Below are 114,390 nucleotides of genomic sequence, written 5' to 3'. Positions count from 1 at the left end.
TTGGCTTCCAATGGAACTTCACCAGGGTTGTTCTGCCCTCAACGTTGACGAACCGGAACGTGTGGACGCCGAAGCCTTCCATGGTCCGGTAGGAACGCGGGATGCCCCGGTCGGACATGTTCCACATGGTGTGCGCCTGGGCCTCGGTATGCAGCGAGACGAAATCCCAGAACGTGTCGTGGGCACTCTGAGCCTGCGGGATCTCGCGGTCCGGGTGCGGCTTCGCGGCGTGGATGATGTCGGGGAACTTGATGCCGTCCTGGATAAAGAAGACAGGGATGTTGTTGCCGACCAAATCGTAGGTGCCTTCGTCGGTGTAGAACTTGGTCGAAAATCCGCGGGTGTCACGAACGGTGTCAGCAGAGCCGCGGGAGCCCAGGACGGTGGAAAAACGAACGAAGACTGGCGTCTCAACGTCTTTGGCCAGGAAGCCTGCGCGGGTGATGTTGGCTGCGGTGCCGTAGGAACGGAAGACGCCGTGGGCTCCGGCACCGCGGGCGTGGACCACGCGCTCGGGGATGCGTTCGTGGTCAAAGTGCGTAATCTTTTCCCGAAGGTGGTGGTCCTGCAACAGGATGGGCCCGCGCGAACCGGCTTTCAGGGAGTGATCAGTATCGCGAAGCCGCAGCCCCTGGGCGGTGGTCAGGTACTGGCCGGACTGGGCACGGGCCGTGGCCGGCGCCCCTGTCGGACTTCCGGTGGGCGAAACCGCTTCAGGTCCTCGCTGGTCAGGTTTAGGTGGCAGGGGCTCGCGCGGAGTTGTTGGTTCTTCCAGACTGGCAGGCTCGCTGGCGGGGACGCCGGGAATATTGATGGTGCTTTCTTCTGGCATGAATTTCTTCTCCTCAGGATGGGAAACCTAGCAGTCCTCTGCCGTAACCGGGATACTAAGCATGCTTTGTACCCTAGGCAAAGTTGTCCCAGGTCACAAATCCTCCCGATATCTCGTTCCGGTCTCGAATGCCGGTTCGTCTGTCAGGTAGGGATCAATTAGTTAAGTGGGTCGCGAGTCCTGTGAGGAGGATGCTCAGTCCCTGATCGAGCTCTGCAGCTCCGTCGTAGTCGGCGAGGACCGGACCCAGTGCCCGGAGGTGGGGGAAGTCTTTCGCCGGCAGGCGGTGCAGGCCAAGGCGTAGGATGGCTTCGCTTTCTTCCGGATCCACGATATATTCCTGCAGTTCGTTCAGGATGTGCCCATAGAGGAACCCGTAGTACGCCCGATAGACGTGCAGGGCCACAGCCGGCGCGAAGCCGGCCTCGATCAGCAGCGCCAGGATCTGCTCCAGAGGCCGCAACGTCCCCAGCGGGCGCAACCCCAAAGGCGTGGAAAGGGGCCTGGTGACCAGCAGTGGCACCACGTTAGGGTGCCGCAGGGCCAGGAGCCGCAGGTCGTGGGCGATCCTGCGCAGCTGCGCCTGCCAATCCGGGTCTTCGGGAAAGATTGCGAGTTCATCGAAGACCAGTTCGGAGACCCCGTCCAGCAGGGCTGCCCGGTTGGCCGCGTAGCGGTAAAGGCTCATCGGATCACACCGGAGTTCCTGCCCCAGGCGGCGCATGGACAGGGCCTCAAGGCCCTCCTTGTCAACCAATGCCAGTGCGGTGGAGAGCACAAGCTCCCTGCTCAGTCGCGCGGTGCGGGTTCCTGTTTGGCTGTTCGATTCTTTGGGGGAAACCATAAACGGGTCCGTCCTTTTGCTTGCCTGAGGCCCGGCCCCGGGAGATAAGTGAGCTTGCTTAAATGTCAGTCTACAGGTAAAGTCTACATCGTAGAGAAGTTGTTGACATGGTTTTAGCAAAGAGATCAGGGTTTGCACGGCTGCCAGGGCCGCTCACATCACAGTCTCAGGAGAAACATTGACTACGCACACCCGGAACGAGAACTCCACCGTTGTCCGTAACGCCAACGACATCAAGATCTCGACACGTACCTTGGAGTTCGCCGTCTACGTCGCGGCAGTTATAGCCACGATCATCACGGCAACAGTTGTTGGGGACGATGCCAGCGAAAACGGCGTCGACGTCTTCAACGCCAATGACGCGATGCAGTACATCACCTTCCTAACGGTCGGTCTGATGGTGGCCCGCGGCCTGGCCAAGGCCGGCAACCGCAGCCACAGCAGCCACGCCTAACCCGCGCGCTTCCGGCCCGAGAGCCTGGAACTGACGGCTCGTGGCGCGGCATCACAACGATGTTGCGCCAGGGCTGTCTCGTCTCACCAGTTTGCTTAGCCTGCCTAGGTTCAGGGTCCGCTATACTTTCGGCAGTACCGCCCGATGTGCCCGTGCAGGGCATCGGGTTTTGAGGCCGCTGTAGCAGAACGGCGGATACTTTTGCACTGTGTTTTGAAACGAGCCATCATGGCGCAATCGCAATTTAACCGGTTTCTTCACGAAGCTACCTACCGTGTTCCGCAGTCCGATTCGACTCTTGACGGTGATTCCTTCTACGGCCTGTACACCAGCTGGTGCCACCTCTCCGGAGAGACCCCGCAAACAGAGCACGCTTTTTGGGCTGCGATGAATCAGAATTCCGTGCCCGGGCAGAGCCTGGCCATGACCGGCCCAGCGGCAGTGGATTACATACTGAACAGCTACCGGGCCGTGGTCTAAGCAACACAATAACCACAACGACGAGCAGATACGTCCCCGGGCGGTGTACCAGCCGTCGCGGCCGGCATCCCTGGAACAAAAAAACCAGGCGCCAGCCGACTCCCCAGGGCGGCCCGCCTGAGCCTTGAACCTACAGGGCTCACCCTGGACAGCCTCAGCTCAAATTAATCACGGAGCGCATCATGACAACTGCACGGACCTTTGATTCCATCGTCATCATTTTCAATCCGAACAGCACCGGCGATGCCCCCAAGCTCGCCGAGAATCTCCGAACATTGCTGGAAGAACTTCTGCCCTACACGGCAGACATCAGGCTTCAGCCCACTGCACGTGCCGGCCACGCCGTCCAACTTGCCCGGGACGCCGCCCGCGCTGGCGGGAACGTGCTGGTTGTCTCTGTCAGCGGTGACGGGGGCTATAACGAGGTCGTCAATGGTGTAATGCAGGCCGACAACCCCCAAGCGGTCTGCGCCGTCATGGGTGCCGGGAACGCCAATGACCACCGCCGCACCACCGGTACCCGGCCTCTGGAACACGCGATTGTTGCGGGTGCGGTGCGGCACATCGATTTGTTGCGCATCACCTCAGGTCAAGGAGCGGGTGCGCCAGCAGAGTACGCGCACTCCTATATTGGTTTCGGTCTGACTCCGGTCATGGCGATCGACCTGGAAAAGGGCAGCAAAGGCGCCTTTAAGGAAATGTTCTCCGTGATGCGTACCTTTTCGAAATTTAAGCCGTTTGAAATCCGCCAGGCAAACGGCAAACGCCGGAAGTTTGACAGTCTCGTCTTCGCCAACATCGCCGAGATGGCAAAGTACGCCACGCTCAGCGAAGCCGACAACCACCCCTCCGACGGAAAATTCGAAGTCGTGATCTTCCCCCACAGGTCAAAGGTGCGGATGCTGCTGACCGCGGTGCGCGCTGCCACCCGGGGACTGGGAAATCAGCCCAGCGTCAGCAACTACACTTTTACAACTCTCAAACCCATCCCGTACCAGATTGACGGGGAAGTGAAATCTATAGAGGCGGACACTCGCGTCACCATCGAATCCGCCGCGGCCGCCCTGGCCACCTTAGGCTAGTCGCCCCCACAAACCCTTCATCAGGACTAGGACAACCGGTGCACACCGCGAACGACGAAAAACAAGACAATGAACTACTGCTACACCGTCTGCTCATGCCCCGGAGGGCCCCTCGGCTGACGCCCAGAATTGTCACCACCGCGTCCCTGACCTCACACGTGCACACCCTGACCGGACCAGCCGGGTCAGGCCCGGTGTTTGTGTTGCTGCACGGCATAGGCATGTCCCATCGCTACTACCGGCGGCTTCAGGTTCTTCTGTCCCGGCACGGGATCACCCATGCCGTCGACCTGCCAGGCTTCGGTGGAACACCCACACCGGGCAGGCAGCTCTCTGTCGCCGACTACGCCCAGCACACAGCAGCAACCCTTGAAAAAATGGGCGCCTCCCGCGTAGTGCTGATCGGGCACTCAATGGGCACCCAGTTCGCCACCGAACTCGCGGTTCAACGCCCCGACCTGGTCTCCCACCTCGTACTTTTGGGTCCGGTCGTGGACCCCGCCCGCCGAACAGTCCTCCAGCAGAGCCTGTCCCTGGGTCTTGACTCACTGCTGGAAAGCCCGGCCGGCAACGCCACCGTCTTCACCGACTACGCCCGCTCCGGCCCGCGCTGGTACCTTACCGAACTTCCCGTCATGATGACCTACAATCTCACTGCCCGACTGTCCCTGGCCAACCAGCCCACCCTCGTCGTCCGCGGCTCACGGGACCCCATAGCGCCCCAACTCTGGTGCCAGAAGCTGGCAGCCACCGCGCCCAACGGACGCTTCCTGGAAATACCCGGCAAACCCCACATCGTCCAACACGGCGGCGCCGCCGCCACCGCCGCGGCCATCCTTGCCCTCCCCGGGCTGCAGTGACATAACTGGCGAGCTCAAAGACAATCTCAAACGGTTAAAGTCCGAAACGGCATCCAAAATCGGACTCCCAAGGAACCTGTCGACGTTCAGCGGCCGGAGAAGCGTTGAAATTACCTCGAGAATATTTCTTGGAAGTCTCGAAGCGGGAGGCCAGGCCAGTTGCGGCTAGGACCGTGCGTCAATCTCCTTTTGAACAATTGCGGCGAGTGTACGAAGTACCTGCTGATCGGATGGGGGGAAAGCCCGGGGTTTCTGGTCGATGACGCATAGGGTTCCGATATTCCAACCCCGGGGCCCGTGTAACGGGTAGCCCGCGTAGAAACGGATGAACGGCTCCCCGGTGACGAGTGGGTTGTTGGCGAAGCGATCATCAGTTGAGGTGTCTTCGATAACCAGCATTGCATTGCGTTCCACGGTTACAGTGCAGAGCGCCACCGCCCGGGGGGCTTCGAGAAGAGGCCCAACGACGGACTTGAAGTATTGGGCGTCTTCGGCAATAAGGGACAACGACGCAGCGCCCACATCAAAGTACTTCCTGGCGGCGATAACAACCCGGTCAAAGACCTCCTCGGCGCCGCTATGGAGGAGAGCGGTCTCGTGAAGGGAGTCCAGACGCTCAGCCTCTGCCCGTTCTGGGGACAGCAGGAACTTGCCCGCGGCTCCCAGCGCTGCGAGCGCCTTCTCACTACGCGTCTTCCGCCCACTGATACTGTGTTTAGATGTCGGGCCCGGGCCTGGAGCCGCTGAAAGGGCCCGACGCTGTTCCGCTCCCGGCCTCCCGTACCTCTTCGGACCATAACCGCGGTCGAGCTCGGCCTGGGCCCGGGCACCATTATGAAGATATGCATCCAGTTCAAAAGCGGACAAGTGGAATCCGCCAGGAGGCGGCGGCCAAAGTTTCCGGGGGTCCAGGCCGACGGCGGCGGCGAGCTCCAGCAACCGCTCCACCTCTTGATTCACGCGCTTTTCACTCATGCGGGCTACCTCCAACTGAGTCGCGTCTCGTGAGAACAAATCTCCCCCAACTGCGCCGTAGCACTTTGATAAGTTTACTTACTAGTCGACCCTGAGGCTACACCGCTATGACTTTGCGGCCGCAACCCCGTGCCCAGGGCCGCCCAAAGCCGTGAACGTTTCATACCGTGGGCTGAGTCCGGCAGCTCAGGTTCAACCGCCGGGCTGAGGCGGTGACCCGGGGTGGCGGACACACTGGATATATGAACGTCATTCTGCACGCCCAGCAACTCGCCAAGCACTACCCGGGAAGCGTCGCGTTGGACGGCGTGGATTTCGCTGCCGGTGCAGGCGAGTCCATCGCAATTATCGGGCCCTCGGGTTCGGGCAAGTCCACTCTGCTCCACTGCCTGGCCGGGATCCTGCGTCCCGACGCCGGTTCCGTCACCTTTGCAGGCAGCGCCGGTCCGGTCCGGCTCGACAAGCTCGGGGACGGTGCCCTGTCCAGGATCCGCCGGGAGGAGTTCGGCTTCGTGTTTCAGCAGGGCATGCTCCTGCCCGAGCTGACCGCCGTCGAAAATGTTGCCCTGGCCCTGATGCTCAACGGCACGAACCGGCGCACCGCAGAGGGACAGGCTGCCCAGTGGCTCGGTGCGCTCGGGCTGGCAGGCCTGGAGCAGCGCCGGCTTGGCGAGCTTTCCGGCGGCCAGGTCCAGCGCGTCGCCATTGCCCGGGCACAGGTTACCGGGGCCCGGGTGCTTTTCGCAGATGAGCCTACCGGAGCGCTGGACTCTGCCACCTCGGCGGAGGTGCTGGATATCCTGCTTGGCTCTGCGGCGGCCAACGGCAGGACGTTGCTGGTCGTCACGCATGATCCCCAGGTGGCTGCCCGTTGCGGCCGGGTGGTCGAACTCCGTGACGGCCGGATCATCGCGGACAGTGCCCTGGAGACGGCTTCGAACGCTGGTGGCCAGGATGCGTAGCCTGATGCTGGCCATTAGGCTGGCTCCCTTTCTTGGCCGGGGTGGTACCGCTGACCTTCGCACGGCGGGGCTGCCCGTCGTGGCGTTCGGCATGGTCACCGCACTGCTCCTGACGGTGACCGGCGGCTCGCAGGTTTTTTGGTCGTGGACCGACGACTTCGCCCAGACTTACCAGGCCCTGGCAGTGATCGCGATGGTCCTGTTAGTGATCCCGCTCCTCACCCTGGGCGCGTCGGCCGCCCGGCTTGCGGCCCGCCGTCGTGATGACCGGTTGGCATCATTGCGGCTGCTGGGTGCAAGCGGCGGCACGGTGGTGTGGCTGACCGTGCTCGAATCCACGGCCCTGGCGGGTATCGGTGCCGCCACCGGATCCTTCCTGTACGCCGCCGTCAGCCCGTTCCTTGGCCTGATCGAGTTCCGGGGCAGGGCAATCGGCAGTCATGTGTGGCTGGGACTGCCGGAGATTCTTGCCTGCGTTGTGGCCGTCTGCCTGCTCGCAGCGGTCAGCGCGGCGTTGGGCTTGCGCAAAGTTGTCCTGTCGCCGCTGGGCGTGCGCACTCGGCAGCAGGCCGACGGCGCCCATTGGGTCCGCGGGCTTCTGGCTGCCGCCGTCGTCGGTGCAGGTGTTGTCCTGATGGGGATGCTCAGCGCCTTCGGAACGTTCGTGGTGATCATTGCCGTGATGGCCGGGTGCTTTGGATTGGCGCTTCTCGGCCTGAACCTGATGGGGCCCTGGATAGTGCGGCTGCGGGCCAGGGGCCAACTCAAACGCGCCACCCGGCCCGATCAGCTCCTCGCTGCCCGGTCGGTGCTGGAGAGTCCTAAGGAGACCTGGCGCCAGGTGGGCGGGGTGGCCATGACCAGTTTCGTGGGCGTCTTTGTGGGCATGGGCCTGGCGGTGGCGGAGGTCATGGAAGGCAGCAGCGCCGACGCCGAGACCCTGATGCTGGTCCGCGACATCAACACCGGCGTTATGATCACGCTGCTGGGTTCGTTCCTGATGGTTGCTTGCTCCGTGGGGGTTAACCAGGCATCGGCGGTGCTGGACCGGGCACCCATGCTGGTGGCCCTTGACCGGCTGGGCGTTCCCCGCCAGTTGATGGTCGCGGCACGGGTCAAGGCTGTCATGTCGCCGCTGTTCCTGGTGGCCGGCATCTCGGCGGCAAGCGCAGCCGCCTTAGTCCTGCCGCTGACGGGAGCCGCGCTGTTCCTGCGGCCATTGGCGGTCCTGACCCTGGCCGGCGTCTTCGTCGCAGGGTTCCTCCTGGTGCGCCTGTCAGTTACCGCGGGAACCTCCCAGATCGACCAGATCCTTGCCAACCCTGAGCGTTATGCGAGCATGGACTCCTGAGAAGCTGTTCGCCGGAAGGACCCCTGCCAGGCGACCTTGGGGTATGGTCAAGCAGCCGGACTTCGAGCAGCTTGGGGGATTCAACGCGTGGAACCATCGATGATCAGCAACCCGCAGCGCCGTACCCTCTTGGTGGCGGCTGCCGTCATGCTGGTGCCAGGGTGCAGGCCCGGTGGCAGTGCCGGCCCGGCACCCTCGACGACGGAGCCGACGACGCGCCCCGTACCTGATGCATCGACTACGGCGCCCGTGCCTCCAGTTTCCGCCACCGTTGAGCCTACGGTGGTGCCTCCGGCACCCGCGACGGCAGTCCCGTCCCAGGAGGAGATCATCACTCGGTTCTCCGGCCGCTCCCCGGCCTATTGGGGCCTGGAGGGGCCCGGAGTCCTGCAGGTGCTGGTTGATCCCGCGGCAGGGATTGCCCTGACGGTGGACTACTGCGGCGGCCACGGCGGAAGCGGAGTCGATCATGCTGCCCTGGAGTTACTGCAGAGGCTGGAGGTTCCGGCAACTCTGTTCCTGAATGCGCGGTGGATCCATGCCAATGCCGCCCTGGCGCGTGAGATGGCAGCGGTGCCGTTCTTTGAATTGGCCAACCACGGTTCCCGGCATTTGCCGCTCAGCGCGACCGGGAAATCCGCCTATGGGATTCCCGGGACGCAAAACATCGCGCAGGTCTATGAAGAAATCATGACCAATGACACGCTTTTGACGGAAATCACCGGTATGCGACCACGCTTCTTTCGGCCAGGGACCGCTTTCCTCGACGAGGTTGCCACCGAGGTTGCGCACGCTCTTGGCACCGTTCCGGCCGGGTTCAGCATTAATGCCGACGGCGGGGCTACATACTCGGCCGAAATGGTCACCGCCGAAACAGTCAAGGCCCGGCCGGGGGACATTATCATCTCGCACGGAAACCATCCAGGTTCAGGAACAGCCGCCGGTTTCGCCAAAGCCATCCCGGCATTGTTGGAGAAGGGTTTTGTCTTCACCACCCTGGGTGCTGCCGTACCCTGACCGGTTGGCCCGAACCGCGTTCACTCAACGGCCTGGAATACACCCTGTTGCCGTGCCACGGCACTTATAGGTTGCGCCGGGCTTCAACTCAACCCCCGAGAAGAGCTGCGGAAGGGTCACCAGGTAGTAGCCCCTGTCCTTGAGTTGAGTGATCAGTTCATCCTGGCCGTCCACCGTGGCAGCGTGTATGTCGTGCTGCAGAATGACTGATCCGGGCTTCACCAGGTTCATGATCCGCGGGATGAACACCTCTTTGTTCCGGGACTGCCAGTCCAATGAGTCAACATCCCAGAAGACCTGTGGCAGCCCAACAGTTCCGGAAACAGTGGCATTGGTTGCGCCGTACGGCGGACGCAGGAAGGCAGGAACCACGCCGGCAGCTCTTTCGATGGCTGCCTGGGTGCTGCTGACCTCTGTGGTGATTTCGGCTCGTGAGATCTTCGTCAGGTAGGGGTGGCTCATCGTGTGGTTCGCAATGTGGTGTCCGGCTTCGGCCACGGACCTGGCGATCCCGGGATTAGCGTTGACGTACGCACCCTGCTGGAAAAATGTGGCAAGCACCTGGTGTTTGGCCAAAATTTCCAAGAGCCTGGCTGTCTGCGCGTTGGGTCCGTCGTCGTAGGTCAAGGCGGCGCAGGCAACGATGTCGCAGTTGACGTGCCCGGCAGTGCCCGGCGCGTTGAACGTTGCCCCGGCCCTGACAGCCCGACGGATAGCGTCTCCTGCGGGCGAGACGACTTTGCTGGTGGCTGCCGCAGTGAGGGTCACTGTTTTCGGTCCACGCGGCGGCAGGCCCGTATTGGCGTCCTGATCGAAGGTGATACTGATTTCGCCTGCAGGCGTGAAGGTAATAGCGGAGAGCAATTCGGCATCGGTAATGGCTGCGTCAGCAGGTTCGGGGACTGCTACCGTGGTGCCAATCTGCGCAGTGGCCGGTGGCGTCGTGGACGCCGGTTCCCGGTTCCCGGATGAACTGGCATCAGGCACCTCACGGAGCATGGTCCTCAGAGTGCTGATTGCGTCGGGCTTGACCAGTTCCGCGCTGCTTAGAACAGCGCCTGTATCGACGTCGGAATAAGTGATTTCCTCGGTGCGCAGGGAGTCGACGCCGCCGCTCCTGGTTGTTTGCACAAGCCTTGCGCCGACCAAACTGCCGGTGGCAAGAACCAGTTCATGGGTAATCAACAGTCCGTCGCTGAGAGGTTCGGAAACTGCTGTTGGTTGTGCGGTGGGCTCGTGCCGTCCACCTGCATGGGCATCCAGTAAGGCCAAAAGCCGGGCGTCCAGTGCTGAATTGAACGCTTCTGCACCGCTGATGTACTGCCATGATACGACGGCGGGAGACGTACCTGCGCCACGGGTGCTCATGCCTACAACAGCAGGAGCCCCTAACCCGATTTTCGCCGGGGCTGCTCCGGGAACCGCGCTGACAGGCTTCGGAGGGGGCAAGGGTACTGGTTCTGCGACACACGCGGACAGCGCAAGGCCGGCAAGGACGGCCAGGGGAACCGCAAGCGGCACGCGTAAAGGAACGGGCGCCGTCAACTTTCCGCCAGCAGAAGGCCGGTGGCGACAATTGCGCGTAACGTCTTGGTGCCAACCATAACGAGGGTCACTCCCAGCTGAGGATTTCAGTTGGTCCAAGAATGCCAGAGAGCCACGACGAATTGCGGCAACGCCACTGTTGGACCGCATGATGGACTGGCACCGAATGCACCGGACTGCTGCGCTTGAAGACGGTTTGCGGAGCAACGACGCCAATGATTGCGCAAATGCGGCATATTATGGGCTCATGCCAACTATCCGCATCTCCGAGGCCGCCCGCTTCCTGGGTGTCAGCGACGACACCGTACGTCGATGGACGGAGAACGGCATGCTCGCGCCGCTTCGGGACAGTTCCGGCAGGAGGGCAGTGGACGGGCTTGAACTCGCCCTGCACGCGAAAAAATTGGCGCAGCTCCCGGACGACCCCGCCAAGGGCGGCAGCTCAGCACGGAACAGGTTCGTCGGCCTGGTCACGGACATCAAGGAAGACCGTGTGATGTCCCAGGTGGAGCTCCAATGCGGGCCGTTCCGCGTGGTCTCCCTCATGAGCACGGAAGCCGTCCACGAACTGGGGCTGGAACCGGGCGCGGTGGCCACCGCCGTCGTCAAAGCCACTACGGTGATCATCGAATCAGCTGGCCGGGGAACAGCGTGAAGCGGGGTGCAGGGCTCACAGCGGCGGCAGCGGTGCTGCTCCTTGCCACGTTCACGGGCTGCGGTGCAAAAGATACGGGAGTGCCGGCGTCGGGAACTGACGACGCCGGCAGCAATACCCCCAGCGGTTCCCTCACCGTTTTCGCGGCTGCTTCCCTCCGCGGCACCTTCACGGAGATCGCTGAGCGGTTCGAGGCGGAGAACCCCGGGATCGAGGTGGTATTCAGTTTTGCGGGCTCGTCAGACCTGCTGTCCCAGATCAGCCAGGGCGCCCCGGCGGACGTTTTCGCCGCGGCGGACACCGGCACCATGGGCCGGTTGCAGGAAGCGGGGCTGACGGATGGCCAGCCAACCGCCTTCGCCACGAACACCCTGGCCATTGCTGTGCCGCCCGGAAACCCGGCGAACATCGGAGGCTTCGGCGACCTCGCCAGGCCGGGCCTGAAACTGGTGGTGTGTGCGGGCCAGGTCCCGTGCGGTGCCGCTGCACAGAAACTGGAAGCGGAAACCGGCACCTCGCTGGCCCCGGTCAGCGAGGAGAATTCGGTCACTGACGTGCTGGGCAAGGTGCTCTCCGGCGAGGCGGATGCCGGCCTGGTGTATTCCACGGATGTCCGGGCGGCGGGGGAGCGTGTGGAAGCCATCGATTTCCCGGAGAGCGCCGGTGCAGTGAACGGTTACCCCATTGCGGCAGTGAAGGATACTGCAAACCGAAGGGCCGCGGAGGCATTCATCGCCATGGTCACCAATCCCGAAGGCCGGCAGATCCTGGACGCCGCCGGCTTCGGACCGGCAGGCCCATGAACGTCATGAAAAAAGGCGGCACCGGCTACACCGGCGTTCCACGCTGGGTGCAGAGTATCGCGTTCGTGGCGGCTGCGTTGATCATCCTGCCGCTGGCCGCCATTATTGCCCGGGTGGACTGGCCCCGGTTCCTTCCGCTGGTCACCTCGCCGTCGTCCCTGGACGCACTGGCCCTGAGCCTGCGAACCTCTGCCGTCAGTACGGTGCTGTGCCTGGTCCTTGGTGTTCCGCTGGCCCTGGTGCTGGCGCGCTCGCAGTTCCGGGGCCAACGGCTCCTCCGCGCACTGGTGCTGCTGCCACTGGTGCTCCCGCCAGTAGTCGGCGGGCTGGCACTGCTCTACACGTTCGGCCGGCAGGGCCTGCTGGGCAGCACGCTCACGGTCCTCGGCATACAGATCGCGTTCTCCACCACCGCCGTCGTCATTGCGCAGACTTTCGTGGCGCTGCCGTTCCTGGTAGTCAGCCTCGAGGGGGCGCTCCGCACCGCAGGCTCCCGCTATGAGGCCGTTGCTGCCACCCTGGGTGCACGGCCCTGGACGGTGCTCCGCCGTGTGACGTTGCCGCTGGTCCTGCCAGGACTTGCCTCCGGTGCGGTACTCAGCTTCGCCCGCAGCCTTGGCGAATTCGGTGCCACCCTCACCTTCGCGGGCAGCCTGCAGGGGGTGACCCGGACCCTGCCGCTGGAGATCTACCTCCAGCGCGAGACAGACCCGGATGCCGCCGTCGCACTCTCCCTGGTCCTGCTGGTGGTGGCCGTCGCGGTGGTGGCGCTCGCCTACCGGGGCCCGCAACGGGAGCGTGGGGCAACGTGACCTTCAGTGTGGATGCAGCCGTCCGGGCACGGGACTTTGAGGTCCAACTGACCGTCGCGCCGGGCGAAACGGTGGCGGTGATGGGTCCCAACGGTGCGGGCAAATCCACCCTGCTGGGCGTCATCGCGGGCTTGCTGAAACCTGATTCCGGGTCCGCCGAATCTGCCGGGCGGAAGCTCTTTAAGCTCGACGGCGGCACCAATCACTGGGAGCCGCCGCACCGTCGCGGGACGGTGCTGCTGGCCCAGGAACCGCTGCTCTTCCCGCACCTCAGCGTCCTGGAGAACGCAGCGTTCGCTCCGCGCAGCGCCGGAGTCCCGGCGGCGAAGGCCCGGGAGACTGCCATGAAATGGCTTGAGGCCGTGGACGTGGCAGAGCTGGCCCACCGGAAACCCGGCGAGCTCTCCGGCGGGCAGGCGCAGCGCGTAGCCGTTGCCCGGGCACTGGCGGGCGAGCCGGACCTGCTGCTGCTGGACGAACCCTTGGCCGCCCTGGACATCACGTCGGCACCATTGCTGCGCCGGTTGCTGAAAAAGGTCCTGGCCGGCCGGCGGGCGATTATTGTCACGCATGACGTCCTCGATGCCCTGATGCTGTCGGACCGTGTGGTGATCCTCGAAGCAGGCAGGATCGTTGAGGAGGGCCCCGTCCGGGAGGTGCTGGGCCAACCCAGGAGCCGTTTTGCTGCGGGATTATCCGGCGTGAACTTCGTGACCGGCACCCTGACTGCCTCCGGAGTGCGCGCCGGCGATGGGCTCGAGTTCTTCGGTCACCAGGAGCTGGGTTCGCCCAGCGTGACGGGAACCGGCGGTGTTGCTGTCTTTCCGCCGTCGGCCGTTTCCATCTTCCCCGAACCCGCCCACGGCAGCCCGCGCAACAGCTTCCCCGTGACGGTCGCGCACCTGGAACCCCACGGTGACCAGATCCGCGTGCGGGCAGCGGGTGATCATCAGCTTGCGGCGGACGTTACGCCACAGGCCGCCGCGGAACTGGGGCTGGCGCCGGGAATGACCGTGTACTTCGTGGTCAAGGCTGGAGCGGTGTCTGTCTACCCGGCATAGGTGTGCAACCCCATAAGCTAAGCGGCTATCGGTCGCTGATGAGCTGGCCTTCGGCGGGCCTCTGCGACACCAGTTGGAGGTTGGAATCGAAGACCGACAGTAGATCGGACTGGGTAACAACAATTCGACCGTCGGAGCTTCGTCGAAGATCGCGTACCGGTGCATCGGATTCCAGTTGCGCACTGGCTACCACCTGAGGGCCATTACTGACAGCCACCATGCTGACAGTGCGCTTCGACCCTAACGTATCGTCGGTGACCACGTGATCGGAATCGACGGCGGCCACGAGGCGCGGAGTCTCCACGCCTTGCGCCTTCACTGTTTTTCCCTGGTCGTCTGTGAGATAGAGCCCAGGGCGGTGGCCAGGCACTGTCGATCCAACTACAAGTACGGTGTCAGTCCCTGCCATGCAGAGGTCAAAAGGCTCACCTGCAATGGGAGTTTCGCTTATCGTGATGGATGATTCCGGTGCCGCTATTCGCCCAAGGAGTATCCCGGCGCCCTTGTTCGCGGCGAATATGAGCCCATTATTTCCCTGTCCCAGGACCTGCGGGAGGAAAGGCAGGGGCAAACGCTCGGTCTTTGCCGGCCCATACAGGGGCATCAATTCGGCCACTGATTCACCGGATGTACCAGGGAGGACGGAAAAAAGGGTCTCTCCGAGAATGCCACGTACTCCCGAATCAACTGCGTAGTCAAGAGTTTTGACGCTCTCCTGCCCGGGGTCGATGATGGCAGCTTTTGTGATGTTATCGCCGTTTGACCATACAAGCACGACCCGGCCACTGCCATCGACCGCAGGAATGGTCGTAACGGTGGCTTCCGCCTTCATCCCTACCGCGCGGTCAAGTTCAAGCGCGCGGACCCAAGTTCCTTCGTCGGGGTTCAGAGCAAGCAGATATGGTTTTCCATTAGTGCTTTCGACAGCGAAAGCCGCTGAGCCTCGCCAGGCGAAGAGTGCCGGGGCGGGTGAGCAGGCAGCCAGTCCCGTGACTGCAGCTACCCCGGCAAAGGCGAAAAACTGCCGCCGTGTTGTCACTAGATGCTCCTGAGTATTTCGATAACCGGGTGACGGACCGCCCGGCCCATGACGAGCCAGACAACCAGGGAAAAAAAGACGAGAACTAATAGGTTGCCGAGGGCAAGAAGTCCGAACGGTGTTGAGCCGGAAGCAAGGTCGGCCCCAGCGGTCAAGCTGCGAAGTTGGTCTTCTACAAACGGGCTTACAAGAAGCCCCAAAGCCGTGCCCAAGAGTTGTGCGCCACAGCAGACCACGGCAGTTTCTGTCATCAGCACGGCACGCAAGCGCGTGCTGCTCCAACCAAAAGCCTTTAGGACTCCTATGTCCCGGCGCCGCGCTTGGCCGATACTTTGTGCGAGTGCGGCTACTGCAACTGCACCGACGACAAGGAGCGCACCAAGCATGACCGAAGATACAACCCGAATCAGATTGATCACACCCGGCACAGCTCCGAGCTGTTGTGATTGACTGATGGCATGAATGCCCTGTGCCTGTAGTTTTTCCAGTACGGGGGACACATCGGCTGCAGTCCGCGCCACCAGGCTGATCCGTTCGTAGCCCTGACCGGCCAGGTACTGCTCCTTCGGCACACCTGCCCTGGCAGCCGCTAGCTCTATGACTGTTTCTATGGGGGCATATGCGGCGTTGAGGGCGTCCACCTGGTACCCGGGATCACTCAACGCGACAACGCGCATCTTAAGTTTGGCGGTGACGCCGGAGTTTTCGGTTCTGGCTTCTGTATAGATAAGGTCGGCTTCGTTGTTGAGAAGACCGGTGAGGTCGTTGCCGTCAGCGGTGGCCGGAAGAACCACGGTCCCGGGTTCCAGTTCCGTTGCAGGAGCGGTTCCCGCCAACAAAGGAACTCCGCCCTGCGGGTTCCATGGCAGGAGTGTGAGAGCGGATAACTGGGGTTCCAAACCTACCGGGACTGCGATAACGGGTTGTGCTGACTCTATTTCTGGAAGCGCGCTGATGTCGCGGAACGTGTTTTCCGTTAGAAGTCCCGCATCGTTGTAAGCGATGATCGTGCGCAGGGTCGAGGAATCATCGAGGCCTGCAGTCGCCTCGGCCTGGGCCATCGCTCCTAGGACAGTGCCAACAGTAACCGAGGCGCCACCGATGACGAGTAGGAAAACCAGCCCGAGGTAACGCCGCGGAGCTCTCCGGATTCCGGCGAAAATGAGCGTAAAGAGTGTCATGATTCCTTGTAATTCAATCGGTGTTTGAGCCGGTGGCCGGATGCGCCGGGGAGACGTTGGCAGAGGCAATGCTGCCGTGATCCAGGACGATTATGCGGTCGGCGTACTCGGCCGTGGCGAGATCATGGGTAGCCACTAGAATCCCTACCCCTGTTTGAGCAACCGCGCGCATCTGCTCGCGGACGTTCTGTGCGGCTGCCGCATCCAGGCTCGCCGTGGGCTCGTCAGCCAGGATCAGCCGAGGTGCTCTCACCAAGGCGCGGCAGAGCGCAACCCTCTGTGCTTGTCCGCCGGAAAGCGCCCCAGGAAGCTTTTCGGAGTGTTCTGTCAGTCCCATACGAGCGAGGAGCTTCAGGCCCGTGCGGGAACGCACTGAGGTTCGATCGGCTAGAAGGGGAAGGAGCACGTTTTCCAATGCGGTGAGATGGGGTGTCAGCGTCGGTTCTTGGAACAGGAATCCAACGTGGGCCGCTCTGAGCTTGGTCCGTTCCGCCTCGCTGAACCTTTCTGTTGACTTCCCACCCATAATTACGCTTCCAGAGGTGGGATTTTGGAGGAGTCCGGCTACTGCCAGCAGCGTAGACTTGCCCGCCCCTGAAGGACCGACAAGTGCAACCATTTCTCCTGAACGGACGGTGAGTTCGATGTTCTCCAGGACTGTTTGGGTTCCTGAACGCGTTTTGAACGACTTTCTCACCGAATGAAGCTCCACGATTGGTTCGCCGGGTGTTCCGTACATGTTTCTCCTCAAGAGCAATGATGCAGGTGCTGCTGAAAGGAGTAGGTAAATCTAGAATTCGCTCACTTTTCAGTTTGCGATCGCAGAGCCCCCACTCTCCCCTGCGTTCATCCAAACACACGATTAGCGACGTGCAATCAAATTTTCGGTTTAATTGACATCAACCGCGAGCAGTATGACAGTCTTTTTGCCGCGTTCCGCCTGGTTTCTGACGGCGGGACTGCGATTTTTAAGGTGGCCCTTGTAAAGGGGTTGACAACTCGCGGCAAGTTGGTCAATATCAGGCAGAACCTATCTCGTGGCATCAGGCGCACAGTTTCCCTGGTGACCGCCCGCCACCGAACCTCATCAAACCGGACTACGGGCAATTGTCTTTAGGCATTTAGGAAGCGAGCCGGCAAACATAGGGTCGAAGTAGGCCTCGGGCTTCGACTCGGGATTGCGGGAGCCGGTGAAAATGCTGCGTTTCTGCTGCTGCTGATGTGAGGGGGAATGCTGCGGGCGAAGTCAGGCTCCCGCGGGAACCTGATCCAGCGTGCGGCCGGTGAACGCAACGAGGCGCTCCAGGCTTCCGGCGGTATCGTCCACTACGGTCTCCTCTGCGAAGCTGCCATTCCTGCGAACCTCCGGGCTGATGGTTTCGCGGGCCAGCTTCAGAACATAACCGGACAGCTCCGGTGCCACCTCAAGGGTACGGCCGGTGGCGACGCTGAAGTCCCAGGCGTGGACCAGGAACTCGAGGTTCAGGATGTTCGCAGCCAGGGTTGCGGGCAGCTCGGCGAACCCGATGTCCACGGTGCCGTCGAGGCCGCGGGCGGCGAATGCCTCGAGGGTGCGCTGGGCCAGTTCTGCGATCCGTACCTCGGGCGTTGTTGAAGAAGGCTGCACGCCTGTCACGCCTAATGCCTTGGCGATCCCGCTGACCTTACCCTCCAGATGATCAACCAACTGCGCCACGTTGAAGTCCTCGCAGGGTGTCTGCAGATCCATGTCCGCCTGAGTCAGGCCGGCAAGGACGCGCTGGGCGATGGCAAGTGTAGCGTCGGCGCTGATGAGCCTGTCCAGCTCGCCCAGGGTCCACGGATCCAAGCCGGCGTCGCCGGTGGTAGCGAGCGTGACCAGACGGCCCAGGTAGTGGGTCCAGCCTTCGGCGTGACCGGCTTCGTCTTCCGGCTCGAGTCCGTCGTGGCGCAATGTGACTGCCGTGCCGCCCTCGGTTTCCTCCAGGGTGATGGCGATGGTGGAACCTCCCGGAACTACAGGAACTCCGGGCTCGGTCCAGTCCCAGGTGAAGACGATGCGCTTACCGGCCTCCACTTCGGTGAAGGTGCCGATCGCGGACTTGCCCGGGACGACGGTCCAGCGGAATTCACCGCCAACGCGCAGGTCCACGCGGGCAGCAACGGTCTGCCAGCGGCGGAGGCGTTCGGGCTGGGTGATGAGGTCAAAGGCGGCATCCGGGCTGACGGGGATGATGACAGTTTTGGAAAAGGACATCAGAGTTCTCCTGGTTGCGGGGTGTGCGGATCTTGGGGCTTCGATTGATTACTGCTGTTCAGTGCCGCGGCATCGGCCACGAGCAGGTCCAGTTCATTGGTCCAGAACGAATCAAATGCCTGCCGAAGCCGGGCCATCCCGGCTTCCTCGAGGCGGTAGAACCTGTTGCGCCCGGATTTTCGTGCCGAAACCAGGCCAACTTCCGCCAGGAGCAGCAAGTGTTGCGAAATCGCGGACCTGCTGACCGGGAAGGCATCAGCCAGTTCGGTGACGGTGGATTCGCCACGGGCCAGCAACTGGAGTAGACGACGCCGGTTGGGCTCGGCGGCGACTTCCAGTAGATCGAGCATGGTTAATACGTTAGCCAGCACTAACGCATTAAGCAAGAGTCACGCAAAAGAACATCCCCCGGCAGCCGGGCGCGCCAGCGCTTTGGCAGGTAACGCTGGACAGAGAGTTCGCCCTGGGCAAACATGGCAGGGGGAGGCGTTCGGAAAAAGTTGAGCGTAGTACACTCAAGTTAAAGATTTTGTGTCCCGAAAGGAGCTCTCATTGGACGTCAAATTCACCACCAAGAGCCAGGAGGCTCTTTCGGCGGCAGCCATGAACGCATCGACCGCCGGCAACCCGCAGGTGGAGCCCGCCCATCTGCTGAAGGCGCTGATGGACCAGCGCGAAGGCGTGGCAGTGGCCCTGCTCCGCGCCGCCGGTGCTGATCCTGACGCCGTCAGTGTCCAGGCCAGCAACGCGATCAAAGCCCTGCCCGCGAGCTCGGGAAGTTCCGTCCAGCAGGCGCAACTGTCCCGCCCGTCGCTGCAGGCGATTCAAACAGCGCAAACGGAAGCCGACCGCCTCGGTGATTCCTTCGTCTCCACCGAGCACCTGCTGCTGGGCCTTGCAACCGGAAGTGACGGCGTCGGGCGGTTAATGTGCGACGCCGGAGCCTCCCATGAAGCACTCCTCGCCGCGCTGCCAGGTGTCCGTGGTGACCGCAAGGTCAACTCCCCGGATCCTGAGAACACCTTCCAGGCGCTCGAAAAGTTCGGCACCGACCTCACCGCAACGGCGCGCTCCGGCAAGCTGGATCCGGTGATCGGCCGCGACTCGGAAATCCGCCGCGTGATCCAGGTGCTGAGCCGGCGCACCAAGAACAACCCCGTGATCATTGGCGAGCCAGGGGTGGGCAAGACGGCGGTGGTCGAAGGCCTGGCCCAGCGCATGATTGCCGGTGATGTGCCGGAGAGCCTGCGCGGCAAGACCCTGATCGCCCTGGACCTTGCGTCCATGGTGGCCGGCGCCAAATATCGCGGCGAGTTCGAGGAGCGGCTGAAGGCTGTCCTGGAGGAGATCAAGAACTCCGACGGGCAGATTGTCACCTTCATCGATGAGATCCACACGGTAGTGGGGGCAGGTGCCACCGGCGATTCCTCCATGGACGCGGGCAACATGCTCAAGCCCATGCTGGCCCGCGGCGAACTGCGGTTGATCGGTGCCACCACTCTGGATGAGTACCGCGAGAACATCGAGAAGGACCCTGCTCTGGAGCGCCGCTTCCAGCAGGTCTACGTGGGCGAACCCAGCGTGGATGACACCATCGGCATCCTCCGTGGACTCAAGGAACGCTACGAGGCGCACCACAAAGTGGCCATCGCTGACTCCGCCCTGGTTGCAGCTGCCACGCTGTCCAACCGGTACATCTCCGGCCGCCAGCTGCCTGACAAGGCGATCGATCTCGTCGATGAAGCGGCGTCCCGGCTGCGGATGGAGATTGATTCCGCTCCGGAAGAGATCGACCAGCTCCGCCGCGCCGTCGACCGCCTCACCATGGAAGAACTGGCGCTTGACGGCGAAAAAGACGCCGCTTCCGTGGAACGGCTGGCAGCCCTTCGTGCTGACATGGCGGACAAGAAGGAACAGCTGAACGCCCTCAACGCCCGCTGGGAAGCCGAGAAGGCCGGCCTGAACCGGGTGGGTGACCTGAAAGCCAAGCTGGACGAGCTGCGCTCCACGGCTGACAAGGCACAGCGTGAAGGTGACCTGGAAACGGCATCCCGTGTGCTTTACGGGGAAATCCCCGCTTTGGAACGTGAGCTGGACGCAGCCGCACGGGCCGAAGCCGAGGTGACTGACAAATCCGGACAGATGGTGGCAGAGCAGGTCACTGCGGACGACATCGCCGAGGTCATTTCCGCATGGACAGGTGTCCCCGCAGGCCGCATGCTGCAGGGCGAAAGCCAGAAGTTGCTGCATATGGAGCAGGAGCTGGGCAAGCGGCTGATCGGCCAGTCCAAGGCAGTACAGGCAGTCGCCGATGCCGTCCGCCGCGCCCGTGCCGGAATCAGCGATCCCAACCGGCCCACTGGGTCCTTCCTGTTCCTTGGGCCGACCGGTGTCGGCAAGACCGAACTGGCCAAGGCGCTCGCGGACTTCCTGTTCGACGACGAACGCGCCATGGTGCGGATCGACATGTCCGAGTATTCGGCGAAGCACGCCGTGGCCCGCCTGGTCGGTGCGCCTCCCGGATATGTGGGCTATGAGGAGGGCGGCCAGCTAACCGAGGCAGTCCGCCGTCGTCCCTACTCCGTGGTGCTGCTGGATGAGGTGGAGAAGGCCCACCCCGAGGTATTCGACATCCTGTTGCAGGTGCTGGACGATGGCCGGCTCACCGATGGCCAGGGCCGTACCGTGGACTTCCGGAACGCCATCCTGGTCCTCACGTCCAACCTGGGCAGCCAGTTCCTGGTGGACCAGAGCCTGGATCCGGCCCGCAAGCGGGACGCAGTCATGGCCACCGTGAACGCCTCTTTCAAGCCGGAGTTCCTGAACCGGCTGGACGAGGTGGTGCTGTTCGACGCCCTCACCGTTGATGAGCTTGCCCGCATTGTGGAGATCCAGGTGGCCGAACTGGGCCGCCGCCTGCACGAACGCCGACTTACTCTCGAAGTGACCGAAGGCGCCCGTGCCTGGCTGGCCATGTCCGGCTTTGACCCGGCTTATGGTGCCCGTCCGCTGCGCCGGCTGGTACAGCGCGAAATCGGCGACCGGTTGGCCAAGGCGATCCTCGCCGGTGACATATCGGACGGCGATACCGTTTTGGTAGATACCGCTGCCGACGTCGACGAACTCACCGTCGAGGCCCTGGCAAACCCGACGGCGGCAGCCACCCTGGGATCAGGCCTTTCAGTCACGCGGAAGGCTGGTTAGGGGAGCACGCTTCCAGGTCACGTCGCCGGAAGGCGGCAGGCCAAGCGCCGCCCGCGCGACATCAGAACCGGGGCCATTGTCAGATCTGGCTCTAAGACTGCTCGCTGGCCATGTGCAGGAAGTGCCTTCCGGACCCTACTCGGACGCTCTTTTCCCTGCTGCCTGATGTCAGGTTGGGGTGTGCCCCAACCTGACGCAATCTCGCCCGTGAGCCAAAAATCCCCGGACTTATCGAAGCTGGCTACATGGGCCGAAATGCGGACCAGCAGTTTGAGCCGGGTTCACCTTCTGATCTTTTCGGATAAAGCGTGAGCGTGGTGCAGCAGCAGGCGCCCCAATATGGGCCGACGTTCCGGGGAGAAACGGGCTTCTATCCCGGTAACGCTTAATGCCCATGCCGGTTGCCCTGCGCCGTCAAATACTGCTGCCCCCATGCCCCAGCTGCCCTGGACCACCAATCCGGGATTGGTTGCGTACCCCGTCACCCGGGTAGCTTCAATCCGCTGCCGGACCCGGTCAGCGGTGTGCTCGGGACCACAGTCATCCTCCAGGTCTGCGCGGGCAAGGTACCGTTCCACCGCGTCCCCGGGCAGGAAGGAGAGGATGGCCAAACCGGCTGTTGCGACGCCGAGCGGGAATCGTTTGCCCTCGTAGAGCACGAATGACCGGATAGGAAAGCTCCCGTCCTGCCGCAGGACGCACACAGTTTCATCCCCACGTCGAGCGGACAGGAAGGCACTCTCTCCGGTCTCGTCCGCCAGGGCACGAACGTGTTCCCTGGCCACTTCGGTGATGTCATAGCGCTCGGCAGCAACGGATCCCATGAGATAGAGTTCCGGCCCCAGGTGCCAACGCCCGGCCTTCGAGTCATGGTCTAAAAAGCCTTCGGCCACCAAAGATGAGAGCAAACGGTGCGCTGTGGGTCGGGCCAGAGCGGTGGCGCGTGCCACCTCAGATGTTCCAATCCCCCGCGGCATTGCCCCACTAACCGCCCTAAGAATCTGACCAATACGGCCTACCACTTGGGCGCCAGGAATTGTTTCCACCATGTCTACATTATGGACGATGCCTTGCTCTCCGACCACATCGCGAGCAATCTGCCCTAAATATGGGAAGTCGATTGACCGTCTGTTGCTGCTATGACTACCGTCAACCCTACGTGGCAAGGGCCATATAATGGACGGCAGGACAAGACATGACATCGAAAATTTGGAGCAGTGCCACCGAGGCGCTATCCGGGAACATCAGTGACGGGATGGTCCTGGCGATTGGCGGCTTCGGCCTTAGCGGAATCCCTCGGGACCTCATTGAGGCCGTCCGCGATAGCGGTGCCCGGGACTTGACTATCGTTTCAAACAACATGGGTGTCGATGGGAAGGGCCTTGGCCTGCTGCTGGAAAATCAGCAGGTTAGCAAAGTCCTGGCTTCCTACGTTGGTGAGAACAAGCTTTTTGCAGAACAGTACTTGGCCGGATCGCTTGACGTCGAGTTCGTCCCGCAAGGGACTCTTGCCGAGCGGCTGAGGGCAGGCGGCGCCGGAATTCCTGCCTTTTACACTCCCACCGGGGTTGGCACGCCCATTGCCGAGGGCAAACCCGAGGCTGAGTTCGACGGCCGCCGGTGCATCCTGGAACGCGGCATCGTAGCGGACATCGCCCTGGTGCGCGCCCATCAAGCGGACAGCGAGGGAAACCTGCGTTACAGAATGACCGCCCGGAACTTCAACCCCCTCGTTGCCGCGGCCGGTCGTCTGACCATCGCTGAAGCCGAAGAAGTGATTGACGGCTTCCTGGATCCCAACGATGTTGTGACGCCCGGTGTTTTCGTGCAGCGCGTTGTTAGCGTCGCCAACCAGACGAAAGACATCGAACAGCGGACCGTTCGCGTCCGCGCGGAGGTATAGCCCATGTGGACACGAGATGAAATGGCGGCCATCGCCGCAGCAGAACTCGAAGACGGCCAGTATGTAAATCTGGGTATCGGGATCCCCACCTTGGTCGCAAACCATCTGCCCGAAGGCGTCAGGGTGACGCTGCAAAGCGAGAACGGGCTACTGGGTATGGGTCCTTTCCCCTACGAAGGTGACGAGGACGCCGACCTTATCAATGCTGGCAAGCAGACGGTCACGATAATGCCCGGCGGCAGCTTCTTCGATTCCGCTGTTTCCTTCGGCATGATCCGAGGCGGACACGTCCAGACTGCCATTCTCGGCGCCCTGCAGGTTTCCGGGTCAGGAGACCTGGCCAACTGGACCATTCCGGGGAAGCTCGTCAAAGGCATGGGCGGTGCCATGGATCTGGTAGCCGGCACACCACGGGTCATCGTGGTTACAGACCACGTCTCCAAAGACGGCACCCCGAAGATCGTCGCGGAGTGCGACCTTCCGCTGACCGGGGTAGCTGTAGTGGACCGCATTATCAGCGACCGGGCCGTCTTTGACGTGGTCGGCGGAGGCTTGGTGCTGCGCAAGATCGCGCCAGGGCACACCGTTGCTGAACTTCGGGAACTGACTGGCGCGGCATTCAAAATCGACCTCGACATTGACGCTTTAAACGCTGGCGGGACCTCCGCGCCGGCAGGGGCTAAAGCGGCTGCCTCGCAGCCAGTTGGGGCTGGAGCATGAGCGCGCTGATTGCCGGTTACGCCAGGACTCCGTTTTCCCGGTTTAACGGGCGCTTGGCCTCCGTCCCGGCAACAGTCCTCGGCGCCCATGCCATCACCGCAGCCCTGCGCCGCGCTGGTGTGGATCCGACCGAAGTACAGCGCGTGATCGCCGGGCATGTCCTGCAGGGCGGAGCAGGCCAGAACCCGGCCCGGCAATCTGCCGTGGCCGCCGGCATCCCTCTGAATGTTCCGGCTATGACTCTTAATGCAGTTTGCCTCTCCGGAATGGAGGCTGCCGTCGCTGCCGCACGGCTGATTGACAGTGGTGAGGCAGAAGTCGTCGTAGCCCTTGGCCAGGAATCCATGTCACTGGCACCGCACGTATTCAACGCGCGGACGGGCCAGAAGTACGGTGCCCTCGAGATCGTGGACACCCTGGAGTTCGATGGTCTCACTGACGCTTTTGAAAAGCGCTCGATGGGAATGTCCACTGAGGATGGAAATGCCGATTTTGGTCTGGACCGGGCCCGCCAGGACGCCTGGGCGGCCTCCTCACACCAACGCGCTGAAAACCACACTGCTTTTCATGCAGAAGAGATCGCCCCGTACACGCTGGCTTCACGCGCCGGCGAAACCGTTATCGCCGACGATGACGGGGTGAGAAGCGGAACGACCGTAGAGTCACTAGGAAAGCTGCGTCCGGCCTTTAGCAAGCACGGCACAATCACGGCGGGCAACTCCTCGCAGATCACGGACGGAGCCGCGGCCTTGGTTTTGGTAAGCGAAGCAGCAGCTGAAAGACTCGGCCTTTCGCCCCTCGCAACCGTGCAATCCCACGCGCTGGTGGCGGGGCCAGACGTACGCCTGCACGACCAGCCCGCCCAGGCCATCCTGGCCGCACTCAAAAAAACCAGCACCGGGGTTGAGGAGCTGGCCGCCGTAGAGATCAACGAGGCGTTCGCTGCCGTCGCCGTACAGTCAGCCCAGACCCTGGGAGTCAACCCGAACATCGTCAATACCCGCGGTGGGGCGGTCGCTCTCGGCCACCCGATTGGCGCTTCAGGTGCACGCATCATCGGCACACTTGCCCGTCAACTTGCCGACCTTGGGACGGGACGGCTGGGTGCCGCAGGCATCTGCGGCGGCGGCGGACAGGGATCCGCAGTTATTCTCAGGTCCCTTTAGGAGGCCAGTCCGTGACTGTCCGCTCCAAGCTGGCACCTGAACAACTAAACAGGCCCACCCGGTACGGTCAAGGCGTTCAAGAGAGATTGCTGCAACGTTCGACGAACGCGTCTTCCCGGGCGGCTTGACCTACTCCGGGCACCCGATAGCCGCTGCCTCCATCGTCGCCTCCATCGAGGCTTTCGAAGAAGAGGACATCATCGGGAACGCTGCACGCATCGGCCGGGACCACCTCGAGCCGGGCCTGCAGGCGCTTGCTGAAAAACACAGCGTCATCGGTGAAGTCCGCGGGCGCGGTGTCTCCTGGGCGCTGGAACTCGTGCAGGATCGCGCGACCCGCACGCCCGTCACAGCCGAATACATGGGCCGCTTCAAGGCCGAACTGTTCGGGCGCGGACTGCTGCCGTTCATCGCCGACAACCGCATCCACGTTGTCCCACCAGCCGTCGTCACCGCCGAGGAGGTAGCCCAGGCACTCGCCTTCTACGACGAGGCTTTGACCGCAACCAACATCTAGGCCAGTTCCACAGGGCGTTGAATCCCCGCTCAGGCATCAGCCCTGCGGGGATTCAACTACTCATATTTCTGAATGTTCTAGCGATGATAGCCGCCTAGACTAGCCCGAGCCATGCCCCGTAGCTAGACACAAGCCAGCCTAGGACTTCATCAGAACTAACTCGGCTCAAGAGCTCCCGCTGCCTACTCCGCGCCCTTTTCAAACGCCGAAATGGACCTTCCGTCAGGCTGCTGGTCTTTGGGCTGCGGCATATCGACAACGCCGGCAGGGGCCTCAGCGGGATGCAGCTACACATGCCCAGTAATGCGATGCTCAATGCTCCCTATCATCATCAACAGAGGGTCACAATCATGTCGGAACCGGCAGTCCGCATACCCAATCGTGCTGGTGCGAAGCTCCGAGAAGGTCGGGAGGCGTTCGCCTCTGAAAAACTGATCGTTGACAAGGATGGCTCTCCCATCGTGGTTGCTGGAGTGACGGGAGGCGGAGCGCATGGGTGCCTACGGAGACCGGGATTCTGAAGAGAATTTGACGAAATGGCAACCGGTTGCAAAAATGGACGAAGCGATTCCCCGAGGGTGTAGTTGCTCAGGACAGCAAAGAGCCAAGCCCTCCGCGAGGGGGCGATTCGATTCTTTGCTCGGTCAGATTCTGTCCAACAAGGCGCCACTGGCTGGCGCATAGGAGACCTTTCGTGAACCAGCTTGCGCCGGGGCTCGCTGCACATGTTGTGCCGCGAGCTCGCGTCCTGATCGATAACGACTTCTCAGGTGATCCAGACGACCTTTACCAACTCGTACATCATTTGCTCTCGACGTCGGTGCAAGTTATCGGGATTATCGGTTCGCACCTCAGCGTTGACGACATCTTCGATCCCTCCGACCGGCAGGCCGAGAATGCGGTTCGCATAGCCGAGGAGACCCTGCAAGTGCTCGGCATGGCGGGTACCGTGCCGGTGTATCGCGGAGCTTCTGTCGCCCTGACGGACGGGATGACGCCGCAGCCTTCAGACGCAGTCGATGCCATCCTGGCCGAGGCGCGGAAGGAGGGCGAACTGCCCCTCTACTTTTGTGCGGGCGCCGGGCTGACTGATCTCGCCTCGGCACTGATGATTGACCCATCGATAGCGGAGCGGATGACATTGGTCTGGATCGGCGGGGCCGAGTACCCGGACCTTGCCAGGCCGCCGGCCGGCGCCACCGACGTTGAATACAACCACGACATCGATCGCGAGGCGGTCCGCTTCGTCTTCAACGAGACCACTATCCCGATCTGGCAGTTTCCGCGAGACGTGTACCGTCAGGCGCTGATGAGCCACGCCGAACTCGAAACGCGGGTGGCGCCCTGCGGGCCGGTCGGGGCCTATCTCGTCGAGGCGCTCGCTACGGTGATCGGCCGCGCGAGCTCCTATGGCGTGAAGTCGGGGGAGACGTACGTGATGGGCGACAACCCTTTGGTGCTGGCGACGTCCCTGCAATCAGGGTTCCAGCCCGACACGTCGTCGAGCGCCTTCCAGGTCCGTCCCACCCCGGCGATCGATGAGAACGACGCCTACGCCGGCGTGAGCCCGACGCCGCGGCCCATGCGCGTCTACACCAAGATCGACACGAGGCTGATGTTCGAGGACTTCTACGCTCGCCTGGCTCTACACGCGTCCCGAACGGAGTAGAGGCCGGAATCAGCGGGGGCTGGTCGGAGTCACAGTCCGGCTCAGCTCCCGACGCACCATTCGAGCGGGGATGGATCGGGAATTGGCTACACCACCGTGATGACGACTCGCGCGTAGGCGGTTAGTGGCATATCCGCGTCTTCAGTCACTTCGAGCAGCACGTGCAGCGACTCGCCCACGACGGCGTCGGCGGGCACAGTGACGACAGCATGGGCGGCGTCGGCGTTCTCGATGGCCGCCGCTGTGCGTACGGTTCCTGCTTCCCTGTAGTGCCACCACCGGTACAAGAGCGAGTCCCCGTCCGGATCGGAAGCTTCTGCCTGGAGTTCGAGCCTTTGCCCGGGCGAGGCCGTCATATCGAGACCGGTCATGACGTCCACCACGGGGTGGTGGTTGACCTCCTCAAACTTCGGGGTGACTGACCACCGCATGCGGGCAGCGAAATCCTGTTGCGCCACGCGGAACCACCGGGTGAGCGTGTACTCCGGAGGCGTCGAGCCGTCGGCGGATGACTCTTCGGCACCCTTCAGTGCCCAGGTGTCCGGGCCGTCCTGGGTGCGGATCGCGCGTCCACCCCAGCCGCCGAAGGTCGGATGCTCGAACCCGCGCAGGCCGTTGCTGATGAGATTGAGCATGTTGGTCGTGTCGCCCTCCGAGATCCACTCTCCGGCGGGCGGCGGATCGATCCAAACCCTGAACCCTTGGGCCGTCAACTCGTCTCGCGAGTAACCGCTGAGATGGAAATAGTCGCTCGGATCACCGGGCACCATCTGCCGCCCGGCTCCCGCCACGCGGTAGAGAGCGCCCAACGGCCCGATCGAAGTGACGTTCTCCCGCATCCACTCCGCCCCGATCAGGTAACGGTCGTCAGGCAGGAGCACGTACCGAATCGGATATCCCCAGGTGGCGGCCATGACGTCGGTGACGCGAATGTCAGGCCATTCGCGACGGATGTAGTCGTCGTAGGTCGCGTCCTGTGAGGCAAATTTCGTGATTACCGCCTTCCGGCTGACGCGTGTGCGCACGTCGTCCCAATCTGCGCCACCCGAGTGTGTCTCCTCAATGGACCGTAAAGCTCGCGCGATGGTGCTGGTTCCGGCCCACACTTGCAGATGCAAGGGTTGCGGGTCGTCATCGAGCAAGGCCTCGGCGATCAGTCGAGATCCGGGGGAGTCGACGTCCATTTCGCCTTCGAACGAAATGTTGCCGGTGCAGATGACCGACCTGAGACGCTCCGGTTCGGGATAGCGAGAGTCGTGCACGGCGAGGTTGGGATAGACCTGCTCGTAGGCATCGACGGCGTCATCGATGAAGCGCTCACCTTGTGCCCACCGCCACGAGGTTTGCGGTTCAGAGTACTCGCGGTCCGGGAGTAGGAACTCCGTTCCGGCGCCGTCGCCCGCCCAGTGGTAGCGGCTGCTCGCGTAGATGAGCCCGTCGATGCACAGTTCGTTACTGTAAAGAAGTAGACGGATCATCGAGTTGAGATCGTCGAGTTCGGGATCCGCGGTGACGATCGTGCGCGGGAGGGGCGAGGTCATCAGTTTTCCTTGTAGGTTGCGGGTGCGGGCCTGTCGAGCGACACGAGGACGCTGTCCAGGTACCGGCGCGATAGCGTTGCTTGGCCGATCTCCGCGACGCCGTACAAGCGCTGAAGCTGCAGGCCGTACGCGAGTGCTTCATACATCTGCGCTGCTTCCGCGGGATCAACACCTGGGCGAAGGTCCCCGTCCTGCTCGGCTTCTTGGAACGCAGTGCGGATGGTAAGAAGCACGAGGCGGAACCGCTCGCGGAAGTACTCATGCGCGGGATGGTCCCCGATGGTCGCCTCTGCCGAAAGGATCGCAAAGAGCTGCGACAGCCCCCGGTCTTGCTCGTCTCGCTCGGCGATGGTCAGCAGTCCTCGCAGCACCTCGATCCCTCGCCTGCCCCGCAGGTGACTCACCGCGTCCTCGTCCCGGCGCCGGAGCACCTCTTCCAGCAGTCCGGCCTTGGTCGGAAAGTGGTGCAAGACCCCGGGTATCGTCATGCCCGCACGCTTCGCGATCTCACTCATCGAAGCGTTCAGATACCCATGCTGCGCGAACACTTCGAACGACGCGTCGAGGATGTCCTCGCGCCGCTTCGGAGTGTTCGCATACATACCGCGCTTGCCTGAGGTTGTGTGCATCTCTGTATCGTACCAAAACCTTCAACGAGTAAACACTTAACTGCATATAGGTTTTCGTGTTAAGCTCCCATTAACGCCATGCGACGTGAACACGTCGCGGTGCACAGTGGCGATCGAGATTCACTGCTACAGAGCAGCTCACCTTGACGAAAGGGATGTTGATGACTCGAGATGGTGATCGGCGGATACTGCGTTGGGGCATCGTCGGGACGGGGCGGATCTCGCGTCAGGTGGTAGCCGACTTCGCGAACACGGACCAGGCGGCCGTGGTCGCCGCGTGTTCGCGCACTCGGGGTAAGGCCGATCGCTTCGCAAACGATCTCGGGATTCCCTACCGCTATGACGATTTTGAGGAGATGCTCGGCTCCGACATCGATGCGGTCTACATCGGGACCCCGTCCGCCACTCATTTCCCTCTCGCCGCCGACGCGCTCCGCAAGGGCCGCCACGTCCTGTGCGAGAAGCCTCTGGGGTTGGATGCCGCGCAGGTGCGGCAGCTTGCAATCATCGCGGAGGACCATGACGTCTTCCTCATGGAAGCGATGTGGATGAAGTTCAATCCCCTCTACACTAAGCTGCTGGAACTGATCGAGGCGGGATCCATCGGCGAGGTGAGCAGCATCCGGGCCGCATTTGGCTCACCGGTTCCGGATGATCCAATCCGGCGGTCGGCTCCACGAGCTGGCGCGCTCCTCGACCGCGGCATATATCCGGTGACTTTGAGTCATCTGGTCTTCGGTGCGCCCTCGCGCATCTCCGCCGGAGGTCATGCGTCGCCCGAAGGAGTTGATCTGAGCGTGCACTTCACCCTCGGCTATCCGTCGGGACGCTTCGTGCAGGGCGCGAGCTCGACGGTCGACTACCTCGACCAGTCAGCGTCCGTCTCAGGGACGCGCGGCTGGGTCGCCATCGGACCGGGCTTCTGGTTCGCATCCGAACTGACCCTCCATCACTCGGAGGGGGTGCGCCTGGTATCAGAGACACATGGAGTCGACCGGGTCGGGTACGGATACGTGCCGATGCTCCGAGAGGTCACCGCCGCCATCCTTGACGGTCGCAGGGAGCATCCTCGCCACAGCCTCGAGGAGACCGTGAGTGTGTTCGACACCTTGGACGGGATCCGCGCGCAGCTCGTGGTCCCAGGGCCGCCTGACCGCTGAACCCCAGTACCAACCGATTCCACTCCCATCACTCGAAGGACATCTGCATGTTGAAACCACAAAGCTCCACGACGCGAGACGTTCGCTCACTGGACGGGCTCTGGGCATTCGCCCTCGATACGGACGCCGGCGAGAAGCCGTGGGGCTCCCCCCTCGCGACGCCGCTGCAGGCGCCGGTGCCCGCGAGCTACAATGACATCTTCGTCAACACCGACACTCGAAACCACGTTGGCATGGCCTGGTATCAGCGGGACGTGCATATCCCGGCGGGGTGGTCGAGGGAACGCGTGGTCGTACGCATCGACGCCGCGACCCACCGTGGAGTCGTCTACATCGGCGAGCAACTCGTCGCCGAGCATGTTGGCGGCTACACCCCATTCGAAGCTGACATCACCGACCTCGCTCAGGCCGGCACCAAGGTACGGCTCACGATCGGCGTCGATAACCGTCTGAGCTCCGAGACAATCCCGCCAGGTTACATCATTCTCGACGACGAAGGTCGGTCGGTTCAGAAGTACCGCCACGATTTCTTCAACTATGCCGGCCTCCCCCGGAGTATCTGGCTCTACTCGACGCCTGACGAGCCAATCACGGACATCACGGTCACCACCGACGTATCCGACGGGACCGCGACCGTCGGATACACAGTGGAGACCGCTGCCCCAGAGCGGGTGCGGGTCAATCTGCGTGACGAAGCCGGAGCCGTCGTCGCGTCCGGCTCAGGTGCAGTCGGCACTCTGTCAGTCCGGCAGCCCCATCTCTGGAATCCCGGAGCGGCCTACCTGTACTCGCTCGAGGCCGAGTTGGTCGATGGAGAGGTGGTCACCGACTCCTACACTCTTCCCGTCGGAATCCGCACCGTGGAGGTTCGAGGCCAAGAATTCTTGATCAACGGTCATCCCTTCTACTTCACCGGCTTCGGCAAGCACGAGGACTCAGCCGTGCGCGGCAAGGGTCACGACGCGGCTCTCATGGTCCACGACTTCGAGTTGATGCGCTGGATGGGGGCGAACTCCTTCCGGACGGCGCATTACCCATACGCCGAGGAGGTGCTCGACTACGCCGACCGCAATGGATTTGTGGTCATCGATGAAACGGCGGCGGTCGGACTCAACATCAACATGATCGGGGGAATGCTCGGACATGCCCCTCAGCCGACCTTCTCGCCCGAGACGATGAACGATCGCACGCGGGATGCCCACGCGCAGAGCATCCGGGAGCTTATCGCGCGCGACAAGAACCACCCTTCCGTCGTGATGTGGTGCATCGCGAACGAGCCGGCCTCCAGTGAAGAGGGTTCGCGGGACTACTTCGAACCACTGGTGGCTCTCACTCGAGAGCTCGACCCGACGCGGCCCGTGACCTATGCCAACCAGATCGCCGCGACTGTCGAGAAGGATCGCATCATGGACCTATTCGACGTGATCTGCCTCAACCGGTACTACGGGTGGTACCAAGACACCGGTGACCTGCGCGCAGCGGAGAGGCACCTCCAAGCCGAGCTGGAGGCGTGGGCATCCGCATACGACAAGCCGATCGTGATGACCGAGTACGGCGTGGACACCATGGCGGGGCTCCATGCAACCCGGCCCGGGCCGTGGAGCGAGGAGTACCAGGTCGACTTCCTCGAAATGTATCACCGCGTCTTCGACCGCGTCCCCGCCGTTGTCGGTGAGCAGATTTGGAACTTCGCGGACTTCGAAACCACTGCCGGAATCATCCGCGTCGACGGCAACAAAAAGGGCGTGTTCACGCGCGATCGCCGCCCTAAATCGGTCGCGCGTTCGCTGAGGAAGAGGTGGCAGGCGATGGCCGCAACCGCGACGCAGCTGGCGCCACCATCCGCCTGACCGCACCCAGGAAAGTTTCCACGCCGACTTACCCTTAATCGCCAAGCTTGAAATCGCGTGGATTCGGCGTGACGTGTCTTGGCAGGCTCGTCCTTCCTCCCACCACACCTTGCGACTCGTGTCTGCTCGACCGCCTGGACGCCGGCGGGGTTTGGTAGCCCCCCAACTCGACGGATCCACGTCGGTACTTCATGGTCGTGGTTGCATGGGCGCTCCGGACGCTCGCGATGGTGACAGCTGGAGGAACGACGACTGTTGCGCTCCTCGAGACCCCGTCCTCGAGCATCGTCGACCACCGGGAAAGCAGTCACCTGCTTTCCCGGTGCTTCGATCTCTGGCGTCCTTGGAGTGGTTCCCGTGCTCGTGGTCGATACTTGAAGACGTCTATTCCGTCGGCGCCCGGTCCGCCACCGGGATGGAAGCTCATCAGTCCTCTGACGATCAGCGGGTGCCCATCAGCATGACCGGACTCGCGGACTGGGCGTCGCTGAGATCGAACTGGTACCGTACGTGGTGACGGCCGTCGGTCTGTAACCGCCGACCTCCCCCATCTTAGCTGGCTGCTGCTGTCGGTTCGTCTGCGGCCAGGCTGGACTGATCGGTGAGCTCATGGTGAGGCAGCATGAGCGCGGCGATGAACCCGAGGGCGAACACGAAGCTGAGCCCGATGAAGATCGGTGCCATCGCGGAACTGTACGCCGCGGCCACCTCGACTTGGGTCTGCGGGGACAGTCGCTGCAGAGCAGAGGGAGTCAATGTCTCCAGCGGAACTCCGGAGGGAACACCGGCAACCAGTCGAGATGCGAAAAGGCCTCCGACCACTGCAGAGGCCACCGTGGAGAAGATCTGGCGCACAAGATGCACCGTCGATGTCACTGCACCGACGGCTGCCGGATCGGTGACCGCTTGGACGATCACGACGAGCAACTGCATGAAAGAGCCGCTGCCGAAGCCCACCAATGTCATCAGGGCGGCGACTACCCACAGTGGCGCCTCGCTCGTAAACGCCGTTCCGAAGAGCCCCACCGCACCGGCAGCGGTGCCGAAGATCGGGAATGCCCTGTATCGACCGGTACGGCTAACTGCGAATCCCGAGATGAGGGACGCCACCAGCATTCCTGAGACCGACGCCAACGGGACAAGGCCTGCGACCGTGGCCGAGGTGCGATAGACCATCTGTATGTAAGTAGGAAGGTATGACACGACGCTGAGGAGTCCGACTCCGACAACTGTTCCGAGCGTGATCGCGACCACCACGACGCGTCTGCGGAAGATCGTTATCGGAATCAAGGGGTGCTCGGATCGGAGCTCGACGATGAAGAATCCGACGGTCGCGAGCATCGCCACCCCGGCGAGGATGATGATCTGCGGCGATTCCCACGCCAGGATGCCGCCACCCAACGTGACTACAGAGACCAGGCTGGTCGTCGCTATACCGAGGAGCACCGCACCCGGTACGTCGAATGTGCCCCTGCCCGGAGTCCGAACCGACCGTGGAACGCTTCGTGCGGCGAGCAAGAGTGCGATGAGTCCCAGCGGCGCGTTCATCCAGAAGATCCAGCGCCACCCGACCGTGTCGGTGAGCAGGCCGCCCGCGAGCGGACCAAGCAGGATGGCGATCGGGAACGAGGCGCCGACGATGGCCTGGTACTTCGCGCGCTGGCGTAGGGCCACGGCATCTGCGAGAACGGTCTGCGAGAGGATCTGGACGCCGGCTCCGCCGATACCTTGCAGGACGCGCGCCCCGGTGAGTTGAGCCATATCGTTGGAGAAGCCGCAGAGTAGCGACGCAATGATGAACAGCGACACGCTGCCGAGGAACAGCCCGCGACGCCCGTATATATCCCCGAGGCGCCCGAACACGGGCATCGCGATTGTGACCGCGAGCGTGTATCCGACGATGACGAGGGTGAGGTATTGCACCCCACCGAGTTCGCCTGTGACCGTCGCTAGCGATGAGGCGATGATCGTATGGTCGAGAGCGCTGAGCAACGAAACGAGCGTAAGCGCGACGAGAAGAGCCCGTAGGCGGGAAGGCGAGAGGTTCACGCGGCATCCACCCCTTCGACGGCCGTGTCGACGATCGCATGCACCGGCGCTGTGATGTCGATGACGAGACCGTGTTCATCGCCTCCGAGAGGCTCGAGGATCGCGAGCTGCGACTCTAGCAGCGCGGCGGGCATGAAATGACCATGACGATTTGCCGCACGGGTGGCGAGCACCGCTCGACCGCCGTCGAGATGGACGAACCGCGTCCCTGGGCACACGGCCCGCAGTTGATCCCGGTACACGCGTTTCAACGCCGAACACGCGACGACGATGCCACCCTCCTCGCGTCCGCGAGCGAGGACTACCCCGGCTGCGGCCAGCCATGGCGACCCGTGTTCATCGGTGAGTGGCTCGCCAGATGCCATCAGAGCCACGTTCGACGCCGGGTGAAAATCGTCGACGTCCATCCAACTGAGTCTTAGTCGATCCGCCAGAGCGGCGGCGATGGTTGACTTGCCTGCTGCTGAGACACCCATCACCATGATCGCGGGCTCGTTTCTGCTGTAGCCTGTCTCACCAATCATGTATTGTGCCGTCGGGGAGTCGGTTGTACGGCAGATATGCCTGCTGAAACTGAGCCATCGGTCAGCTCTCCTGATTCTTCGCTGCAGTCCACCGGGTCCGCAGGGCGTGCGCTGCAGCCTTTGGCCGCCGGTCCCTTGTGAAGACGCCCTTCTTGTTGCCGTCCACGCGGATGAGCCCGGTGGATGTCTGGAAGTCGGCGAAGTTCCAGACATGTTCTCCGACGACGGCGTCTATGCCGTCGAAAACGGCGTGATACGCGTCAAGGAAGTCGTGCTGGTACTCCTCGCTCCACGGCTGGGTGAGCACCGAGTGGAGCCCTGAGATCGTGTCGGCACCGTACTCGGTGATGAGGATCGGCTTGTCGTAGGCTTGCGCCCACTCACGCAGCTCATCCCGGAGCTGGGTGCCCGCCGTCTTCAGGTCACCGCCATTTATGTACCAGCCGTTGTACCGGTTCAGGCTCACCACATCGAAGAGGTCTACGATGCGGTCACAAGTGGCCGACGCCCGTGGCTCGTTGGTGTAGGTTATCGGCCGCGTCGGATCGAGCTGGCGCGCGAGGCTCACAAGCGGCTCGAAGTACGGCCTTGAGCCGTCCTCCGTCGCGTCCGGTTCGTTCACCAGGCACCACATCACGACGGAAGGATGATTCTTGTCGCGCGCGATAAGCTCTCGGATCGACTGCGCGTGTGCGTCCCGGGTGTGGTCGTTGAACATCTCGGATGAGAAAGACAGCCGTGAGCCGCGCCCGAAGATTCCACCGCCGAGGCCGAGGTTCAGCCCGACCGCAGGCGTCTCGCCGATTACGACGATGCCGTGCCGGTCCGCGTACTCGAGAACTTCCTCCGCATACGGGTAATGCGCCGTCCGGAAGGAATTCGCTCCCATCCAGCGCATGAGACCGAAGTCGTGGACCATAAGTGTGTTGTCGTGCCCCTTGCCTCGGAATGCCGAGTCCTCGTGCTTCCCGAACCCCCGGAAGTAAAAGGGCTCGCCGTTGATCAAGAATTCTTGGCCTCGAACCTCCACGGTGCGGATTCCTACGGGGAGCTCGTACCGGTCGCCGGAGTCATCTCCTTCGAGAAGGTCGACCCGCAGTGTGTAAAGATATCCCTCGCCGGGCTGCCAAAGATGCGCGTCGGCGACTTCGAGCCGCACGGTTGCTCCCTGTGCTGACACGACGACAGCGCCATCGGCGTCGAACAGCGAAACTCGCGGCTCGCCGGCCGTCGCGTCCACGGCGACATCCACAATCCCGAGGGATCCCTGGATATCGGTGCGCACAGTGATGTCTCGAACGAAGGTGCGCGGGGTCGAGTAAAGCCAAACCGAGCGCGCGAGACCCGCATAGTTGTAGAAGTCGTGGAAGTAGCTCTGTCGACGAGTGCCGTCCGCGCCGGTCTCGATGCTTCCGGGCGGGATCGTCTCGTTCGTCAGCTCGTTGTTGACACCGATGGTGATGCGCACCTCATTGCCGGCCTGCACGAAGCTGCTGATATCCGCCTCGAACGGCAGGTAACCACCAACGTGATGCGCCACCTGAGTCCTATCGACGTAGACGACGCCTTCGTGCGTGGCAGCGTCGAGCCGGAGCACGATGCGCTCTCCGGCCCACCCCCGCGGGACGCTGACTATGCGCTGGTACCACACCCATCCGATGTGGTCGTGCACGCGCTGATCGGCCAGCACGTCGTTGTAGCTGGCGGGAACCGGCATCTCGGTGGTCGAGGGCAGGGTCGTGGCCCACGGCTCCGCAGGTGCGTCGTCTGCGAGGGCGAAGTTCCAGAGCCCGTCAAGGTTCAGGACCTCACGCGCGGTGCTCGGGCGGGGCTTCAGCATTGGTTATCTCTTTCCTTCGAAATGGTGACGTGCGCGTTAGGGGTCTTCATGGCCTCACCCGGCGCTGCCGAGCGCCGAGATGCGCGCGCGGGCGGCGCGACGCTCAGCCTGCTGGTCCGGATCGGGCACAGGGGAGGCCAGCCGAAGTCGCTCCGTGTAGGGATGCGAGGGCGAATCGGCTACCTGGAGTGCGGGGCCGTGCTCGACGATCTCTCCGCGGTACATGACCGCAATCTCGTGGCTGACATGCCGCACCACATCGAGATCGTGGGAGATAAATAGGAACGCGACACCCGTCTCGCGTTGGATCTCGAGCAGCAGGTCGATGACTCGTGCCTGGGTCGTCAGATCCAACGCGCTCACTGGCTCGTCGCAGATGATGAGCTTTGGTCCGAGGGCGAGCGCGCGCGCGATCGCGATGCGCTGGCGCTGCCCGCCGGAGAAGTTGCGCGGATATCGGTGTGCTGCGTCGGCTGGCAATCCGACGCGGTGAAGAAGAGAGCCGATGTGTCTCGCAGCTTCGCTGGACGGCATACCCGACGCTGTCAGCGGCTCCGCGAGGATGTCGCCTACCTCCAGTACGGGATTGAGCGAACCATAAGGGTCCTGAAAGACCACCTGCAGGTCGCTGCTCAGGCGGCGACGAAGCGCGCGATCCGCCGCGGTGATGTCGCGTCCTTCGAAGGTGATCGTGCCCTCCGTCACGGGCGCCAGCCCGAGTACGGCTCGACCAAGAGTGGTCTTGCCCGATCCAGATTCACCCACGACGCCGACCGTTCGACCCGCCGCGACCGCTATGGAGACATCGGAGAGGGCGCGGAAGCGCTTGGGCCTCAGTCCGGAACCGCGGTACTCGACGGAGAGGTGTTGGACTTCCAGCAATGAGCTCACAGCGGCTCTCCCTTCGTCAGCAGTGTCATCGGCTCCTGGCCTCGGATCATTGACCCGATGAGCACCTTGGTGTACGGATGTTGCGGGGTGCGGATGATGGAGCGGGTGTCCCCCGTCTCCACGATGCGGCCCTGTCTCATAACGGCGACGCGGTCGGCCAGGTCGGCGACGACACCGAAATTGTGAGTGACGAGGAGGATTCCCACTCCGAGTTCGTCCTTCATCCCGCGCAGCAGATCGAGGACCTCGGCCTGCACGGTCACGTCGAGAGCGGTGGTCGGTTCGTCCGCGATCACGAGATCCGGTTCGCAGCTGACCGCTCCGGCGATCAGTACACGTTGAGCCATTCCGCCCGAGATCTGCCAGGGATAGGACGCGTAGGTAACTTCTGGATTGTTGATGCCGACCCGTTCGAGCAGCGCGAGGGCGCGATGCCGTGCTTCCGCCGGTGAGATGCGCAGAATCTTGACCATCGGTCGGGTCAACTGCGAGCCGATGGTGAAATTCGGATCGAGATTCGACATCGGCTCCTGCGGGATGTAGGAGATACGACGTCCCCGAAGTGAGGCGAGGTGTTTCATGTCGAGGTGTCCGGAAGAGACCGTCGTCACCCCGTCGAATGTCACCGTGCCGCCGACGATCTGCGCGCCGGAGGCGAGCAGGCCGAGGATGGCGAAGGCTGTCTGGGTCTTTCCCGAGCCAGACTCTCCGACCAGCCCCACCACTTCGCCCGCTCGAATCTGGAGGGAGACTCCATCGACGACGCGCTTGAGGTCTCCGTCCTTCTGCTCGAAGGCGATCGCCAGATCGTCGACGTCCAGGAGGAGTCCTTCGGTCGACGGCTTAGCGATGCTCCCCGCCTTCTCTTGTTGAGCATCGGCGGCGGTGGTCGCGACCTGGGGGGCGCTTTTGACGCGTTTGGCGGTTCTGCGCTTGCGTCTGCCGGCGCCGTCCGACTGACTGTCTTCGAGCGCGTCACGCAGCGCATTTGCGAACAGCACGGATGCGCCCACGGTGACGGCGATGGCTAGAGCTGGCCACAGGATAAGGAGGGGGGCACGGTTGATCTGGCCGAAGGCGTCTCCAAGCATCGATCCCCAGGTGACCGTGAGCGGGTCACCGAGTCCGAGGAACTGGAGTCCAGACTGAACGGCGATTGCCAAACCGATGATCCCCGCGGTCTGGATGATGATAGGTGCCCGCACGACGTACGCGATGTGGCGGGAGATGATCCTCAGGTCGCTGAGACCCGACACTCGTGCCGCGTCCACGTAGAGCTCGTTGCGGATGTGGCGCACGGCGGCACGGGTCAGGCGGAAGTATATCGGCGATATCAGGAAGCCAAGAACAGCCATGGCGGTCCATACCGACGGCCCGAGCGCGGCGCGCACGGCGAGAAGCACAATGATGCCCGGGAGGCTCATGAGCAGACCTGAGACCCAGCCGGCTCCACCGTCGAAGAAGCCGCCATAGTACCCGGCGATGAGGCCGGCCGGCACGCCGACGAGGAGCGCCACCGCGACACACAGCAGGGCTGCGGCGATCGTCAGCTGGGTCGCCGTCAGCAGGCGGCTCCACGTATCGCGTCCGACGGCGTCGGTTCCGAGGAAGTTGGTCGAGGAAGGCTCGATGAGGAGCTTCCGCACATCGGAGAAGCTCGGATCGATCGGCGCCACCAGGGGCCCGATGATGGCAAGCATGAACACCACTGCGAGCAGCACCATCGAGATTGCACCCATCGGGTTGCGCAGCAGTCGGCGCAGGAGGGAGTCACGGCGCTGGATGGGCACGGGGATGTTAGGCATGGCGAATTCGTTGCTGCTCATGACGCCCTCACCTTCGGGTTGAGCCAGCCGTTCGCAAGATCGACCAGCAGATTGACGATGACCACGATCACTACGGTGACGACGACGATCCCCATGACGACGGGAATATCAGATTGCGAGGTCGCCGTGACCGCGAGGGTGCCGAGCCCGGGCAGCGCGAAGATGGATTCAACGATCACTGAGGAGCTCAGCATCCCGACGACCTGCAGCCCGAGGACTGTGAGTCCCGATGGCGCGGCGGCGCGCAGGACGTGCTTCAGCAGGATCTCGCGTTCGCCCAGTCCGCGACTCCTGAGCGTGCGCACGTAGTCGCGGCTCAGTTCTGCAATTAAGGCGCTGCGGACTTGCTGGGCCGCGCTCGTCGTGCTGCCGACGACGATCGCGAGCACGGGCAACGTCAGCGAGAGCACCCATGCGTCAAGCCCGCTCCCCGCACGGATCGTGGAGATCGCGGGAAAGAGACGGAGCTGGATGGCGAAGACCGTGATCAGTAACACAGCGAGCACGAATCCCGGGATGGCGTCGCCGGCTATGGCGCCGACCTGCACAGCCCGGTCAGCCCATCCGCGGCGGGTCGCTGCAAGGATTCCGAGGAACGTCGCGACGATCGCGGTGATGGCGATCGATAGGACGATAAGAGTCAGTGTGACCGGCAGTCGGCTGGCGATGGCCGTGCTCACGGTCTCGGGCCTGAACCACGCGTCTCCCAGGTCTCCGGTGAGTGCACCGGCGAGCCATTCGAAGTAGCGCGGTATCAGTGGCTGGTTGAGGCCGAGCTTCTGCTCGACCTGAGCGATCTGCTCGGCCGTCGCGTTGTCGCCGATCACATTGAGGGCGATGTTGCTCGTGGACAGGTAAAGCAGTGTGAAGGTCAGAAAGCTGGCGACGGCGAGAAGTACCCCACCCGCAGCGACTCTCTTGAGAAGAAAGGACAGCATGGTTCTCCCAGGGTCGGGGGGCGACGCTCGTCGCCCCCCGACCCTAATTAGCTACGACGCGGGCGAGAAGTTGTAAAGGTAGGGAATCGGCGATCCGACCTGCTCGACGACCTCAATCGTCTCACTGTCGTACCCGATGAGAGCGGCCGAGAAGAAGTACGGTACGAACCACGCCTCTTCGACGATGTACTTGTTCACCGCTTGGGCGGCTTCCCCGTACTGGTCTCCTGCGTTCTGAACCTCGAGAAGCAGTGCATCGAGCTCAGGGCTCTGGGACTTGAACGGGTTCCAGACCGAACCGCGGGTGGAGATGTAGTTGCGGATGCTCGTTCCCCACGGGTCGCCCGCGTTGAACCGGAACATGCCGACCGGGTACTTCTGAGCTGCGATGTCGCCGCGGAACTTCTCGAACGGGATAGCCTCGGGCTTCACGGTAATTCCGACATCGCTCAGGTACTGGCCAACGATGGCCCAGGAGTCGCTCAGGAAGCTCGGCGACGGAACTGTCATCTCGAATCCGTCCGGGTATCCGGCCTCGGCCAGAAGCTTCTTCGCCCGCTCGGGGTCGTAGGGGTAGGTCTCGTTCAGCTCCTTGACGTAGGCACCGGAACCCGGCCCGAAGATCTGGTTCGTGACGTCGCTGGCGCCCCCGGACAAAGCCTCATTGAGTGCGTCCTCGTCGATCGCGTGGTTCATTGCCTGTCGCACGCGCACATCGCCGAGCGCGGGAACCAGCTGCCCATCGCGGTCGAAAATGATCATGCCCTCCCAGTCCGCCGCGGAGGCGTTCTTGAGTACCGCACGACCGGCTCCTTCAACTTGGGAAACAGCGCCGTACTCGACCGCAGCGCTGTGGATCTGCCCCGAGACGAGGGAGTTCACGCGTGCGGTGTCGTCAAGGTAGATGTACTCGACACCTGGGAACCGCTGGAGGTCCGGTGCCCAGTAGCCCTCGCGAGCCGTGAAGACGTACTGCGATCCGGCCACGGTGGAAGAAGTGTCCATCACGTAGGGTCCGGTTCCGACCGGCGTCTGGGCCAATGTACCGGCCTTTATAGCAGCAGGGCTGGCCATGAGTCCGGCCGCTCCGCTGAAGTAGTTGAGGAGCGCCGGGTCCGGCTCGGACAGGTTGACAACTACGGTGTCCTCGTCGGCGACGTCGACTGACTTGACGGCTGCCAGCTGCGTGGTCTGCGGACCCTTGCCGGTGCGGAAGTGCTCGATGTTCGCACCGACCGCTTCAGCATCGAACTTCTCGCCGTCCGAGAAGGTGACGTCGGAGACGAGATTTAGCGTCAGCTTCGTCTTCGACTCGTCGTACTGCCAGCCCGTGGCGAGCATGGGAGCGAGGTCACCTTTGGGGAGCTGTCGGATGAGGGTGTCGTACGGAGCTTGGAAGGCCTGGAGCGACGATCCTAGGTTAGCCGTCATGGTGTCCCACGACTGCACGTCATCGGCCAGGCCGATCCGAAGTGTCTGAGCAGGCGCGGCGGTTCCCGTCGGGTTCTCGCCGCTTGGGCCGGGCGTGCAGGCGGCGAGAGAGCCGACGAGGGCGGTCACCCCGACCATGGCCTTCGCATATCGAACAAGCGTCATTGCTGTCTCCTCCGTTGGAGCTTGTGCTGTAAGGGCTTGGTGCGCAGTCAATCTGCAAAAGACCACAGTCAGCAGTATGGCTCAAAACCTTCAACGAGTAAAGACTTAACCCTATATAGGTTTTCGTGATGAGCGAACTCGTGGGAGTGGCATCATCTCGACTAAGGCCTCCCGCGGATTTGACTACTCACGTTTGACCTACTCGGAGATACTCCCCGACGAGAAGAGGAAACCGTTGCCGCTTTCTGGACCCGCGCCACTCGGTCAACTGCAGTCAGCGCCGTCCCAATGATCGTTCACTCGTGCGCCGATGGTCTGCCGTCGATGGCCGACGCGACCTCAGCGTCGATGAGCGTAACGAAGCACCCGGGCCCGACCGGCTGGTTTGCAGAAGAAGAAGTGGGGACTCAGGAATCTGAACACCGGCCACGGCCTGGTCGTTGTGGAGCTTTTGACAACAACCACAGAGCCGCTTATTCGAAGTGGTCAACCGGTTGCCATGGCAGCTGCATGTCTGTGAACCCTAATGGGGCGCGCTTGCTACAGTCGTCCCCGCCTAGCAGCAGCTACGGGGAAAGGGGGGCCAAATACTCCGGCACTTCGCGTGATGCAGCACGTTGCAAACGCCTGGCTGGATTGGTGTCCGCAGGAGCCAAGGTGCTCTGCTCCTTAGCCTGATGGGAGCAGAGAGTTGCTGAAAAGCCGGCACAGGCGCGATGGCTAATATAGGCCGTACCGATACCAAGCATTGATAGAAAGTGCTTCCCCACCAACTTGGTCCCTGAAAAAGTAGTGATCGGGGTTACACCCGCTTCCCTGTCGGATCCGGCGAGGTGTCATGGCAAGCAGCCGGGCAGGATTGGAATAGAGGTGACGTGAATCGCAATGATGCGATGGCCAAGACCGCTCGATCAGCCGAGGAATGCGCAACTGGGGGCGTTGGGGCGAGGATGCAGTTAAATGCATCGAGACAGCACCGTTACACTTCGTCGCTTTCGGTTCTTCCCGATGTGGCAGGAGCCCTTGCCTCAGGGTTAGGGCTTGCAGCGCGGGAACCGCATGATGGCAACGCGGCGGTTCCCGAAACGCGGCCCGCGCACTCCGGCACAGGGCGGTGAATAAGCACGGGGCCTGTCGTTTGACCACTGCGCCCAGGACGACGGATACGGCTTCCTGTTGTCTGCAGCGCCGTTACCGGTCACTGAACCCATCGGCTCACCGCTCTACCTGATTTCCAGAAGCAGTAAGCGGCAATCACTGACACCATCCGGTTGGTCCTCCAAGGCGAGCACTCGATCGGAACGAGAAAGAGAGATCCCCATGAACGCAGTGAACAAGGTCGGAATCGTTGGAGCAGGAGCGGCCGGTTTGACACTCTCCGTGTTCCTGGCCGATGCCGGGATCGACGTCGAAGTACTGGAGAAGACATCCGGTCCCTCTATTCTCGGTTCCGGTCTCACACTCCAAGGCAACGCCCTGCGCATTCTCCGAGACCTCGGGATGTGGCCTGCTTTGGAGAAAAAGGGTTACGCATTCAGCGAGCTTGGCCTACGAGCCCCGAACGCTGATGCAACAGTGCTGGCAGTAATACCCGAGGCACGTACCGGGGGCGAAGACTTACCCGCCACGCTCGGAATCTTCCGGCCGGACTTCGCCGCAGTACTGCGGGAACGTGCCCTTGAAGCCGGCGTTAAGTTCCGCTATAACACGACGGTCACTGAAGTGAGCGTGGGACCGGGCGCGGCTGCAACAGCCCGCACCGCAGATGGGGATTTCCTGACCTACGACCTGCTGGTTGGCACGGACGGCCTTCACTCCGCGGTACGAACAGCGATCGGTATCCAAGGCACCCCAGCCGGCACAGGTATGGGGGCGTGGCGGGCTTTTGTTCCCCGTCCAACAGAGGTGACGCGAACAGACCTTATATACGGCGGACCCGCGTACATTGCCGGGTACTGCCCCACCGGGCCCGACACGATGTACGCGTACCTGGTAGAGGACGCGCAGGAACGCGATCTTAAAGACGGGGCCCGGATCATGGCCGGTATTGCCAGACTTTATGGCGGCCCATGGCAGCAAATCGCATCCTCCATTAACGACTCCACACCCGTGCATTACACCCGCTTCACCAGCTACATGGTCCAAGGGCCCTGGTACCGCGGACGGGTAGTCCTAGCTGGAGATGCGGCCCATAACTGCCCTCCCACAATCGCACAAGGGGCTGCCATGGCTGTCGAGGACGCAGCCGTCCTGGCGGATGAGATCCTTCAGGCCAAGACTTTCGACGAGAACCTACTTCAGCGGTACCAAGAGCGCCGCGAACCGAGAGCCCGCGCAGTGGTTGAGGCCTCGGTCCAGCTGGGCCAATGGATGCTTGATGGTAAGAAAGACGCGGATGTGCCGGGTTTGATGCATCAGGTGGCAACCACCGTGACGGTGCCCGTTTAACTGAACTTCCGGTTGTCACCGTCCCGCCCATGTCCTGCTGCTAGCCCGTTAGGAGCACGTACAGGAACTGAGCCCTGAGGACTCCAAGGCGCCCAAGTGGCTGGAGCTCCCGGCTACGGCATACCCCTGCGGTCACCGAGGCCGTGCAATAGGCCCTCGACAGGCCGGGCGGTGAGGGCTTGCTCCCTTCCATCCATTCTTCAGCATGGTTAACATGGCGTTCTTGATCACTCTGTACTCATAATGACGGGGATGCGTACGGCCCCGAAGCGCGCGGCTGCAGTTTCTTGCCTTCAGGTACTTGCGGGGATGTGACTTGATTCCTTCACCCGCGGCCCCGGCCAGCTGGTGGGCTCCTGCGCGTGGCCCTCATTCTGCTTGGTTCCGGGACGTGTTTGGCAAGCAAACGATTATAGGTCACCTGCGAGAGTGGAGGTACGGAGACGCAGTCCCGGGAACGCGTCTCGAGTCGGAAGGATCAGCTATGAAAGAAGTGGACCTAAACCTGTTGCCAATGCTGCAGGCACTGTTGGAACTGCGCAGCGTCTCCAAGGCCGCTGAACGCAGTCATCTCAGTCAACCTTCCATGAGCGGTGCCTTGGCGAAGTTGCGGCGCCACTTCGGCGACGAACTCCTTGTGCGCGCTGGTCGGGGATACGAGCTGACCCCGTTCGCCCAGTCATTGGCTAAACGAGTGAATCGAACCCTCATTGATGTGCAGGAAACCATGCAGTTGCGTACAGAGTTCGACCCATCCTCCAGCGACCGCACCTTCGTGATAGCCGCTTCTGACTACGCCACTACAACACTTATCCGGCCTCTCCGGCGATTGATGGCAGAGACCGCCGCGAAGGTTTCTGTCAGATTCGTCCAGTCCTCGCCCATAAAGCCTGGACCGGATGAATTCTCCAGTATCGACCTATTGGTCGGACCGATGGGCTATGACTTCGGGGGCGATTCTCGGCAGCTGTTCAGGGACGACTTCGTCGTGGTGATGGATTCCAGCAATCCCCTTTTGAGCCGGCCCAAACTGACAGTGGAGGACATCGCTGCCGCTCCACTTGCCATGGGCGAGTTTGGTCCCGGAGTGACAACCCCTCCTGCCCGTTTTTTCCGTGAGCGGGGCCTCAATCCCACAATAGTTGCCGAAGTGTCCGGCTGGCAGTCTGTTCCGATGCTTGCGTCGGGCACAGACCTCGTGGCACTGGCCCCGCGGAGGCTGGCAACCCGAATGCACCCCGATCCTTCAATCACAGTGGTCGAGTTCGCCCCTCACCTGGAAGTGGCAGTAGTGGAATCCATGTACTGGAATCCACTGCAGGCAACGGACCCGGCCAACTCTTGGCTGCGGACAGTGCTTCAACAGGTCTCCCGTGAACTCAACACAAGCCTGGAGGCGAGAGTCCACCACGTACAGATCGGAACGGACTCCCCATATTAGGTGTCACGCCTTCCTTCGAACTATGAGGTGCGTTCCTGGGGGGCGGCAAGACATGTATTGGCTACGCTGATGAATGCTATGCCATAAACTCGCTTCCCCGCTTCCGTGGGAGCTTTCAGAATGGGATCGAGACCACGAATGGTCCAGCCCCGAATGAAAGGCCACGGTTATGGAAAAACTTCTTGCCCATGTCAGTCACATCGAGATCACCAGCCCTGATGTAGATGCTTCAGCCGATTTTTACGTTCAGAAGTTTGGCCTCCGGGAGGTCCATCGCGCTGAGGGCAGGGTTTACTTGCGGTGCTGGGGCGATTATGACACGTACAGCCTGGTCTTGGTGCCGGGTCAGGAGCCGAGCCTGCACAGGATGGCATGGCGAACCACTAGCACGGAAGCTCTGGAAGCAGCGGCGGCACGCATCGAAGCGGCAGGCGTGGAAGGCAAGTGGTCCGCAGGCGGCTACGGTTTCGGTAAGGCGTACGAGTTTACTGGCCCCTACGGCCACCCTATGCGGCTGGTCTACGACGTTGACAAGTACGTAGCCGAGCCCAATTTCGCCTCCGTGTACCCTGACAGGCCTGAAAAGCGCTCGAGCCACGCGGGCGCGCCACGGTTCCTTGACCACGTTACCGTGGCCGCCTCCGACGTTCGCGGGTTCACCAAGTGGTACTCCGAGACCCTGGGCTTCCGGGAGATGGCCTTTACTGATTTGGACGAGGCCCCCATCACTGTTTTCGCCACGCTCACCACCAACGAGAAGTCACATGACCTGGGCGTCGTGCTGGACACCTCCGGTCGAGCCGGGCGGGTCAACCACGTGGCGTTCTGGGTTGACACTTATCAGGAACTCCTGGTTTCCGCAGACGTACTGATGGAACGCGGAACTCCCATGGAGTATGGACCGTCCATACACGGCATTGGCGAACAGAATTTCCTCTACTTCCGTGAGCCCTCCAAGATGCGGATCGAGCTGAACTCCGGCGGATACCGCAACTACGTGCCTGACTGGGAGCCGAACACATGGAAGCCTTCCGAGGGATCCAACAATCTTTACCGCAACGGCGCCATGCCCATGTCCATGACCGAATCTTTCCCGTTGGCCGACGGCTTCACCGCAACAGAAGAGGGTGCCTCGGACGAGATGAAAGAAGTCATCCTCAATCCTTACGCAAAACAGGGACAAGGCTGATCGAAGGCCGATGGTTCTGCCCTCCCGCCGTGGACGTGCGTAGCCAGGGCGAGAGCAGCGACGAACGACTGAGGAACGGAAAAACAGTGAAACTATTGGGCAGCACCCGGATCGTCATTACGGCCGGCGCCTCGCCGCGCTCCTACCTCCAGTGCTCGCAGTCATGACGGCGCGTGTTCTGATCACCGACCATGCAGGAGCAACGGCCGATATCGAACGCGAAGTTCTGGCAGCCGTCGGGGCCGAAGTGGTCGTGGCTCCGAGCACCGACACCGGGACTTTGAAAAGGTTGGCGGCCGACGCCGACGCGATCATGACCTGCTTTGCCCAGGTGACATCCGAGGTTCTGAGCGCCGCCCCCCACTGCAAAACCGTGGCCCGCTCCGGCGTCGGGCTGGACAACATCGACGTCGCCTCTGCCACCAAGCTCGGCATAGTGGTCAGCAATGTGCCCGAATACTGCACAGAAGAAGTTGCGGACCACGCTCTGACACTCACGCTCGCCCTCGCACGCCGCCTGGTGCCCCTGGCTCGGGAAACGCGCCAGGGCGGCTGGGACCGCCACTTAGTCCAAATCCCCATGCGCTTGCGAGGGACAGTGATGGGCCTGGTGGGCATGGGAGCAATCGGGCGCGCTCTAGTACCCCGAGTCCAGGCTCTGGGCATGGAAGTCATAGCACTGCAGCGCAGCGGGCACTCTCCTAAGGGCGTGCGGCGGGCAGGCTCTTTGTCGGAGCTACTGGCAGCAGCCGACGTCGTCTCCCTGCACCTTCCCCTGACAGAGCAGACACGTGGCCTCATCGGGGCCCGTGAGTTGGCGCTCATGAAGCCCACCTCCCTGTTAATCAATACTGCCCGGGGGGGACTGGTGGATACAGATGCCCTGACAGCCGCAATCGCCGCCAGGCAAATTGGGGGCGCCGGCCTGGACGTTACCGAGCCGGAACCACTACCCGCCCAACACCCTCTGAGAGGATTCGACAACGTGATCATAACACCGCACTCCGCGTTCAGCTCTTCCGGGTCGATGGCCGATCTGTCCCGTCTGACCGCCGAAAACGTTGCCCAAATACTGAGGGGCGATGTTCCACAAACGGTCGTCAACCGCGAGGTTCTGGACCTGCCCGGACTCCGCGTGACAGCGGCGCTGCGATGAGCGGAAAATTGAGCGTGCATAGCGACGAGATTGCCGGGCACCTGAAGCTGCGCGGCTTGGTAGCAGCCTCAGAATCTCTGCGCGTGGAACCGATGACTGGCGGTGTCTCCAATGACGTATTCGCCATAACAGGACTCAACGCGGACATGGTGGTCAAACGGGCTCTGGGCCAGTTGCGCGTGCAGCAGACCTGGCTGGCCGACCCCGCACGGCTTGCCACCGAAGGCCGGGCATTGCTCCTTGCAGGACGCTTCACCCCCGAGGCGGTGCCCGAAGTGCTGGATCAGTCTGATGGGTTCCTGGTCATTGCCCGGGCACCCCATGATTGGCGGACCTGGAAAACGGATCTCCTCACTGGAACCATCGCCGTGCCCATAGCCGAGAAACTCGGTACACTGCTCGGAATTTGGCAGCGTGAGAGTGCCCGACGTCAGCCCGAACTACTTGAAGACTTCGGAGACCGGACGGCATTCCACCAACTGCGGTTGGAACCGTTTCACTACCAGATCCGTGATGCACATCCCGATCTGCAGGAAGCCATCGACCTGACAGTGAAGGTCATGGCTGAGGCTTCAGTCTGCCTGGTGCATGGTGACTACACCCCCAAGAACGTCCTCGTGGGTGAGGGGCCGAACCAGGTCTGGGTGATCGACTGGGAAGTTGCCCACCTAGGAGACCCCACCTTCGACCCGGCCTGGATCGTAGGGCACCTGCTGCTCAAGAGCATACGCCAGCGCCTCCAAGCCCCGGCTTTTCACGCCGCTGCCCGCGCCTTCCTCTCCGGACTCGCCGGCATCGAGAACGCAGTTCCTATCGATCACGCCCAATTGATACGTCAAGCAGGCTGCCTGGTATTAGCCCGCGTCGATGGACGCAGCCCGGTTGAATACCTGGACGGAAGCCAACAAAACTCGGCGAGGGCCATTGGCCGACGTCTGCTGACCGACCCTCCGGAAAAACTTACAGATATTTGGAAGGACCTGGCATGACTGACTCAACCATCAGGGCTGTTTTCGCGTGGGAAGCCCTGGATTCCCGGGGAAAGCCGACAGTGGGCTGCGAGGTGCGCCTCGCCGGAGGCGCCACCGGACAGGTCATCGTCCCCGCCGGAGCCTCCACCGGGCGGCATGAAGCCCGCGAGTTACGCGACGGCGGCGAACGGTACGGCGGCAACGGCGTCCTGAAAGCAGTAGCAAACGTCAACGGCATTCTCGCCGACGTGGTGCAGGGGCGCGACGCCGTCGACCAAGCCGGCGTCGACGAAGCGCTCCGCTCCGCCGACGGCACGGCAGACCTGCGACGCCTGGGGGCTAATGCGGTGCTTGCCGTATCCATCGCAACCGCTGTGGCAGCGGCTGAAGCGCGGAACCTCCCGCTCTATCGCGCCGTCACCCCTGACACAGCCAAGCCCCTGTTGCCCCTGCCCATGATCAATATCCTCTCCGGCGGAGCCCATGCCGGACGCTCCATCGATATTCAGGACTTCCTGGCGGTCCCGGTGGGTGCGGGATCCTTTGCAGAGGCTATGGAGTACTGTGCGCGCGTGCGCCAAGGTACGGCTGAATACCTGGCTGAACAGGGACTTCCGGTGGCGCTGGTCGCCGACGAAGGCGGCCTCGGCCCAGTACTTCCTACCAACAGGTCCGCGCTGGAAGCCTTGACGGGCGGTATACACCGCGCAGGCCTACGGCCTGGGACGGACGTTGGCATCGCCATCGACGTCGCGGCCACCCAGTTCCTGCAGGCAGACGGCCGCTACGTACTCGCTGCTGAGGGGAACCGGCGGTTGACCCCCACTGAGCTCGTAGAAGAGCTGGCGGACTGGTGCACCCAATACCCCATCCTCTCGATCGAAGATGCCTTGGGCGAGGATGACTGGGACGGATGGCGGGCCGCTACTGAAAAGCTGCGGGGTAGACAACTGCTGGGCGACGATCTGTTCGTCACCAACCTCGACCGGCTTGAGCGCGGCATCGAAGAACGCGTTGGCAACGCCGTTCTGGTCAAGCCGAACCAGATCGGGACATTGACAGCAGCCAAAGCCGTTGTGCAGCGTGCACATCAAGTTGGTTATCGCACGGTTCTGTCGGCCAGATCCGGAGAAACCGAGGATACATGGCTGGCCGACCTTGCCGTGGGCTGGCGAACGGGACAGATCAAAGTCGGCTCCACCATGCGATCCGAGCGCACGGCCAAATGGAATCGACTACTTCGAATCGAAGCAGAACTCGGTGGTGCAGCCGATTACGCCGGCGGGGAAGCAATAAACGTTCAACAAGCAGCAGGGAGCGGGACGAGATGACAAATACAGGTGTTGCCGCTCCGGATAACTCAATCAGTTCCACGGAGGATAAGAAAATGAACAGATGGGTCGAGCATTATGGCCTGGGCACCTTCTCAAGGGACGGCGAACAATTCGCCGGCCTTGTAGCAGGTGACCGCGTGCTCCGTCTGGCCCCCGACCAGCTGGTTCCTGGTCCGGCGGCAGTCCGGGACCTCTTGGAAAACTGGGACGCCGTGCGTCCGCAGCTGGCCGGCCTCGCCGAAACAGCCAGAAAGACTGGTATTCCACTATCAGACGTGCGCCTACTGCCGCCCTTGCAACCACGCCACATCTTCCAGGCAGGAGCCAACTACCGATCCCATGTCGCGGAAATCATCGTGTCGGGCAAAGCCGGGGATGACGACCGCACAGAGGAACAGCTGCTAAAAGCAGCCGAAAAAATGATGGATGAACGGGCCCGCACAGGCAGCCCCTTCTTCTTCGCCGGCGCAACCTCTGCCATGTGCGGAGCCGACGACGACATCCTCCTGGTGCCGGAATCAAAACAAACAGACTGGGAGGCGGAGCTCACAATCGTCATCGGATCGCCGGCGACCAATGTCTCCCGGGACGACGCTCTTGGGCACGTGGCCGGTTACACGGTGGCCAACGACGTCAGCGCCCGCGACCTGCAGTTCCCTGCAGAGCACCGACCTTTAGGCGGTGACTGGTGGCGGTCCAAGAACAGGCCTACCTTCCTGCCCCTCGGGCCCTTCATTGTTCCCGTCGATGTACTCGGCGACTACCGTGACTTGGAAATTACGCTGGATCTCAACGGTCAGCGGATGCAGCACGACCGGGCCGGCAATATGCTCTTCGACGTACCGACTCTTATCGCCGAAGCATCAGCCATCACCACTCTGCTCCCCGGCGATATCATCCTCACTGGGAGCCCGGCGGGCAACGGTGGAAAGTGGCAGCGATGGCTAGGCCCGGGAGACGTCGTCGAAGCCACAATTTCAGCGATCGGCACACTACGTAACACCTGTCAGTCAAGCGTATAGCGACCTATCCAGAGTAAGGGCCGCTGCATCAAAGACGAACCACTGGGGAAGGGCCAAGCGTGAACACAACAATGATGGGGCCCTGACTGTTGTACACCTAAGGAAAACCATGACTGCTGCCAGCATCCAGAGCTCCACAACGAACAAGGTCCTCGGCTACCCCCTGGGCTTCTGGTCGTCGCCGCTTGGGACAAGGAAGTCACCCGCAAACCGATGTCGCGGAAAGTCGCAACGTCACAAACAGGGCTAATGGCCGAAGCATCCGCTTCCCGCCCCGCAGTGGTGACCATAAAAACTTCCTAACACCCGGACGACAATAGGGCCCGGGTCATTTTTGAATAACTTGTAGCCTTGCCTTCTGTTAACCAAGTTGCCGAGCTCCCCTGCATGCCGGACGAGCCGTAGCTGCTGGCAACCGCTGGCCAACGTGCGATAGTTCCTCGTTAGGATGGGGCGGTGACTGATTCCAAGACGCCGGAGGCGGCCGCATCCCCGGACCCGGCGAAAAAGCACACCCGGAACGGGAAAGCCAACGCCACCATCTACGACATCGCCAAGGTGGCTGGCGTCAATCCCTCCACCGTTTCCCGTGCCCTCAGTAAGCCCGGCAGGGTCAGCGCAAAGACGCAGAAACTCATCGAGGACGCAGCGACCCAGCTGAACTACCAGGTCAACCCGTTCGCCCGTGCCCTGCCCACCGGCCGGACCAACACGTTCGGGTTGATCGTTGCGGACATCACCAATCCCACCTTCTTCGACATCATCCGCGGCGCCCAGACCACCGGTAGCCAGCGTGACTACACCCTGGTGCTAGCCGAATCCGCGGAATCAGCCGCCACCGAACTGACCGCGGCCCGACGGGTGCTGAGCACCGCCGACGGCCTGATCCTCGCCAGCCCCCGCATGGACGACGACGATATCCGTGCCCTTTCCCGGGATAAACCCGTAGTGGTCATCAATCGCGAGGTGCAGGGCGTCCCTTGCGTCATTCCCGATGTCCGGAAGGGTATCGGCGAAGCAGTCCGCAGCCTCGCCGGCAACGGCCATAAAAGGGTCGCCTTCGTGGCAGGCCCTGCCCGGTCCTGGATGTCGGCACGTCGGTGGGAAGGGATGCAGGCTGCGTGCGAATGGTCGCGGCTTGAAGCCGTGCGCGTGGAGTCCAGCAAACCAACGGTCGACGGCGGCAGGCAGGTGGCGCGCGACGTGCTGGCCACCGGGGCCACAGCGGTGTTGACCTACAACGATCTGTTGGCCATTGGGCTGATGCAGGAACTGCAGGCCGGCGGCATGGTGGTGCCGGACCAGATCAGCATCGTAGGCTTCGACGACATTTTCGGTGCCGATTTCACCACCCCGCCACTGACCACCGTACGTTCGCCTTTGGGGGAGTGCGGCTCCGGCGCCGCCACCCGGCTGCTCGACCTGCTGCACGGGAACGGGGAACCCGCCGGGACCCTGCATGTGGAAACGGAACTGGTGTTGCGCGGCTCCAGCGGACGGGCCCTCACCGTACACTGAACCTTCGAGACCAAAACAGCAATGGCAAGTTTTGGCAACCGGTTGACAAGGATGGCAGCCAACCCGGATTATTGACCCATGTCACAGTCGATTGCTGCCAACCCAGACCGGCTCCTGTCCGCTGATCCCGGAACCCGCACCATCGCGCGGGAACTCCTCCAGCGCGTCCAGGACCTCCCCATCATCTCCCCGCACGGACACGTTGACGCCGCTGTCATCGAGCAGAACACCCCCTTCCCGGACCCGGCGGTGCTGCTGGTCAGCCCGGACCACTACGTCACGCGCCTGATCCACGCCAGCGGCGTTCCGCTGGACCGGCTCCGGGAATCCAACACGTCGCAGCCGGATAGCCGTGCTGTGTGGCGCGAGTTCTGCAAAGCCTGGCCCCTGTTCGAAGGCACCGCCTCCGGGTACTGGCTCCGCACGCAGTTCTCCAGCGTCTTCGGCCTGGCGGGGGAGCTCAGCGAGGACACAGCCGATGCCAGCTACGACGCCATCTCCGCCAAGCTCCAGGAGCCAGGGTTCCGGCCGCGGGAGCTGTTCAAGGACTTCAACATCGAGGTCCTCGCCACCACGGACGATCCCCTCGACAGCCTGGCAAGCCACAAGGCCCTCGCCCAGGACCCCAGCTTCCACGGCCGTGTCCTGCCCACCTTCCGCCCCGACGCCTACCTCAACATCGCCAACCCAGCGTGGTCCGAAAACGTGGACCGGCTCATCGCGGCAGCGGGCGACGGCGGCACAGGCTACGGTGCCTACCTCACCGCGCTGGAAAACCGGCGTCGTTATTTCGTGGAGCACGGTGCCGTCTCGGCTGACCACGGCGTGCTGACGCCGGCGACGTTGAAGCTGGACGCCGACGATGCCGCGAAACTGTTCGACCGCGCCCGCTCAGGCAAGGCCACGGCCCAGGATCGCGCCGACTTCGAAGCCCACATGATGTACCAGATGGCCCGGATGTCCGTGGAGGACGGCTTGGTGATGACCATCCATCCCGGGTCTTACCGCAACCACCACGAGCCCACGTTCCAGGCCTTCGGCGCGGACACCGGGCACGACATTCCGTTCGCCATCAACTACACGGAGGCCATCCGGCCGGTCCTGCAGGACTTCGGCACCGCGAAGGACTTCCACCTGGTGCTCTTCACGTTGGACGAAACCGTGTTCTCCCGCGAACTCGCCCCGCTGGCAGGCTTCTACCCGTCTGTCTATATCGGTGCCCCGTGGTGGTTCCTGGACGCCCCGGACGCGATGCTTCGGTTCCGCTCCGCCGTTACCGAGACCGCGGGCTTTTCCCGTTCCTCGGGGTTCATCGACGATACGCGGGCCTTCTGCTCCATTCCGGCCCGGCACGACGCCTCCCGCCGGATCGAGGCCTCCTTCCTGGCCCGGCTTGTAGCGGAACACCGGGTCAGCGAAGACCGCGCGCACGAACTCATCGTGGACATCGTGGACAGTTCACCCCGGCGGGTGTTCAAGCTGTGAGCACTGAATTGCGCACCCCAACTTCCGCACCGCCCTCCGCCGCTCCCGCTGCGGGTTTTCCGCAGTTGGACCGTGCACTCCGCCCGGACCCGAAGGCTCCGGTGCGCATTGTCCACCTGGGATTGGGCGCCTTCCACCGCTCCCACCAGGCGTGGTACACCCAGCAGGCAGGGGATGCCGCGGAGTGGGGAATTGCCGCCTTCACCGGCCGCCGTCCAGGCGCCGCCGCCGCGCTTGCTGAGCAGGACGGGCTGTACACCCTGGTGGAGCGGGCAGACACTGGCGACTCTTTCACGGTGGTTGGCAGCATCGTCGAGGCGGTGGACGGCGCGGACATCGCTCGGCTTGCGGAGCTGCTAGCTGCGCCCGGCACTGCGGTGGTCACGCTGACGATCACCGAGGCCGCCTACGGGCTGGGTGCCGACGGAAAATTCGACACAGCAGCGCCCGACGTCGCCACCGACCTTGCACTGCTGGGTTCCGGCAGCGGAAACCCGGCCACGCCGCTGGGACGGCTGGTGCTGGCACTCGCCGCCCGCCGGGACGCCGGGTCCGGGCCCATCGCCGTGGTGTGCTGCGACAACCTTTCAAACAACGGCGAGGTTGCGCGCCAGGCCGTGGCCGAATTCGCCAGCGCGTTCGATGCCGGGCTCGCTGGCTGGATCGACGCCAACGTCAGCTTCGTCAGCACCTCCGTGGACCGCATCACCCCAAGGACCACAGATGAGGACATCGCGAAGGTCCAAAAAACCTGCGGCTACCGGGACAACTCACCAGTAGTGGCCGAACCCTTCTCCAGCTGGGTGCTGAGCGGTGACTTCCCTGCCGGCCGCCCGCGCTGGGAAGACGCTGGCGCCCTCTTCGTGGCAGGCATCGAGCCCTACGAAAACCGAAAACTGTGGCTGCTCAACGGCGCGCATTCCCTGCTGGCCTACGCCGGGCAACTGCGCGGCCACAGCACGGTGGCGGAGGCGCTCTCTGACCCGCTGTGCCGCCAGGCCGTGGAATCCTTCTGGGACGAGGCCGAGGCCAACCTCCCCGCCGGGGAGCTGCAGATCCCTGCCTACCGTGCCGCACTGCTGGCGCGGTTCAGCAACGCAAGGATCGCCCACAACCTCTCACAGATCGCCATGGATGGCAGCACCAAGCTGCGGATGCGCGCCGTTCCGGTCCTCCAGGCGGAACGCGCCGCCGGCAGGTCAGGGGCCGCCGCCGCGCTGTTGATCTCAGCATGGATGGACTGCAGCGCGGCACGTGCTGCCTTCCAGGACCCGCTGGGTGGCGAAGTGGCAACGGCGAACCGACTTTCCGGAACTGAACGCATCCAGGCACTGCTGGCCGTCGTCGACCCCGTGCTGGCCGAGGACGCTGCCGTGGTGGAACTGCTCCAAAGCCTGTCCGGAACGTTCACCGGCGTTCCGGTCCAACGAACCTCCTAGACGGCCGGCTGTCCCGGTATTTCGGAACAAACCGTCTCCTCCCAACTACTAATCGAGTCCCGGCAAAGGATTGCCGAACGAAAGGAACCACCATGAAAATCATTGCCGCCGAAGTCTTCGTGACCAGTCCCTCCCGGAACTTTGTGACCCTCCGGATCACCACCGAGGACGGCGTGACAGGTATCGGTGATGCCACGCTGAACGGCCGCGAGCTCGCCGTCGCAGCCTACCTCAAGGAACACGTTGCGCAGCTGCTGATCGGCAAGGACCCGCACCGCATCGAGGACACCTGGCAGTTCCTCTACCGGTCCTCCTACTGGCGCCGGGGCCCGGTGACCATGGCTGCGATCGCCGCCGTCGACATGGCCTTGTGGGACATCAAGGGCAAGATGGCCGGCATGCCGGTGTACCAGCTCCTGGGCGGGGCATCCCGCAACGGGCTGCGCGCCTACGGCCACGCTTCGGGCGCGGACCTGCCGGCCCTGTTCGATTCCGTCCGTGAACACCTGGAACTCGGGTACAAGTCTATCCGGATCCAAACCGCGGTGCCGGGCATCAAGGCCGTCTACGGGGTGGCTGCACAGGCCCAGGCCTCCGGTGAGCGCTACGACTACGAGCCCGCCGGCCGCGGCGCGTTCCCGGTGGAGGAGGACTGGGATACCCGCGCTTACCTCCGCCACCTGCCCACCGTGTTCGAGGCGGTCCGGAACGAGTTCGGCCCGGAAATCCCGCTGCTGCACGACGGCCACCACCGCATGACCCCCATCCAGGCCGCCAAGCTGGGCAAGGCACTGGAACCCTACGACCTGTTCTGGCTCGAGGACTGCACCCCGGCCGAGAACCAGGAGGGCCTGCGCCTGGTCCGGCAGCACACCACCACCCCGCTGGCCATCGGTGAAATCTTCAACACCGTCTGGGACTTCCAGACCATCATCAAGGAACAGCTGATCGACTACGTGCGGGCGGCGTCCACGCACTTCGGCGGGATCTCGCCGCTGAAGAAGGTGATGGATTTCGCCGCGCAGTACCAGATCAAGTCCGGCTTCCACGGCCCCACCGACATCTCCCCGGTGGGCTTCGCCGCGCAGCTGCACGTGGGCCTGGCCATCCACAACTACGGCATCCAGGAATACATGCAGCACTCGGACAAGACCAACGAGGTCTTCGAACAGTCAATGACCTTCGTAGACGGCTACCTGCACCCCGGCGACAAGCCCGGCATCGGCGTCGAATTCAACGAAGAAGCCGCGGCGGCCCACCCCTACCAGCAGGCGTACCTGCCCTACAACCGCCTCATCGACGGAACGGTCCACGACTGGTGAATACTCCCAACCCCCAGGCCGGGCAGCCCAAGCTCCGCGTCATCGTGATGGGCGTCTCCGGCTGCGGCAAGACCACCATCGGCGACCTCGTCGCACGGGAACTGAGCGTCCCGTTCCTCGACGGCGATTCGCTCCACCCCGTGGAGAACGTCGCCAAAATGGCGGCCGGGACGCCCCTGACGGATGAGGACCGCTGGCCGTGGCTCGCCACCGTGGGCAGCCAGTTGGCCGCCGCGGGCGACGGCGGCATGGTCCTGGCCTGCTCCGCGCTGCGCCGCAGCTACCGCGACGCCATCCGGCACCAGGCTCGGGACACCGTCTTCCTGCACCTGCACGGCAGCAAAGAGGTGTTGAAGGCACGGACGGAAGGCCGGTCGGGGCACTTCATGCCACCGGCCCTGCTTGAGTCCCAGCTCGCTACGCTGGAACCACTCGCTGCCGACGAAGCCGGCGTGGTGGTGGGCATCGCCGCCCCGGTCCAGCAGGTGGTGCGGGAGGCACTCGCCGGCATTCCCGCCGTCGTGCATTAGGAGAGCGTCAACCTCGGCAAAGATTACGCGGTTATCCAGTTCAATCGGTGGCTGTCATCGGCTGCGTCGTGTGCGACGAACAGGTCTCGGCTCTGGATTCGACGACGCAGGCAGGAGTCCCGGACCTGTTCATCGAGATCCAACAACGGACAGGGGTTCCCTACCCTTGGTTTCGCACGATCTGTCCGTCATTCGCCACATCTCTCGCCGCGTTGCGGTGCATCGCAAGGGGAAGGTTGTGGAGTTCGGCGACAGTGACGAGATCAGGTTGGGACCGGCCCATCCCCACACTCAACAGCTGTTGCTCTTGGCACCCAGCATCAACCCCGCCCTGCAGACGACGTCACGTCAAACGGGCCCGTCTCGTTGCTGACACCGTCGTACACACCGAGACGAGGAGTGCCTCATGACAGCGAGCACGACAAAGCCTTCGCCGCGCGAGGCGCGGGTGATCATCGACAACGACTTCGCAGGAGACCCGGACGGGCTTGTTCAACTCGCACATCACCTCCTCAGCGAATCTGGTTCTCGAACTGCTAACCGTCATGGGACGTGACGAGGACTATCTCCTGCTCACCGGAGCCGAGTCACGTTGGACAAACGAGTGACAGCAGCCGGAGCAGCGCATAGAGTTCGGCTGCGGCATCGGACAGACGGTAGTTGCGCATGAAGGCCCAGAAGTAGTGGCAGGACCGGTCGGTTTCCGGGGAGATGGTGTTCATGACGAAGCCGTTGACCCCTTGGCTGCGGTCCCCCTCGGGAGCGCCCGTTCCGGCCTTAGCAACGCCGACGTCGATACGGATTGTTGAGGGATACTGCCATTCAATGATCTGCCAGCGGTCCACGGGGCCGGTGTAGCCGGGAAAGCGGTCTTGCAGGTAGTTGGCCCAGACTGCCGGCGGGTTGATGTTGAGCATCCAGCGGGAGACAGTAACGGTGTCGCCCTCGTGTGTTACGTCGAAGTCGGATTCACTGAGCTCGTCCTGCCCAATGCTCGAGGAATGCACGAATTCCTCGTGTGTGAGGTCCATCAGGTTATCGAGCACCAGCTGATAGTTGCATGCTGCGTGGATGGTCTCACCGTCACCGGCCCACTCTGGCGAGTCCATCTGGAACATATCAGGAATCAAGTCAGGATCCGCCTGGGTTGGATCGCCCAGCCAAACCCAGACGAACCGGTAGCGCTCGATAACAGGGAAGGACGGAACGGTGGCGCTGGGGTTGATGGTTTCCTGGGCCGGCATGGAAGCGCAACGCCCGGCCGAGTTGTAGACGATGCCGTGGTAAGGGCACTGGATGCCGTCCCTGCCGACGGTTTTGCCCATCAGCGACCCCTCGGCGGCGTTTCGCCGCGGAATCCAGAGCCCGCTGGACCAGCCACCACGAGACACCGAACGAAGCGGCGGCCTCGGCGGCTGCCCTCCCGGGTCCGATCACGGCGGCCATCAAGGCCTCACGGAGCCGGCGGGTGGACCGTGCCCGGTGAGGGACCTGGGAGGTCTCCTCCGTGAATGTCCGGCGCGGGCAAAGGTACTCATCGCAGAAGAATCTCCGCTTGGCCCAGACCACTTCGACCGGCCCGGCGACAGGGATGTCACGCAGCCGTTGTGGCTGGCGGGATGCACACGGGTACTGATCCGCCCCACGATGGGCAAGCGGCCTCGGCGGCGGCTTCGACGGCGGTGGCAGCATCGGGGCGTGGGGAAGTAGGCTCGATCAGGGCTCGTAGCTCCTGACTTGATGAATGCGTAGAGAACATCCATCACAGCAGGACTACGGGCCCTTCAGCTTTCAAGATACGGAACCTGTTTCACCATCAACCACGAAGAGCCGGTTTTGTTCGTTGAAACTCTTGCGCGTCCGGGGAGCGGTTGTCAATGATACTGCGAGCAAGTTTCACGACATTTTTCGGCTTCCTCGGCCGGCGGCCCCTTTTCCTTGAGCTCAACAGGGCGTAAGCGCCTACGGGCACAGAATTCCGGACCGGCAGGTCCGTGAAATGTGCCTACGGAGCGGAACCGCGGCGGTATCGGCTGGCGTTGGTGAAAGACCGCAGTTGCGTGCCGGGTTGTACGGAAGGGCAGGCCGGCCTGATGACCGGCCTGCCCTTTCCACCAGTGTTACCTATTTCATGGCAAAGGCGGTGTAGTCTCCAGCATTCTTAGCGTTGATGACGACGCAGTCGATTGACTGCTTTTCGTCGGCTCCGGTCTTTCCTGTTTTGACGAAGGAATCTGCCTGCTTGACAGCCATCTGGGAGATAAGGACGGCTGGCTGAAGGCCGGTTGCAGTGAGTTTCCCGCTCTTGATCGCTGCTACGGCGTCGGGGCTTCCGTCGAAGCCGACGATCTTGATCTGGTCGATCAGCCCGGCTGCTTCGACGGCAGCCACAGCTCCTAGTGCCATGGTGTCATTGCCGGCAATGATGCCTTGAATATTTCGGTCCCTCTGCAGAAGAGTTTCGACCTTTTGGAAGGCTTCATCCTGACTCCAGTTGGCAGTCTCTTTGGCTGACTGGACGAGTTCCGGATATTGCGAGAGGACACTAGCAAATGCTTCCGACCGCACTCCGGCATTCGTGTCCGATTCCTTGCCGGTGAGCTCGATGTACTTTCCTCCACTCGGAAGTGCAGCAACGAATTCCTCTGCGACGGCGGCGGCGCCCTGGGCATTGTTCGCTACTATTTGAGCCTTTGCGATCCCGTTCTCGTTGATTTCGCGGTCAATGAGAAAAACCGGAACGTTGGCGTCGGCGGCCTTCTTGATCGGACCCACTGAGGCGTCCGCACCCGCATTATCAAGGATGATGGCTTTGGCCTTGTTATTGATGGCGGCGTCGATCAGTTCACTCTGCTTGTTGGGATCATCGTCATGCGAGGCAACGGATGTGGTGTACCCCAGTTTTTCAGCTTCTGCCTTGGCGGCGTCGGCTTCGGCTTTGAAGAACGGATTTTCCAGAGCAGGGGTGATGATAGCGATCAGGCCACCCTCTGTAGTTGCCTGGGTTGAAGCGCTGCTGCCAGTCTGCCCGCCTCCGCCGCAACCTGTGAGGGCAACTGCAGCCAGGGCAGCAGCTGCTGCAGCAATGAGTTTGTTTTTCATGTTCCTACCTATCTTGTTATTTCGTGGTCCCAACGGCGTCTTTGTCCGCCGGGATGCTTTCTTTGGTGGACTGTTTATTGGCTGCAGCCAGGGCAGCATTCTTTGACCTCACAACGCGTTGTTGTGCCTGGTCCAACATCACGGCGAGGATGATTACGGCGCCCTTGATTGTGACTTGCCAGAATGTTGAGACGCCGACCATAACGAGTCCGTCGCTCAGAAACCCGATGACGAACGCGCCGATCAGGACGCCCCTGACGTTGCCTCGGCCGCCCGTCAATGCTGCCCCTCCGATCACTACTGCGGCGATGGCGTTGAGCTCGAAAGTCTCACCCAGCTGCGGAGCCGCACTGGTCAGTTCGGACGAAATGATCAAACCGGTCACAGCGGCGCAGAATCCGCTGATCATGTACACCCGGAGCTTGACTTTTTTTACGGGGACTCCTGAGAGCTCGGCGGCCCGTTCGTTGCCGCCGACCGCGTAGACCCAACGGCCGAATGGAGTGCGGCGAAGGATAAGAGTAGCTGCCACAGCAAAAAGGACCATGACCCAAATGGCCACGGGCACGCCCAAAAAGCTTCCGCCTAGCAGGTTGAAGCCGGTATTTCCGAGCTCGGGGCTTCCTCCCAGCTTGGGGTAGGTGGAACCGTTGGAGATCAGGAGCGCTGCACCCCTTGCGACGTACAGCATGCCCAGCGTTGCTATGAAGGGAGCGACGTTGAATCGCGTCACTAGCGCTCCATTTATAAATCCGACTGCAGTTCCGACGGCCAGAGAACAGAGGACTACGACCCAAACCTGGGGGTAAAGGACTGCGTCCAGACTTTGGATCTTGAAACCCTGGAGTAAAACCCCGGCGACAACGCCGGACAGTCCGACAGTTGAACCGATGGAGAGATCGATACCTCCCTTGAGTATGACAAACAACATCCCCAGAGCCAGAATTGCGTTGTACGCAACGTGCTTCGTCATGGTTATGAGGTTGTTGACAGATAGGAATGCATCGGAGAGCAACGCGAAGATGATAATCAGGACAATTAGAGCAATGAATGCCCGGCCCTCGAGAAGCAAAGATGTGATGTCGAGATTATTAGAGCCCACCCGCGACTTTGCGCTGGTGTAGATTCCGGGCTTGGCCGGTCTTTTTGTTTCTGTAGAGGTCATGCTTCCGCTCCCATTGAATTCGTTGTCTCACCGGAGGCGACCATGAGTTCCTCCCGACTGGTCAACTTCGGGTCAAACTCTCTGACGACGCGCCCTTTCGACATCACGATTACCCTGTTTGACACACCCAAAGCCTCGCCAACTTCGGATGTGGCGAAGAGCACAGCGAGGCCTCGACGGGCTTCCCTGGCCATAAGAGCAAAGATTTCCGCCTTAGCCCCCACATCAATTCCCCGGGACGGTTCATCAAGGAGCAGGACTTCCGGCTCGGTCATTAAAACTTTTCCGATGACGACCTTTTGTTGGTTTCCACCGGACAGGGACGTGATTGCCGCTCCCGGCCCGGCCGTCTTGACGCGCACGTCTTGAACCTGCCGCGCAATGCCTTGGGATTCTTCCCCTTTGCGGATCCACGGTCCGCGGACAAACGAGAGGAGCCCGGCCAGGGAGGCGTTTTCTCCAACTGACATGGTTTGCACTAAACCGTCGCGCTGCCGGTCTTCCGGCACCAGCGCCATGCCCATGCTGATGCGTTCGGCAATGCTTTGATGCCGGATCGCGTTGCCCTTGAGGAGGACTTCGCCGGATTGAATGGGGACCCGGCCGGCCAGGGCTTCAAGCAACTCTGTACGACCCGCGCCCATCAGCCCGTACAGACAAACAATTTCCCCTGCCCGAACATCAATGGACAATCCGTCTACCGACAGGCGCGACGGGTTCGACGGGTCGGCCACCGCCACGTCCCGGAGTGACAGGGCAACGGGACCAAAGTCCGTCAGGAGGTCCGGCGCCAGATCATCGGCATTGCGGCCGACCATGTTGGAGATGACCCAGTTGATGTCGATGTCGTCACGTGGGCCCTTCGCAACGAGCTCACCGTCGCGGAATACGACGGCATGGTCTGCGACTTCGAGTGCTTCTTCCAGGTGATGGGAGATGTAGACGATTGCTACACCTTCGCGGGTAAGCTCCGCAATCAGGCGGAACAACACTTCCACTTCACTGCCGCTGAGCGCTGAAGTTGGTTCATCCATGATCAGCACCCGCACCTCACTGGCTAGTGCGCGCGCTATCTCCACCACTTGCTGTTGTCCCAGCCGCAGGTCACCCACAAGCGTTTCAGGTGCCAACTGCTCTTCCAGCCGTGCAATCAGGGCGGATGTACGCTTGTTTTCCTCGGCATAGTCCACGAGGCCGTTACTCTTCGTAAGTTCGCGGCCCATGAAAATGTTGTCCCGAACACTGAGGTTGCTGCAGAGGCTGAGCTCCTGGTGAATGATGGCAATCCCGCGGCTGGCTGCTTCGACCGTGTTGGCCAGCTGGATGGGTGCGCCATCCAATTCAAGAGTTCCGCTGGTGGGTGTTTCCACCCCGCTAAGTATCTTCATGAGCGTCGATTTGCCCGCGCCATTTTCCCCGAAAAGAACGGTGACCGTGCCCTTACGGATGTCAAAATCGACACCTTTGAGTGCATGCGTTGCACCGTAGACTTTGGTGATCCCTCGTGCGCGCATAACGACTTCGTCTGCCTTCACGGCAGTCATGGCAGAACCTCAAACGATACCGGCACAACAGAGATCAGCCCTGGGTTGACCCGGGTGTAAGCACCGATCACGGAAACCGTTTTTCCCGTGAGCGTCGCAGTGTCGATTTCCGCCAGAACCTTATTTTTGGTTTGGTTGTTGAGTTCGGTCGCTATTTGCTGAAATTCGAGCTGATTGGTGAAATCGTTGAATCGGATGGTACCGGGGGCATCCCGGAGAGCAGTCCCATTAATGGCCGGGCCGATCTGGAGCTGGACCTTGATGTTTGCCGGAACGTTTTCGACGGTGACCGGAAGGATGGAACCCGTCGGCGCTGCGGCAATTGCTTCAAACTTCACCGGGAAACTGTATGCGCTGCTTGAGCCGGCACTATTTCCAAATTGCCCCGGATCCGCTCCCCGCGCGAGTTCGGTGTTGAGGGTGGCCAAATCGATTGCAGTATCGCGAATTTTTGAGGCAACATCGGAATCAAATCGCTCTTGTGCGTATGCCGCCGGATCAAATCCCCCTTGTCCCAGCGCTTCATCTGCTGAACTTGAAATTACTTTGGTGCTCAGCGCGGCAGCAACCACCACTAGCAATGCTGCGGCGATGAGAAAAAACTTCGCTCTGAGGTGCCGGGACCGTTTCTGGACGTTTGTCATTCCACAAATTCTCCTTAGGTAATAGCGCACTTCTTTGGGCCTTGCCCAGGATCGAGCTCACATGCCCGAGTCTTACGACGTAAGGTGCCGCGCTCACACGTTGCGCGTATCATTCCCCGCCTTCGGTGTCCCGGGAAACATTGAGTCGTGACCCTCGCCTTGACTCCCTGTCCGAGGGTCAGCGCTTAACTGAATCGAGTTTGAGCATTTTGGCGATGACGTTGTCCAGCTCGGAGTCGTTGAAGATCTTTTTCCAGTCGTCCTTGATGATGGTGTCCTTGCCGTACTGGATGGCGATTTCGCAGGCCTCGGAGAACGGGTTGGAGCCGCGCAGGGCGTTGGTCAGGGCGATCTGAACGTGCCCGAACAGCATGGCCTTGGCGGCTTCCTCGGGAACGCCGACGGTGTGGACGGTCTCGTGCAGGGCTTCGTTCAGGAGGGTGCCGATCATGCAGGCCACGGTTTCCACGAGCGTGGGTTCGAGGACGGCGAGCTGGTACACGGTGACCCAGTGGACGTCGATGACGGGGGCGTAGATGGTGCGGATGACGGCCTCGGCGGCTGCCTTGGTCTCGGCGGAGGCGTCGTCGTCGATCGCGGCAACCACGTTCTGCGGTGCGCCTTCGCCGCCGAAGGTGTCGGCCCATTCTTCCTTGGTGGTCCGCTCGAGGAACACCGAGGGGTGGCACGGGTGAGCCACTGCCTGGACGACGTCGTTGCGCTTGGCGAGCAGGCCGGCGTAGGCGGCAGCCGGGTCCAGGGTCAGGAGGATCGCGCCGGCCTTCATCTGGGGAACGATGCCCTCGGACACCACGCCCAGGACGGTGTCCGGGACGGCGAGGATGACCACATCCGCGCCCTTGACGGCGTCATCAGTGGAAGTAATGTCGCGGCCTTCTGCCTTGATGCGTTCCTGGCCGGCGGGGGAGTTCTCACTGTAGAAGACGGTGTGGCCGCTCTTCTGGAGGTTCCGGGAGACGCGCATTCCCATTTTGCCTCCGGCTCCGATGACGGCGACGGTCAATTTTTCTGCTGACATTTCACTTGCTCCTTAGGAATTGGATGCTGTGCTGGGTCCACTGGTTTTCGAGCCGAATGGTGTCGGCCTCGGTGTCCTGCCAGGGCAGCCAGTGTTCGACGATCTGGTTGATACTTCTTTGGTGGGGCTGGAACTTGCTGACCATGTAGTCGTAGTCGAGCAGGCCCTCGCCAAGCGGGGCGCCGGAGTACGTGAATCCGACCCAGCCGTCCTTGCGGCTGAACGCGAAGTCCTTGATGTGCATGTTCAGGACATGGGGCGCGACGGCGTCAATCACCTCGCGAGGCATTTCCAGCGCCGCGACGGTGTTGGCGGGGTCGCTGCAGATGCCGAGGAAGGGGCTGTCCACCTTCCGGATCACCTCCAGGATCCGGGAGGTGGGCACCTGCTCGTACGTCTCCACCGCGATCTTCACGCCTGCGGACTCGAACTCCGGCAGGACTTCCGCGAAAATATTCACGGCTTCCTCTGCCGTCGGGGTGTGGCCCGGGACGTTGAACATGGTCCGCAGCAGGGGCGAGCCCAGGATCCCGGCGATGTGCAGGAACTTCCGCAGGTGCTCCGGGTGGATGCCCTTGGTGCCTAGTTCCAGGGAGATTTCCAGCCGGTCGCCGGTGGCCCGGACGGCTTCCAGTTCCGAGTCGGTCATGGCTTCCAGCGGTGCGTAATCGCAGACCTGGAACAGATTCACTCCCAGTTCCGCGGTCCGTTCGAGCGCCTGATGGATGGTCAGTGGCTCGGAGACCTCGTCTGAGAGCTGCCAGAAAAACGCATAGCTGCTCAGGCCAATCCTGCTCCTGCCTGTCCTTTGTCCGGTGCTGGTCATACCGTCACCTCCGTTGCGGTAAGCCTGGCGGCGGTCTCGTCCAGGATGCTCTTCAGCGCGTTCGGATCGTGCGCGAAGCGGCCCAGGAACAGGCCTGCCACGGAGGCGTCGAGCTTGGTGATGAGGCCGGGTCCGGCGCTGCCGCCGTAGATGACGCGGCTGTCCGCCTGGCCGGGCAGGGCGCGCAGGTGCGCGTCCAGTCCGGTGATGACGGCGCTGATGTATTCCGGCGTGGCAGGTTCTGGGGCGCCGATGGCCCACTGCGGCTCGTAAGCCACGATGGTCCGTCCCGCGGGTCCCAGGGACTGGGCGCGGTTGATGGCGGCGTCGATCTCGCCCGAGCAGCGGGCCACGGCTTCCTCCACGGATCCTTGCTGCAACTCACCGACGCACAGCACAGGCGTGAGTCCGTTGCGGTAGGCGGCGGCGGTCTTCAGGCCGATGATCTGGTCGTCCTCGCCGAAGATCCGGCGGCGTTCGGCGTGGCCCACTTCGGCGTAGCGGCCGCCGAGTTCAGCCACGGTTTTGCCACCGACTTCACCGGTGAACGCGCCCTCGTCTTCCCAGAAGATGTCCTGGGCTCCCGCAGCCGTTCCCGCCGGGCCCAGAATTCGGGCGGCTTCGGGAAGGACGGGGAGGGTGGGCAGGACGAAGAGCTCGATGTCACCGCTCTGAACCGCCGGGTGCTCCGCAGCGATGGCGGCGACGTCACGGCAGTAGTCCACCGAGCGCAGGTAGCCGAAGTACATCTTCAAGCTGACACCGATAACGGCCTTCGGCGTGGTTCCGGCGGCGTTTGCCGAAGGGTTGTTAGCAGGAAGTGACACCTTCGTAGTCCTTAATCAGGGCGACTTTTTCCGCAGAGGCAGAGGTTTCGTCGAAGGTGTAGGTGAGCCATTCCCTGGCAAGCCGGCGGGCAAGCTCCAGGCCGACGACCCGCTGGCCGAAGGTGAGAACCTGGGCGTTGTTGCTCAGGACTGAGCGTTCCACGGAGAAGCTGTCGTGGGCGGTGACGGCGCGGACGCCGGGGACCTTGTTCGCCGCGATGGCAACACCGAGGCCGGTGCCGCAGACCAGCAGCGCCCGGTCGGCTTTGCCGGCGGCGACGAGTTCGGCGGCGGCGATGGCGACGGACGGGTAGGGGGTGTGGCTGGTGGCGTCCACCCCGACATCCTGGACTGATTCCACCAGGTCCGAGGCCAGCAGGTCCGCTTTCAGGGCTTCCTTGTATTCGAGACCGGCGTCGTCGGCTCCGATGACCAGGCGCAGTTTGGTGCTCATGCTTTCTCCTTCATAGTGGTGTTCTCGACCAGGGTGGTGTGGATGGCCCGGATGATCAGTGCCATGGAAACGGCTCCCGCGTCCGGGGTGCCGAGGCTCTTTTCGGCGTGAGGACGCGCCCGGCCCATCAGGGGTAGCAGGTTTGCGGTAGCATCGGCTGCTTCCTGGGCGGTGACGGCGGCGGCTCCCCAGGCTTCGGTGAGGGACTTCCCGGCAACGACCTCGGAGATGAGGGCGTCGCGGAACGGGACGAGGACGTCCACCAGGGTTTTGTCACCGGGCTTGGCTTTGCCGAACTCCATGATGGCGGCGGCCGCCTGCGCCACACCGGTGGCAACAGAATTGGCGTCGGGCTTGTAGGTGTTGCCCAGAGCATCGCCCATTGCGCGCAGGGCCATGCCCCAGAGGGCGCCGGATGTGCCGCCTGCCTTGTCCGCCCAGGCGTCGCCTGCGATGTAGAGGGCGGTGGCGGCTCCTGCACCGCGTCCGACGGCGCCTGTTGCGGCTTCGACGGCGGCTCGGACGCCGCGCTCCATACCAATGCCGTGGTCACCGTCTCCGGCGATAGCGTCGATCCGGCCCAGCTCGTCGGCGTTGGCGTCCACTACTGCCTTCGCCGCACACAGTGCGTGCAGGACTCGGGCGGCGCCCGCGCGGGAATCGGCTGTTGCGTCCGGGATGGAGGCTGCGACGTCGGCCAGGTCCGCGGAGTCGCTTGGCTCCAGGGCAGCAGCGGTGACAGCGCCGCGGCGGAAGGCTGGTGCGTCTGCGGGGGCGTTCCAGAGGGTCTCAAGTTCGTCGTCCAGCCAGAACAGGGTAAGGGAGGTGCCGGCCATGTCGAAGCTGGTGACCAGTTCGCCCACCTGGGGGTCTATCGCCTCCAGTCCGGCTTCGGCGAGGAGTTGTGCCACTCTGCGGTAGACCACGAAGAGCTCTTCGTACTTGACGTTGCCCAGGCCGTTAAGGATGGGGACCACGCGTGCGCCAGTGGCGGTGATGCCGTCCGGAACCTCGGTGAGGAGCTTGGACACGAGCAGCTCGGCGAGTTCGTCCGCTGTCGGGATGTCTGTTTCGTCGATGCCGGGCTCGCCGTGGATGCCCATGCCTACGGCCATCCTGCCCTCGGGGACGGTGAACAGCGGGTGGTCCGAACCGGGCAAGGTGCAGCCGGTGAAGGCAACGCCAAAGGAACGGGTACGGTCATTAGCGCGTTCGGCGATATCTGCCACCGCGTCCATGGAGTAGCCGACTTCAGCTGCTGCGGCGGCTACCTTGAAGACGGTCAGATCCCCGGCGATGCCGCGGCGCTTGGTGCGCTCGGCCAGCGGGGCAGAGGAAACGTCGTCGGTGACGGCGATGCTGCGGCAGTCAATGCCTTCCCGGCGAAGCCGGTCCTGGGCCTGATTGAAGTGGAGGACGTCACCGGCGTAGTTGCCATAGCCCAGCAGGACTCCGCCACCGTTGTCCGCTGCCTTGGCCACGTTGTAGACCTGCTGGGCCGAAGGGGAGGCGAACAGGTTGCCCATCGCGGCGCCATGGGCCATGCCCTGGCCTACCAGGCCGGCGAAGGCGGGGTAGTGACCGGAGCCTCCGCCGATGACCAGCGCCACCGTGTCCGGTGTGCTTTTGGTGTTGCGGACCACGCCGCCGGAAACACGCCGTACCCAGCGTCCGTGGGAGGCGACGAAGCCTTCGATCATTTCGTCAGCGAAGGCTGCGGGTTCGTTGAACAGGCGGGTCATGGAAAGCTCCTGGGCCTAATTAATGGGAAGTCGTGTTTCGGTGGGGTAGTGGGGGGCGGTGGCCTCCACGGGGGAGGGGGACGCCACCGGGCCTTGTTACGGCTCGAATCGTTACGGTTCGGCGTGGCTTCCGGCTCCGGCCAAGTCCAGTGCCTCGGCCCGAATCCCATCGCTGACCATGTGGACACGGCTGAGTGCGACCATGAGGATGCAGGAGAGCAGCATGAAGCCGCCGACGACGAACATGGGAACCGTGTAGCTGCCGGTCAGGTCCTTGAGCCAGCCGGTGACGTAACCGGCACTGAAGCCTGCCAGGTTACCCACGGTGTTGATCAGGGCGATGCCCGCGGCTGCTGCGGCACCGGTAAGGAACTGTGTGGGCACCGTCCAGAAATTGGGCAGGGCCGCGAAGATCGACATGGCCGTAATGGTTATGACTGCGATGGTGGCTACGGGGGAGCCGGCGAACAGGGCCAGCGGGATGCTCAGGCCGCCGATGAGGGCAGGGAGGGCGATGTGCCAGGTCTTGACGCCGCGTTTGGTGGCGTCCTTGGACCAGAAGTACAAGGCGAAGGCTGCCGGCAGATACGGGATGGCCGTGATCAGGCCCTTTTGTAAGACATCGAACTTGGTGCCGTAGATGCCTTCGAACCCCGCGATGATGGTGGGCAGGAAGAAGCCGAGGGCGTAGAGGCCGTAGATGAAGCCGAAGTAGATGGCAGAGAGCATCCAGACCCGGCCGTTGCCGAAGACAGTGCGGACACTGACGTGCTTGTTGCTGGCGGCCGTTTCCTTCTTTTCCGTCGCCAGGGCACCGGTCAGCCAAGTCTTTTCTTCCTGAGTCAGCCACTTGGCGGTGGTGGGGGAGTCCGCCAGGTAGAACCAGGCGATGATGCCCACGATGATGGCAGGGATGGCGACGCCGAAGAACATCACGCGCCAGCCCTCGAGTCCGAAGAGCCCGTCCTGCTGGATAAGGAGGCCGGCAAGCGGGGCGCCGATAACGGTGGTCAGCGGCTGGGCCAGGTAGAAGAGGGCAAGGATCTTGCTGCGGTGGCGGGACGGAACCCAAAGGCTGAGGAAGAGGATGGCGCCGGGGAAGAATCCGGCCTCGGCCACGCCAAGGATGAACCGCAGGACGTAAAGCTGCTCCACGTTGCCCACCCAGGTGAACAACAGGGACACGATGCCCCAGCTGACCATGATGCGGGCCAGCCACCGGCGGGCACCGAACTTGTGCAGGGCCAGGTTGCTGGGAACCTCCAGCAGGATGTAGCCAATGAAGAAGACACCGGACGCGAAGCCGAACTGGGCCGCCGAGAGGGCCAGGTCCGCGTTCATACCATTGGGGCCGGCGAAAGATATGGCCGTGCGGTCCAGGTAATTGATGAAGAACATCAGGGCAACGAACGGGACAAGCCGGATCGCCACTTTCCTGATTGCTGATTTTTCGACCACCGATTGTGCGGTGTCCACGTTGACTCCTAGATAGTGAAATTCGCCCCGCGCTCCGTCACTGGTAGGGCTGGGGTCTGTCTCATGGCCGGGAAGGGTCGGGAACCGAACCGGCAGCTAAAGCATGTGAGTTCCACCATACGAGCCAAACCCGAATTGGTCAACCGGTTGATGGCTCGGCATCTGGCGACATCTACCGGCCATCCCGTTGCTACCCTAAGAAGATGACAACAGACTCCTCTGCGATACATCAGATGACCGCAGCTCTCGCACCAATGGAGCAAGGATCCGTTGTCTCTGAAGTGGCGGAGCGGCTGCTTGCATACTTCACCAGCGGGGACATCGCTCCAGGAACAAGGCTGCCTGCGGAGCGGCAGCTGTCGGCGACGCTTGGCGTTGGAAGGTCAGCCGTGCGGGAGGCCCTGGCTGCCCTGGAGATACTGGGCATTGTTGTGGTGCGCCCCGGATCCGGAACATATCTGCGCGACGGTGTCTCGGAACTACTGCCGCGGACACTCAGTTGGGGCATGATGCTCGGCGCGCCCCGGACCCGCGAACTGGTGGAACTGCGCAGCGGTCTTGAAGTGCAGGCCGCGCAGCTGGCCGCTGAGCGGATTACGGACCAGGCCCTCGGCCGGATGCAGGGACACTTGGATTCCATGGCGGCCAACCTTGACGACCTTGCCGCCTTCGTTGAGGCGGACGCTGCCTTCCACCGCGAAATCGCCGAGGGCTCGGGGAACCAGGTGCTGCAGGAGCTGCTGCAGAGCATCCGTTCCCTCCTGCGGATCTGGGTGGACCGCGCACTTACTGACGAAGGCCACGCAGCAGCTGCCCTCAAGGAGCACGCAGACATTCACGCCGCCTTAAAGGCGCGGGACTCCGCCGCGGTGACTGCAACGATGCACTCCCACATGGTGACGGCCTCCCGGCGGCTGCTCCTCGGTTTTGATGCATCGCAATAGTTCCCTGAGTCCGCAGCGTTCAGCTGCGCAGCGCAGAGTCCGGTTTCCGGTTCACCCAGCCGTAGGTGCCAACGCCCGTGATCAGCTGGTTGCAGAAGCATATCTGCACTCCAGCAACGACAGTGGTGGTGGGCTCCCGAGGTTGTTACACGGATCACCAGCTCAGGCTCAACGACGTGGTGCTGGGCCCGTCGGCCCGCGCTGACTGCGTCTTTACAGGGCGCTCATGAAGCCAAATGCAATCTCGTCGTTGCTGCAAACACATCCGTGAATCTGGCCGGATCCGCCAGTTCACCGGCGCGGAACCCGGACGCGAAGGACCAGTCGTCGCCACATTAAGCACCTGAGGAACAAGAGCGGCTCCCAGCATGGCGCATGCGAGTCGCCGCCAACCCACGGACGCGGCAGGAAGGGGCAAATCTATGTCTTGCACACGTCGAGCGGCCGGGCAGCGACCTGAGGACAATGTCTGCCTAGGCGGGTCTAGCAAATAATTGGTCAACCGGTTGACGTAGGCTAACGTAAACATGGCAGTCCTGGCCATTGACACCCCCGCCCACCCAAACCTGAAAGCCCAAACATGCTTGCGGAGAACGAGTCCCGGCTCCTTACGCCTGCCGAGGAAATTGCACACGGACCGTGGTTGCTGCAATTGCGCGGTGACGAAATCGCCGACATTCAATACCGCGGTAGACCAGTCCTGAGGGCCATCCGAGTAGTGGTCCGGGATCACGACTGGCGAACCCTTTCGCCCGTCCTCGAATCTGTCACCCACAGCCGAGACGCAGAAACACTCGCCAAAACCCTCGCCATCCGGTTCACCGGTTTCGGCTGTGAATACCGGGCCGAACTGACTCTCCAAGCCTCCGCCGATGACCTTCACGTGATCTTCGACGGCATCGCGACCCAGGATTTCCGAAGCAACCGCATCGGCCTGGTAGTCCTGCACAGGCCCGACGACGCCGGGCGCGATATGACCATCACGTCACCGGATCACACCGAGACCCATGGCGCCTTCCCCACGAAGATCGGCCCCCACCAGCCCTTCCTGGATATTGCCGCCATGAGCTGGGAACGCGACGGCACCGCCTTCCGGCTGGACTTCAACGGCGAAGTATTCGAGACCGAAGACCAGCGAAACTGGACCGACGCCTCCTTCAAGACCTACAGCACCCCACTGTCCCGGCCCTTCCCCGTCAGTGTCCACACCGGCCACCAGATCCACCAAAGTGTCCGCCTCAGCACCAGACCCTCGACACCGGTTACGACAACCTCTGTCCGGCCGTCCGCGCCAGGGGTGCTGACCGTTAAGACGGATGTCCGCCGGAGCGTTCCGGCCCTAGGGACGTCAGCATCCACATCTGCGATAAAGCTCCCGTCCTTGCCCGGCCTCGAGGCCTTGATCGTGGAGGTTCCCGGCCGTGATCCCGCCGCGGCCGCAGCGCTGCTGGCCCATGCGTCGTGGCAGGCCGCCGAACTCGGCAGCCCGCTGGATGTGCGAATTATCGCCGCCACCGCCGCGGACATCCCACCGGTGATGGACCTGCTGCCTCTAGGGAATGTCATCAGAATCGGGACGTTCAGCTCCCAAGGGCACGTCGCGGAGCCACAGTTGTGGGAGCAACTGCTCACCGAAACCAAACGCCTGGGATTCGCCGGGGCCTTGCTTTCCGGCACCCGTTCACACTTCACCGAGCTCAACCGCCGACGGGACTCCATTCGGCCAGACTCGGACGCGATTACCTACAGCATCACGCCGCAGATGCACGCCTCCGAAGTGCCGCACATCGTCGAGAGTCTGCCCATCCAACGGCAGACGGCGCTGAACGCACTCCACCTGGGATCCGGCAAACCACTGCACATCGGCCCCGTGACCCTGAAGGCACGCTTCAACGCCGTCTCTACCCGCGGCGCCTACGACCCCGCTACCTTGGATGCCATGACGACCGACCCACTTCAGGCGGAGGAGTTCGCTGCCGCCTGGCTGTTGGGGAGCATCAATGCCCTGACAGTGCCAGGCGTGGAATCCATGAGCTACTTCGAGGCCAGCGGCCCCAGAGGCCTCATCACGGCAGAAGGATCTCTCACGCCGTCGTTCGAGATCCTGGCAAAGCTGGCCGCCCTTCGCGGCGCTGACGTGCTGCACGTCGAGGGTGCCGTCCCCGGCCTGGTGCTGTACCCGGTGGCATCCGGAACCGGGGTGCTGCTCTTCGCCGCTAATCTCACAGCACAGCCGCTGAAGACCGCCGTAAAACTCGAAGACGGGTACACGCGGACTCTTGAAATCCCAGCCTGGTCCGCCCGCACCCGGCCCCTCAGCTGACCCAACACGAAAAGAGGAACATGATGTCCAACAGGCTAGAAGGCAAGACCGCTCTCGTTACCGGTGCCGGTTCCGGAATCGGGCTGGCAGTAGCGCAACGCTTCACCGCTGAAGGTGCCCGCATTTACTTTGCCGACATCAATGTCGAAGCTGCCGAAAAAGCAGCTGCAGCCACCGGCACCGACCGGGCTACTGCACTGGCAGTTGACATCTCTGACGAGCACAGCGTCGAAGCCGCCTACGCCGCCATCGCTGCCGACGGCGATCTGGACATTGTTGTGGCCAACGCCGGCGTCCAACTCTTCGGTCAGGACGCCAAAGTAGGCGACCTTTCCCTGGAGGTCTGGGAAAAAACCATGGCAATCAACCACCGAGGAGCCTTCCTCACCTTGAAGCACGCCGTGCGCGCACTCCAAGGGAGGGGAGGATCGATCATCTGCACCGGCAGCCCAACCGCTGTCGTTGCCTGCGGTCAAACCTTCACCGCCTACTCCAGCTCCAAAGCCGGCGTTCACGGCCTGGCCCGGGTTGTCGCCGCGGACTATGCCAAAGAAGGCATCCGGGTGAACACCGTAGTACCCGGCTACACTGAAACCCCACTCGTGCAAACCATTGCCGATGACCCTGCCAGCCGCGCCGGGCTGGTGAACTCAACCATGCTCGGACGGGCGGGAGCCGCTGCTGACGTCGAAGGCATCATGGTCTACCTCGCCAGCGACGAATCAGCATACGCCACAGGCTCTCTCTTCACCGTCGACGGCGGCCTCACGGCACTGTGACCCCAGCGAAGGTACTCGACGAGCATGGTCATTACGGCACCGGGCTGTCGCCCGGGGTTGCTAAGCCAATCATGAGTTGGATACGCCGGGCGGCTAAAGTTTGACTCTTCTTTGCCAATGGGCTGACCTCGGGCAGTTCCAGAGTTTCCTCAGAATTCTTGTGTAAAGCCAATTCTGGTCAGCCCAATTCGCGGATCCGATACCGTGCACAAGCCGCCGATGCGACCAATGGTCCGTTCTTACCCAACTTGACGCAGCACCAGCCTTTGCTGCCTGCCCACTATGGTGACTTTGAGCCATCCACGGCGGGGTCAATTCGGGTTACCGTCGGCTGGAATCGGGAGCCGTTGGGGTAGCTCCGCGGCAGGAGTAACGGTGAATAACTTGCGAGGATTGTCCCTAATTGTGGTCCGCAAAGCCTCATTGTTTAGTCTGGTTTTGGAAGCCAGATTATAAATTGTATGTACACGTCACGATTATCGTCATCAGATCGGGATGTGCCCAAAAAGACAATCAACCGCTGTGAGCCAGGTCATCAGGAGCTGATGGGCCTGGTTACGCCATGGGCCCGGTCGGGCAGCTGTGCCGTGGGAGAAGAGCTTAGGGGTGGTTTCCTGGATCCTTTGGACGTCCTCGAAGAGGCCGCGCAAGTGCAGGCGCAACGAGCCGTCGGCGTCATCGAGGTTGTTTGCTTCCAGGGCATTCACTACCGCAGTGTGCTGGCGGATCAGTGTTGCGATGGGCCTGGTGCCAGCAGCTAAGGCGACTGGCGCGGTCAAGGTTTACCGTGGCTGAGTTGACTGCAGACCAGGCGGACTCTTGCCGGGCAAGGCGGAGGAGTTCGCGGTGGAGTTCTTCGTCGAGCCGAAAAACTCCTCGACGTCCTTTTGTGCATCGGCTTCCGTCTGGCTTTGAGTATCAGTCGCAACCCGGCATGCCTTCATCATCCACGGCCAGGCCCCGCAAGGAGGCTCATTCGAAGGCCTCGCGCACAAACTGGGCTTCCGAGACCCGGCCAAGATTCGCCGGCGTGGTTCGCGCCGTGCTCCGGGGGCAACCCGGGACCGTCGGGGACACCGTCGTCCTCAATGCCGCGGCCGGCAACGTCGCCTAGACGAGGAGGCTTAGGGCCCGCTTGTCGGGCGAATCGGCTTAGCGATGAGGCGGGCGGTGGAGTCCATCGATTCGGGCGCCGCGGTCGACGTCCTGAACCGCTCGATTGCAGTCAGCCAGCCACGCTGACGCCTTGGGGGAAGCGCCGCGCCGTCGCAACGTCGACCCCCGACGTCGTCGGTCAGGTCATCCATCAGGTGACCGTGACTTCAGCTGTCGAACCCGAGCGAGAAGGCCGCGTCGAGGTCGTGCTGCGAGTAGGAGCGGACAGTAATCTGCGTCGTCGTCGACCGGATGCCCTCGATCTTCGAGAGGCGGTCGGCCATGACATCCGCGTCCGCGACACATCGTCTTGCCGACATTGACACAGATAGTGCGCCGCGAATCTGCGTGACCGTCGGAGCCGGGGGTGCACTCGGGCTCGAAGGCGCTGCCGTAAGCGATTCATGTTGTTAATGCGAAGCGGTGGCCCGGGTTGATCCCGAACCACCGCTTCACAATCGCTCGCCCTGCGGGCTATCTGACGGTGATGATCACCCGCTGGTAACGCGTGAGGGGCATCTCGGCGTTGTCCGTCACCTCGAGGATGAGGTGGATCGTGTCGCCGGACTTGGCGTCACCAGGGATCTTGACGTTGGCCCCAGCGCCGCGAAGCGCCGTGGGGTCGGTAACGCTGACCTGCCCGGCGTAGGTGCCGGCCTCGGCGTACTGCCACCAGCGCGCCGAGAGCGCATCGCCGTCAGGGTCTGAAGCCTGCCCAACGAGCTGAACTCGCTGTCCCGGCTTCGCAATGATGTTGAGTTTGTCCTCAGGCACCGAGACGACCGGCGCGTGATTGGCGTCCTCGCCACTGGTGATCGTCCACTGCACGCGTGCTGCAAAGTCGCGCTGGATGTCGTCGTTCCACCGGGACTGCGTCCAGTGCGTGCCGTTGTAGTTGCCGACGGTCTCGTTGACCGCGTGCGTCTTGGTCAGTGGCGAATTGAGCTGCACCGTCGCGGGCTGGCGGTAGCCACCGGGCACGACTTGGGTCACGTAACGGATCTCGGCAGCATCGCCCGCGCCGACGGCGATCTTGTCGCCGACCACGAACTCAGGTTCCGAGAACCCTGCGCCCGCGCTTGAGTGGACGCGGTCCCTGAAGACACGGACCGATGTAGCTCCGGCGGGAGCGGTCTCGATGAGGTGGGTGGTCCAGAGGACCTCGTCGCTGCGGTCGGTTGCTCGCGGACGGCTGTCGCCGAGGTAGCTGGGCAGGTCCGCCCACAGACGCTGGTCGAGCTGGACGAATCGTCCGCCCCAACTGCCCCACGCGGCGTTCTCGTCCTGACGGAGGCCCGTCGGGATCGCGTGAAGGAAAGCGGGGCTGTCGCCTTCAGAGAACCAGTCGCCGGGCTTGCAGGTGCCAGGCCAGGAGGCTCCGCGGCAGAAGTGGAAGATGGTGCTGTCACCGTTGCGGTAGGTCGGGTAGCCCGCCATGAAGGGACCCTGGAGGAGGTGCTCGGTGACCCAGGCCTTTTGGAACAGGGCCCGCGTCGCCGGCGGGTTGTAGTCGACGTAGCCGTAGGCGAACGCTTCGAACTGGTCGCGGTTGACGATGACTTGTACGTCCGGCCAGCTCTTGGCCACGTACTCCTTGTACGTGACGTCCTGGTCCTGGATGAGGTACAGACTGGCCTTGTCGGAGACCTTCTTGCTGACCGCAGCCCACTCAGAAGTCCCCTTATACTCGGCCTCGATCGAGCGCAGTGCAGCAGCAATGGTGTTCGTCCCACCCCATGCTTGCAGGCTCACCGTGCCGGGGTCGTCGTCGAGGAGCGTCTCCTTGATGAGTTCTGATCCGGGAGTGTCGGTGGCCATCTCACCGTTGTTGGTGATGTTCCCGGTCCGAACCACTGACAGAAGCTCGTCAGCGCTCGGGTACTCGGCGTCGTGCCGGACCAAGTTCGGATGCACCTGGCGATACTGCTCGTCGATCAGCTTGGGGATCCATTCAGTCCCGTGCCAGGAGCGCGTAGCGATGGGAGGTGTTGCGTTGGGGTCCCCCGCCCAGTGATGCATCGACGAGCTGCTGACGATCCCGACGATGTCGAGGTCGTTGGCATAGAGCAGGAGGCGGTGCATGGACGCGATGTCATCTCCCTCGCCGTCCGTCGTCACGATGATGCGCGGGCGGGCCTCGCTCCCTGCCGCCTCCACGGCTGGGCTGGATGCTTCTAGCGTTGCCGCATCGGCTTCGACCGCAGGCGCCGTGAGCGTAAATGATAGGCAGATCGCGGGTACGGCGAAGACGGCGCCGAGTCGTCTGCTGAATGCTCGAGGCGGCCGGACGTCCGACCTCAGCTCCATCTGGTGTGTTTGTCGCATTTTTTCCATCAAGCCTCTCCTCATCGTTCTCAGAGGTACAAACATTCGCTCTCCTTTGATGCGATGTCATGCGTGTCGTGCGCCCAGAGGGACGCCTCTGCTTGGTTGGACATAACAGTAGCGGAGTTTGAGCGGTTTCGGTCAACCGGTTTGACACTATTTATGGGCGACTCGAAAGCCTTGAGGCCCGGGCCCAGCGGGCCGGTGGGGACTTCGACGCCGGCGGTGTGGCCCGGAGTCAGTGAACCCCAGGTGCGCAGTGCCTCATGGTCCTTCAGCTCCAGGCCGTGACCGTGAGCGAGGTGTGGCCCGGGGACAGGACGATGCGGTTACGGCCCAGCCAATCAGGGTTGCGCGGATCGTGACGCATCAGCTTCTGGAACAGAAGGTATGCGGCAGGCGCCAGGTTCATCGCCGTACCGGGGCACCCGATGCCCACCTTCTCCACTGCATCTGCAGCGAGCGCACTGATGGTATCCACTGCGCGCTGGTCCGGGCTGGTTCAAGACAGTTCTTCCTCCCCTAGCCGGGCGGGGCTGGTCAAAGTAGGCATAGAAATTGCCCTCTGGTTCGATGGTTGTTGTTGGACCATGCAAGTGGTGCCTCTGCATGAGTAGGGTGGCTCACTGCCCTTTGTACTGGCCTACAAGTAAGGCGGTCCGTTAGTGAGTGCGTTTCACGGGTGCTTGTACAAACAATGAGGGCGCTCCACGTCGGCAGTGAATGCCGATGCGGGGCGCCCTCCTTGTTACGAAGTAGCACAGTGACGACTACCCGGCAATGGGTTACTAACCATTTGGGTCTATCGCTTAACTGAATCGAGTTTGAGCATTTTGGCGATGACGTTGTCGAGCTCGGAGTCGTTGAAGATCTTTTCCAGTCGTCCTTGATAATGGTTTCCTTGCCGTATTGGATGGCGATTTCGCAGGCCTCGGAGAACGGGTTGGAGCCGCGCAGGGCGTTGGTCAGGGCGATCTGAACGTGCCCATCATCGCGACCGGTTCCGAGCGGCCCTTACGTCCTCTCATGAAGCATCACCTCGAGAACCTTGACCAGGAGGTGTGCCAGCCTTACGGTTGACCTACACGCAGATTGGTCAACCGGTTAACCACGGGTTTGGTCTTTTGTTTAGGTCAAAGGAGACATAGTTGATGCACAGTGCCCCTCGCTCAAGGCGCCATCCCCTGGTCAGTACCCTTGCTGTGGCAGGTGTGCTGGGAGTTTCGATGCCGTTCGTCGCCGTGGCAGATGCCACCGCTGCCACGGTCACCCCGATCACGTCGGTGAGCCAAGGGGTATCGTCCCAGAAGTCCATCCAGGACAATCAGGCCGATAAGACGGCACCGGCATCATCCTTCCGGACAATCATTACGACGGATGCAATGCGCTTCCGGTTCGACGACGTCGCCTCGTTCTATCGTTTCTTGCTCTACTCGAACGAGTTCGCCGGCTCTCTTGAGGGAATTGTGTACTCGAGTTCCTTTGTCGGACCTCGGCCGGGGAGCGCTCCTTGGGACACCGATGTTCTGCAGCGAGTGGTACGGGAAGATTATGCGGCGGTGTACGAGAACCTTCGACAGCACGATCCCCGCTACCCGACTCCCCAGCATGTCCTCGACCTGATTAAGATCGGCAATATCGACGCGCCGAGCGAGATGGCAAAGGACACTGAGGGCTCCCTGCTCATCAAAAAATCCCTTCTCTCGGAGGACAGCCGACCACTACGCCTGCAGATATGGGGTGGAACCAATACGGCTGCAGCGGCACTACGCTCCATTTCCGACGAGTATTCTTCATCTCCCGACTGGCCTGAGACCAAGAAGCGAGTTTCTGAGAAGGTCGAGATGTACATCATTCTCGACCAAGACGCGGTGTTCAAGAGCTACATCGAGAAGGAATGGCCCGACATCGATGTGACGATGAACAGGGGTCAGTACAACCCTCTCGCCTACCCGAACTTCCGAAAGCCCACCTTGCCCCAGGAGTTAAACACCTACTTGGCCGCTCCGTTCATGAGCAAGATCGCGCAGGGGCCGATGTTGTCGAAGATGCCCCTCGATAACAGTGTCGAACCCGGATCGTGCTATTGCGAGGGCGACAGTCCGGCGTTTTTCGAGCTGGTAGACAACGGACTTCGTAGCTTCGAAGACCCGACGTACGGCGGTTGGGGGGGTAGGTTCACTCAAACGGCAGAGCACCGCTGGACCGACTGGCCCGCCTATCTGGAACTCCCCACGTGGCCCGGCCCGGGCAATGGAAGCATCAACCCAACAGGTCGGGTAGCCGACGACAGCCCCTACGACGCCGACTACGACATTTACTACCCGCAGTCGCGGTGGATTCCTGCCATACAAAACGAGTTCGCTGCCCGATCGCAGTGGCAGACCAGGAGCGTCGAGGACGCGAACCACCCGCCGGTGGTCTCCGTCCAGAAGGGCCGCCTGGATATCTCCGCCAAGCCGGGGACACGAGTGCAACTCGTAGGACGAGCGAGCGACCCGGACGGCGACGAACTACAAGCAAAGTGGTGGCAGTACCGGGAAGCGGGAACCTACCCAGGAAACATTCAGATCGAGGGTCCCTCAAAGCTTCCCGCCGGGGCATTTTTCATCGTCCCGGACGATGCGGCACCCGGCCAGACAATCCACGTCATTCTGGAAGTCACCGACGACGGCGAGAACCCTCTGACGAGATACCAACGCGTCATCGTCACCGTGAAGTAAGGACCACGGCAGCAGGGGCCGGCACGATGCGGGCCCTGCTGCCCGGGAGTGGCTGCCCGGTTGTACGGATCAAGCCGCGTACCGGCATGGTGCCGATATTCGGGCCAGAACAACGCTAGGGACGGCTACGGCCTGGGATACACGGAGTGGGCACTGGAAACGGTCGACGCGCCCTCTCACGCTGCCGCAGGCGCCGTCGTTCCCGTTAGGGTAACCCTGAGCAACACCGGATCAAGGTCCGGAAAGAATGTCGTGCAGGTGTACGCCGAAAAGCCCGGCTCCGCTGTAAAACGCCCCGTCCGTTGGCTCATCGCTTCCACTCCCGTGTGGGCAAGGTCAGGGGAAACGGCCACCATCATCCTGGATGTCCCGACCCGCCTGCTGGCGTACTGGGACAATGGCTGGACCTACGAGCCGGGCGCTACGTGCTGCGGGTTGGTGCTTCTGCCACGGATCTGCCCCTTGAAACGACCGTCGTCCTCGTTTAGTTCGCAGGGAAGGAGGAGCACCAATGCAAGTCCGGAATCCTACTGCTACGGCTGAGGACACCACTGGGTACACTCCGTGCGATGACCCGCCCCTGCCAGGGATGCTGGAAGTGCATGTCAGCAACGCCGGTGAAGTGGACTCAGCGCTGGATCAAGCCATCGCAGATATCACTGAGACCGCCAAGCACCACCGCACGGGAATCTTGGTCACACGAATCGGAGCCGGCCACTACATCGTCCGGGCTCACCCGGCCGTTCCCTCGGACTCGTTCGAGAAATGTATACCCACTAAGTCCCTTCAATGAGGAAGAAACCCCTATGACTACTGCACACAGCCGCGCGCTCCGCCTCCTCGCCGCCCCGCTCGTCGTCGGCGCGCTCGTTTTCGGCGCCGTCGCGCCGGCTCAGGCCGACGGGCGTGGACCCGGTCCAGGACAGGGTGGACCGGCGACGGCCGAACCCGTCATGACGACCATGCTCAGCGGCAAGGTTGCCGCCCTCACCTTCGACGACGGCCCGAACCCGGAGACCGCTCCCCGCCTGCTGGAGGTCCTCGCGGCGAACGAGGCCAAGGCGGTCTTCTGCCTCATCGGAGATTACGTCAAGCAGCACCCCGACGTGGTGCGGCAGATTGTCGCCGCAGGCCACACCCTGTGCAATCACAGCATGCACCACACGCGCGGTATCGGCAGCTGGTCCGCGGAGCGTCTGCGTGCCGACATGGAGGAGACGTCGGCCGCGATCAGGGAAGCTGTCGGAGGCGTACCCGTGCCGTACTACCGGGTCCCCTACGGTTTCTGGGGGCTGAGCGCCCAGGTGGCCGCGGAGCTGGGGATGCAACCCCTCGGCGCCACCTTCGCGATCCTCGACTGGGAGACGCAGGATGTCGACGTGCTCGCAGAACGTCTGGAGACGCAGCTGCGGGCAAACCCCGGTGGGATCGCCCTGCTGCACGACGGCGCAGCAGCGGGTGCTGCCAGCACCGACCGGCGCGGCACGGTGGAGGCACTGGCTCAGGTGCTCCCTGAGCTTCGGGCCGAGGGCTGGCAATTCCACAAGCCCGCCCGCCGCGGCTGAGCCCGCCCCGACCCGCAGTGTCTTGCACGTAGTCGCGGGTCACCCCGGTCCCCAGTAGCCAAGTTGGCGCCGGCGGGGAGCGGATAGGTGACGGAAAGATCAGCCATGAGGACCTCTCGGTGTGGCGTGTTGTGGGTTGCTGAGCTGAATCGATCCCGCCGGTAAGAGCGGAAGGGGCGCCTGTGGCCAGACGACGCCTTCCAACTCCTGTTACCGGGGCCCACTCAGAATCGAGCCACGCGCCCCTGGTCCTGGTAGTCAACCTGGACCGCCCCGCGATCCTCACTCCGCTGGAACCACACTGCTCCGCCATCCTGGCCACGTTCGGCGTCTCGGACGAAGCCCCCGCGCGGGTGCTGACCGGAAACACCAGGCAAGAAGGCCGGCTTCCCTTTGAGCTTCCCCGCTCAAGCCAGGCAGTTCTGGAAGCACAGAGCGATGTTCCCGGGGGTTCGGCAGCGCCTCTCGAGCCCTGCGGCCATGGCTTCGCAGGGCTGGACGGATTGAAAAGCTGAAGACATGGACCTGCGCAGATACTTCCGGTACCGTCTTCGAGCGTCCACCATCGAGTTATCGCTACGCTATGAGGGTGAAGAACCTGGACCTCAACCTGCTGCCCCAACTACAGGTCCTGCTGGAACTGCGGAACATCTCCCGGGCGGCTGAGAGGCTTCAGCTCAGCCAGCCGGCTACCAGCGCGGCCATGGCCAGGCTACGGCGGCATTTCGATGACGAACTCCTGGTCAGGAATGGCCGCACGTATGACCTCACGCCCTTTGCGCAGTCCCTGGTTCCGCTGGTTGATGAAGCAATGCTTCATATCCAGCGGGCGGCGGGCGTGCGGTCCGGGTTTGACCCCGCCACGAGCGAGCGTGAGTTCATCATCGCAGCCTCGGACTATGCTGCTGCGCTGATCGTGGGTCCCTTGCGACGTTTACTGCGTGATGAAGCTCCGGGGGTGTCAGTGGACTTCGTTCCCTCGGCTGCTAAGTCCGGCATCCTGGGCCACATGGCTGATTATTCGAAAATCGACCTGCTCGTCGGCCCTATGGGCTACGAACTGGAGGGTGCCAGCAAGCCGGTTTTCAGGGACAGCTTCGTGGCCGTTGCTGCCAGTGGAAATGTCCTACTGCAGCAGCCCCGGCTCAGCCTGGAGGACCTAGGCAAAGTTCCCCACGCTGTCGGCTATTTCGGTGAGGGGATCAGCACCCCGGCGGACAAGCTGTTCGAGTCCCGTGGCATACAGCGACGAGTGGCTGCAGTGGTGGCCGGCTTCCTGTCCCTGCCGCTCCTGGTCGAAGGGACAGACCTGGTGGCTATGGTCCCGCGGATGCTCGCGGCACGGGCTTGGCGCGGCGCCGACATCGTGGTGTTGGAGTTCTCCGAGGAAACTGAGGCGTCCCTGGTGGAGGCGATGTACTGGCACCCATCCCAGACAGAAGACCCGGCGAGCCTCTGGCTACGCTCCGTGGTCCAGCGTTCCTGCGCTCGGCTCCACGAACACTTTCCCGTCACCGCCCACCCTCTGACTCTTCACGCAGCGGACACCAAATAGGCCCAACACCCGTGGTTCTCGTTGCGGGTCTTCGTTAGTAAGCTGAAGAAAGGCGTCTGGAACTTGCCTTTACCGACCGGGGCCATCACTCCTGCTATCCGTGGCCTGAATAGCACCTAGTTAAATACGCCGCTCTGCACATCCATTTGTTGAATAATGAACTCGCCCGCGCGGATCTTGTTGTGCATTAACTGGTGCGACGGGGCGAGCGGGCGTTGCGAGAAGGACGCCATCCAGGTCGTCCTGCTCAAACAGGTGAGATTAGCTGGTGAAGGCCGCTTTCGCTCCCACATCGAACCGCTACCTCCTTCGCGATGTCGATCTTGCTGTCGGCAACGTACCGATTTTTCGCATCAGGGATTTGGGCGGCGGCGTCGACGTGCTTGTGGTTAAAGGCTCCCAGGCCTAGAACAGCGATATTGACGGTCATGCTTTTTCCGTCGGAGTAAGGATCAGGTGTCCAACAGAAGTGTTTCAAGCAGGTACTGGGTTGAACCTCATGGGAGCTCAGTTGAGGGGTTCCTACTTCTGGTCGGAAAAACCTGGACCGTCGGTTTCACCACTCGCATCGCTCATCGGTCGTGCTTACGAGGAGTCGCGAGCCCTCAGAGCATCCGCGACACTGACAAGGTGCTTCCGCATGGCTTCTTCTGCATGACCGGCATCCCCCGCACAGATGGCGTCAATGATTTCCAAATGTTCAGCCAGAGAGCCGGCAGGGCCGCCGGACCGCAGGTTGAGGCGGAACTGGTGCCGTACAACCTGTCCCTTCAGCCGGTGGATGACGGCAGAGGCTGTTCCGTGCTGACTGAGTTCAAGCACCGCCTCGTGCAGGCGGTTGTTCAGCTCCGAGTACTCGTAGAGGTCACCGGTTTCGATGGCATGGCGCATATCGTCGCCCAAAGCTTGCAGAGCTCGTCGGCCCTCGTCGGTCAGTCGAAGGGTTGCTTTGGCCGCACACATTGCCTCAAGTGCTGTACGGACCTCTAGGATTTCGATTGCTTCGGAGGCCGGGACAGCCCGCACCCGTGCCCCGCGGTTCTGGATTCTCTCTACAAGCCCTTCAGTGGCCAGTTCAGCGAAAGCGGCGCGGACAGTTGCCCGGCTCGCGCCATACGTGACGCAAATGTCCTGCTCGATTAGGCGTTGGTTCGGTGCCAGGTTCCCGTGAGAAATTGCTTCCCGCAGACCTGAGACGACGGTTTGGGTGCCCGTCAGGGTTTCCGACACGTGTTGCCTCCATTGACTACGGGACCATTCTTGTTGACATTATTGTACGGGGGAGCACCATGGAGGAGGACTGTTTCGTGGTTCTTTGTCTGTCACGACACGTCGATAGTGACTACGGCGGGACCGAGATCCCGGTCTGCGTCTGCTTTGGCACCTGTTCCGGAGGTAACGGCCCGGGAGACACAGCAGCACATCTTCTCGGCGGCATTTTGCTGGCGGTCGCTGTAAAAGACGTCGCGGTGGTCGATACCGCCTTCAAGTCGGAGGATGCGAACTTCGCATAGGCCGCATTCGCCCTTGCGGCAATCGAACATCATGTCCACTCCGGCATCTTCGAGGGCTTCGAGCATGGAGCGTCCTTGGCCGACTCTGGCCTCGATGCCCAGCCGCGGAACTTTAACAATGAACTCTTCCGGGTCATACCAGCCACTGTTGCCGAAGGTTTCATAGCGCAGGTTGGGGAGGCTGAGTTCCCGTTCAATCCAGGCACGTCGCACGGCGTCCATAAGACGGATGGGCCCGCACATATACAGTTCGGTGTCGTCCTCATTTATTCCGGCTACCAGTGAGGCGATGTCCATGATGCCGTCCTCTTCGTCCACATGGACCACGAGGTTCTCCCCGTGCAATTCCTGCAGTTCGGGCAGGTACGCCATCGCGCCGCGGTTTCTCGCCGCGTAAACGAACGTGTAGTCCGTTTTCAGGTTCTTCAGCACGCGGGCCATGTTTAGGATCGCCGTAATGCCGATGCCTCCGGCCAGCAGGATGTAGCGACGCGCCCCCACGCGGAGCGGGAAGTTCTGCAACGGCTGGGTAATCTCGAGTACGTCACCGCGATTTAGTGTGTGCATGTAGATCGAGCCGCCTCGTGACTGCGGAGCCTTCATCACGCTGATGATCAGTCGTTTGCCGTCCTCGCTGGATTCAACCACGGAGTAGGAGCGCTTGTGCTCCTCGCCGGCGATGAGGACTTTCAGGTCGATGTGTGAACCCGGGTCTGCCTTTTTCGGCCGGGATGTTTCAAAAACGATGCGCCGGATGTCGGACGCGATGTCTACGGCCTCGACCACTGTGCCCAGCTGCCAGACCTCGTTGTTCGTTGCTGCCATGTCTTGCCCTCATCGTCTCTGAAGCGTACGTACCACGAACCAGATGTGCCTACCTTGCGGGTATCAATCGGCCTTCGGTTTCCAGGTGCCGTTCGATCAGCCTGCGAACCCACATTCCGCCAGCGTCGATGTTCAGGTTGTAAAACTCATAATCCGGATTGGCGTCGATTGCCTCCTGCTGAGCTTCTAGCATGTCCTCGTCCTGGGCGAAGATGCCGGAAACGCCTTTCGTGGTCTTCTTGGTTATTGCGGCATCGGACAGACGGTAGTTGCGCATGAAGGCCCAGAAGTAGTGGCAGGACCGGTCGGTTTCCGGGGAGATGGTGTTCATGACGAAGCCGTTGACCCCTTGGCTGCGGTCCCCCTCGGGAGCGCCCGTTCCGGCCTTAGCAACGCCGACGTCGATACGGATTGTTGAGGGATACTGCCATTCAATGATCTGCCAGCGGTCCACGGGACCGGTGTAGCCGGGAAAGCGGTCTTGCAGGTAGTTGGCCCAGACTGCCGGCGGGTTGATGTTGAGCATCCAGCGGGAGACAGTAACGGTGTCGCCCTCGTGTGTTACGTCGAAGTCGGATTCACTGAGCTCGTCCTGCCCAATGCTCGAGGAATGCACGAATTCCTCGTGTGTGAGGTCCATCAGGTTATCGAGCACCAGCTGATAGTTGCATGCTGCGTGGATGGTCTCACCGTCACCGGCCCACTCTGGCGAGTCCATCTGGAACATATCAGGAATCAAGTCAGGATCCGCCTGGGTTGGATCGCCCAGCCAAACCCAGACGAACCGGTAGCGCTCGATAACAGGGAAGGACGGAACGGTGGCGCTGGGGTTGATGGTTTCCTGGGCCGGCATGGAAGCGCAACGCCCGGCCGAGTTGTAGACGATGCCGTGGTAAGGGCACTGGATGCCGTCCCTGCCGACGGTTTTGCCCATCGACAGCGGGGCCAGCCGGTGCCAGCAGGCATCAGCCAGCGCCACAGCTTTGCCGTCCTCCGTGCGGTACAGGGCCAGCGGGCGGTCTGCGATGCGGCGGGACATCGGCTTGCGGTTTACCTCGTAGTCCCAGGCCGCGGCGTACCAGGAGTTCAGCGGATGCGGAAGAATCCTGGCCATCATCGATCCGCGTGCTTCAACTTGCGTCATATCTGATTCTTTCTTGCTCTGGACGGCACCAGCCGGTCGGGGTTGTTAGGCTGTCGAGATCGCCGAGGCTTGTGATGCGGCCGACCCTTTTTCCTGTGGATGAGTTGCCATCGCCTCGACCGTGAGGTTTTGCCACTGGAAAGTGGGGAGGCCGGACAAAACGTCGTGCAGCTCAGTTGCGTCTTCCGCCTCATACCACCCGATGGCTGTGCGGGTTCCGGGGACCCGCCATAGCCGCCGCAGAATACCCTGATCACGGAGTTGTTGGGCGTAGGCCCGCTCCGCTGACTTGATGCGGGCTGACTCCTCCGCAGGCATGTTCGGCATGTTGTTTTCCTGCCTGACGAGAAATTCCATGGGTCTCCTTCTAAACAGCGAGTTGCACGGCATGGGGCACGGTTTGCAGCAACTGGTGGGCTAGCAGGTGTGGATTAGTCACCATGACTTCATGGTCCGCATCCAACTCGGTAACCCGCCAACCGGCAGCGGCTGCCCGCCGGGCGAAACGGTCGAACGGTGTAGCCCATCCTGAGCACAGCAGATATTCGCCTGCGATCGGCAGGTCCGACAGTCCTTGCCTGACCGGGTCCAGGTAGGTCCTGGCCGGGTGCGGTGTTAGCCGGGGAGACAACTCCTCAATGACCTGCCTGTCCGTGACTCCTAGGTTTTCCAAGGGCCGCGGATCAATGGTCAGTCCGTTATTCTTACGTGCCGACTCCAGGTAGTGGCCTGCCGCCCGCTCGGGTAACAGGTTGATGCCCACTTCACCGGCTTCAGGCAGGAAGCCGTCAAGGATCACCAGCCGGTTAATTTTTTCAGGAATCTGTGCTGCCACTTCAGTTGCGACGAGTCCTGCATAGCTGTGGCCCACAAGGACGACATTCCGAAGGTCTTCCGTCTCGATAGTTGCAAGTACGTCCGTAATATGAGTTTGCAGGCCGGTGTCCGGTGTCAGTAGGTGTGTCCGGTCCCCCAATCCGGTAAGAGTCGGAGTCACCACCCTCGCGCCTGCTGCTTCCAGCATTTGCTGGACTGGTCGCCAGCACCAGGCTCCGTGCCATGCCCCGTGGATCAGGACGAAGAGGGGCGCTTCGCGCCCTTCGCCTCCTCCAATGTTTACGCTCCCGGACATAGCTGGCTCCTTACCTAGACGTTTCTCAGCTCTGCTGTCCAAACTACCGAACCTGATCCTTATCGTCAACGAAATTGTTCACAATATTGTCTTGATTTGCGGACCGAATATCAAAGCCGGTGCGGCACCGTAGAGGACGAAGTCGTGTCATTCGATGGCAGTGCCGATGAACCTCGCACGAGCATGTCACCCCTTCGCCTTGATTGTCAACATTTTTGTACTTAATTTTGTTTGGTATTTTGTATTCAAATCGGTTGACATTTGAATGAAGGGTGTCAGGATTTACTCATACATTTTTGTCGACGCTGGAAAGGTCTTCGATGTCGAAGAGGAGAATGCTCGTTGTCGGTGCCCATAGCGCTGACTTTGTTTGGCGGTCCGCCGGTGCGATCGCCGTCCACACCAAGGGCGGCGGAGAAGCGCTGATAGTGGCGCTCTCATATGGCGAACGTGGCGAGTCAGGGGAGCTGTGGAAGGAGCCCGGACAAACCGAGGGTAACGTCAAGCGCATCCGCCATGAAGAAGCCTCACGTGCAGCGTCGATACTCGGAGCCGAATTCCAGGCCTTCGACCTAGGGGACTACCCGCTAGATCCGGGAGTCGGCGATGTCGATCGACTGGCCGAACTGATGCGAGACTTTCAGCCCCATGTCACGCTCACCCATCCTGCACAGGACCCGTACAATCCGGACCACCCTGTAGCCCATGCCGTAGTGGCGAGAGCGCGGCTGCTCACTGCCGGCGCCGGTGTCGACAGTGGTTTCCGCACTGCCCCACCTTCGGAATTCCTGGCTTTCGAGCCGCATCAGCCCGAGCTCTGCGGCTTCTCCCCGACCGTGTTTGTGGACATCACCGATGTCTTTGAGCTCAAGACGCTCGCGATGAAAGAGATGAAAGCCCAGCAGTACCTGCAGGAGTACTACGCACAGCGCGCCGAGCACCGCGGCAACCACGCTCGGAAGGCCACAGGAAACAAGAGCATCCAGCAGGCCGAAGCGTTCCAGCGGCTGCTGCCCAATGTGGTCAGCTCGCTCTAGTAAGGTCCCAGCCCATTTATCTGTAAGGAGTGCACCATGCCGGCTCACACCACCGGCCTTGAACTTTTGGACTTGGCCAGAACGCTCCCGGTCGCCAACATCGGCGACGCGATGGACCGACTGAACGTCGTCGACGCGGCAATAGGCCCCCTTTGGATCGGAGCCCGTATCGTAGGCCGTGCCTTCACGGTCATGACAGCTGGCGGGGATAACAGAGCGATACACGATGCGTTGGAAAGCGCTGGGCCCGGCGATGTTCTGATGGTCAACGGGCAGGGAGTGACGAACCGGGCTCTCATCGGCGAGCTGATAGCCGGCAGGGCAGCCGCACAAGGTGTCCTTGGCTTTGTCATAGATGGCGCAGCCCGGGACGTGCAGGACTTGGAAAAGATGCAATTTCCCGTCTTTGCCCGGGCGGTAACACCTGCAGGACCCTACCGCAACGGCCCTGGATACCACCAAAGGCCCGTAGCAATTGGAGGCGTTGTTGTCAGTCCCGGTGACCTGATCGTTGGCGACAGCGACGGCGTAGCCGTCGTCCCCCGGGATCAGGAGATCGATATCATTGCCCGGGCAGTTGCCAAGCACCGGCAGGAAACGGCCCAGCGGAACGATATCAGCAGTACTTAGCGGCAGGGCCTTGGTTAGCTGACCCCTTGGGCCAGGACTGAAAGTTGTCACTGTCGATGCTGAAGGCGGACAGCGAAACCATCAGAGCCGTTGCCTAAGGGACCAAAGGTCTTGGTCATCGGCACGACTATCGGAGTTCGACGCCGGCGCCGCCACCAAATACGTCCTGAACCCCAACGGCTACATCAAGAACTAACCGCACCGCCGAAAAGAGGAGTAATGATGCCACCGTCTACACCAGAGGTGAACGGAACGTACGTCTTCGACGTTGCCCAGAGCAACCTGGGGTACGCGTTAAACCGCCTATGCGGTTCCTTGAAGGATGCAGCCAACCGCGAGCGTTTCAGTGCGGACGAGGAAGCTTACTGCAATGCTTACGGACTGACTGCCGGGCAACGCGAGGCCGTGCTGCAGCGAGACTGGACGCGCATGCTGGACCTGGGCGGATCCATCTTTTACATCTTCAAGCTTGCTGTGCTGGATAAGAAGTCCATGCAGGACCTAGGGGGAATCTTTACAGGGATGACCACCGAAGAATTTGTTGAATCTCTAAACGCAGGAGGACGTCGTTTTGGCTGAATTGATCTGGGGGCTGGCGACCTCACACGTACCGTCAATCGGTGCCGCCATGGATAACCACAAAGTCGAGGACCCGTATTGGAAGCCACTATTCGATGGATATGCGCCCGCCCGGGAATGGATGGCGGAGCATACGCCGGATGTGGCGATCATTGTCTACAACGACCATGCCAACGCCATCGATCTGGCTATGACCCCCACATTCGCCATCGGGACGGCAGACTCATACAGGGTTGCCGACGAAGGCTGGGGCAGACGCAACGTTCCCGCGGTGGTGGGGGATGCCAACCTGTCGCAGCATCTTCTGGCGGACCTGATGGACGAGGGTTTTGATATGACGGTCTGCCAGGAGCTGGAAGTTGACCATGGCCTCACCGTCCCATTGTCGGTCTACTGCCCGGAACCAGGGGATGCATGGCCGTGTGCGGTAGTGCCGATCCTGGTCAACGTTATTCAATATCCCCAACCAACAGCGGCGCGCTGCCTGGCCCTGGGCGAGGCGCTGGGAAGAGCGATCCGGTCATATCCCAAAGACATCAAAGTCGCGGTCTTCGGAACGGGAGGAATGTCCCACCAATTGGCCGGGGCGAGGGCCGGGTTAATCAACGAGGACTTTGACCGGATGTTCCTGAAAAAAATCGAGACCGATCCGGCAGCCCTGGCGTCCCTGTCCCGTGAGGATTATATCCGCGAGGCCGGCTCCGAAGGCATCGAACTCATCATGTGGCTGGTCATGCGCGGAGCCATGGGCCCGGCAATCCGACGAATTCACGACACCTACCATGTGCCAGCCTCGAACACCGCAGCCGCGCTGGCCCTGTTTGAGAACTTACCTTCGAGTTCAGCCGACGAAATCTAACCCCACCCGCCAAGGAGCTCGGGTCCGGAATTTTATGCCGTCCCCTCGAGGCTCAGGCGGCGGTCCGCGCCCGGACGCCCCGTTGCCCTTCCATACGGAAAACAGCGGACCGATCACGGACCACAACTTTTCAGATCCCAGGAAGCAATTGCTCATCCCACCAGCCAACCGAAACCTTTCCAGCTTAGCTTCAGGAACACCTTTGCGAATCACTATCGACGTAGATAGCACGCGGTCCACGCCACTAAGTATCTATCTACATAGCTAGTGGCCTCCCTGTCCGGCCCGCTCAACGATGAAGGACCGCTTCATGACTGTCTCGGCCACGAAGACCACGACCAACGCCAAGCTCCTGCCCTCAACTCCACACCATTCGGCCTGGTGTCCTTCATCCAAACCACAGATCTGGCGAAGGGACTCGCCCTTGCAGACCGAATCGACTCCGGCACGGTCAGCATCAACCGTGGCGTCGTGTCCGACGTCGCTGCCCCCTTTGGAGGCTGGAAGCAGAGCGGACTTGGCATCGAAGGTGCGCACGCCGGCCTCATGGAGTACCTCGAGACCAAGTACGTTGCTGCAACCTGGTGATGCAGCCCCGAAGCTGTCCACCCTGAAAGAATTGAGGTGAAAGTGATCGAGAATGGAGGCGTTGAGTCCAAGACAACGAAACGAAGTGAACTTAAGTCTGGCTGGACAGTTCTGCTGTTTGCCACGGTCGGCGCAGGCGTTGGTTTCAGTGCTCTCGGTTATATCTTGGGCCCACTTGTCGTGCCCCTTCAGCAAGAGTTTGGATGGGGCAGAGGCGACATCATGCTCACGACCCTCTGGAGTTCCCTTGGTATGGCTTTGGCACTCCCGGTCCTCGGCAGACTGTTGGATCGCTTCGGAGTCAAAAAGGTGGCGACAATTTCGCTGCCACTCTTTGCCGCCGTCCTGTTTGTCCTGAGCCGCTTTGAAGCGACCCTGATGGTCTTTCTCGTTCTCTATGGGTTGACCGGGATCATAGGTGCCGGCACTTCAGCGGTTACTTATGCCAAGGCGATCATCGAACGCTTCGATCAACAGCGGGGCCTAGCGCTGGGTATCATGGCCACCGGTTTGGGAGTAGCCGGGCTTGTCTTACCTCCAGTGATGGGCGCAATTATCCACGCCGGTGGCTGGCGGACCGCATATCTCACTATGAGCCTGCTTGCCCTGGTTCCGTTGGTTTTCCTCATCTTCGCAAAGTTTCTGAAACCGACGCTGGGGGTAAACCAAAAGATCCAGCGTGACGTGCCGGACTCGGAAGGGACCGCGACGCTTCGGAGTAGGGAGTTTTGGACCTTGGTAGCAGCGTTCCTTCTACTAGGGTGGGCATTGCTGACGATGGTCCCGCACTTCGTGCCAATGCTCATTGATTCAGGTGTCCCACCCGTTCAAGCTGCTCTGCTTTCCTCTCTGGTCGGAGTGGGAACCGTTATCAGTCGGCCGATCGTAGGTCGGCTCTTGGATAGGTTCTACGCGACAAACGTAGCCGTGCCCCTGTTTCTGGCTGCAGCCCTCGGGTGTGTCTTACTGCTGGTGGGGGGGGCTGCATACGCTCCCCTAACCGCCGTTCTTGTAGGCGTTGGATTCGGGGCGGAGATAGACCTTATGTCCTACCTGAGTTCGCGTTACTTCCCCCGCAGGACATTCGGAACGCTGTACAGCTACGTTTACAGCGCCTTCATGATTGGCAGCGCCCTCGGCCCAGTTGCGGCAGGCTTCATTTTCGACTCCGCGGGATCCTACAGCCTCCCCTTGGCAGTAGCCGCCACTTTCCTGGTCCTCGGATCAATTGTGCTCATGACGCTGCCCCGCTACAACCGCGGTACACCCAATCAGGTCGACGAAGAGTTGACCCCTTCTATGGAGATGTAATGGCGAACCACGAGATTGCGAAACCGGAACAACTTGATGCTCCCGGCTTGTAGCATGCCAGGAATGCAGGCGCTCCAGCGGGTAGTTGGAATGAGAGGATTTGGTCTCGACTCCAGGCCGGTCCTGTGGCCCGCTGTGATGATAAAGCTGATCTACTGGCTGGTTCATGCATAGTTATGCCCCGGCCAGGCAACGCAACGCAACGCAACCATTTTCGCGCGGCAGCGCCTCTTGGCTCATGGATGGTCGCCGAGGGACTCGGGCTTGGTGGCCTGGATGCTGTGCGGCCAGTTCGCACGGTCTGGGAGGACAACGAACGCCACGGGAGCATCATTCGGGCAATGAAAATGAGGTGCGACAGGGCAACCGCGTTTTCGGCCGTTTCGGAGACGGTTTGCCGAGGTGATAACGGTCCAGCTGCTCATTCATAGTTCCGTCGAACGGGTGCGGGAACACCAGGGAACCCACGTTGAAGGGTCGTTGGATCAGCTGCGTGGCTGTGGTCTCTAATCGGTTCTAAATTGGAGGCGCTCACCCCGCTAAGAGCGTACCCTCCGCAAAGACCTACTATTTGTTCTCTGAATACCAGCTATTCGAATTGCATAATTCCCCCATGCTTCAAGTCTTGCCAGAGTGAGCAGAGTCACCTTTCGGCGCCTACGCAATGGTCGTTCCTTGTGACTATCAAGAGATTAGAGAGAAATTCAATGGAGAATGTTCAGATCACAGGTAGTGACATCATGGCCGGGGCGCCCGGTCCCACGGCGACGCGAACGGCCGGGCGGGTCCAGGCGACCCTCCTTATCGCGGGCAGTTGCATGCCGGTGCTGGGGGCCGTTTTGCTGGCCCCTATCCTGCCGACCCTCAGCCGAGCGTTTGCAGACACCCCCGGCGTGGCCGTCCTGGTGCCACTCACCCTGACGTTGCCTGCCCTGTTCGTGGCGCTATTTTCGCCCCTTGCCGGCTACATCGCTGACCGTGTGGGGCGGAAGCAGTTGCTCGTTTTCGCCATGCTGGCGTACGCCGCCTTCGGAACGGCGCCGCTGTGGCTTGAGACTCTGGAGTCAATCGCACTGTCTCGCGTGGGCGTCGGAATCGCGGAAGCCGCCATCATGACGTGCTGCACCACGCTCATCACGGACTACTACGCGGGCGAACAGCGGAACAAGTACTTCGGGCTTCAGACCATGGTCACTGCACTCGCGGCCACTGCCTTCTTCGCCCTCGGCGGTGCTTTGGGCAGCATCAGCTGGCGGACGCCGTTCTGGCTCTACGCGGTCAGTGCTGTCCTCGTAATCCCCATGGTCTTCAGGCTCTGGGAGCCGGCGAAGAACCAACGCGCAACGGCAAACAAGACGCCGGTCCCATGGCGGCAGATCGGTGCTCCCGCAGCAGTGACGCTGTTCGGCGGCATCGTATTCTACGCACTGATCGTTCATTTGCCGTACGTCATCACCGGCCTGGGCGTCACCGACGCGGCTCTCATTGGGCTCGCCGCCGCCATCGCTTCCCTTGCAACAGCGGCGGGTGCCATCTCCTTCCGCTTTTTGGCGAAGCTGGGCACCCGGAACCTGCTTGCCCTCGCTTTCGGGCTGGCCGGGCTCGGACTCTTCCTGGTCTCTGTCGCCGGCAACGTACCGCTAGCGATCGCGGGAGCGGTTATGGCCAGCGCTGGAACAGGAGTGCTGCTGCCGACCCTGCTGACTTGGGCCGTCAACGGCCTCGGATTCAACCAGCGCGGCCGGGGCACCGGGATCTGGACCGGGACGTTTTTCATCGGCCAGTTTCTGACCCCCATCGTCCTGGGAGTGGCTGCCGCGGTGCTAGGCAGCCTCAACCTGGCGCTGGGCGCACTGGCAATTGCATGTGCCGTTGCACTGCTGGCCGTCCTGATCCGAGGACCCCGGACCGTGCCCGCCAGCCACTGAAGGGATTGCGGTCCATACGCGGATACCCGAAGGTAAGACGAACCCGGGCCAGGACCTGCTGCGCCAGCTGCAGGTCCTGGTCGAACTGCCGAATATCTTCAAAGCTGGCTGCATGCGGCGATGCCCCGCTCCCGCGCCATCTTGATGACGACCTCCTGGTGCGGAACGGCCGGACATATTCATTCCACCGGCACGTCCGAATCCCGGCGCAAATTGCCGACTATTCAAAGACCTGCTCGCAGGACTCACAGACTACCGCCTGCAGGGTGCCGCAGGCCGGTGTGCAGGGACAGTTTCGACGCTGCAGCGGACGGCTGCGGTCTGCTCCAGCAGCCCCGCTCCCGCTCACCCTGGAGGACCTGTTTACGGCCGCTCACGCCGTCGGCATTTTAGAAGGAGTTAGCACTCGGGGGGACGCCTGTTCGAGTCCCGTGATGTGCAGCGCCGTACGGCGGCCACGGTGGCCGGGTTCTGTCGCTGCCGCCGCTCATTGAGAGGACGGACCTGGCCGCGCCGGTCCCGCTGCTTCAGGCGGCAAGGGCACAGCGCGGACATTAGTGTGATGGCGTCCTCCGAAAGCACCAAAGGGGCACCTGGTGGAGTTCATGTACGGGCACCCTCCCGAACCGAAGATCCCGCCGCGTTTGGTGCCCTCTGTCATCCGGAACGGCCCGTCGCTAAGGCAGGGCTGCACCGCAAAGCAGGGGCTGTGGTGGTGTGCTGCGACATGGATAACGACGGTGTCGCGCCCGGGCCCAATTTGCTGACGGTGTATGCCACAGCTGATATGTAGTTCTGGCTTGTCAGGCGTGCCATCGAGCCGACATTTGCAATTGCAGAGCCACCGCCCATGAGGGGTAGATGACCTATATGCCCAGAACGGAGTCGGTGACACTCATTCTATGAACCCGCTTCAGGTCACCTACCGAGTGCGTCCAGCAGTCGACTGCGCTGGGTCCTGCCGACGTTGCTGACGATCTACTCCATCCGCCAACCCTGGGACTGGATCCTTTCAGCAAGACCGCCGCAACCCAAGGAGTCGGCAACACTAAGCTGCCCGCAACAGCGGCACCCGCCGAAGTTGAAGAAAAGGACCGCCCGTGGACCCGGCAGGTCGGCAGTGAGTCGGTGGCGGGTGACCCTAGCCCCGGCCGTCACCAGCAGCTGCGCCTCGACAGCACCTTCGCCCTGGTCCGCCTCAGTAACACCACCGCAGTCCGGCCATCGAGGTGAGAGAGCCCGCTAGATCTGGGAAGTAGCCGCAGCGGCAACCCGGTTGCGGGGACGGTGGCGGGCGGGCACACGCGTCACCGCCTCGCGCCGTTCGCCGACAGTGTTCTCGATGGTCCCGATTCCTTCTACTGTCATGCGGACGACGTCGCCGGTTTTCAGCGGCGGGGGAGTTTTGGAGCCGTTCCGGCCCCATAGTTCTGCGAGGCAGCCGCTGCCGGAGGTGCCGGAGCCCAGGACGTCGCCGGGCCGCACTACGGAGTCCTGGGAGGCGTAGGCGACGAGTTCGGCGAACGGCCAGCCCATGTTGGAGAGCAGGTCCTGGCCGATCCGTTTCCCGTTGACTTCCACGGCCATGGAGATGGGCAGGAAGCCTTCGCCGTCGTGGAGGTCCTGGAATTCGTCGGCGGTGACGATCCACGGCCCCAGGGTGTTGGCGAAGTCCTTGCCTTTGCAGGGGCCGAGGCTGACCTTCATTTCGCGTCGCTGAAGGTCGCGGGCTGACCAGTCGTTGAGGATGGTGTAGCCGAAGATATGCTGGTGGGCCTCCTCCGCGGTCAGGTTGCGTCCGTCGCTGCCGGGGACGGGCCCGACGACGGCGGCTACTTCGGTTTCAAAGTCCAGGTCCTGGCACCCGGCAGGAATGCCAATCACCTCGCCGGTGCCAGTCACTGTGTGGGGGTTGGTGAAGTAGAAGGTGGGCGCCTCGTACCATTCGTCCATGACGCCGGCCACGCCGTCGATGCTCATCCGCATCCCTTCGACGTGTTCCTCGAAGGCCACGAAGTCCCGAATGGTGGCAGGCGCCAGCGGTGCAAGGAGCTGGGCGTCTGCCAGCGGGACGGCAGCGCCTGAACTCACAACCTGCCGGGCGATGTTCAGCGTCTCTTCGAGGCCGGCGTCCAGCAGTGTTTGGACGTCCTGGCCGGCGGGAAGGGCGTAGCAGGTCTCCCCGTCCACAACTCCGGAGTGCGTTCGGCCATTGTGGTTCCAGCGTGCGATCTTGACCATAAAACTGTTCCTTAAACGGTGGATTGGGCGTGGACTGAAGCGGGAGTGATGCCAAGGGCGGCAGCGTTGCCGGCCAGCACCCTGGCTTCCTCCTCGGCGGGAAGCCGTGCCTCGACAACCTCGTCCACGGGGAGGTCGGAGCCCATGTCGAATGGGTAGTCCGAGCCAAGCAGCACCTGCGTCGGGCCTGCCGCGGCAACGAGGGCCTGCAGCTCCGCGGGGCTGTGGACCAGCGAATCGAAGTACAGCTTCTTCAGATATGACGACGGCGGCTCCGCGCAGCCGTGTGCCTCCGGTCGGACCTTCCAGGCGCGGTCCGAGCGTCCCAGGGTGGTGGGAAGGTAGCCGCCGCCGTGGGCCGCCAGTACCTTGAGTTCCGGGTGCCTGTCCAGGACACCGCTGAAGATCAGGTGGGACAGGGCCACGGCGTTTTCCGCGGGCTGGGAGACGGTGTTGGCGAGGTAGAAGCGGTCCAGCCGTTCATCCAGTGAGCAGCCGAAGGGGTGCAGGAACACCAGGGCGCCCAGCTCCGCGGCCCGGCTCCAGAACGGTTCAAGCCGGGAGTCGGAAAGCTCGACCGTTGTGCGCTCCGGATCGCCGGGAGTGGCGGCGAATGAACCGATTTCAACGCCGAGGAGACCGCACTCCATCACAGCGTGCTCAAGGGCTTCCGCCATCAGGCCGGGGTGCTGAAGCGGAACCAGGCCCAGGCCGTTGAGGCGTTCCGGGGCCCGGTCAACAAAGTCGCGCACCGCCTCGTTGGCGGCTTTCGCCACTTTCAGTGCGAGTTCTTCGCCTGCGAAGTAGTAAAAGTGCGATGGCGACGGAGAAACCAGCTGCACGTCCACGCCCTGGGCGTCCATGTCCGCGAGCCGGAGGTCCAGGTCAGTCAGCTGCGGCCAACGCTCCTTGACCATCCGGCCTGACGCGGCCAGTGACTCAGCACCATAACGCCGGGCCTCCAGGACCTGTTGCGCCCGAAAGCCTTCGGGATCGGCTTCCGATACCAGTTGCTGCAGGGCAGGAAGCAGGATGTGCGCGTGCACGTCGACAATTGGGTGCTTGCTCATGCGGGTTCCTTCAGCATTGTGGACAGTGATTCCACCAGGCCCGGAACATCGGCGTCGCGAACGCCGTCAAGCATCCACTGGCCCAACTGGACGGAGGCATTTACCACGGTGCGTGCCCGGTCCAGGCGGCGGTCCGTGAACTCATTCCACAGGGCCTCAGTGACATCGTCGGCCTTGATCAGCAGCTCGGCCAGCACGGCCGCATCTTCCAACGCCATGGCCGCGCCCTGGGCAACCGTGGGCGGGCAGCTGTGGGCGGCGTCGCCGATGACTACAGTGCGGCCGCGGTTCCAGGGCCCCTCGACGAGGTGGGTGGTGAACCATGTGTAGTTGATGCGGGCGCTGTGGTCCAGATTCGCGCGGATCTCGTTCCATGGACCCCCGTAGGCGGCAGCGAGTTCGGCCATGATGCGCGGGCCGTCTTCGTGCTTGCGCTCCTGGGCCTTTTCCACGAGGTAGGCGTAGATGGTGTCCGGTCCGGTGGGGCAGTACCCGGCGATGAAGCAGGGTCCCCCGTACGTGAGGTCCGTGCGCACAACGTCCTCGGGCCGCTCCACGAAGGCACGCCAGATTCCCATGCCCGTAGGCTCGGGGTCGACGTCGATGCCGATGGCCTTGCGGACCGCTGAGTGCAGGCCATCGGCACCGATTAGCAGGTCGAAGCTTGCTGTGGCGCCGTCGGCGGTGCTCACGGTGACGGACCCGCCGTCGTCCGTTATGCCGATGACTGTCTTGCCGTAGCTGATCCGGGCGCCCGCCTGCTCGGCCCGTTCACGGAGGATGGCGGTGAGGTCGGGCCGGTACATGCCCAAGGTGGCGGGCAGGTCGTCGCCACCGGTCCGGATGTCCTCGAGGACGGCAATGACGCTGCCCTCGGGATTCGGGGCACGCAGGCCGAGGGTGCTGAACGGGTAGCCCTTCGCCTCCATCTGCTGCCAGACGCCAAGCTGGCGGAGGACCCGCAGGGCGTTTCCCTGCAGTGTGATTCCGGATCCAAGGGACTGCGGTGCGTCCGCCTTCTCCAGGATTTCAACCTGGATTCCGGCATCTGCCAGCAGGATGGCGGCGGTCAGTCCCGCGGCCCCGGCCCCGACGATTCCGACGTTTTGTACTGCTGCCATCGCTGACTCCTTTGTATTGACGGCGTTACTGCTGATTACGGTGCGGATGGCTACCGGACGGCGATCGGGTTGACGGGCGATCCGACGGCGCCGGTGATGGGAAGCGGAGCGGCGGTGAGCAGGAAATCGTACCTGCCATCCGTTGCGCATGCTTCCGCCAGGCCGTCCGGGTCCCACATCTCACCCAGGAACAGCCCCAGGTTGGGGATCGCGATCTGGTGGAGGGGCTGGAATGCGCCGTCGAACTCGTTGGGGCGCACTTCGAAACCCCACGTGTCGGTGGCAATGCCCGCAATCTCGACGCTGTGCAGCCAAGGAGCGGTGCGGAAGGACAAGCCGGGTGCCGCGCCGCCGGCGTAGTCACCCCAGCCTTCGCGGCGGGTCCTGGTGTACTGCCCGGTGCGGATCACCACGATGTCCCCGCGCCCCACCTTCGCACTGGGACCCTGCAGTTCGATGGTGCGCTCAAGGTGCTCAGGGGTAATGGCGAACCCGTCCGGCAGCTCGCCGTCGTTCCGTCCAAGTTCCGGACCCATCGCCCGGCCAACATCCAGCAACACCCCGCGGGTGACGATTTTGGCAGCTGCTGTCTCAATGCCTGTCACCAGGTCACCCTCGGAAGTAACAACGTCACCGGCAGCCCTGCCGTTCCAAGCCTTGCCACGGTCGAAGATGTGACCCAGTCCGTCCCACTGTGTGGAGCACTGCAAAGGCATGGCGATGACGTCGTCGGCCCCACCGATTCCGTGTGGGAAACCCTGATTCCCGCGCTCCGCGTCAACGCCTGTGTCCGTCATGGTGTGGACGGGGTTGGTGCGTCGGCGCCAGCCTTTCTGCGGCCCGTTGGTATCAAAGGGCTGGGACAGCGAGAATGCTTCGCCGGTCTTCACCAGGGCGGCGGCTTCGACGCGCTTTGCGGCGTTGATGAAGTTCAGGGTTCCGAGCACGTCATCGTCGCCCCAGCGGCCCCAGTTGTTGTACTTATAGGCGGCCGCCGTGATGCTTGCCAGCGGATCCCCCCGTTGGATCAGCTGCTCTTCTTCCACTGCATCGGCCGTCACGGCTGGACCTCGTCCTTGCAATGGATCAGCTGTGTTCCCAGTCCAGTGATGGTACCTTCCATAACGTCTCCGTCCTGCAGGAGCCGGCCCCAGTGAGCACCGTTGCCTGCGGGGCTTCCGGTGAGAACCAGGTCACCCGGGCGCAGCGGCATGATCTGGGAAGCTTCGCTGACGAGCTTGGCCACGCCGAAGATCATGTCCGAGGTGGACTCGTCCTGCATGGCCTTGCCATTGAGCTTCAGGGTCACCTGGACGTCCTGCGGATCGCCAAAGAACTTGGCGGGCACCAGCATCGGTCCGGTGGGCAGGAAGCCGGGGGCGTTCTTGGCCCGGTACCAGTCCGATCCGATGGCTGGCATGTCCTTGCGGAAGACGTATTCGCGGGTGGTGATGTCATTGACCATGGTGTAGCCGAAGACGTAGTCCAGGGCTTCCTCCGGGCTGACCCGGAACGCTGTCCTGCCGATCACTGCCGCCAGTTCCAGCTCCCAGTCGTGGGATGTGGAGTAGGCAGGCAGGGTGAGGTCGTCCGTGGCGGAGGCGATCGCCGTCGGGAGCCCGATGAAGAAGTACGGCGTGCCCTGGCCTGCCCGCTTGTCCATCATGGTTGCCGTCTTGGCGCGCACTTCCTCCTCGTCCTGGCCGGGTTCGCGGTGGGCTGCGGCGAGGTCGATGACGTGTTTGCGGTAGTTCGCGCCGGTTTGCAGGACCTGGGCCGGTTCCACAGGGGCGAGGACCTCGACGTCGGCCAGCGCCAGGCCGGTGTCCCCGCCAGCGGAGGCGGCGAGGCTGTCCAACTGGGTTTCGGTGGTGTCCCAGTGCTCGATGAGGGAGTTGATGTCCCCGTCCACCGGCAGGACCCGGCCGCCGACGAGCAGGCCAGCGCGGGTTTTACTGTCGCCGGCTTCCTGGAAGCGGATGAGGGAATAAGTTGCGTCACTCATGGTGTGTTAGCCCCGTCCCTGCTTGGCGTAAGGGTTCAGGAGGGCTTCTTTCATTTCGGCGGAAGCGCCTTCTTCGGTGGCGGTGAAGCCCTCGGCCGGCGGGAAGGATTCGGTCATGGAGTGCGGCATGGCGCCGTTCTTGTAGAAGTTGTTCGATCCTTCAGAGGGCTTCCAGGTATTGGCTTCCCAGTCCGGGACGTAGTTGCGGTAGCCACCGGAGTTCAGCTCCACGCGCAGTCCGGAGGGCTCGCGGAAGTAGAGGAAGTTCTGCTCGCCGATGCCGTGGATGGAGGGGCCGTATTCCATCGGGGTGCCGTTTTCCATCAACACGTCCGCGGTGCGGAGCAGATCCTCGGTGGCGTCCACCCAGAAGGCGATGTGGTTGACGCGGCCGGCCCGCTTGGAGGTGTCCAGGACCACGCCGAGGTCATGGGACTTTTCGTTGGTGGTCAGTACGGAGAACACGGTGATGGGTGCTTCATCCAGGTCGGTGAAGGCCATGACGCGGAAGCCCAGGGCCTCGTTGTACCACTGGGCGAAGCCGCGGACATCGGAAGCCGCCACCGTGACGTGGTCCAGGAAGCGCGGTGCGGCGGCGTGGCTGCTGCGGCGCTCCGGCCGGTCCGGGTAGGTGGACTCGAAACCGGGTTCGGCAACGAACTTTTCCACCTCATAAAAGAGGCGCATGGGGTGGCCGTAGGGGCCGGTGAACTCGTAAGCCTTGCCGAAGCCATGTCCGCCCGCGGTCCAGGTGCCCTGGACGCCGGTCGCTTCAACGCGCTCGGCTGCGACCTCGAGGGCCGCCTGGGAGTTGGTGCGCCAGGACATCCGGCCCAGGGACGCTTCCGGCCCTTCTGTGATGACCAGGCTGTAGCGGTAGTAGTCACCCCAGCAGCGCAGGTAGACGTTGCCATCCACGCGGTCGACGATGCGCATGCCGAACTTTTCCTCGTAGAACCGAGCCGACGCTTCGACGTCCGGGGTGGTGATCTCGAGGTGGGCAAGATGGGAGAGCGGAGTTTCCACGTTGAAGTCCTTCTGGTTACTGGCTGCGGTACTGGTTGCAGGTCCTGTGACTACTGTGAGGGTCGTCGTCTATTTGGTGAAGAGCGGGATTGGAATAGAAGGTATCCATGAAGCTGATACTTGGAGCAAGCTGGCGGCACATCCCTGTCAGAGTGCTCAGCCGCCGTCGACTGTAAAGATGACGCCCGTGGAAGAAGTGGACTTCAATACCGAAGGACACCAGGTGACCGCCCCCGCTGAATCAGGACGACGGCGTGGGCTGCAGCACATCCATCATGGCGGCTATGGCTGCTCGGGCTGAGCGATAAGGCAGATGGCCATCTAGGGGCGGCCCGGCAGCGGGACCTGGAACGTTCCCTCGAAGTCGCCCGAGAGGCGCGTGATGGCTTGCCGGGCAGCAGTGTGAAGAAACCGGGCGACAGGCCTGAGGAGGATTGCTCCCTGGATCAGCTGATCGCGCTGGCATCGGGCGGAGCGTACTACGAATACGACTTCGGTGACAGCTGGCTTCACCGGCTCGAGCTGGTTTCCCGCCGGCACGCGGACGAAGACAGTCCGGCGGCCCGATTGACCGACGGCGCCCAGCTGGGCCCGCTGGAAGACTCCGGAGGTTTTCCCGGTTACGAGGAAATCATGGAGGCCTTGGCCGACCAGTCGCATCCTGACCACGCCGAACACGCAGCATGGGCGGCCGACTTGACCGGCTCTGATGCGCCTTTTGACCCCACCTTCCTGGACATCCTCGCTGTGAACCGGGCGCTGTACAAGCAGTTCTGACCTTCGAAGTCCGGGGGAAAACGCCACCAAACGATGGCAGGAAACAGCCCCTTCTGCAGACACTCCCCCGGTCAGTCTCAAACGCCGATAACGGATATTCCGTCAAGTAGCGTTTCCGGCAGCCGAGTCGGAGAAAGTTTCAAAACAGGAGGGCGGATGTCCTGGCCCACGGGCGGTGCCGGCCCCCGGGCTTTCTCTGGCACCCGGGGGTCATGTCGCTGGGCGGAGCTGCTTAGGCTGCGGGTCGTGACCGGATGTCGGATCGCGGTGAATGTACGGAGAATGGCTGCGGCCAATTCCGCTAGTTCGCTAGAACAGATCCCGAATTAGTGCCGTGGCCGCATCCAGGCCGTACAGCTTGTCTAAGGTATCCAGAATGTCCTCTGGGGAGGACGCTGTACCCTTGCGCCCTGACCGGGTAGACATGGCCAGGACGGCACGGAGACCCAGATCCGGCCTCATGGACACGGTGTCAAAGGCAAAGTCCTTGGCACTCACTACTTGGATGCCAGCAGGGATTTTTTCTTCAGGGAAGTCGCGGTAATTCTCAGTTACGATACTGCCAGCGCCGCCCACAACTGCTGCAGCCAACACATGCTCGTCATCAGGATCAGGCAAACCGTAGCTCCCCTCGAGCCCTTCCCAATTCGTGACGATCGCCTCTCCGAAGCTGGAACGCATGCGTTCGGCCAGGTGCAAGGCCTTTTCCCGTGCTTCTTCCACGCTGTCCCCTCGCTCGACGCGCTTAATCTCTTCGTTTGCCTCGACCTCCATGAGGATGGCGTCGCTAAAGATGAAGCGGTAAGCCCCCTCGAATGCCAGAGATAACAGAAAATCCCGTTGCGTACTCGGCCAAAGGACGCAGCTGTCAAGGAGGGCGGTGAACATGGTTCCTATCGTGTCATTCCTTGTGCTGTCGGCGGCGCTCCGCCGCTACAGCACGAGCCTTCTTCATCCTGTTGATCGCTACTTCGGGGTTTTCATCGTCGAGCGTTCCCAAGGAATCCAACGCTTCGTATTGCTCCGCCTTTCGGACTTCCTTGAAAGCAAGGATGTCTTCAAGCTTTATGCGGCGGTGAGTACCAGGCTTTTCGAAAGGAATCTTTCCTGCATCGAGCAGGCGAACGAGTGTTGGGCGCGTAACGCCCAACAGCTCTGCCGCCTGCTGAGTGGTCAACGTCATGGAACTGGGTGTGATGGTAATGGCTAGGCCCTTACGCATTGCTTCCACGGTTTTAACGAGCACTTCATAGATTTCGTGGGGGATCTCAACCTGGTCGCCGGCATCAGCACCGGAAAGAAAAAACTGAGGAGAAGGTTGAGAGCCGTTCTTCTCAGCATGGGCCTCCATGAAGTTGTAGATCTTCCCAGTTTGAGGCGCCTCTGGTGCGAGGAAGGTTTCCTTGATCGCTGTACTCGTAGCCATGGTTTCGCTCATCCGTTTTCTACGAAATTATCGTTTTGTTCGTTTTGCCTCATGGTAGTCCCTAAAGCTGCGGGAAGCTAGTCGTCGGGCCAACGAACCCGGCTTGCAAAACAAGGATGAAACCCATCACCTCACCTACATCTATTCGTCCTGTTCCAACGCCGATAGTGGACGTTCCGTAAGCTGTGGCAAGAGGATTGAGTCGGCAGGGGGGGAGGGTCCCACTAACATAGCCTGGCGCAGGTACTGGTAGACCGTCTCCCTACTGATCCCGTAATCGCGGGCAAGGACGACTTTCGAAATACCGCTGCCGGCCCGCTGGACCAGCTCGGCCGCCCGCTCCGGAGTCAGGGTCTTTTTTCGCCCCTTGTAGGCGCCGCGCTGCTTGGCAAGGGCGATCCCTTCCTTCTGGCGTTCCCTTATGAGGGAACGCTCGAATTCGGCAAACGCGCCCATAACGGAGAGCATGAGGTTCGCCATGGGGGAGTCCTCGCCAGTAAAGACCAAGCTCTCTTTGACGAACTCCACCCGCACCCCTTTGCACGTGAGGCCTTGGACGAGGGCACGCAGGTCATCGAGGTTGCGTGCGAGCCGGTCCATGCTGTGAATCACGACGGTGTCCCCGTCGCGCGCGAACCGCAGCAGCTCGGTCAGTTCTGGCCTTGCTGTATCCCTGCCGGAGGCCTTGTCGATGAAGACCCGATCCAGAACCTGGCCTTCGAGCTGTCGTTTCTCGTTCTGGTCCAGCGTGCTTACCCGCACGTACCCGATCCGCTGTCCGGCCACTGATTGCCTCCAACCCTTCACCCGTCAGGTTGAGTTCTAGGCTCGTCTTAGAAGGAAGTCAAGACTAGTCTCGAAGTTTGTCAGGTTTGGGTGTGCCTCAACTGGACGGCCTCTGGGACTTCCGAGTCTGGATCTGCCCCGTGTTCGAAGTTCCCCAACTTCAACAAGCCCCAGCCCTAGAGCAGTTGCGGAGTGAGATTGCGATTGCGTTTGCCGCACTGCTTGGTGCAGAGAATACGGGCCGATTGGGCCGTTTCGTGAGTGAACCTATCGCTGACGAGACTCGCACCGCCTACTGACGTATCAGCGAACCCGTTAGAGTCTTTGGGTATGAACGTAGCAGCCAGTAACGTCCCGCAATGGACCGCCCAGCGGGTTGTCATTGTCCACGGGTACGAGGCTTCGCCGGATGCGAACTGGTTCCCTTGGCTTCAGAAGGCCCTCGAAGCTAAAGGCATAGCCGTCGCCATCGTTCCCCTCCCTAAACCTGACGATCCCAAGGAAACAGCGTGGGAAGACGCGGTCAGCGCGGCACTTGGAGTGCCCGATGCGGCAACCGTGATTGTGGCGCATTCTCTCGGCGTGGTTACTGTCCTACGAGTACTCGCAGGGTTGCCGGAGCCATGGGAACTGGGCGGTCTTGTGTTGGTCGCCGGCTTCACTGGGCCACTGGAAGCATTGCCGGAACTCAATGATTTCCTCGCAACTGGCGTTGACGTCGAACGGGTAGCCACCAGCATTAATGATCGAACAGTAATCCGCTCAAACACGGATCCTTTCGTGCCGCCGGCAGCGTCCGATGACCTCGCCAGGCGCTTGGATGCAAGGTTGCAGGTTCATCCGAAAGCGGGACATTTCATGACAGAAGACGGCGTTACAAGCCTGCCAAGTCTGCTCGACCTTATCCTGTCCACATAGCGCTCCTCCCCGCACGCTCAATCCGCGGCAAGGGCTCCTAGGGGAGCACGCTGGTGTTGATGATGTTTCCCTCCGGCGCCACCACAAAGCAGTCCACCCGACGGTCACCCACTTCCCAGCTGGTACTGCTGGGGTACACCCGCTCAAAGTTGAGGACGAACTGGGTTGCTGCGGGAGACAACGTCACTGCCTGGCAAGCCTCCAGCGCCTTGGCTTTGAGGGCATCGGCGCCGGGATAGACCTCGCCTTCTTCATATGTGTAGTTGGCCACAAATTGGGCCGAGTGCGGGCTGTCGCAGGCCACGATATTGGCCTTCTGCGCCTCAGGTTTAAATTCAGAGAAACAGTCACCCAAGCGGAAATCAGCCGGTGCCGCTTCCCGGGGGAGGGGCAGTGCGGTAGGAGGCGGCGCCGTCGTGGTGACTATTGAACCCGCAGTGGGGACATCCTCTGCTTCAGATTCCAGGACGTTAAGGTTGGCAGTGACCAGGAGCCACACCACCAGTCCCACCAGCATCAGCGCGACCGCAGCCAAGATTACCAGGAACCAGACTTTGGAGCTGGCGCGGGAGCCTGCAGGTGCGTGAGCAGGATCATTTACGACGTCGGGGGCCGCCGTACGTGCCATACCGGGCGGCGTTTCGGGGCGGGGTGGAATGGGCCGCTGCTGCCCATTGCCGGGCTCTGGCTCGGTCACGTAAGCCTCCCTGCTGGTGTCCGGTCTAGCGGCGTCTCCGCCAAGCGGCGGAACGGGTGTTGCTCATGTGACTCTACCCAACCCGCCTGGCGAGCAGTTAGTGCTGAAACCATGTAATCTAGGTGTACGACAAATTGACCAAACATTCCGGGGCCTCACTAACGCCAATGGTGACCACCTCCGGTCCGAGTACAAAAGGGGGTCACGCCATGGGGCGCGGCCGTCAAAAGGCAAAAGCTACCAAGCAGGCTCGGGATATTAAGTACTATTCCCCGAACACTGACTATTCCGCTCTTCAGCGTGAGCTTAAGAGTTCCGAGGGTCGTGCTCCGAGCCATTTCGCGAATGATCCGGTTGAACCGGACTACTCGGCTTATGTGGACAAGTATGCGGACGATGTTGAGGACGACGACGAAGTGGATTCACGTAGAATTAGCTAGTCGGCGTCACTCATGAACCCGCTGTCCCACCGGAAACCCGGTGTGGACAGTGGGTTTTTCCACGTCGAAATCCGTCGCCGGTGATGCACTCAGATTGCGACGGCGGCCCGTGCATTGCGTTTGGGAACGCTCTGCACGGGCCGCCGCTGTAAACCTGCGCCTCAGGCGTAGCTGTTGACCATCCGGACGGCTCCGCCATCGACGCCCTTGGCGCCCTGGACGTAGTCCGGACCGGATTTGATGATCAGGTCCGAATCGGCGTCGACGGTACCCATGATCCAGGCCGGGAGGCCGCGCTCGTTGAGGCGGGCCAACGCGGCGTCTGCAACCTGCGGGGACACGATGGCCACCATGCCCACGCCCAGGTTGAGGGTGCGTTCCAGGTCCGCCAGCGGCACGTTCCCGAGCTCGGAAACCAGTTTGAAAATGGCGGGCAACTCCCACGTGGCACGGTCGACGGTGGCCACCAGTCCCTGCGGCAGGACGCGGGCCAGGTTGGCGGCCAGGCCGCCGCCGGTGACGTGGCTGAATCCGTTGACGCCGCCAGCACCGGTGAACGAACCGGCGACAGGAAAGGTGCGGGCCAGGTCCAGGCAGTCTGCTGCGTAGACGCGGGTGGGTTCCAGCAGTTCCTCGCCGAGCGTGCGGCCCAACTCGGAAACCTGGCGGTCCAGAGCCCAGCCCGCGTGGTTGATAACCCGGCGCACCAGCGAGTAACCGTTGGAGTGCAGGCCGGAGGAGGCCATGCCAATCACGACATCCCCTGCATTGACGCGGTCCGGGCCCAGAAGCTGGTCCGCTTCGACTACGCCGGTTGCTGCGCCGGCGACGTCATACTCGTGTTCACCCAGGAGCCCGGGGTGTTCCGCCGTTTCGCCACCCACCAGGGCGGTGCCTGCAACGGAACAGGCCGCGGCGATGCCGCGGACGATGTCGGCGATGCGCTCCGGCACCACTTTGCCGCAGGCGATGTAGTCCGTCATGTACAGCGGCTCGGCGCCCACCACCACGATGTCGTCCACCACCATGCCGACCAGGTCGAACCCGATGGTGTCGTGGATGTCCATGGCCTGCGCGATCGCGACCTTGGTGCCGACGCCGTCGGTGGAGGTGGCCAGCAGCGGCTTGGTGTACGTCAGCAGCCTTGAGACGTCGTACAGGCCTGCGAAGCCGCCGACGCCGCCGATCACGGAGGAGTTGTGGGTGGCCTTGACCGCGCCCTTCATCAGTTCAACTGCGCGGTCGCCCGCTTCGACGTCGACACCGGCGGAGGCGTAGGTGATGCCGGCAGCGGCACCTGCGGCGGGAGTGGCGGAAGTCATAGGGAGTCCTTCTGGTCGGCGCCGGTAGTGACGGCATCGTGGTGGATGGCGGGCACATGGTCGGCCTCGGTCAACAGGTTCTCGAACTCGGCGTCCGGCCCGGGATCGCACCCCGTGGCGCCGGGCTTCTCGGAGGGATCTTCGGTAGGGCCAACGGCCAATGCAGCCGTGCTGCCGGGAAGTGCCGAGGGCGACGGCGCGAGGCCTCCGAGATCCTTGCGCTCCAGCAGGTTTTTGCCCAGTTTGTCCGCATCCGGAAGCTCGATGGGGTACTGGCCGGTGAAGCAGGCGGTGCAAAGGCGCTCGCGCGGCTGCTGGGTTGCGCCAATCATGCCTTCTTCGGAAATGTAGGCCAGCGAATCAGCGCCGATAGCCTGGGAAATTTCCTCGATGGTGGCGCCGTTGGCGATGAGTTCAGCGCGGGAAGCGAAGTCGATGCCGTAGAAGCAGGGCCACTGCACCGGCGGGGAGGAAATCTTGATGTGGACTGCTGCAGCACCTGCTTCGCGGAGCATCCGGACAATGGCTCGCTGGGTGTTGCCGCGGACGATCGAGTCATCCACCACTACCACGCGCTTGCCGCGGATCACGGATTCCAGGGCGTTGAGCTTAAGCCGGATACCCAGTTGGCGGAGCGTCTGGGAAGGTTGGATGAAGGTACGTCCCACGTAGGAGTTCTTGACGAAACCGTGCGCGAAGGGGATGCCTGACTGCTCGGCATAGCCCACGGCTGCCGGCGTACCGGATTCCGGCACGGGGATGACGATGTCGGCTTCCTGGGTGTTTTCACGGGCCAGCTGGCGGCCCATCTCTACCCGCGACTCATAGACGGATCGGCCGGCAATAGCGGCATCCGGCCGGGCCAGGTAGACGTACTCGAAGACGCAGCCGGCCGGAGTGGGTTCGGCGAAGCGCTTGGAACGCACGCCGTCTTCGTCGATGGCGATAAATTCGCCAGGTTCGATTTCCCGGATGAAACTGGCGCCGACGGTGGCCAGGGCGGACTGCTCCGAAGCCACCACCCAGCCGCGCTCCAGCCGGCCCAGCACCAGCGGGCGGATGCCATAAGTATCACGGGCTGCGTAGAGCGTGCCTTCATCCATGAAGACGAAGCAGAAGCCGCCTTTGATCTTAGGCAGCAGCTCCAGGGCCGTCTGTTCGAGGGTCTTGCCCTCCTCGCCTTCCAGCAGGGCTGTGACGAGAGCGGTGTCGGAGGTATTGCCCTGCTTCATCTCGCCGCTGAGCTGGCCGCCGTTGCGCTCCATGATCATTGCGTTGAGTTCGGCCGTGTTGGTGAGATTGCCGTTGTGGGCCAGGGCCACGGTGCCGGTGCTGGTGGCTCCGAGGGTGGGCTGGGCATTGGCCCAGTGGCTGGCTCCGGTGGTGGAGTAGCGGCAGTGGCCGACGGCCAGGTGCCCTGTCAGGGTGTTCAGCGTGGTCTCGTCGAAGACCTGGGAAACGAGGCCCATGTCCTTGTAGACGTTGATCCGCTGGCCGTCGCTGGTGGCTATACCAGCGGACTCCTGACCGCGGTGCTGCAACGCATACAGCCCGTAGTAGGTAAGTTTTGCTACTTCCTCACCTGGTGCCCAGACTCCGAAGACGCCACAAGCGTCCTGCGGGCCTTTTTCGCCAGGGAGAAGATCATGGGAAAGTTTTCCATCGCCGCGTGCCACTGGTTGATTATCTCACGATATGCGATGGGTCATTCCCGACGATTCCGCCTGTGACTTTAGGAACCCTCAGGGCGGGGGGCGGCGTCGCCGTGCCCGGTATCCGTTGGAGAGCCAGCGTCGGAATCAGGAACAGCCTCAACTACTGCAGTGCGGGAACGCCTGACGCTCAGCCGGTCAAGGATGAGTGCAAGGATGGCGCCCAAAAGCACGCCACCAATGGCGCAGACGATCAGGAAGAATCCGAACACAGCGTTGGCGTCGTAGGCGGGATCGCCCGGAAGCGCGAAGGCAATAATTCCTGCCACAACAAAGCCCACTACGCCGCCCAGGATCATGAAAGGTACGTAGCGGGGAGCGCGACGGACGGAAACTTCGCGGCGTTCAGCGGGGGATTCTTCAAAAGCCATGTCATCCAGCCTACTCGTGGGCGGGTGGGCCCCGGGCCTTGAAGCGGCCGACGGTACGCGACGGACGGGCCCGGCAGGAGTGTCCATCCAATGACATCCTTCGTCCGGTCCGCACGGAAGTGCGGACCAGAGTCATTCCCCAAGCCCGCCGGTCTGGTGGGTCGCCCGCTTCTTGCCGCCCATAAAGTGCGGCTCCCGGTCCGGGCAACCGCAAGAGAAGGCCACGCACATTTCCCGGAATATTTGTGCCCGGACCTCCAAAGCCGCCCGCGGAAGTGGTTCACTGAAACGTAGTGCGGCGTCCATCCCCGGGGCCCGCTCCGCAGAGGAGATAGCCCCATGGCCAAGATCATTTTGATGATGTCGGTGTCCCTGGACGGGTTCTTCGAAGGACCGGGCCGGGACATCAGCTGGCACCTCGTGGACGACGAACTGCACCAGCACTTCAACGACGAGTGCAGGGCGTTGGGCGCGTTCATGGACGGTAGGATCACCCACGAACTGATGGCCACTTACTGGCCCACGGCTGACCAGGATCCGGGCAGCACGCCAACGGAGGTCGAATTCGCCGGAATCTGGCGGGACAAGCCCAAGTTCGTTTTCTCCCGGACCCTCACGGCCGCGGACTGGAACACCACGGTGCTGCATGATGTGGTGCCCGAACAAATTGCGGAACTGAAGGCGCAGGCAGACGGCAATCTTGCCCTGGGTGGTGCCAATCTGGCTGCCACCTTCATGCAGTTCGACCTGATCGACGAGTATCGGATCTACGTCCACCCCGTGGTGATCGGCAAGGGACAACGGCTGTTCCAGTCGCCGGACCTCAAGGCGGACCTCAAGCTTGCCGGGACGCAGACCTTTGGCAATGGAGTGGTCCAGCTCCGCTACCAGCGCGAATCGTTGCAGACCGCAGGCTTGTAGAGCTTACCCGGAAGTCCAGGGCATAGAGCCGTCTGAAGCCGGTACGAGGCTGGTCGCGGGGAATTTGCACCCGATGGTTAACGCCGCCTTAAGCCTCTGCGTCCACCGGGTGCCTCCTTGTCGTGGTGCTGTTCCGGATCAGGGATCCTTGGGCGACGGCTCGGCGAACTCGTGGTGAAGGACGCGCGTAGCAGAAGTGGATTTGCGTTCTTTCGCAGCCGGGACATACCTCTCCATACGCTTCTGACCTGCAGAGACATCTCCAGTTAAGGGGTTGTTCAACGCCAGATCCGGAATTTCCCGGAACCGGTTTTACGTCCCTAGAGTCTTGGAGGCGTCAAAGGCGAGACGCACAAAAAGCGAGTTGAGGAGTGCGGATGGCTGTTGGCCAAATAGAAAGGTTGCGGAAACCACCTGCCCCCGCGGTCACTGCCCAGCGGGTACCGGCGGGTTCGCACAGGAGGAGGTTCCAGCGCAAGGAAGCCCTCATCTTTTGGCTGCTGATCCTGCCAAACGCCCTGGCCATCATCGCCTTTTCCTACTACCCGACGCTATACAACTTCGTGCTCAGCTTCATGGAATGGGACATGGTCTCGCCGGCGCCGGAATGGGTGGGCCTGGAGAACTACAGCGACCTGCTGACCAGCAGCAGCTTCTACGAGGTACTGCGGAACACCCTGATCTTCACTGGTATCTCGGTCTTCGGAAGCCTGGCCGGCGGTCTGGCAATCGGCGCTCTGCTGTCACAGAAGCTGCAGTTCTCCGGCTTTGTCCGGACCATGGCCTTCGCACCGCACATGCTGCCCGGGGCGGCGGTGGGCATCCTGTGGCTCTTTATGTTCGATCCGGGCTACGGGTTGAGCCGCTGGGCCTTCGATCTGTTTGGTGCGGCTTCGCCGCAATGGACCACCACCTCTGACTGGTCGATCTGGGCCATCACGATCGCCTACACCTGGCAGCGGCTGGGATTCGTGGCCATCATCTACTACACCGCCATCCAGGACCTGCCCAAGGAAATTTTCGAGGCCGCCGCGCTTGACGGCGCCACGGGAGCCAGCCTGTTCCGCAGGATCACCCTTCCCCTGCTGTCGCCAGTGACCTACTTCCTCTCACTGACCGGCTTGATCAGCGCTGCGCAGGCTTTCGACATCGTTGCCGCGCTGACCAATGGCGGCCCGGGCGGCTCCAGCACCACCCTGTCCTGGCTGGTCTATGAAGAAGCCTTCCTTAAGTTCGACCTTGGTACATCGGCTGCGTCCGCCACCGTCCTCTTTGTCCTCCTGATGGTGGTCACCATCGTCCAGCACCGCATCGCAGACAGGCAGGTCCACTACTCATGAGCAGCGAAGCTGTGACTACCGAAGCCCCAACTGCAAAGCCCGGTGGGGCACGGGCCCGGCCGCTGCAGTCACAACCCCCACGCAAGGCGGCCTCTGCGCCGGAACTGGCCTTCCGCCGTCGGGCCCTCAGGATTGTCCAGTACCTGGCACTGGCGGTTTCCCTGCTCCTGTTCCTGGTGCCGATGTACTGGCTGTTCAGTTCCGCCCTGAAATCGGAGGCGGGCATCTACGCCTTTCCGCTTCAGTGGATCCCCGCACCAGTAGAATTCGGGAACTTCGCGGAAGCCTGGACCTCGGCTCCGTTCGACAGGTTCTTTGTGAACTCGATCATCACCACCGTGGTGGGCACAGCCCTCGAGATCGCCCTGGCGGTCATGAGCGCCTACGCCTTCGCCTTGGTGCAGTTCCGCTGGAA

104 protein-coding genes and 7 pseudogenes (2 of these 111 cut by a window edge) are annotated in these 114,390 nt (G+C 62.3%); 54 read left to right on the top strand and 57 right to left on the bottom strand.

Translation table 11 applies throughout. From position 1 onward, the window contains the following. On the bottom strand, positions 1-832 hold the 5' end (the start) of the coding sequence (locus ACWA13_RS15790; RefSeq protein WP_463935126.1) for a catalase. The gene continues 1,385 nt to the left of window position 1, outside the view; the window shows 832 of its 2,217 coding nt (coding positions 1-832); it begins with the start codon at positions 830-832; the stop codon falls past the left edge of the window. Between the two features lie 154 nt (positions 833-986). Continuing rightward, entirely contained in the window at positions 987-1,676 is a 690-nt protein-coding gene (locus ACWA13_RS15785; RefSeq protein ID WP_463935125.1) for a TetR/AcrR family transcriptional regulator C-terminal domain-containing protein, read from the bottom strand. A gap of 178 nt (positions 1,677-1,854) precedes the next feature. Here ACWA13_RS15785 and ACWA13_RS15780 point away from each other — a divergent pair, with 178 nt between their 5' ends. From ACWA13_RS15780 to ACWA13_RS15765, 4 genes are all read left to right on the top strand, one after another. Then, positions 1,855-2,130, top strand: a complete 276-nt coding sequence (locus ACWA13_RS15780) for a hypothetical protein (RefSeq protein ID WP_463935124.1) — start codon at positions 1,855-1,857, stop codon at positions 2,128-2,130. A gap of 228 nt (positions 2,131-2,358) precedes the next feature. Next, entirely contained in the window at positions 2,359-2,610 is a 252-nt protein-coding gene (locus ACWA13_RS15775) for a hypothetical protein (protein ID WP_463935123.1), read from the top strand. Between the two features lie 182 nt (positions 2,611-2,792). Next, positions 2,793-3,692 (top strand): diacylglycerol/lipid kinase family protein, encoded by a 900-nt coding sequence (locus ACWA13_RS15770; protein ID WP_463935122.1) that lies wholly within the window; start codon positions 2,793-2,795, stop codon positions 3,690-3,692. 95 nt (positions 3,693-3,787) lie between these two features. After that, entirely contained in the window at positions 3,788-4,552 is a 765-nt protein-coding gene (locus tag ACWA13_RS15765) for an alpha/beta fold hydrolase (RefSeq protein WP_463935121.1), read from the top strand. A gap of 165 nt (positions 4,553-4,717) precedes the next feature. Here the strand turns inward: ACWA13_RS15765 and ACWA13_RS15760 are convergent, their stop codons facing one another. Then, positions 4,718-5,527: a GAF domain-containing protein gene (locus ACWA13_RS15760; protein ID WP_463935120.1), complete on the bottom strand. Its 810-nt coding sequence runs from the start codon at positions 5,525-5,527 to the stop codon at positions 4,718-4,720. Between the two features lie 242 nt (positions 5,528-5,769). On the opposite strand from ACWA13_RS15760, the gene ACWA13_RS15755 reads away from it, so the two are divergent. Then, positions 5,770-6,489, top strand: a complete 720-nt coding sequence (locus ACWA13_RS15755; protein WP_463935119.1) for an ABC transporter ATP-binding protein — start codon at positions 5,770-5,772, stop codon at positions 6,487-6,489. A 7-nt stretch (positions 6,490-6,496) separates the two neighbouring features. Then, complete coding sequence (locus ACWA13_RS15750) at positions 6,497-7,840, top strand: FtsX-like permease family protein (protein WP_463937953.1); 1,344 nt, start codon at positions 6,497-6,499, stop codon at positions 7,838-7,840. Positions 7,841-7,920: 80 nt separating this feature from the next. On the opposite strand, the gene ACWA13_RS15745 is transcribed toward ACWA13_RS15750, so the two are convergent. After that, complete coding sequence (locus tag ACWA13_RS15745) at positions 7,921-8,109, bottom strand: hypothetical protein (protein WP_463935117.1); 189 nt, start codon at positions 8,107-8,109, stop codon at positions 7,921-7,923. 16 nt (positions 8,110-8,125) lie between these two features. Here ACWA13_RS15745 and ACWA13_RS15740 point away from each other — a divergent pair, with 16 nt between their 5' ends. Next, entirely contained in the window at positions 8,126-8,857 is a 732-nt protein-coding gene (locus ACWA13_RS15740) for a polysaccharide deacetylase family protein (RefSeq protein WP_463935115.1), read from the top strand. A gap of 24 nt (positions 8,858-8,881) precedes the next feature. On the opposite strand, the gene ACWA13_RS15735 is transcribed toward ACWA13_RS15740, so the two are convergent. Further along, positions 8,882-10,225: a polysaccharide deacetylase family protein gene (locus ACWA13_RS15735; protein WP_463935114.1), complete on the bottom strand. Its 1,344-nt coding sequence runs from the start codon at positions 10,223-10,225 to the stop codon at positions 8,882-8,884. Positions 10,226-10,649: 424 nt separating this feature from the next. Here ACWA13_RS15735 and ACWA13_RS15730 point away from each other — a divergent pair, with 424 nt between their 5' ends. From ACWA13_RS15730 to ACWA13_RS15715, 4 genes are read left to right on the top strand one after another with little or no spacing between them, the layout of a single operon-like run. Further along, positions 10,650-11,057 (top strand): TOBE domain-containing protein, encoded by a 408-nt coding sequence (locus tag ACWA13_RS15730; RefSeq protein WP_463935113.1) that lies wholly within the window; start codon positions 10,650-10,652, stop codon positions 11,055-11,057. Further along, on the top strand, positions 11,054-11,860 hold the full coding sequence (gene modA, locus ACWA13_RS15725) for a molybdate ABC transporter substrate-binding protein (RefSeq protein ID WP_463935111.1): 807 nt from the start codon (positions 11,054-11,056) through the stop codon (positions 11,858-11,860). Before ACWA13_RS15730 ends, modA begins: the two co-directional genes overlap by 4 nt. Continuing rightward, positions 11,857-12,672: an ABC transporter permease gene (locus tag ACWA13_RS15720; RefSeq protein ID WP_463935109.1), complete on the top strand. Its 816-nt coding sequence runs from the start codon at positions 11,857-11,859 to the stop codon at positions 12,670-12,672. The genes modA and ACWA13_RS15720 overlap by 4 nt, the downstream gene beginning before the upstream one ends. Then, positions 12,669-13,733 (top strand): sulfate/molybdate ABC transporter ATP-binding protein, encoded by a 1,065-nt coding sequence (locus ACWA13_RS15715; protein ID WP_463935108.1) that lies wholly within the window; start codon positions 12,669-12,671, stop codon positions 13,731-13,733. Before ACWA13_RS15720 ends, ACWA13_RS15715 begins: the two co-directional genes overlap by 4 nt. Positions 13,734-13,758: 25 nt before the next feature. Here the strand turns inward: ACWA13_RS15715 and ACWA13_RS15710 are convergent, their stop codons facing one another. The 5 genes from ACWA13_RS15710 to ACWA13_RS15690 form a co-directional block, all read right to left on the bottom strand. Next, the gene (locus ACWA13_RS15710) at positions 13,759-14,772 is read right to left on the bottom strand and encodes a hypothetical protein (RefSeq protein WP_463935107.1); all 1,014 of its coding nucleotides are present in this window, start codon (positions 14,770-14,772) and stop codon (positions 13,759-13,761) included. Next, entirely contained in the window at positions 14,772-15,833 is a 1,062-nt protein-coding gene (locus tag ACWA13_RS15705) for an FtsX-like permease family protein (RefSeq protein WP_463935106.1), read from the bottom strand. Before ACWA13_RS15705 ends, ACWA13_RS15710 begins: the two co-directional genes overlap by 1 nt. A 133-nt stretch (positions 15,834-15,966) precedes the next feature. Next, positions 15,967-16,692 (bottom strand): ABC transporter ATP-binding protein, encoded by a 726-nt coding sequence (locus ACWA13_RS15700; protein WP_463935105.1) that lies wholly within the window; start codon positions 16,690-16,692, stop codon positions 15,967-15,969. A gap of 507 nt (positions 16,693-17,199) precedes the next feature. Beyond that, positions 17,200-18,189: a TIGR03086 family metal-binding protein gene (locus tag ACWA13_RS15695; RefSeq protein ID WP_463935104.1), complete on the bottom strand. Its 990-nt coding sequence runs from the start codon at positions 18,187-18,189 to the stop codon at positions 17,200-17,202. Continuing rightward, positions 18,189-18,539 carry an ArsR/SmtB family transcription factor gene (locus tag ACWA13_RS15690; RefSeq protein WP_463935103.1) on the bottom strand — a complete coding sequence of 117 codons (351 nt, stop codon included), beginning with the start codon at positions 18,537-18,539 and terminating at the stop codon, positions 18,189-18,191. The genes ACWA13_RS15695 and ACWA13_RS15690 overlap by 1 nt, the downstream gene beginning before the upstream one ends. Positions 18,540-18,741: 202 nt before the next feature. Here ACWA13_RS15690 and clpB point away from each other — a divergent pair, with 202 nt between their 5' ends. Beyond that, complete coding sequence (gene clpB, locus ACWA13_RS15685; RefSeq protein WP_463935101.1) at positions 18,742-21,393, top strand: ATP-dependent chaperone ClpB; 2,652 nt, start codon at positions 18,742-18,744, stop codon at positions 21,391-21,393. Positions 21,394-21,674: 281 nt separating this feature from the next. Here the strand turns inward: clpB and ACWA13_RS15680 are convergent, their stop codons facing one another. Beyond that, complete coding sequence (locus ACWA13_RS15680; protein WP_463937952.1) at positions 21,675-22,217, bottom strand: IclR family transcriptional regulator; 543 nt, start codon at positions 22,215-22,217, stop codon at positions 21,675-21,677. Positions 22,218-22,271: 54 nt separating this feature from the next. After that, positions 22,272-22,442: pseudogene (locus ACWA13_RS15675) on the bottom strand (helix-turn-helix domain-containing protein); the annotation flags it as partial. Between the two features lie 146 nt (positions 22,443-22,588). Here ACWA13_RS15675 and ACWA13_RS15670 point away from each other — a divergent pair. The 5 genes and pseudogenes from ACWA13_RS15670 to ACWA13_RS15650 all read left to right on the top strand — a co-directional run bounded on the left by ACWA13_RS15670 (position 22,589) and on the right by ACWA13_RS15650 (position 27,368). Next, positions 22,589-23,296 (top strand): CoA transferase subunit A, encoded by a 708-nt coding sequence (locus tag ACWA13_RS15670; protein ID WP_463935100.1) that lies wholly within the window; start codon positions 22,589-22,591, stop codon positions 23,294-23,296. Positions 23,297-23,299: 3 nt separating this feature from the next. Then, positions 23,300-24,016 (top strand): CoA transferase subunit B, encoded by a 717-nt coding sequence (locus ACWA13_RS15665; RefSeq protein ID WP_463935098.1) that lies wholly within the window; start codon positions 23,300-23,302, stop codon positions 24,014-24,016. After that, complete coding sequence (locus ACWA13_RS15660) at positions 24,013-25,182, top strand: acetyl-CoA C-acyltransferase (RefSeq protein WP_463935096.1); 1,170 nt, start codon at positions 24,013-24,015, stop codon at positions 25,180-25,182. The genes ACWA13_RS15665 and ACWA13_RS15660 overlap by 4 nt, the downstream gene beginning before the upstream one ends. Before the next feature lie 76 nt (positions 25,183-25,258). Further along, positions 25,259-25,699: pseudogene (locus tag ACWA13_RS15655) on the top strand (aminotransferase class III-fold pyridoxal phosphate-dependent enzyme); the annotation flags it as partial. A gap of 694 nt (positions 25,700-26,393) precedes the next feature. Continuing rightward, the gene (locus ACWA13_RS15650; RefSeq protein WP_463935095.1) at positions 26,394-27,368 is read left to right on the top strand and encodes a nucleoside hydrolase; all 975 of its coding nucleotides are present in this window, start codon (positions 26,394-26,396) and stop codon (positions 27,366-27,368) included. An 86-nt stretch (positions 27,369-27,454) separates the two neighbouring features. Here the strand turns inward: ACWA13_RS15650 and ACWA13_RS15645 are convergent, their stop codons facing one another. Both ACWA13_RS15645 and ACWA13_RS15640 read right to left on the bottom strand, forming a co-directional pair. Continuing rightward, the gene (locus ACWA13_RS15645; protein WP_463935093.1) at positions 27,455-28,909 is read right to left on the bottom strand and encodes a DUF1593 domain-containing protein; all 1,455 of its coding nucleotides are present in this window, start codon (positions 28,907-28,909) and stop codon (positions 27,455-27,457) included. Next, positions 28,909-29,538 (bottom strand): TetR/AcrR family transcriptional regulator, encoded by a 630-nt coding sequence (locus ACWA13_RS15640; protein ID WP_463935092.1) that lies wholly within the window; start codon positions 29,536-29,538, stop codon positions 28,909-28,911. Before ACWA13_RS15640 ends, ACWA13_RS15645 begins: the two co-directional genes overlap by 1 nt. A 161-nt stretch (positions 29,539-29,699) precedes the next feature. Here ACWA13_RS15640 and ACWA13_RS15635 point away from each other — a divergent pair, with 161 nt between their 5' ends. Beyond that, on the top strand, positions 29,700-30,698 hold the full coding sequence (locus ACWA13_RS15635) for a Gfo/Idh/MocA family protein (protein WP_463935091.1): 999 nt from the start codon (positions 29,700-29,702) through the stop codon (positions 30,696-30,698). A gap of 47 nt (positions 30,699-30,745) precedes the next feature. Then, a complete protein-coding gene (gene uidA / locus ACWA13_RS15630; protein ID WP_463935090.1) occupies positions 30,746-32,548 on the top strand; it encodes a beta-glucuronidase in 1,803 nt (600 codons plus the stop codon). Positions 32,549-33,100: 552 nt separating this feature from the next. On the opposite strand, the gene ACWA13_RS15625 is transcribed toward uidA (ACWA13_RS15630), so the two are convergent. The 7 genes from ACWA13_RS15625 to ACWA13_RS15595 all read right to left on the bottom strand — a co-directional run bounded on the left by ACWA13_RS15625 (position 33,101) and on the right by ACWA13_RS15595 (position 42,212). After that, entirely contained in the window at positions 33,101-34,597 is a 1,497-nt protein-coding gene (locus tag ACWA13_RS15625) for an MFS transporter (protein ID WP_463935088.1), read from the bottom strand. Beyond that, positions 34,594-35,121 (bottom strand): gluconokinase, encoded by a 528-nt coding sequence (locus tag ACWA13_RS15620; RefSeq protein ID WP_463935086.1) that lies wholly within the window; start codon positions 35,119-35,121, stop codon positions 34,594-34,596. Before ACWA13_RS15620 ends, ACWA13_RS15625 begins: the two co-directional genes overlap by 4 nt. A gap of 61 nt (positions 35,122-35,182) precedes the next feature. Beyond that, entirely contained in the window at positions 35,183-36,961 is a 1,779-nt protein-coding gene (gene uidA / locus ACWA13_RS15615) for a beta-glucuronidase (protein ID WP_463935084.1), read from the bottom strand. Between the two features lie 54 nt (positions 36,962-37,015). Beyond that, positions 37,016-37,852, bottom strand: coding sequence for an ATP-binding cassette domain-containing protein (locus ACWA13_RS15610; protein ID WP_463935083.1), 837 nt, complete (start codon positions 37,850-37,852; stop codon positions 37,016-37,018). Beyond that, positions 37,849-39,678, bottom strand: coding sequence for a dipeptide/oligopeptide/nickel ABC transporter permease/ATP-binding protein (locus ACWA13_RS15605; RefSeq protein ID WP_463935081.1), 1,830 nt, complete (start codon positions 39,676-39,678; stop codon positions 37,849-37,851). Before ACWA13_RS15605 ends, ACWA13_RS15610 begins: the two co-directional genes overlap by 4 nt. Then, positions 39,675-40,616, bottom strand: a complete 942-nt coding sequence (locus tag ACWA13_RS15600) for an ABC transporter permease (protein ID WP_463935080.1) — start codon at positions 40,614-40,616, stop codon at positions 39,675-39,677. Before ACWA13_RS15600 ends, ACWA13_RS15605 begins: the two co-directional genes overlap by 4 nt. 51 nt (positions 40,617-40,667) lie before the next feature. Then, positions 40,668-42,212: an ABC transporter substrate-binding protein gene (locus tag ACWA13_RS15595; RefSeq protein ID WP_463935079.1), complete on the bottom strand. Its 1,545-nt coding sequence runs from the start codon at positions 42,210-42,212 to the stop codon at positions 40,668-40,670. Positions 42,213-43,532: 1,320 nt separating this feature from the next. Here ACWA13_RS15595 and ACWA13_RS15590 point away from each other — a divergent pair. The 12 genes from ACWA13_RS15590 (at position 43,533) to ACWA13_RS15535 (ending at position 58,067) form a co-directional block, all read left to right on the top strand. Beyond that, positions 43,533-44,660 (top strand): FAD-dependent monooxygenase, encoded by a 1,128-nt coding sequence (locus ACWA13_RS15590; RefSeq protein ID WP_463935078.1) that lies wholly within the window; start codon positions 43,533-43,535, stop codon positions 44,658-44,660. A gap of 484 nt (positions 44,661-45,144) precedes the next feature. Next, on the top strand, positions 45,145-46,101 hold the full coding sequence (locus tag ACWA13_RS15585; RefSeq protein ID WP_463935077.1) for a LysR family transcriptional regulator: 957 nt from the start codon (positions 45,145-45,147) through the stop codon (positions 46,099-46,101). Between the two features lie 169 nt (positions 46,102-46,270). Beyond that, complete coding sequence (locus tag ACWA13_RS15580) at positions 46,271-47,290, top strand: VOC family protein (RefSeq protein ID WP_463935076.1); 1,020 nt, start codon at positions 46,271-46,273, stop codon at positions 47,288-47,290. Between the two features lie 163 nt (positions 47,291-47,453). After that, positions 47,454-48,446, top strand: coding sequence for a C-terminal binding protein (locus ACWA13_RS15575; RefSeq protein WP_463935075.1), 993 nt, complete (start codon positions 47,454-47,456; stop codon positions 48,444-48,446). Further along, the gene (locus tag ACWA13_RS15570) at positions 48,443-49,435 is read left to right on the top strand and encodes a phosphotransferase family protein (protein WP_463935074.1); all 993 of its coding nucleotides are present in this window, start codon (positions 48,443-48,445) and stop codon (positions 49,433-49,435) included. Before ACWA13_RS15575 ends, ACWA13_RS15570 begins: the two co-directional genes overlap by 4 nt. Next, entirely contained in the window at positions 49,432-50,748 is a 1,317-nt protein-coding gene (gene eno, locus ACWA13_RS15565; protein ID WP_463935073.1) for a phosphopyruvate hydratase, read from the top strand. The genes ACWA13_RS15570 and eno overlap by 4 nt, the downstream gene beginning before the upstream one ends. A gap of 56 nt (positions 50,749-50,804) precedes the next feature. Next, positions 50,805-51,773, top strand: coding sequence for a fumarylacetoacetate hydrolase family protein (locus tag ACWA13_RS15560; RefSeq protein WP_463935072.1), 969 nt, complete (start codon positions 50,805-50,807; stop codon positions 51,771-51,773). Positions 51,774-52,229: 456 nt separating this feature from the next. Then, positions 52,230-53,291 (top strand): LacI family DNA-binding transcriptional regulator, encoded by a 1,062-nt coding sequence (locus ACWA13_RS15555; RefSeq protein ID WP_463935071.1) that lies wholly within the window; start codon positions 52,230-52,232, stop codon positions 53,289-53,291. 78 nt (positions 53,292-53,369) lie between these two features. Beyond that, on the top strand, positions 53,370-54,776 hold the full coding sequence (uxaC, locus tag ACWA13_RS15550) for a glucuronate isomerase (RefSeq protein ID WP_463935070.1): 1,407 nt from the start codon (positions 53,370-53,372) through the stop codon (positions 54,774-54,776). Positions 54,777-54,841: 65 nt separating this feature from the next. Beyond that, positions 54,842-56,215, top strand: coding sequence for a mannitol dehydrogenase family protein (locus tag ACWA13_RS15545; protein ID WP_463937951.1), 1,374 nt, complete (start codon positions 54,842-54,844; stop codon positions 56,213-56,215). Positions 56,216-56,307: 92 nt separating this feature from the next. Further along, positions 56,308-57,537 carry a D-mannonate dehydratase ManD gene (gene manD / locus ACWA13_RS15540; RefSeq protein WP_463935069.1) on the top strand — a complete coding sequence of 410 codons (1,230 nt, stop codon included), beginning with the start codon at positions 56,308-56,310 and terminating at the stop codon, positions 57,535-57,537. After that, positions 57,534-58,067 carry a gluconokinase gene (locus tag ACWA13_RS15535; protein ID WP_463935068.1) on the top strand — a complete coding sequence of 178 codons (534 nt, stop codon included), beginning with the start codon at positions 57,534-57,536 and terminating at the stop codon, positions 58,065-58,067. Before manD ends, ACWA13_RS15535 begins: the two co-directional genes overlap by 4 nt. A 587-nt stretch (positions 58,068-58,654) precedes the next feature. Here ACWA13_RS15535 and ACWA13_RS15530 read toward each other — a convergent pair. The 12 genes and pseudogenes from ACWA13_RS15530 to ACWA13_RS15475 all read right to left on the bottom strand — a co-directional run. Further along, a pseudogene (locus tag ACWA13_RS15530) lies at positions 58,655-59,389 on the bottom strand (aromatic ring-hydroxylating dioxygenase subunit alpha); the annotation flags it as partial. A 25-nt stretch (positions 59,390-59,414) separates the two neighbouring features. After that, a pseudogene (locus ACWA13_RS15525) lies at positions 59,415-59,787 on the bottom strand (helix-turn-helix domain-containing protein); the annotation flags it as partial. 404 nt (positions 59,788-60,191) lie between these two features. Beyond that, a complete protein-coding gene (locus tag ACWA13_RS15520; protein WP_463935067.1) occupies positions 60,192-61,169 on the bottom strand; it encodes a substrate-binding domain-containing protein in 978 nt (325 codons plus the stop codon). Positions 61,170-61,185: 16 nt separating this feature from the next. Next, positions 61,186-62,334 carry an ABC transporter permease gene (locus tag ACWA13_RS15515; RefSeq protein WP_463935066.1) on the bottom strand — a complete coding sequence of 383 codons (1,149 nt, stop codon included), beginning with the start codon at positions 62,332-62,334 and terminating at the stop codon, positions 61,186-61,188. Then, complete coding sequence (locus ACWA13_RS15510) at positions 62,331-63,878, bottom strand: sugar ABC transporter ATP-binding protein (protein WP_463935065.1); 1,548 nt, start codon at positions 63,876-63,878, stop codon at positions 62,331-62,333. Before ACWA13_RS15510 ends, ACWA13_RS15515 begins: the two co-directional genes overlap by 4 nt. Continuing rightward, complete coding sequence (locus tag ACWA13_RS15505) at positions 63,875-64,522, bottom strand: DUF2291 family protein (protein ID WP_463935064.1); 648 nt, start codon at positions 64,520-64,522, stop codon at positions 63,875-63,877. Before ACWA13_RS15505 ends, ACWA13_RS15510 begins: the two co-directional genes overlap by 4 nt. A gap of 178 nt (positions 64,523-64,700) precedes the next feature. Next, positions 64,701-65,561, bottom strand: a complete 861-nt coding sequence (locus tag ACWA13_RS15500) for a phosphogluconate dehydrogenase C-terminal domain-containing protein (protein ID WP_463935063.1) — start codon at positions 65,559-65,561, stop codon at positions 64,701-64,703. Between the two features lies 1 nt (position 65,562). Then, positions 65,563-66,387, bottom strand: a complete 825-nt coding sequence (locus ACWA13_RS15495; protein WP_463935062.1) for a sugar phosphate isomerase/epimerase family protein — start codon at positions 66,385-66,387, stop codon at positions 65,563-65,565. Further along, positions 66,384-67,214 (bottom strand): triose-phosphate isomerase family protein, encoded by an 831-nt coding sequence (locus tag ACWA13_RS15490; protein ID WP_463935061.1) that lies wholly within the window; start codon positions 67,212-67,214, stop codon positions 66,384-66,386. The genes ACWA13_RS15495 and ACWA13_RS15490 overlap by 4 nt, the downstream gene beginning before the upstream one ends. Then, a complete protein-coding gene (locus ACWA13_RS15485) occupies positions 67,198-67,668 on the bottom strand; it encodes a ribose-5-phosphate isomerase (RefSeq protein WP_463935060.1) in 471 nt (156 codons plus the stop codon). Before ACWA13_RS15485 ends, ACWA13_RS15490 begins: the two co-directional genes overlap by 17 nt. Next, on the bottom strand, positions 67,665-69,410 hold the full coding sequence (locus tag ACWA13_RS15480) for a dihydroxyacetone kinase family protein (protein WP_463935059.1): 1,746 nt from the start codon (positions 69,408-69,410) through the stop codon (positions 67,665-67,667). The genes ACWA13_RS15485 and ACWA13_RS15480 overlap by 4 nt, the downstream gene beginning before the upstream one ends. Before the next feature lie 111 nt (positions 69,411-69,521). After that, complete coding sequence (locus ACWA13_RS15475) at positions 69,522-70,886, bottom strand: MFS transporter (RefSeq protein ID WP_463935058.1); 1,365 nt, start codon at positions 70,884-70,886, stop codon at positions 69,522-69,524. A gap of 233 nt (positions 70,887-71,119) precedes the next feature. On the opposite strand from ACWA13_RS15475, the gene ACWA13_RS15470 reads away from it, so the two are divergent. The 3 genes from ACWA13_RS15470 to ACWA13_RS15460 all read left to right on the top strand — a co-directional run bounded on the left by ACWA13_RS15470 (position 71,120) and on the right by ACWA13_RS15460 (position 74,932). Next, on the top strand, positions 71,120-71,830 hold the full coding sequence (locus tag ACWA13_RS15470) for a FadR/GntR family transcriptional regulator (protein ID WP_463935057.1): 711 nt from the start codon (positions 71,120-71,122) through the stop codon (positions 71,828-71,830). Positions 71,831-72,410: 580 nt separating this feature from the next. After that, the gene (locus tag ACWA13_RS15465) at positions 72,411-74,153 is read left to right on the top strand and encodes a hypothetical protein (protein ID WP_463935056.1); all 1,743 of its coding nucleotides are present in this window, start codon (positions 72,411-72,413) and stop codon (positions 74,151-74,153) included. Positions 74,154-74,173: 20 nt separating this feature from the next. Next, on the top strand, positions 74,174-74,932 hold the full coding sequence (locus ACWA13_RS15460; RefSeq protein ID WP_463935055.1) for an SDR family NAD(P)-dependent oxidoreductase: 759 nt from the start codon (positions 74,174-74,176) through the stop codon (positions 74,930-74,932). Positions 74,933-75,417: 485 nt separating this feature from the next. Here ACWA13_RS15460 and ACWA13_RS15455 read toward each other — a convergent pair whose 3' ends face one another. Next, entirely contained in the window at positions 75,418-75,639 is a 222-nt protein-coding gene (locus ACWA13_RS15455; protein ID WP_463935054.1) for a hypothetical protein, read from the bottom strand. 227 nt (positions 75,640-75,866) lie between these two features. Here ACWA13_RS15455 and ACWA13_RS15450 point away from each other — a divergent pair, with 227 nt between their 5' ends. Further along, complete coding sequence (locus ACWA13_RS15450) at positions 75,867-76,046, top strand: hypothetical protein (protein WP_463935053.1); 180 nt, start codon at positions 75,867-75,869, stop codon at positions 76,044-76,046. Between the two features lie 208 nt (positions 76,047-76,254). Here ACWA13_RS15450 and ACWA13_RS15445 read toward each other — a convergent pair. The 4 genes and pseudogenes from ACWA13_RS15445 to ACWA13_RS15430 form a co-directional block, all read right to left on the bottom strand. Beyond that, positions 76,255-76,380: pseudogene (locus tag ACWA13_RS15445) on the bottom strand (Lrp/AsnC family transcriptional regulator); the annotation flags it as partial. Positions 76,381-76,561: 181 nt separating this feature from the next. Next, positions 76,562-78,421, bottom strand: coding sequence for a DUF1593 domain-containing protein (locus tag ACWA13_RS15440; protein ID WP_463935052.1), 1,860 nt, complete (start codon positions 78,419-78,421; stop codon positions 76,562-76,564). Between the two features lie 173 nt (positions 78,422-78,594). Next, positions 78,595-78,893, bottom strand: a pseudogene (locus tag ACWA13_RS15435) (transketolase); the annotation flags it as partial. Positions 78,894-79,214: 321 nt separating this feature from the next. After that, a pseudogene (locus ACWA13_RS15430) lies at positions 79,215-79,399 on the bottom strand (phosphogluconate dehydrogenase C-terminal domain-containing protein); the annotation flags it as partial. A gap of 239 nt (positions 79,400-79,638) precedes the next feature. Between ACWA13_RS15430 and ACWA13_RS15425 the strand changes: the two are divergent. From ACWA13_RS15425 to ACWA13_RS15405, 5 genes are all read left to right on the top strand, one after another. After that, the gene (locus ACWA13_RS15425) at positions 79,639-81,135 is read left to right on the top strand and encodes a DUF1593 domain-containing protein (protein WP_463935051.1); all 1,497 of its coding nucleotides are present in this window, start codon (positions 79,639-79,641) and stop codon (positions 81,133-81,135) included. 48 nt (positions 81,136-81,183) lie between these two features. Beyond that, on the top strand, positions 81,184-81,678 hold the full coding sequence (locus tag ACWA13_RS15420) for a fibronectin type III-like domain-contianing protein (RefSeq protein WP_463935050.1): 495 nt from the start codon (positions 81,184-81,186) through the stop codon (positions 81,676-81,678). A 263-nt stretch (positions 81,679-81,941) separates the two neighbouring features. Continuing rightward, positions 81,942-82,700 (top strand): polysaccharide deacetylase family protein, encoded by a 759-nt coding sequence (locus ACWA13_RS15415; RefSeq protein ID WP_463935049.1) that lies wholly within the window; start codon positions 81,942-81,944, stop codon positions 82,698-82,700. Between the two features lie 182 nt (positions 82,701-82,882). Continuing rightward, on the top strand, positions 82,883-83,215 hold the full coding sequence (locus ACWA13_RS15410) for a hypothetical protein (protein WP_463935048.1): 333 nt from the start codon (positions 82,883-82,885) through the stop codon (positions 83,213-83,215). 68 nt (positions 83,216-83,283) lie between these two features. Continuing rightward, positions 83,284-84,255, top strand: a complete 972-nt coding sequence (locus ACWA13_RS15405; protein WP_463935047.1) for a LysR family transcriptional regulator — start codon at positions 83,284-83,286, stop codon at positions 84,253-84,255. Between the two features lie 247 nt (positions 84,256-84,502). Here ACWA13_RS15405 and ACWA13_RS15400 read toward each other — a convergent pair whose 3' ends face one another. From ACWA13_RS15400 to ACWA13_RS15375, 6 genes are all read right to left on the bottom strand, one after another. After that, positions 84,503-84,685: a hypothetical protein gene (locus tag ACWA13_RS15400; protein WP_463935046.1), complete on the bottom strand. Its 183-nt coding sequence runs from the start codon at positions 84,683-84,685 to the stop codon at positions 84,503-84,505. A gap of 155 nt (positions 84,686-84,840) precedes the next feature. Next, positions 84,841-85,485: a GntR family transcriptional regulator gene (locus ACWA13_RS15395; RefSeq protein WP_463935045.1), complete on the bottom strand. Its 645-nt coding sequence runs from the start codon at positions 85,483-85,485 to the stop codon at positions 84,841-84,843. Positions 85,486-85,577: 92 nt separating this feature from the next. After that, the gene (locus ACWA13_RS15390; RefSeq protein ID WP_463935044.1) at positions 85,578-86,594 is read right to left on the bottom strand and encodes a PDR/VanB family oxidoreductase; all 1,017 of its coding nucleotides are present in this window, start codon (positions 86,592-86,594) and stop codon (positions 85,578-85,580) included. A gap of 49 nt (positions 86,595-86,643) precedes the next feature. After that, positions 86,644-87,738, bottom strand: coding sequence for an aromatic ring-hydroxylating dioxygenase subunit alpha (locus ACWA13_RS15385; RefSeq protein ID WP_463935043.1), 1,095 nt, complete (start codon positions 87,736-87,738; stop codon positions 86,644-86,646). 45 nt (positions 87,739-87,783) lie between these two features. Beyond that, positions 87,784-88,095, bottom strand: coding sequence for a muconolactone Delta-isomerase (locus tag ACWA13_RS15380; RefSeq protein WP_463935042.1), 312 nt, complete (start codon positions 88,093-88,095; stop codon positions 87,784-87,786). A 10-nt stretch (positions 88,096-88,105) separates the two neighbouring features. Beyond that, the gene (locus ACWA13_RS15375; protein WP_463935041.1) at positions 88,106-88,870 is read right to left on the bottom strand and encodes an alpha/beta hydrolase; all 765 of its coding nucleotides are present in this window, start codon (positions 88,868-88,870) and stop codon (positions 88,106-88,108) included. Between the two features lie 335 nt (positions 88,871-89,205). Here ACWA13_RS15375 and ACWA13_RS15370 point away from each other — a divergent pair, with 335 nt between their 5' ends. The 7 genes from ACWA13_RS15370 to ACWA13_RS15340 all read left to right on the top strand — a co-directional run bounded on the left by ACWA13_RS15370 (position 89,206) and on the right by ACWA13_RS15340 (position 95,802). Further along, positions 89,206-89,907, top strand: a complete 702-nt coding sequence (locus ACWA13_RS15370) for a PIG-L deacetylase family protein (protein WP_463935040.1) — start codon at positions 89,206-89,208, stop codon at positions 89,905-89,907. A gap of 36 nt (positions 89,908-89,943) precedes the next feature. Further along, complete coding sequence (locus ACWA13_RS15365) at positions 89,944-90,537, top strand: RraA family protein (RefSeq protein ID WP_463935039.1); 594 nt, start codon at positions 89,944-89,946, stop codon at positions 90,535-90,537. Positions 90,538-90,756: 219 nt separating this feature from the next. Continuing rightward, positions 90,757-91,116 (top strand): protocatechuate 3,4-dioxygenase, encoded by a 360-nt coding sequence (locus tag ACWA13_RS15360; RefSeq protein ID WP_463935038.1) that lies wholly within the window; start codon positions 90,757-90,759, stop codon positions 91,114-91,116. Next, complete coding sequence (locus tag ACWA13_RS15355; RefSeq protein WP_463935037.1) at positions 91,109-91,975, top strand: class III extradiol dioxygenase subunit beta; 867 nt, start codon at positions 91,109-91,111, stop codon at positions 91,973-91,975. The genes ACWA13_RS15360 and ACWA13_RS15355 overlap by 8 nt, the downstream gene beginning before the upstream one ends. Before the next feature lie 267 nt (positions 91,976-92,242). After that, complete coding sequence (locus ACWA13_RS15350) at positions 92,243-92,563, top strand: aldehyde dehydrogenase family protein (protein WP_463935036.1); 321 nt, start codon at positions 92,243-92,245, stop codon at positions 92,561-92,563. 42 nt (positions 92,564-92,605) lie between these two features. Beyond that, positions 92,606-93,874, top strand: coding sequence for an MFS transporter (locus tag ACWA13_RS15345; protein ID WP_463935035.1), 1,269 nt, complete (start codon positions 92,606-92,608; stop codon positions 93,872-93,874). Between the two features lie 707 nt (positions 93,875-94,581). Continuing rightward, positions 94,582-95,802 (top strand): MFS transporter, encoded by a 1,221-nt coding sequence (locus ACWA13_RS15340; protein ID WP_463935034.1) that lies wholly within the window; start codon positions 94,582-94,584, stop codon positions 95,800-95,802. A 1,242-nt stretch (positions 95,803-97,044) separates the two neighbouring features. On the opposite strand, the gene ACWA13_RS15335 is transcribed toward ACWA13_RS15340, so the two are convergent. The 6 genes from ACWA13_RS15335 to ACWA13_RS15310 are packed head-to-tail and all read right to left on the bottom strand — an operon-like array spanning position 97,045 to position 103,265. Beyond that, positions 97,045-98,043, bottom strand: coding sequence for a fumarylacetoacetate hydrolase family protein (locus tag ACWA13_RS15335; protein ID WP_463935033.1), 999 nt, complete (start codon positions 98,041-98,043; stop codon positions 97,045-97,047). Between the two features lie 11 nt (positions 98,044-98,054). Then, complete coding sequence (locus ACWA13_RS15330) at positions 98,055-99,113, bottom strand: amidohydrolase family protein (RefSeq protein ID WP_463935032.1); 1,059 nt, start codon at positions 99,111-99,113, stop codon at positions 98,055-98,057. Next, positions 99,110-100,234: an FAD-dependent oxidoreductase gene (locus tag ACWA13_RS15325; RefSeq protein ID WP_463935031.1), complete on the bottom strand. Its 1,125-nt coding sequence runs from the start codon at positions 100,232-100,234 to the stop codon at positions 99,110-99,112. The genes ACWA13_RS15330 and ACWA13_RS15325 overlap by 4 nt, the downstream gene beginning before the upstream one ends. Positions 100,235-100,284: 50 nt before the next feature. After that, on the bottom strand, positions 100,285-101,295 hold the full coding sequence (locus ACWA13_RS15320) for a cyclase family protein (protein ID WP_463935030.1): 1,011 nt from the start codon (positions 101,293-101,295) through the stop codon (positions 100,285-100,287). Further along, complete coding sequence (locus tag ACWA13_RS15315; protein ID WP_463935029.1) at positions 101,292-102,239, bottom strand: fumarylacetoacetate hydrolase family protein; 948 nt, start codon at positions 102,237-102,239, stop codon at positions 101,292-101,294. The genes ACWA13_RS15320 and ACWA13_RS15315 overlap by 4 nt, the downstream gene beginning before the upstream one ends. A 6-nt stretch (positions 102,240-102,245) precedes the next feature. After that, positions 102,246-103,265: a VOC family protein gene (locus ACWA13_RS15310; RefSeq protein WP_463935028.1), complete on the bottom strand. Its 1,020-nt coding sequence runs from the start codon at positions 103,263-103,265 to the stop codon at positions 102,246-102,248. A gap of 178 nt (positions 103,266-103,443) precedes the next feature. Here ACWA13_RS15310 and ACWA13_RS15305 point away from each other — a divergent pair, with 178 nt between their 5' ends. Together ACWA13_RS15305 and ACWA13_RS15300 are read left to right on the top strand one after the other, a co-directional pair. Continuing rightward, entirely contained in the window at positions 103,444-103,566 is a 123-nt protein-coding gene (locus ACWA13_RS15305) for a hypothetical protein (protein WP_463935027.1), read from the top strand. Positions 103,567-103,667: 101 nt separating this feature from the next. Beyond that, on the top strand, positions 103,668-104,042 hold the full coding sequence (locus tag ACWA13_RS15300) for a plasmid pRiA4b ORF-3 family protein (protein WP_463935026.1): 375 nt from the start codon (positions 103,668-103,670) through the stop codon (positions 104,040-104,042). Positions 104,043-104,351: 309 nt separating this feature from the next. Here ACWA13_RS15300 and ACWA13_RS15295 read toward each other — a convergent pair whose 3' ends face one another. From ACWA13_RS15295 to ACWA13_RS15285, 3 genes are all read right to left on the bottom strand, one after another. Next, positions 104,352-104,930, bottom strand: a complete 579-nt coding sequence (locus tag ACWA13_RS15295; protein WP_463935025.1) for a PIN domain-containing protein — start codon at positions 104,928-104,930, stop codon at positions 104,352-104,354. A 13-nt stretch (positions 104,931-104,943) separates the two neighbouring features. After that, positions 104,944-105,480 (bottom strand): helix-turn-helix domain-containing protein, encoded by a 537-nt coding sequence (locus ACWA13_RS15290; RefSeq protein ID WP_463935024.1) that lies wholly within the window; start codon positions 105,478-105,480, stop codon positions 104,944-104,946. 129 nt (positions 105,481-105,609) lie between these two features. Then, positions 105,610-106,254 (bottom strand): recombinase family protein, encoded by a 645-nt coding sequence (locus ACWA13_RS15285; RefSeq protein WP_463935023.1) that lies wholly within the window; start codon positions 106,252-106,254, stop codon positions 105,610-105,612. 330 nt (positions 106,255-106,584) lie between these two features. On the opposite strand from ACWA13_RS15285, the gene ACWA13_RS15280 reads away from it, so the two are divergent. Next, positions 106,585-107,172 carry an RBBP9/YdeN family alpha/beta hydrolase gene (locus tag ACWA13_RS15280; RefSeq protein ID WP_463935022.1) on the top strand — a complete coding sequence of 196 codons (588 nt, stop codon included), beginning with the start codon at positions 106,585-106,587 and terminating at the stop codon, positions 107,170-107,172. Between the two features lie 37 nt (positions 107,173-107,209). On the opposite strand, the gene ACWA13_RS15275 is transcribed toward ACWA13_RS15280, so the two are convergent. Continuing rightward, on the bottom strand, positions 107,210-107,869 hold the full coding sequence (locus ACWA13_RS15275; protein WP_463935021.1) for a septum formation family protein: 660 nt from the start codon (positions 107,867-107,869) through the stop codon (positions 107,210-107,212). 209 nt (positions 107,870-108,078) lie between these two features. Here ACWA13_RS15275 and ACWA13_RS15270 point away from each other — a divergent pair, with 209 nt between their 5' ends. After that, a complete protein-coding gene (locus ACWA13_RS15270) occupies positions 108,079-108,309 on the top strand; it encodes a DUF3073 domain-containing protein (protein WP_463937950.1) in 231 nt (76 codons plus the stop codon). A 161-nt stretch (positions 108,310-108,470) separates the two neighbouring features. Here ACWA13_RS15270 and purM read toward each other — a convergent pair whose 3' ends face one another. The 3 genes from purM to ACWA13_RS15255 are packed head-to-tail and all read right to left on the bottom strand — an operon-like array spanning position 108,471 to position 111,714. After that, positions 108,471-109,631 carry a phosphoribosylformylglycinamidine cyclo-ligase gene (gene purM, locus ACWA13_RS15265; RefSeq protein WP_463935020.1) on the bottom strand — a complete coding sequence of 387 codons (1,161 nt, stop codon included), beginning with the start codon at positions 109,629-109,631 and terminating at the stop codon, positions 108,471-108,473. Beyond that, the gene (gene purF, locus ACWA13_RS15260; RefSeq protein ID WP_463935019.1) at positions 109,628-111,307 is read right to left on the bottom strand and encodes an amidophosphoribosyltransferase; all 1,680 of its coding nucleotides are present in this window, start codon (positions 111,305-111,307) and stop codon (positions 109,628-109,630) included. The genes purM and purF overlap by 4 nt, the downstream gene beginning before the upstream one ends. Before the next feature lie 56 nt (positions 111,308-111,363). Next, complete coding sequence (locus ACWA13_RS15255) at positions 111,364-111,714, bottom strand: hypothetical protein (RefSeq protein ID WP_463935018.1); 351 nt, start codon at positions 111,712-111,714, stop codon at positions 111,364-111,366. Between the two features lie 339 nt (positions 111,715-112,053). On the opposite strand from ACWA13_RS15255, the gene ACWA13_RS15250 reads away from it, so the two are divergent. The 3 genes from ACWA13_RS15250 to ACWA13_RS15240 form a co-directional block, all read left to right on the top strand. Further along, on the top strand, positions 112,054-112,635 hold the full coding sequence (locus ACWA13_RS15250) for a dihydrofolate reductase family protein (protein ID WP_463935017.1): 582 nt from the start codon (positions 112,054-112,056) through the stop codon (positions 112,633-112,635). Positions 112,636-113,012: 377 nt separating this feature from the next. Next, complete coding sequence (locus ACWA13_RS15245) at positions 113,013-113,975, top strand: carbohydrate ABC transporter permease (protein WP_463935016.1); 963 nt, start codon at positions 113,013-113,015, stop codon at positions 113,973-113,975. Beyond that, a protein-coding gene (locus ACWA13_RS15240; protein WP_463935015.1) for a carbohydrate ABC transporter permease crosses the window boundary here: on the top strand, positions 113,972-114,390 show its 5' end (the start). The gene runs 520 nt beyond the window's last position; the window shows 419 of its 939 coding nt (coding positions 1-419); the start codon lies at positions 113,972-113,974; its stop codon lies beyond the right edge, outside the window. Before ACWA13_RS15245 ends, ACWA13_RS15240 begins: the two co-directional genes overlap by 4 nt.

The organism is Pseudarthrobacter sp. TRD_SC_9, from assembly GCF_055361265.1.
This window is presented reverse-complemented; position numbering and strand designations above follow the sequence as displayed.

Bases quoted from the DNA above. Each gene is read 5' to 3' on its own strand.
- ACWA13_RS15785 (WP_463935125.1), bottom strand. From the start codon at position 1,676: ATGGTTTCCCCCAAAGAATCGAACAGCCAAACAGGAACCCGCACCGCG.
- ACWA13_RS15775 (WP_463935123.1), top strand. From the start codon at position 2,359: ATGGCGCAATCGCAATTTAACCGGTTTCTTCACGAAGCTACCTACCGT.
- ACWA13_RS15770 (WP_463935122.1), top strand. From the start codon at position 2,793: ATGACAACTGCACGGACCTTTGATTCCATCGTCATCATTTTCAATCCG.
- ACWA13_RS15765 (WP_463935121.1), top strand. From the start codon at position 3,788: ATGCCCCGGAGGGCCCCTCGGCTGACGCCCAGAATTGTCACCACCGCG.
- ACWA13_RS15760 (WP_463935120.1), bottom strand. From the start codon at position 5,527: ATGAGTGAAAAGCGCGTGAATCAAGAGGTGGAGCGGTTGCTGGAGCTC.
- ACWA13_RS15755 (WP_463935119.1), top strand. From the start codon at position 5,770: ATGAACGTCATTCTGCACGCCCAGCAACTCGCCAAGCACTACCCGGGA.
- ACWA13_RS15735 (WP_463935114.1), bottom strand. From the start codon at position 10,225: ATGAGCACCCGTGGCGCAGGTACGTCTCCCGCCGTCGTATCATGGCAG.
- ACWA13_RS15730 (WP_463935113.1), top strand. From the start codon at position 10,650: ATGCCAACTATCCGCATCTCCGAGGCCGCCCGCTTCCTGGGTGTCAGC.
- ACWA13_RS15720 (WP_463935109.1), top strand. From the start codon at position 11,857: ATGAACGTCATGAAAAAAGGCGGCACCGGCTACACCGGCGTTCCACGC.
- ACWA13_RS15705 (WP_463935106.1), bottom strand. From the start codon at position 15,833: ATGGCCCAGGCCGAGGCGACTGCAGGCCTCGATGATTCCTCGACCCTG.
- ACWA13_RS15700 (WP_463935105.1), bottom strand. From the start codon at position 16,692: ATGTACGGAACACCCGGCGAACCAATCGTGGAGCTTCATTCGGTGAGA.
- ACWA13_RS15695 (WP_463935104.1), bottom strand. From the start codon at position 18,189: ATGTCCTTTTCCAAAACTGTCATCATCCCCGTCAGCCCGGATGCCGCC.
- ACWA13_RS15690 (WP_463935103.1), bottom strand. From the start codon at position 18,539: ATGCTCGATCTACTGGAAGTCGCCGCCGAGCCCAACCGGCGTCGTCTA.
- ACWA13_RS15680 (WP_463937952.1), bottom strand. From the start codon at position 22,217: ATGGGATCCGTTGCTGCCGAGCGCTATGACATCACCGAAGTGGCCAGG.
- ACWA13_RS15670 (WP_463935100.1), top strand. From the start codon at position 22,589: ATGACATCGAAAATTTGGAGCAGTGCCACCGAGGCGCTATCCGGGAAC.
- ACWA13_RS15665 (WP_463935098.1), top strand. From the start codon at position 23,300: ATGTGGACACGAGATGAAATGGCGGCCATCGCCGCAGCAGAACTCGAA.
- ACWA13_RS15660 (WP_463935096.1), top strand. From the start codon at position 24,013: ATGAGCGCGCTGATTGCCGGTTACGCCAGGACTCCGTTTTCCCGGTTT.
- ACWA13_RS15645 (WP_463935093.1), bottom strand. From the start codon at position 28,909: ATGACCTCGCCCCTCCCGCGCACGATCGTCACCGCGGATCCCGAACTC.
- ACWA13_RS15640 (WP_463935092.1), bottom strand. From the start codon at position 29,538: ATGCACACAACCTCAGGCAAGCGCGGTATGTATGCGAACACTCCGAAG.
- ACWA13_RS15635 (WP_463935091.1), top strand. From the start codon at position 29,700: ATGACTCGAGATGGTGATCGGCGGATACTGCGTTGGGGCATCGTCGGG.
- uidA (WP_463935090.1), top strand. From the start codon at position 30,746: ATGTTGAAACCACAAAGCTCCACGACGCGAGACGTTCGCTCACTGGAC.
- ACWA13_RS15620 (WP_463935086.1), bottom strand. From the start codon at position 35,121: ATGATTGGTGAGACAGGCTACAGCAGAAACGAGCCCGCGATCATGGTG.
- uidA (WP_463935084.1), bottom strand. From the start codon at position 36,961: ATGCTGAAGCCCCGCCCGAGCACCGCGCGTGAGGTCCTGAACCTTGAC.
- ACWA13_RS15605 (WP_463935081.1), bottom strand. From the start codon at position 39,678: ATGAGCAGCAACGAATTCGCCATGCCTAACATCCCCGTGCCCATCCAG.
- ACWA13_RS15600 (WP_463935080.1), bottom strand. From the start codon at position 40,616: ATGCTGTCCTTTCTTCTCAAGAGAGTCGCTGCGGGTGGGGTACTTCTC.
- ACWA13_RS15595 (WP_463935079.1), bottom strand. From the start codon at position 42,212: ATGACGCTTGTTCGATATGCGAAGGCCATGGTCGGGGTGACCGCCCTC.
- ACWA13_RS15590 (WP_463935078.1), top strand. From the start codon at position 43,533: ATGAACGCAGTGAACAAGGTCGGAATCGTTGGAGCAGGAGCGGCCGGT.
- ACWA13_RS15585 (WP_463935077.1), top strand. From the start codon at position 45,145: ATGAAAGAAGTGGACCTAAACCTGTTGCCAATGCTGCAGGCACTGTTG.
- ACWA13_RS15580 (WP_463935076.1), top strand. From the start codon at position 46,271: ATGGAAAAACTTCTTGCCCATGTCAGTCACATCGAGATCACCAGCCCT.
- ACWA13_RS15575 (WP_463935075.1), top strand. From the start codon at position 47,454: ATGACGGCGCGTGTTCTGATCACCGACCATGCAGGAGCAACGGCCGAT.
- ACWA13_RS15570 (WP_463935074.1), top strand. From the start codon at position 48,443: ATGAGCGGAAAATTGAGCGTGCATAGCGACGAGATTGCCGGGCACCTG.
- eno (WP_463935073.1), top strand. From the start codon at position 49,432: ATGACTGACTCAACCATCAGGGCTGTTTTCGCGTGGGAAGCCCTGGAT.
- ACWA13_RS15560 (WP_463935072.1), top strand. From the start codon at position 50,805: ATGAACAGATGGGTCGAGCATTATGGCCTGGGCACCTTCTCAAGGGAC.
- uxaC (WP_463935070.1), top strand. From the start codon at position 53,370: ATGTCACAGTCGATTGCTGCCAACCCAGACCGGCTCCTGTCCGCTGAT.
- manD (WP_463935069.1), top strand. From the start codon at position 56,308: ATGAAAATCATTGCCGCCGAAGTCTTCGTGACCAGTCCCTCCCGGAAC.
- ACWA13_RS15520 (WP_463935067.1), bottom strand. From the start codon at position 61,169: ATGAAAAACAAACTCATTGCTGCAGCAGCTGCTGCCCTGGCTGCAGTT.
- ACWA13_RS15515 (WP_463935066.1), bottom strand. From the start codon at position 62,334: ATGACCTCTACAGAAACAAAAAGACCGGCCAAGCCCGGAATCTACACC.
- ACWA13_RS15510 (WP_463935065.1), bottom strand. From the start codon at position 63,878: ATGACTGCCGTGAAGGCAGACGAAGTCGTTATGCGCGCACGAGGGATC.
- ACWA13_RS15505 (WP_463935064.1), bottom strand. From the start codon at position 64,522: ATGACAAACGTCCAGAAACGGTCCCGGCACCTCAGAGCGAAGTTTTTT.
- ACWA13_RS15500 (WP_463935063.1), bottom strand. From the start codon at position 65,561: ATGTCAGCAGAAAAATTGACCGTCGCCGTCATCGGAGCCGGAGGCAAA.
- ACWA13_RS15495 (WP_463935062.1), bottom strand. From the start codon at position 66,387: ATGACCAGCACCGGACAAAGGACAGGCAGGAGCAGGATTGGCCTGAGC.
- ACWA13_RS15485 (WP_463935060.1), bottom strand. From the start codon at position 67,668: ATGAGCACCAAACTGCGCCTGGTCATCGGAGCCGACGACGCCGGTCTC.
- ACWA13_RS15480 (WP_463935059.1), bottom strand. From the start codon at position 69,410: ATGACCCGCCTGTTCAACGAACCCGCAGCCTTCGCTGACGAAATGATC.
- ACWA13_RS15470 (WP_463935057.1), top strand. From the start codon at position 71,120: ATGACCGCAGCTCTCGCACCAATGGAGCAAGGATCCGTTGTCTCTGAA.
- ACWA13_RS15465 (WP_463935056.1), top strand. From the start codon at position 72,411: ATGCTTGCGGAGAACGAGTCCCGGCTCCTTACGCCTGCCGAGGAAATT.
- ACWA13_RS15460 (WP_463935055.1), top strand. From the start codon at position 74,174: ATGATGTCCAACAGGCTAGAAGGCAAGACCGCTCTCGTTACCGGTGCC.
- ACWA13_RS15450 (WP_463935053.1), top strand. From the start codon at position 75,867: ATGCCTTCATCATCCACGGCCAGGCCCCGCAAGGAGGCTCATTCGAAG.
- ACWA13_RS15440 (WP_463935052.1), bottom strand. From the start codon at position 78,421: ATGGAAAAAATGCGACAAACACACCAGATGGAGCTGAGGTCGGACGTC.
- ACWA13_RS15425 (WP_463935051.1), top strand. From the start codon at position 79,639: ATGCCGTTCGTCGCCGTGGCAGATGCCACCGCTGCCACGGTCACCCCG.
- ACWA13_RS15415 (WP_463935049.1), top strand. From the start codon at position 81,942: ATGACTACTGCACACAGCCGCGCGCTCCGCCTCCTCGCCGCCCCGCTC.
- ACWA13_RS15405 (WP_463935047.1), top strand. From the start codon at position 83,284: ATGAGGGTGAAGAACCTGGACCTCAACCTGCTGCCCCAACTACAGGTC.
- ACWA13_RS15400 (WP_463935046.1), bottom strand. From the start codon at position 84,685: ATGACCGTCAATATCGCTGTTCTAGGCCTGGGAGCCTTTAACCACAAG.
- ACWA13_RS15390 (WP_463935044.1), bottom strand. From the start codon at position 86,594: ATGGCAGCAACGAACAACGAGGTCTGGCAGCTGGGCACAGTGGTCGAG.
- ACWA13_RS15385 (WP_463935043.1), bottom strand. From the start codon at position 87,738: ATGACGCAAGTTGAAGCACGCGGATCGATGATGGCCAGGATTCTTCCG.
- ACWA13_RS15380 (WP_463935042.1), bottom strand. From the start codon at position 88,095: ATGGAATTTCTCGTCAGGCAGGAAAACAACATGCCGAACATGCCTGCG.
- ACWA13_RS15375 (WP_463935041.1), bottom strand. From the start codon at position 88,870: ATGTCCGGGAGCGTAAACATTGGAGGAGGCGAAGGGCGCGAAGCGCCC.
- ACWA13_RS15370 (WP_463935040.1), top strand. From the start codon at position 89,206: ATGCTCGTTGTCGGTGCCCATAGCGCTGACTTTGTTTGGCGGTCCGCC.
- ACWA13_RS15365 (WP_463935039.1), top strand. From the start codon at position 89,944: ATGCCGGCTCACACCACCGGCCTTGAACTTTTGGACTTGGCCAGAACG.
- ACWA13_RS15360 (WP_463935038.1), top strand. From the start codon at position 90,757: ATGATGCCACCGTCTACACCAGAGGTGAACGGAACGTACGTCTTCGAC.
- ACWA13_RS15340 (WP_463935034.1), top strand. From the start codon at position 94,582: ATGGAGAATGTTCAGATCACAGGTAGTGACATCATGGCCGGGGCGCCC.
- ACWA13_RS15335 (WP_463935033.1), bottom strand. From the start codon at position 98,043: ATGGTCAAGATCGCACGCTGGAACCACAATGGCCGAACGCACTCCGGA.
- ACWA13_RS15330 (WP_463935032.1), bottom strand. From the start codon at position 99,113: ATGAGCAAGCACCCAATTGTCGACGTGCACGCGCACATCCTGCTTCCT.
- ACWA13_RS15325 (WP_463935031.1), bottom strand. From the start codon at position 100,234: ATGGCAGCAGTACAAAACGTCGGAATCGTCGGGGCCGGGGCCGCGGGA.
- ACWA13_RS15315 (WP_463935029.1), bottom strand. From the start codon at position 102,239: ATGAGTGACGCAACTTATTCCCTCATCCGCTTCCAGGAAGCCGGCGAC.
- ACWA13_RS15305 (WP_463935027.1), top strand. From the start codon at position 103,444: ATGACGCCCGTGGAAGAAGTGGACTTCAATACCGAAGGACACCAGGTG.
- ACWA13_RS15295 (WP_463935025.1), bottom strand. From the start codon at position 104,930: ATGTTCACCGCCCTCCTTGACAGCTGCGTCCTTTGGCCGAGTACGCAA.
- ACWA13_RS15290 (WP_463935024.1), bottom strand. From the start codon at position 105,480: ATGAGCGAAACCATGGCTACGAGTACAGCGATCAAGGAAACCTTCCTC.
- ACWA13_RS15280 (WP_463935022.1), top strand. From the start codon at position 106,585: ATGAACGTAGCAGCCAGTAACGTCCCGCAATGGACCGCCCAGCGGGTT.
- ACWA13_RS15270 (WP_463937950.1), top strand. From the start codon at position 108,079: ATGGGGCGCGGCCGTCAAAAGGCAAAAGCTACCAAGCAGGCTCGGGAT.
- purM (WP_463935020.1), bottom strand. From the start codon at position 109,631: ATGACTTCCGCCACTCCCGCCGCAGGTGCCGCTGCCGGCATCACCTAC.
- ACWA13_RS15255 (WP_463935018.1), bottom strand. From the start codon at position 111,714: ATGGCTTTTGAAGAATCCCCCGCTGAACGCCGCGAAGTTTCCGTCCGT.
- ACWA13_RS15250 (WP_463935017.1), top strand. From the start codon at position 112,054: ATGGCCAAGATCATTTTGATGATGTCGGTGTCCCTGGACGGGTTCTTC.
- ACWA13_RS15245 (WP_463935016.1), top strand. From the start codon at position 113,013: ATGGCTGTTGGCCAAATAGAAAGGTTGCGGAAACCACCTGCCCCCGCG.